The organism is Bacteroidales bacterium, assembly GCA_031276035.1.
In the GTDB taxonomy this organism is placed as follows: Bacteria; Bacteroidota; Bacteroidia; order Bacteroidales; family BM520; genus RGIG7150.
The window spans coordinates 173,015-288,357 of record JAISNV010000001.1 but is presented as its reverse complement, the minus strand read 5'-3'; the positions used below and the strand labels follow the sequence as shown (position 1 = coordinate 288,357).

Annotated in this window: 81 protein-coding genes, 3 tRNA genes and 1 pseudogene (2 of these 85 running past the window's edge); 47 read left to right on the top strand and 38 right to left on the bottom strand. The window is 33.2% G+C overall.

What is annotated here, in order from left to right; all coding sequences use genetic code 11:
- Positions 1-153, top strand: the final stretch of a protein-coding gene (locus LBP67_01165) for a DJ-1/PfpI family protein (protein MDR2083589.1). 375 nt of this gene lie to the left of the window's left edge; 153 of the gene's 528 nt are visible here — the last part of the coding sequence; the start codon falls outside the window, past its left edge; it ends in the stop codon at positions 151-153.
- A 434-nt stretch (positions 154-587) separates the two neighbouring features.
- On the opposite strand, the gene LBP67_01160 is transcribed toward LBP67_01165, so the two are convergent.
- Entirely contained in the window at positions 588-1,001 is a 414-nt protein-coding gene (locus LBP67_01160; GenBank protein MDR2083588.1) for an EamA family transporter, read from the bottom strand.
- 420 nt (positions 1,002-1,421) lie between these two features.
- On the opposite strand from LBP67_01160, the gene LBP67_01155 reads away from it, so the two are divergent.
- Complete coding sequence (locus tag LBP67_01155) at positions 1,422-1,625, top strand: hypothetical protein (protein MDR2083587.1); 204 nt, start codon at positions 1,422-1,424, stop codon at positions 1,623-1,625.
- Between the two features lie 248 nt (positions 1,626-1,873).
- Here the strand turns inward: LBP67_01155 and LBP67_01150 are convergent.
- The 8 genes from LBP67_01150 to LBP67_01115 all read right to left on the bottom strand — a co-directional run bounded on the left by LBP67_01150 (position 1,874) and on the right by LBP67_01115 (position 7,084).
- Positions 1,874-1,976, bottom strand: a tRNA-Phe gene (locus LBP67_01150).
- 453 nt (positions 1,977-2,429) lie between these two features.
- A complete protein-coding gene (locus LBP67_01145) occupies positions 2,430-3,146 on the bottom strand; it encodes a hypothetical protein (protein ID MDR2083586.1) in 717 nt (238 codons plus the stop codon).
- 4 nt (positions 3,147-3,150) lie between these two features.
- Positions 3,151-4,188 carry a hypothetical protein gene (locus LBP67_01140; GenBank protein ID MDR2083585.1) on the bottom strand — a complete coding sequence of 346 codons (1,038 nt, stop codon included), beginning with the start codon at positions 4,186-4,188 and terminating at the stop codon, positions 3,151-3,153.
- 447 nt (positions 4,189-4,635) lie between these two features.
- A complete protein-coding gene (locus tag LBP67_01135) occupies positions 4,636-5,904 on the bottom strand; it encodes an ImmA/IrrE family metallo-endopeptidase (protein ID MDR2083584.1) in 1,269 nt (422 codons plus the stop codon).
- 275 nt (positions 5,905-6,179) lie between these two features.
- Positions 6,180-6,386: a hypothetical protein gene (locus tag LBP67_01130; protein MDR2083583.1), complete on the bottom strand. Its 207-nt coding sequence runs from the start codon at positions 6,384-6,386 to the stop codon at positions 6,180-6,182.
- 38 nt (positions 6,387-6,424) lie between these two features.
- Positions 6,425-6,781 carry a phage integrase SAM-like domain-containing protein gene (locus LBP67_01125; protein MDR2083582.1) on the bottom strand — a complete coding sequence of 119 codons (357 nt, stop codon included), beginning with the start codon at positions 6,779-6,781 and terminating at the stop codon, positions 6,425-6,427.
- Positions 6,667-6,909, bottom strand: a complete 243-nt coding sequence (locus tag LBP67_01120) for a hypothetical protein (GenBank protein ID MDR2083581.1) — start codon at positions 6,907-6,909, stop codon at positions 6,667-6,669. The genes LBP67_01125 and LBP67_01120 overlap by 115 nt, the downstream gene beginning before the upstream one ends.
- Positions 6,910-7,011: 102 nt before the next feature.
- Positions 7,012-7,084 (bottom strand) — tRNA-Phe (locus tag LBP67_01115).
- A gap of 194 nt (positions 7,085-7,278) precedes the next feature.
- Here LBP67_01115 and LBP67_01110 point away from each other — a divergent pair.
- On the top strand, positions 7,279-8,421 hold the full coding sequence (locus LBP67_01110; protein ID MDR2083580.1) for an acyloxyacyl hydrolase: 1,143 nt from the start codon (positions 7,279-7,281) through the stop codon (positions 8,419-8,421).
- 31 nt (positions 8,422-8,452) lie between these two features.
- On the opposite strand, the gene LBP67_01105 is transcribed toward LBP67_01110, so the two are convergent.
- Positions 8,453-9,355 (bottom strand): YitT family protein, encoded by a 903-nt coding sequence (locus LBP67_01105; protein ID MDR2083579.1) that lies wholly within the window; start codon positions 9,353-9,355, stop codon positions 8,453-8,455.
- A gap of 209 nt (positions 9,356-9,564) precedes the next feature.
- Here LBP67_01105 and LBP67_01100 point away from each other — a divergent pair, with 209 nt between their 5' ends.
- From LBP67_01100 to pnuC, 7 genes are all read left to right on the top strand, one after another.
- On the top strand, positions 9,565-10,452 hold the full coding sequence (locus LBP67_01100) for a radical SAM protein (protein ID MDR2083578.1): 888 nt from the start codon (positions 9,565-9,567) through the stop codon (positions 10,450-10,452).
- A 53-nt stretch (positions 10,453-10,505) separates the two neighbouring features.
- A complete protein-coding gene (locus LBP67_01095) occupies positions 10,506-10,922 on the top strand; it encodes a secondary thiamine-phosphate synthase enzyme YjbQ (GenBank protein ID MDR2083577.1) in 417 nt (138 codons plus the stop codon).
- A gap of 182 nt (positions 10,923-11,104) precedes the next feature.
- Entirely contained in the window at positions 11,105-11,422 is a 318-nt protein-coding gene (locus tag LBP67_01090) for an RNA-binding protein (GenBank protein MDR2083576.1), read from the top strand.
- A gap of 347 nt (positions 11,423-11,769) precedes the next feature.
- The gene (locus LBP67_01085) at positions 11,770-12,894 is read left to right on the top strand and encodes a DEAD/DEAH box helicase (protein MDR2083575.1); all 1,125 of its coding nucleotides are present in this window, start codon (positions 11,770-11,772) and stop codon (positions 12,892-12,894) included.
- 34 nt (positions 12,895-12,928) lie between these two features.
- Positions 12,929-13,360, top strand: a complete 432-nt coding sequence (locus LBP67_01080) for a cold shock domain-containing protein (protein MDR2083574.1) — start codon at positions 12,929-12,931, stop codon at positions 13,358-13,360.
- A gap of 279 nt (positions 13,361-13,639) precedes the next feature.
- Positions 13,640-13,984, top strand: a complete 345-nt coding sequence (locus LBP67_01075; protein ID MDR2083573.1) for an MmcQ/YjbR family DNA-binding protein — start codon at positions 13,640-13,642, stop codon at positions 13,982-13,984.
- Positions 13,985-14,024: 40 nt separating this feature from the next.
- Entirely contained in the window at positions 14,025-14,708 is a 684-nt protein-coding gene (gene pnuC / locus LBP67_01070; protein ID MDR2083572.1) for a nicotinamide riboside transporter PnuC, read from the top strand.
- A 55-nt stretch (positions 14,709-14,763) separates the two neighbouring features.
- Here pnuC and LBP67_01065 read toward each other — a convergent pair whose 3' ends face one another.
- Positions 14,764-15,153 carry a thioesterase family protein gene (locus LBP67_01065; GenBank protein MDR2083571.1) on the bottom strand — a complete coding sequence of 130 codons (390 nt, stop codon included), beginning with the start codon at positions 15,151-15,153 and terminating at the stop codon, positions 14,764-14,766.
- A gap of 85 nt (positions 15,154-15,238) precedes the next feature.
- A complete protein-coding gene (locus tag LBP67_01060; GenBank protein MDR2083570.1) occupies positions 15,239-16,897 on the bottom strand; it encodes an alpha-amylase family protein in 1,659 nt (552 codons plus the stop codon).
- A 278-nt stretch (positions 16,898-17,175) separates the two neighbouring features.
- Here LBP67_01060 and LBP67_01055 point away from each other — a divergent pair, with 278 nt between their 5' ends.
- From LBP67_01055 to LBP67_01040, 4 genes are all read left to right on the top strand, one after another.
- Positions 17,176-17,820: a DUF1963 domain-containing protein gene (locus tag LBP67_01055; GenBank protein MDR2083569.1), complete on the top strand. Its 645-nt coding sequence runs from the start codon at positions 17,176-17,178 to the stop codon at positions 17,818-17,820.
- A 6-nt stretch (positions 17,821-17,826) separates the two neighbouring features.
- Complete coding sequence (locus LBP67_01050) at positions 17,827-18,315, top strand: GNAT family N-acetyltransferase (GenBank protein MDR2083568.1); 489 nt, start codon at positions 17,827-17,829, stop codon at positions 18,313-18,315.
- A gap of 46 nt (positions 18,316-18,361) precedes the next feature.
- The gene (locus LBP67_01045) at positions 18,362-19,030 is read left to right on the top strand and encodes a YdcF family protein (protein ID MDR2083567.1); all 669 of its coding nucleotides are present in this window, start codon (positions 18,362-18,364) and stop codon (positions 19,028-19,030) included.
- Between the two features lie 117 nt (positions 19,031-19,147).
- Positions 19,148-19,831, top strand: coding sequence for an energy transducer TonB (locus LBP67_01040; GenBank protein ID MDR2083566.1), 684 nt, complete (start codon positions 19,148-19,150; stop codon positions 19,829-19,831).
- A gap of 141 nt (positions 19,832-19,972) precedes the next feature.
- Here the strand turns inward: LBP67_01040 and LBP67_01035 are convergent, their stop codons facing one another.
- The 4 genes from LBP67_01035 to LBP67_01020 all read right to left on the bottom strand — a co-directional run bounded on the left by LBP67_01035 (position 19,973) and on the right by LBP67_01020 (position 24,903).
- A complete protein-coding gene (locus tag LBP67_01035) occupies positions 19,973-20,392 on the bottom strand; it encodes a hypothetical protein (protein MDR2083565.1) in 420 nt (139 codons plus the stop codon).
- Between the two features lie 47 nt (positions 20,393-20,439).
- Positions 20,440-22,107 (bottom strand): nucleoside kinase, encoded by a 1,668-nt coding sequence (locus tag LBP67_01030; GenBank protein ID MDR2083564.1) that lies wholly within the window; start codon positions 22,105-22,107, stop codon positions 20,440-20,442.
- A 170-nt stretch (positions 22,108-22,277) separates the two neighbouring features.
- Positions 22,278-24,380, bottom strand: coding sequence for a M3 family metallopeptidase (locus tag LBP67_01025; GenBank protein MDR2083563.1), 2,103 nt, complete (start codon positions 24,378-24,380; stop codon positions 22,278-22,280).
- Between the two features lie 61 nt (positions 24,381-24,441).
- Positions 24,442-24,903 (bottom strand): DUF4268 domain-containing protein, encoded by a 462-nt coding sequence (locus LBP67_01020; GenBank protein ID MDR2083562.1) that lies wholly within the window; start codon positions 24,901-24,903, stop codon positions 24,442-24,444.
- Positions 24,904-25,220: 317 nt separating this feature from the next.
- On the opposite strand from LBP67_01020, the gene LBP67_01015 reads away from it, so the two are divergent.
- The 12 genes and pseudogenes from LBP67_01015 to trkA all read left to right on the top strand — a co-directional run bounded on the left by LBP67_01015 (position 25,221) and on the right by trkA (position 43,985).
- A complete protein-coding gene (locus tag LBP67_01015) occupies positions 25,221-27,398 on the top strand; it encodes a patatin-like phospholipase family protein (GenBank protein MDR2083561.1) in 2,178 nt (725 codons plus the stop codon).
- A gap of 23 nt (positions 27,399-27,421) precedes the next feature.
- Positions 27,422-28,600 (top strand): aminotransferase class I/II-fold pyridoxal phosphate-dependent enzyme, encoded by a 1,179-nt coding sequence (locus LBP67_01010; GenBank protein ID MDR2083560.1) that lies wholly within the window; start codon positions 27,422-27,424, stop codon positions 28,598-28,600.
- A gap of 8 nt (positions 28,601-28,608) precedes the next feature.
- Entirely contained in the window at positions 28,609-30,888 is a 2,280-nt protein-coding gene (locus LBP67_01005; GenBank protein MDR2083559.1) for a patatin-like phospholipase family protein, read from the top strand.
- A gap of 210 nt (positions 30,889-31,098) precedes the next feature.
- Positions 31,099-31,971 (top strand): YicC family protein, encoded by an 873-nt coding sequence (locus LBP67_01000; GenBank protein MDR2083558.1) that lies wholly within the window; start codon positions 31,099-31,101, stop codon positions 31,969-31,971.
- A gap of 100 nt (positions 31,972-32,071) precedes the next feature.
- Positions 32,072-32,635: a guanylate kinase gene (gmk, locus tag LBP67_00995; protein MDR2083557.1), complete on the top strand. Its 564-nt coding sequence runs from the start codon at positions 32,072-32,074 to the stop codon at positions 32,633-32,635.
- 2 nt (positions 32,636-32,637) lie between these two features.
- Entirely contained in the window at positions 32,638-33,234 is a 597-nt protein-coding gene (gene nadD / locus LBP67_00990) for a nicotinate (nicotinamide) nucleotide adenylyltransferase (GenBank protein ID MDR2083556.1), read from the top strand.
- A 131-nt stretch (positions 33,235-33,365) separates the two neighbouring features.
- Positions 33,366-35,621: an ABC transporter permease subunit gene (locus tag LBP67_00985; protein ID MDR2083555.1), complete on the top strand. Its 2,256-nt coding sequence runs from the start codon at positions 33,366-33,368 to the stop codon at positions 35,619-35,621.
- Between the two features lie 193 nt (positions 35,622-35,814).
- Positions 35,815-36,534, top strand: a pseudogene (locus LBP67_00980) (amino acid ABC transporter ATP-binding protein).
- Between the two features lie 529 nt (positions 36,535-37,063).
- Positions 37,064-39,055, top strand: coding sequence for an agmatine deiminase family protein (locus LBP67_00975; GenBank protein MDR2083554.1), 1,992 nt, complete (start codon positions 37,064-37,066; stop codon positions 39,053-39,055).
- A 3-nt stretch (positions 39,056-39,058) separates the two neighbouring features.
- Entirely contained in the window at positions 39,059-40,144 is a 1,086-nt protein-coding gene (locus LBP67_00970; GenBank protein MDR2083553.1) for an ROK family protein, read from the top strand.
- 179 nt (positions 40,145-40,323) lie between these two features.
- Complete coding sequence (locus LBP67_00965) at positions 40,324-42,618, top strand: C25 family cysteine peptidase (GenBank protein ID MDR2083552.1); 2,295 nt, start codon at positions 40,324-40,326, stop codon at positions 42,616-42,618.
- Between the two features lie 8 nt (positions 42,619-42,626).
- Positions 42,627-43,985 carry a Trk system potassium transporter TrkA gene (trkA, locus tag LBP67_00960; protein ID MDR2083551.1) on the top strand — a complete coding sequence of 453 codons (1,359 nt, stop codon included), beginning with the start codon at positions 42,627-42,629 and terminating at the stop codon, positions 43,983-43,985.
- Between the two features lie 14 nt (positions 43,986-43,999).
- Here the strand turns inward: trkA and uvrC are convergent, their stop codons facing one another.
- Both uvrC and thiL read right to left on the bottom strand, forming a co-directional pair.
- Positions 44,000-45,673 carry an excinuclease ABC subunit UvrC gene (gene uvrC / locus LBP67_00955; GenBank protein MDR2083550.1) on the bottom strand — a complete coding sequence of 558 codons (1,674 nt, stop codon included), beginning with the start codon at positions 45,671-45,673 and terminating at the stop codon, positions 44,000-44,002.
- A gap of 188 nt (positions 45,674-45,861) precedes the next feature.
- Positions 45,862-46,905, bottom strand: coding sequence for a thiamine-phosphate kinase (gene thiL / locus LBP67_00950; protein MDR2083549.1), 1,044 nt, complete (start codon positions 46,903-46,905; stop codon positions 45,862-45,864).
- A gap of 155 nt (positions 46,906-47,060) precedes the next feature.
- Here thiL and LBP67_00945 point away from each other — a divergent pair, with 155 nt between their 5' ends.
- The 4 genes from LBP67_00945 to hydG all read left to right on the top strand — a co-directional run bounded on the left by LBP67_00945 (position 47,061) and on the right by hydG (position 54,662).
- Positions 47,061-48,716 carry an alpha-glucosidase C-terminal domain-containing protein gene (locus tag LBP67_00945; GenBank protein MDR2083548.1) on the top strand — a complete coding sequence of 552 codons (1,656 nt, stop codon included), beginning with the start codon at positions 47,061-47,063 and terminating at the stop codon, positions 48,714-48,716.
- A gap of 299 nt (positions 48,717-49,015) precedes the next feature.
- Positions 49,016-51,151, top strand: coding sequence for a DUF349 domain-containing protein (locus LBP67_00940; GenBank protein ID MDR2083547.1), 2,136 nt, complete (start codon positions 49,016-49,018; stop codon positions 51,149-51,151).
- Positions 51,135-53,168 carry a gliding motility-associated C-terminal domain-containing protein gene (locus LBP67_00935; protein MDR2083546.1) on the top strand — a complete coding sequence of 678 codons (2,034 nt, stop codon included), beginning with the start codon at positions 51,135-51,137 and terminating at the stop codon, positions 53,166-53,168. Before LBP67_00940 ends, LBP67_00935 begins: the two co-directional genes overlap by 17 nt.
- A 39-nt stretch (positions 53,169-53,207) precedes the next feature.
- Positions 53,208-54,662 (top strand): [FeFe] hydrogenase H-cluster radical SAM maturase HydG, encoded by a 1,455-nt coding sequence (gene hydG, locus LBP67_00930; GenBank protein ID MDR2083545.1) that lies wholly within the window; start codon positions 53,208-53,210, stop codon positions 54,660-54,662.
- A gap of 17 nt (positions 54,663-54,679) precedes the next feature.
- Here hydG and LBP67_00925 read toward each other — a convergent pair whose 3' ends face one another.
- From LBP67_00925 to LBP67_00895, 7 genes are all read right to left on the bottom strand, one after another.
- Positions 54,680-55,885, bottom strand: coding sequence for a peptidoglycan DD-metalloendopeptidase family protein (locus LBP67_00925; GenBank protein MDR2083544.1), 1,206 nt, complete (start codon positions 55,883-55,885; stop codon positions 54,680-54,682).
- A gap of 2 nt (positions 55,886-55,887) precedes the next feature.
- Positions 55,888-56,667, bottom strand: coding sequence for a DUF4292 domain-containing protein (locus tag LBP67_00920; GenBank protein ID MDR2083543.1), 780 nt, complete (start codon positions 56,665-56,667; stop codon positions 55,888-55,890).
- Between the two features lie 6 nt (positions 56,668-56,673).
- The gene (locus LBP67_00915; GenBank protein MDR2083542.1) at positions 56,674-58,419 is read right to left on the bottom strand and encodes a tetratricopeptide repeat protein; all 1,746 of its coding nucleotides are present in this window, start codon (positions 58,417-58,419) and stop codon (positions 56,674-56,676) included.
- Between the two features lie 201 nt (positions 58,420-58,620).
- The gene (gene dut, locus LBP67_00910) at positions 58,621-59,052 is read right to left on the bottom strand and encodes a dUTP diphosphatase (GenBank protein ID MDR2083541.1); all 432 of its coding nucleotides are present in this window, start codon (positions 59,050-59,052) and stop codon (positions 58,621-58,623) included.
- 145 nt (positions 59,053-59,197) lie between these two features.
- Positions 59,198-60,658 (bottom strand): oligosaccharide flippase family protein, encoded by a 1,461-nt coding sequence (locus LBP67_00905; GenBank protein MDR2083540.1) that lies wholly within the window; start codon positions 60,656-60,658, stop codon positions 59,198-59,200.
- Positions 60,658-61,032 carry a MerR family transcriptional regulator gene (locus tag LBP67_00900; GenBank protein ID MDR2083539.1) on the bottom strand — a complete coding sequence of 125 codons (375 nt, stop codon included), beginning with the start codon at positions 61,030-61,032 and terminating at the stop codon, positions 60,658-60,660. The genes LBP67_00905 and LBP67_00900 overlap by 1 nt, the downstream gene beginning before the upstream one ends.
- Positions 61,033-61,044: 12 nt before the next feature.
- Complete coding sequence (locus LBP67_00895; GenBank protein ID MDR2083538.1) at positions 61,045-62,019, bottom strand: M23 family metallopeptidase; 975 nt, start codon at positions 62,017-62,019, stop codon at positions 61,045-61,047.
- A 94-nt stretch (positions 62,020-62,113) separates the two neighbouring features.
- Between LBP67_00895 and alaS the strand changes: the two genes are divergently transcribed.
- The 8 genes from alaS (at position 62,114) to LBP67_00855 (ending at position 86,364) form a co-directional block, all read left to right on the top strand.
- Entirely contained in the window at positions 62,114-64,738 is a 2,625-nt protein-coding gene (alaS, locus tag LBP67_00890) for an alanine--tRNA ligase (protein ID MDR2083537.1), read from the top strand.
- 61 nt (positions 64,739-64,799) lie between these two features.
- A complete protein-coding gene (locus LBP67_00885; protein MDR2083536.1) occupies positions 64,800-65,654 on the top strand; it encodes a PASTA domain-containing protein in 855 nt (284 codons plus the stop codon).
- A gap of 16 nt (positions 65,655-65,670) precedes the next feature.
- A complete protein-coding gene (locus LBP67_00880) occupies positions 65,671-67,620 on the top strand; it encodes a T9SS type A sorting domain-containing protein (protein ID MDR2083535.1) in 1,950 nt (649 codons plus the stop codon).
- A 2-nt stretch (positions 67,621-67,622) separates the two neighbouring features.
- Positions 67,623-68,711 (top strand): RluA family pseudouridine synthase, encoded by a 1,089-nt coding sequence (locus LBP67_00875; GenBank protein ID MDR2083534.1) that lies wholly within the window; start codon positions 67,623-67,625, stop codon positions 68,709-68,711.
- A gap of 477 nt (positions 68,712-69,188) precedes the next feature.
- On the top strand, positions 69,189-72,938 hold the full coding sequence (locus LBP67_00870) for a C25 family cysteine peptidase (GenBank protein ID MDR2083533.1): 3,750 nt from the start codon (positions 69,189-69,191) through the stop codon (positions 72,936-72,938).
- Positions 72,939-73,148: 210 nt separating this feature from the next.
- On the top strand, positions 73,149-78,137 hold the full coding sequence (locus LBP67_00865; GenBank protein MDR2083532.1) for a choice-of-anchor J domain-containing protein: 4,989 nt from the start codon (positions 73,149-73,151) through the stop codon (positions 78,135-78,137).
- 333 nt (positions 78,138-78,470) lie between these two features.
- Positions 78,471-81,626 carry a T9SS type A sorting domain-containing protein gene (locus LBP67_00860; GenBank protein ID MDR2083531.1) on the top strand — a complete coding sequence of 1,052 codons (3,156 nt, stop codon included), beginning with the start codon at positions 78,471-78,473 and terminating at the stop codon, positions 81,624-81,626.
- Between the two features lie 298 nt (positions 81,627-81,924).
- Positions 81,925-86,364, top strand: coding sequence for a T9SS type A sorting domain-containing protein (locus LBP67_00855; protein MDR2083530.1), 4,440 nt, complete (start codon positions 81,925-81,927; stop codon positions 86,362-86,364).
- Positions 86,365-86,464: 100 nt separating this feature from the next.
- Here LBP67_00855 and LBP67_00850 read toward each other — a convergent pair whose 3' ends face one another.
- Complete coding sequence (locus tag LBP67_00850) at positions 86,465-87,352, bottom strand: M23 family metallopeptidase (protein MDR2083529.1); 888 nt, start codon at positions 87,350-87,352, stop codon at positions 86,465-86,467.
- A 135-nt stretch (positions 87,353-87,487) separates the two neighbouring features.
- Between LBP67_00850 and LBP67_00845 the strand changes: the two genes are divergently transcribed.
- Genes LBP67_00845 through fabD form a run of 4 tightly spaced genes read left to right on the top strand, consistent with a single transcriptional unit; the run spans position 87,488 to position 92,086 of the window.
- Positions 87,488-90,145, top strand: coding sequence for a tetratricopeptide repeat protein (locus tag LBP67_00845; protein MDR2083528.1), 2,658 nt, complete (start codon positions 87,488-87,490; stop codon positions 90,143-90,145).
- Positions 90,146-90,154: 9 nt separating this feature from the next.
- Positions 90,155-90,520: a polymer-forming cytoskeletal protein gene (locus LBP67_00840; protein MDR2083527.1), complete on the top strand. Its 366-nt coding sequence runs from the start codon at positions 90,155-90,157 to the stop codon at positions 90,518-90,520.
- 53 nt (positions 90,521-90,573) lie between these two features.
- The gene (gene folE / locus LBP67_00835; protein MDR2083526.1) at positions 90,574-91,191 is read left to right on the top strand and encodes a GTP cyclohydrolase I FolE; all 618 of its coding nucleotides are present in this window, start codon (positions 90,574-90,576) and stop codon (positions 91,189-91,191) included.
- Positions 91,192-91,210: 19 nt separating this feature from the next.
- Positions 91,211-92,086, top strand: coding sequence for an ACP S-malonyltransferase (gene fabD, locus LBP67_00830; protein MDR2083525.1), 876 nt, complete (start codon positions 91,211-91,213; stop codon positions 92,084-92,086).
- 112 nt (positions 92,087-92,198) lie between these two features.
- On the opposite strand, the gene LBP67_00825 is transcribed toward fabD, so the two are convergent.
- The 12 genes from LBP67_00825 to LBP67_00770 all read right to left on the bottom strand — a co-directional run bounded on the left by LBP67_00825 (position 92,199) and on the right by LBP67_00770 (position 105,754).
- A complete protein-coding gene (locus LBP67_00825) occupies positions 92,199-93,116 on the bottom strand; it encodes a bifunctional riboflavin kinase/FAD synthetase (GenBank protein MDR2083524.1) in 918 nt (305 codons plus the stop codon).
- 112 nt (positions 93,117-93,228) lie between these two features.
- On the bottom strand, positions 93,229-94,212 hold the full coding sequence (locus LBP67_00820) for an aspartate-semialdehyde dehydrogenase (GenBank protein MDR2083523.1): 984 nt from the start codon (positions 94,210-94,212) through the stop codon (positions 93,229-93,231).
- A gap of 15 nt (positions 94,213-94,227) precedes the next feature.
- A tRNA-Arg gene (locus LBP67_00815) sits at positions 94,228-94,300 on the bottom strand.
- Between the two features lie 64 nt (positions 94,301-94,364).
- Complete coding sequence (gene rnc / locus LBP67_00810; protein ID MDR2083522.1) at positions 94,365-95,015, bottom strand: ribonuclease III; 651 nt, start codon at positions 95,013-95,015, stop codon at positions 94,365-94,367.
- 89 nt (positions 95,016-95,104) lie between these two features.
- The gene (gene fabF, locus LBP67_00805; protein ID MDR2083521.1) at positions 95,105-96,352 is read right to left on the bottom strand and encodes a beta-ketoacyl-ACP synthase II; all 1,248 of its coding nucleotides are present in this window, start codon (positions 96,350-96,352) and stop codon (positions 95,105-95,107) included.
- Positions 96,353-96,362: 10 nt separating this feature from the next.
- Positions 96,363-96,596 (bottom strand): acyl carrier protein, encoded by a 234-nt coding sequence (locus LBP67_00800; protein ID MDR2083520.1) that lies wholly within the window; start codon positions 96,594-96,596, stop codon positions 96,363-96,365.
- Between the two features lie 215 nt (positions 96,597-96,811).
- Positions 96,812-97,618, bottom strand: coding sequence for an SDR family NAD(P)-dependent oxidoreductase (locus LBP67_00795; GenBank protein ID MDR2083519.1), 807 nt, complete (start codon positions 97,616-97,618; stop codon positions 96,812-96,814).
- Positions 97,579-98,808: an NADH:flavin oxidoreductase gene (locus tag LBP67_00790; protein MDR2083518.1), complete on the bottom strand. Its 1,230-nt coding sequence runs from the start codon at positions 98,806-98,808 to the stop codon at positions 97,579-97,581. The genes LBP67_00795 and LBP67_00790 overlap by 40 nt, the downstream gene beginning before the upstream one ends.
- Positions 98,809-99,068: 260 nt before the next feature.
- Positions 99,069-99,821 carry a 3-oxo-5-alpha-steroid 4-dehydrogenase gene (locus LBP67_00785; protein MDR2083517.1) on the bottom strand — a complete coding sequence of 251 codons (753 nt, stop codon included), beginning with the start codon at positions 99,819-99,821 and terminating at the stop codon, positions 99,069-99,071.
- A 178-nt stretch (positions 99,822-99,999) separates the two neighbouring features.
- On the bottom strand, positions 100,000-102,963 hold the full coding sequence (locus LBP67_00780; GenBank protein MDR2083516.1) for a PEP/pyruvate-binding domain-containing protein: 2,964 nt from the start codon (positions 102,961-102,963) through the stop codon (positions 100,000-100,002).
- 1 nt (position 102,964) lies between these two features.
- A complete protein-coding gene (locus LBP67_00775; protein MDR2083515.1) occupies positions 102,965-104,272 on the bottom strand; it encodes a GHKL domain-containing protein in 1,308 nt (435 codons plus the stop codon).
- 117 nt (positions 104,273-104,389) lie between these two features.
- Positions 104,390-105,754 (bottom strand): sigma-54 dependent transcriptional regulator, encoded by a 1,365-nt coding sequence (locus LBP67_00770; protein MDR2083514.1) that lies wholly within the window; start codon positions 105,752-105,754, stop codon positions 104,390-104,392.
- 91 nt (positions 105,755-105,845) lie between these two features.
- Here LBP67_00770 and LBP67_00765 point away from each other — a divergent pair, with 91 nt between their 5' ends.
- From LBP67_00765 to LBP67_00745, 5 genes are all read left to right on the top strand, one after another.
- Positions 105,846-107,885 (top strand): hypothetical protein, encoded by a 2,040-nt coding sequence (locus tag LBP67_00765; GenBank protein MDR2083513.1) that lies wholly within the window; start codon positions 105,846-105,848, stop codon positions 107,883-107,885.
- Between the two features lie 158 nt (positions 107,886-108,043).
- The gene (locus LBP67_00760; GenBank protein ID MDR2083512.1) at positions 108,044-109,375 is read left to right on the top strand and encodes a TolC family protein; all 1,332 of its coding nucleotides are present in this window, start codon (positions 108,044-108,046) and stop codon (positions 109,373-109,375) included.
- Between the two features lie 15 nt (positions 109,376-109,390).
- Positions 109,391-110,641: an HlyD family efflux transporter periplasmic adaptor subunit gene (locus tag LBP67_00755; protein MDR2083511.1), complete on the top strand. Its 1,251-nt coding sequence runs from the start codon at positions 109,391-109,393 to the stop codon at positions 110,639-110,641.
- 42 nt (positions 110,642-110,683) lie between these two features.
- On the top strand, positions 110,684-113,053 hold the full coding sequence (locus tag LBP67_00750; GenBank protein ID MDR2083510.1) for an ABC transporter permease: 2,370 nt from the start codon (positions 110,684-110,686) through the stop codon (positions 113,051-113,053).
- 213 nt (positions 113,054-113,266) lie between these two features.
- Positions 113,267-115,343, top strand: partial view of an LTA synthase family protein gene (locus tag LBP67_00745; protein MDR2083509.1) — the 5' portion only. 377 nt of this gene lie beyond the right edge of the window; the window shows 2,077 of its 2,454 coding nt (coding positions 1-2,077); the start codon lies at positions 113,267-113,269; its stop codon lies off the right edge, out of view.

Genomic DNA, 115,343 nt, shown 5'->3' with positions numbered 1-115,343 from the left:
AGAAAAGTTACGCTTCATCCGTTCGTAAAATCAATGGTTAAAAATGTAATCGGAAGCGATGAAAAAATCGTTATTGACGGTAATTTTTACACGGCTCAAACCGAAAATACAGTTGTTTCATTATTGCCAAAACTTATTGAAGTGTTGAAATAGTTTTCGTATTATTCTATCGAATTTAATAATTATCAATTAGATAGAAATTATTTAAAAATCTGTGAATGGCTGCCCTAGTAAAAAACTTCAAAAAACTATTGATTTAGTTTTGCAACTTTTGTTTCCGCTGAAGAGGGTAGTCGTTCAAAGATTTTTTTATGAAGTCATGTTGAGATGTACTCATATTCGGCCTAAAAATAATACACAAAGCTTGGTGAAATGCGGGTTACGTGAACTTTTATAAAGGAGAGAAACTTTCACAATCTAGCGCGCTTTCCGCGAAACCGCATCTGCATTGTGCCGAGTTGCTTGTTAACCGGCTGCTGTTTTATTTCTCTTTTCTTTATTTGTAAATCTAAGTGTTACCAAAAGTGCTGAAAAGCAAATTAATAATTTTACTATCATTTTTTTGATTTACAATTAGATAACATATTTCATATTACAATAACAATAGTTCCTATAATTATCAATCCTCCCCCGACAATTGTTTTCCAATCCATAGGTTCATTTAAGAATAGAAATGAGAGTAGGATTACAAAAACAACACTTAGTTTGTCTATGGAAGCCACTTTCGACACATCACCAGTTTCTAAAGCTTTAAAATAGAATATCCATGATAAGCCTGTGGCGATTCCCGAAAAAATTAAAAATAGAATGTTATTTTTTGTCAACTCTTTAATATCTTTGAGTTGCCCGCTCAAAAATACAATTCCCCACGCCATAAACAAAACAATGCTTGTACGAATAGCAGTTGCAATATTTCCATTAATTCCTTTTACGCCAACCTTTGACAAAATGGCCGTTAGCGCCGCAAAAAAAGCCGACAGTAGTGCATACCATTTCCACATGATTATCTATTTTAATGATTTTCTGATTTTTATTTTTCTTGTTTATATTTTTTGTCAATTTTTCGTCATCTTCTATGCTTTACGCCACAATAGCTGCTGATACAAGGCGGCTTGGTGAAGTGCAGGTTACATGAACTTGACTACGGGAAACGAACTTCCAAGTTTCCACACACTTTACACGAATTGTGTCAAACAGTTTGTTGTCAGTTGCTTTTATATTACAGTTTCAACACTCATTTTATCAGATCTGAAAATTGAAAGACCAGTTTGTAAAAGTACAATTTTTGTCTTAATAATTATAAAACAAAATTCGAAAATATCGATTTCTATTGCAAGATATGATGCCGGACATGAGAATATCAAACTCTAAAGTAAGAATTACTTTGTCATTTATCCCTTTTTAGATATGTTGCAGATAATATGAATAGCTGTTTGGCAATCCGATATACCGTAAGTGGAATGTTTAGAGAGCGGAATAGCAGGCAAATAGAACAAATAAATCGTTATATTTATCATTTGAAACAGGAATGTAATTTTTGTGTTTCCTGTTCCGATTACCGCATTACAATAAGTGTAAGCAGGTACGGAAAAATAAACGTAGAGAGTATTACACAGAACGGATAAACGAAGTTTGAATAACCACCGTAACATTTGTAAACAGTCCGAAAAGGCTATCCGAAAAGATGAAAGCCAATAATATAAGCCTGAAACCAATTGCTTAATCCAGATTAATGACACGGCGACAGATCGGCATAACTTATTCGGGTTGCTCCGATAAGATTACTTACTAATGAAATAGCTGTAGTTGCAAAAGAATTAACTAACAACCACAAAAAAGAGAGCTACATTTTTGTAACTCTCTTTTAATTATGTGGCATCGGTTGGAATTGAACCAACGACACAAGGATTTTCAGTCCTCTGCTCTCTTCGGGTGTAAAAGCTAACGCTTTCACACCTTACCAACTGAGCTACAATATTTTATTTTTGTAGAATTTCGAGTTACGAACTCGTTATTTTGTTGCGGTTTACAATGTGGTTTACACAAGTTGTAAGGTTAATAATTTATTTAATTTACTGATTTAAAATGTCTTAGGTTAATTTTTTTCACTAAATTTAGAATGACATATTTTTAGAAATATTCATTTTTAATACCCTTGTAAAATTTGTGTCATTCTGAGAATGTAAAACCCCACTCCGAAAAATGGGGTCTGAAAAGTTATTAACTTACGAATTAATAATAAGTATATCTATCTGTACTGCTAGATGCTCCTGAACCTTTATATTCTAGAACATATCCATCTTCATCATAAACATAAGAACAATAAATTTTACAGGGGTATTAAAAAAGATTTTTTTGTAAATTATATCATCAGTAAAAATATAGTAATGAATATTTAGAATAAAACGTGCTCACTGAGCCTAGAATAATTAAAAATCATTAATTGCATCAAATTTTAAAGTAATGCCCCCTCTTACATTGAAAAGTTTATTGAAAAATTCAGGATAGTGAGAATACTGTCCTATTGATACTTCGCAATATATACCAATAATTTGCCAAAAGTAAACCGCGCCACCTATACCAATACCATATTCATGTCTATAACGGTTCAGTTTACCTATAATAATATTGTCTGGATCTATTATATAACAGGGTACACCATAATTATCTCCCCATTTTGTAAAAAAAACTCCTCCGTATTTTGCCGTTAAATACAAATCATATCTTGATTTATTATTTTTCACAAATAATTTTAGGGGATGGAAATAACAATTTATACCAAATACTGGGGCATAAAGATTTTTCCATTCATAGCCTTCGGAGTCAGTATTAATTGTATCTATTTGAGATATATCAAAAAACTGCACATTATAATATCTTTGTACGCCACCATATATCCCAAACTCAAGGCAATTAAGTACACTATAATTAATCTCTGCTCGCAAATTAATTTCTTTACCGATAAACAATTTATAAAATGGCACCCAGGATGCTATATTTGGAATGTTATTGTGGTATGTCTCATAGTAGGAAATACTAACTCTGGCACTTAAATGATCTTTAAATGCATAATTTTGTGACATCAACGGTATAGAAAATATTGAAATAATTATTAAAAGAAAAGTTTTCTTAATTATTTGAGTCATACTGTTAATTATTGAAATTGACTGTAACCGTAGAAATTTTTACTGTGCCACTTGTGGAGGTAAAATAAGCAATAGAACTATTATAATATTTGCCAGATTGCTCTAACCCTATTGTTCTTTTCCATACAGGAGATGGTGTAGTGTATTTGTCTTTTTTTGTTAAATACCCCGCATTAGCAATATAATAATTTACTTTTATATCAGTAATTATTGTTCGTTTAGAAATAAAATATATACCTAATGTTTTATGTTTTGGTTTAAATAACACTCCACCTGAAAAAAGATATTTTCCATAATATGGTGAAGTTGTCTGATAACAAAAAACCATTGCCATGTCAGCAGTTACTTCCAACTTATCCTTTCTGTTAGTAGAAAAATTTTCGGCATAAACCGTCCATCCAAGATTACCTGCTTCGATATTGTTATAATTTACATGAAAACATGGATAATATGTAAAAAAAGTTGAAGTTTCAATATTTTCTAAATCTTGTTCTCTCAAGTTAACTAAATTAGTTAAGTTTTCAATAGATGAATATACAATACCTTTATCAAAAATTTTGTAAAGTACACTATCGCCAATTTGACAAATTTGATTTACTCCAACAACATAACGCCATGGGTTATTACCTAATTTTGGATTAAAATGATATTCCCCATCTTTTTGAATTAACTCTAAATAATTAGTATATTGATTTACATACCCATATATAATATTAAACATCGTCACAGAGTCTGGAATTCTAGATGTACTTTCTAGATTATTAATAATTGAATAGTATAATTCTTCAGATGCACGTCCAAAAGATATAACTCCGATTGAATCTTCATAAGCAATTAAGTCTTCAATATCAAGAGATATAATTTTTTCAAGTTCTTGAGCAATTTGATCGTAATCTGTAAAATACCTTGTTGAACTATTAGCCTCAATTTCATTTGTTTTTAAAAACATAAAAGAGTCATTTGTATACTCTTCATTTATAGTATTGTTATCTTCACATGCTGAGAATGCAAATAGAGTACTAAGACAAACTGATATTGTCATTGTCTTTATGAAATTTTTCATCTTATATGTGCAATTACCTATATACATTGCGAGGTTTTTAATTAATGTTTGTTCTTGACTGCCTCGTCTGTTAAAAAATAACCTTGCAAAGTTAAATAAATTTAAATATTATACAAGAAGTCTTCTTGGTATTTTAAATTAGTTGTATTACTTTGCATTAGATATCAATAAATAATTATTGTAATAAAAAACCCCAATTTCGGGGGTTAATTTTAAAAGATTCTACAATAAAATCCAATCTATCCAAATAAATATTGATTTTGTAGTGACAAGAATTTCGAGGTATATTAAAAAGGAAGTTCTTGTAAAATTACGTCATTGTAAGAATATTACTAAAAATATGTAGTATATAGCGTTTCTTCAATAAAAAAGCTAATTGTTAGTTTAACTATGATTTTTACTCATCAAATAGTATTTGTATATAAATTATTTCCCAAAATATTTTTTTAGTAGCGTTTTAAGCGAATAATCTGTTTCATCTTCTAATAAGTTTAATTTTATTAGTCTAATTTTTATTGCTTCAATTGAGACTTGAAACGAATTACTTAAAATACCTAATATTTCATATACTTCTTTTTGATTTACAGGTTGATTATCCAGGTAAAGACATCTTCTATGTATTCTATACTCATCAAACAAGGTATTTATTGCAACCTTTAATAGTTTTTCTGGAAGCAAAAGATAGCTCGCAAACAAATTTGCTTGTATTTCTAATTTTTCAAAATTTCTTTTTGCATCACTATATCTTAATGCTAAAGATAAATCATCATCTTCTTTTTCATTTAGCCAATCTTTCAATAAATTATAATGTAAGATTAAATGTCCTATTTCGTGAGCTAAAGTGAAACGCCATCTATTATTATCAATTCTAGCATTTTTAGATATCTTTATACATAATGGATTGAATTCTATTTTACCAAGATAATTTTCTTCTTCCAAAGTATCATACTTAAATGTTACATTATAAAGTGGTTCCAGAAAGGACGTTAATTTATCAAAATTTAATGCATAATCATTATATAAATTATAATTATATAACTTATTTACGATACTGTTTAATTTATCATGGGATATATATGGAATTTTTATTAAATCTTTGCCGTTTATAAACCTGTCAATGACAGAAAGTTCTATTAATAAATCAGCAATACTCATAAGTTTATTAAAATTTAAAGTTGCAACAAAAGAATTTTGATTACAGAACTCATCTGTAAATTCCTTTTCCTCTTCATTTAAAATATCATTTATATTTTGTGAATTATCCTTTCTATAGTTTATCCACTGAATTTCATCAGAAGAATTAATTCTTGCAAGTCCAATGTTTTCCGATTTTGCAAAATCATATGCAGATTTCTGAAAAGTATTTGTTGATATTACGATTCCTTTTGTATTATGTTCTCCGATTTGGCTTAACTTTTTACTAAATTCTTCAATATCGCTCACTTCTACCTTTCGTCCCAAGTTTTTACATTCAATTACAATTAGGATAGAGTATTTATCTGCATTGGGAAGAGTTGTTTCTATTGTAACATCAAAAATAATGTCACCTTTTCTTTTCGAACTATAATATCCTTTTTTCTTAAAAACTTTACTTTGCTTTTTTGGTGCAATGAAATTATCTTCATCCAATAACTTTAAAATTAAATCATAAACTTGATTTTCTAATCTATCCCCTTTTTTATTTGAAGATTCCATCTTTTTTCAATTTTATTTTTTATGTTTCTCCTGTTAATAATTATAGTTTAAATAATATGTGCAAAAATACCAATTAATCTAAAAAAGAATACAATTAGTAATAAATTGTCAATAACTTTTTAATTGTATTTATCTTACAAACAAAAAGCCCCAAAACGGGGCTAATTTCAAAAATAATAAAACATTTTCAATTTACTAAAAATAACATCAATTTTTGGCTGACGCATTTTTTACAAGGGTATTAAAAACAATAATTTTATAAATTACGTCAGGAGTTAATTAATCTTCTTATTCAACATCCAACCTTTTTTATTCTCTTTATTGTCAACTTTAGCATCAAAATAAAGAGTAATCTTTGAAGCGATGCCTCTACCGTCTATTGATAATCCAAAATCTGTATAAATTTTCTTCAAACCATTATTTATATCTAATGCGCTGTACCATGTATTTTCGGAAAATGCATTGTTAACGGCTGTAACCACTCCTTTACTTCTGTTTTTTGTGTCAGGTTTTTTAATTGCTATTGCTCTTCATAAGATTTAAGCCAAGTAATATCAATATTAGAAAAGTATATATCCAAATGCCCATTAAATTTCATTAGTGAGTTATATACTTCTAAATGAGATAAAGAATAACCTGTTCTTTTTTGCATTTTAAGTAATTTGATTTGTGAAAGAAATAAGTCTCCAACTGTTTTTGATTGTATTGGACTATTAATTTTATCAATAAGAGATTTCGCCGTAAATTCTTTATTTTCGGCTTTTAAATCAAGAACCTGTTCCCGACAATCTGCAATTTTTGCGGAAATAATACGCTCAATCTGATTCTTGTTAGGACAATTCCGCTTAGGTTTGTTTTTCTGAAAATCCCAATAAATGGGATTAGTAGAGATTCCGATGCTAGAATATTTGCGTTTACCGTCTTTTGTAATTTAAGCATCAAGGGTGATTCGCTGTTTGCCAGCACTTTAGATTTGTAGCAAATAACATCAATTGTTACATTCATGGTTTACATCCTGGTTTACACAACCTGTCTAAAACCGTGTAAAATCAACAATAAACTAAACAAAAAAGAGAGCTACATTTTTGTAACTCTCTTTTAATTATGTGGCATCGGTTGGAATTGAACCAACGACACAAGGATTTTCAGTCCTCTGCTCTACCAACTGAGCTACGACGCCATCCTTTTCTTTTTTAAGACTGCAAAGATAATACTTTTTTTTATTTGCAAAAGATTTTGAGAAAAATATTTTCTTTTATCCTAATAGATATATAATTAGCAATTGAGAATTATATTAACTATCCAAAAAATACTAATTATTGATTATTAATTGTTATTTCTTGACTATTTTTGCGTCTTAAAATTTTATTGATATTGAATAGATTTAAATTATTATGCGCTATATTTCTTTTTGTCTTTTGTATTCTAAACAATAATCTGGATGCTCAGGACAAATGGAAATCCAAAGATTTTTATATTGAACCGGCGATAAGCTACGGAAGATTGATAGGCACGGAAGAAGATGCATCAAATCTGATTCATTACTCGGGTTATAATGTTGCGATAAGTTTCGGAAAACAAACAACCGGAGAAAAAGATTGGGAAAAGTATTTCAATTGTCCGGATTACGGAGTAACTCTTAAATTCGGAACTTCGGATTTTGAACTTTATCAGCATCGATTCGCTTTATTCGGATATATTAACGGAAGATTTTTACAGCAAGAGAAATTCGGACTTATTTACAAAATGGGATTCGGATTATCATATTGGACAAATGTTTTCGATGAAATAACAAATCCGGGTAATATTTACATAGGTACGGCGCTAAATTGTCATATTCACATTGAACTCGGGTCGTATTTTAAAGTGTCACCCAATTCGGATATAACATGTGCGATTGTTTTATCGCATTCGTCAAACGGTGCGGTTAAATTACCGAATAGAGGTGCTAACGGCGCTTCCTTACAAGTAGGATATAGATATCATTTAAACGGAAGAAAGGAGATTAATAGAGAATTTGATATTAAGCAGATATTCTATCCGAAAAATTCTTTTTACGTAAATATTGGGCCCGGATTTTTAGAATCAAGAAAAGGCGGTGTTGTGGATACATATTTCGCAAGTACGTTACAAATAGGTTATGCCAGAATGTTTCACCCGAAATGCCGTTATGGAGCGGGAATAGATCTTATGTATAGTTTCGAAATCCCAATGATGCTCCCGGAAGAAGAGCGTGAAGCCTGGAAAGGTTTTAATACGGCTGCATTTGTTTCATTTGATATTTTATATAACAGGTTTGTCGTTCATTTTGCATTTGCTTTATATACTTACAAAAATTTCGACTATTTTCTTCCGTATTACGAAAGAATAGGAGTAAAATATCAATTCGGCAAAGAAAGAAACCACTCTGCCGGTGTATGTATGAAAGTACACTTCGGCTCTATTGATTATATTGAATGGACTTACGGATTTCAATTTCTGAATTGGAATGATAAGAAAGGTAAAAGATTGAGATGATAATTCTCAATCTTAAACTTTTAAGCCGTTCTCAATTATTATTGTCAATTGATTTAAAGCCGTTTCCGATTATTTCGTGGGCATCCAGGATTGTTACAAAAGCCTGAGGATCTACTTTGAAAACACTTTCTTGTAAGTAGGGGAGGAAACGACGGTTTACCACGGTAAAAATAATCTTTTTCTCTTGCTCCGTATAAAGTCCTTTTGCATAAATTGCTGTTCCGCCCTTGCTCAAATCATTTATGATGAGATTTCTTATTTCATCGTATTTATCCGAAATAATATATACAGTTTTATCGTCGCTGAAACCCTTCATTACCATATCAATAACTCTTCCCATAATAAAAATGGTAGTCCAGGAATATAAGGGTATTTTCCAATCATTAAAAGCGAGAAAACCGAGTATTACAATACAAGAATCTATAATCATGAGTTGTTGTCCTAAAGGAATTTTTGTGTATTTTGATAATATGGAAGCAATTACGTCGGTACCTCCGCTCGAAGCTTTGGCTTTGAAGATTAATCCGATGCCTATTCCCAAAACAACTCCGCCGAATGCGCTGGCAAGAATGACATCATTACCCAATTGCAGCGGATCGTCGCCGAAAAGCCATGTTACTCCATCGGTAAAAAATGCCGTTAAACAAAATCCGACAATTGTCTTTACTCCGAAACGGGAACCTAATAATTTCATTCCCAGTAAGGTTAGCGGTAAGTTAAAACACAAAGCCGCCATACCTACGGGAAATCCGAATTTATAATGTAAAACAATTGAAATACCGTAAATTCCTCCTGGAGTTATTTTATACGGTGTCATAAAACATGCATATCCTATTGCTAAAATAAGAGTTCCGGCAACAAGAAGAGCGTATGATTTCAACCAATTTTTAGAAAAAGGTTTATCCGACTGAAAAACAGATACTTGTTTTTTCATTATATTTGAATTTTAAAATCTGCAAAGATAGATTATTAATTGATAATTAAGAGTTGAAAATCGTTTATTTTGAAAGCATATAATTTAGATACCGAAAACAATTTTACTCTATTGAAACTTGTGTATAAGCGAGATTGCGGAATATTCATAATTGATATTTCAAATCTTCAAATTATTAGCAATTGTCAATTTAATCTTATCTTTGCAACATGCAAACGGTACCTGCAAAAAAGATTGTTTCGTCATACACCGAGAAAGGTTGGTTCGGGGCTAATTTCAATATGAATATTTATAGAGGATGTTGCCATGGTTGCATATATTGTGACAGCAGAAGCGAGTGTTATAATATTCCCGATTTCGATACTGTGAAAGCTAAAGAAAACGCACTTGTAATTATTGAAAATGAATTAAAGTCGAAAAGAAGAAAAGGAATTATTATGACGGGCGCCATGAGTGATCCGTACAATCCTTTCGAAAAGAAAGAAGAACTTACCCGCAGTGCATTGCATCTTATCAATAAATATAATTTCGGAATAAATATACTTACTAAATCCGATCTTGTTACCCGTGATGCCGATATTCTAAATGCAATTCAAGAACATAATCCGGCCGTTGTTAATTTTACTGTTACAACCGCCGATGATGAAATATGTAAAAAGGTAGAACCAAATGTTTGTTCAACATCGGAAAGATTAAAAGCTTTGGAGTATTTATCGAAAGAAAATATTTCTTGCGGAATCGGGCTAATGCCTGTTCTTCCTTTTATTAATGATAACATAAAAAATATCTCGCAAATAGTTGAGTTGGCAGCCGGTGCCGGAGCAAAATGGATATTCTCTTATCCTACTCTTGCGGTTTCACTAAGGCAAAATCAAAGGAAATATTTTTATGATAGATTAGATGAAAAGTTTCCGGGCATCAAGGAGAAATACATAAAAACTTACGGTTCGAGTTACTGGTGCGCATCTCCTGATAGTGATTATCTTTGGAATGAACTTAAATCTTTATGTAAAAAATATAATTTGCTTTATAGGCATAATGAAATTGAGGATGCAATTCGGAATGATAATAAAATGCGGCAGATAAAGCTGTTTTGAGATCTGAAAATTGAAGAAAAAAATCAAAATAATTAAACTTTAATTAATATATTATGAAATCGTATCGCAAAGAACTTTATTTTAATATTCCTGCTCGAAGAGGATTGGTTAACATTACGGCCGAAGTGCAGAAAACAATTGATGAGTCGGGTATTAATGAAGGATTGGTATTAATTAATGCGATGCATATTACTGCCAGTGTTTTTATTAATGATGATGAAAGCGGTTTGCATCATGATTATGAAGTTTGGTTGGAAAAGCTTGCTCCTGAAAAGCCTTACAATCAATATCGTCATAACGGTTTTGAAGATAATGCCGATGCTCATCTTAAACGAACGGTAATGGGAAGAGAAACAGTTGTTGCAATTACCGGCGGCAGACTGGATTTCGGTCCTTGGGAGCAAATCTTCTATTTCGAGTTCGACGGAAAAAGAAGAAAACGGGCATTGATTAAGATTATCGGAGAATGATATTTCTCTATATTTGAATAAACCGAAAATAAAAATTATCCGTTATCAATTATTTATATTATCTTTGCAGCTGAAATTGAGTTCGAATTTTTATAGTATAGCTCTTCATTTTTTAATATGGTAGTCTCTCCTTTTAATTTTTCCACCTCAATCAAACTTAGTATTTATTTTAAAAAAAATTAATGAACATTTACATTTCAGGTTTAAGTTATGCTATTAATGATAACGACTTAAACGAACTATTTTCAGAGTATGGAGAAATTTCTTCAGCAAAAGTAATAACAGACAGAGAAACAGGCAGATCAAGAGGATTTGGTTTTGTTGAAATGCCGAATGAGGCTGAAGGAAAAAAGGCTATTGATGAACTCAATGGAGCTACATATGACAATAAAGTCATTTCGGTTAATGTTGCTCGTCCGAGAGAAGAACAATCATCTTTCAGAGGAAGACGCGACAATAATAGAGATAACAGAGGAAATAACAATCCTAGACGTTATTAATACTTTGAATATTTAATAAAAAAGGCGTTCTAAATGCTGAATGGTTTTTAGAACACCTCTTTTTTATAAAAAATAGTGTCGGAACAGCTTTATCAGTACATTCAATCATAAATTTAATTTCCATTAATAGTCTTTTTCAAAAAAATATTACAAACGAATTCCTTCCTTTAGTATTTATTCTCTTAATATTATTTAAAAGTTTAAACTTTTTGTTGTTTCATATTGAAACAATAAAAAGTAGGTTTTTATATTCGAATTATCTTATATTGTAATTATTAATATAAAGAGAACTGTTTTTGAAATGGATTTTACAGAATTGTAACCGAATAAGCAATTAATAAAGAATTATGACATTTAAAGAGTTAAATATAATTCCGCAAATATTAAAAGCGGTTGAAGATCAGGGTTATGAAAAACCTACTGAAATACAAGAGAAAGCGATACCAGTAGTGCTTTCAGGAAGAGATATCATTGGATGTGCGCAAACAGGAACAGGAAAAACCGCATCGTTTGCAATACCGATTATCCAATTATTGCAACTGGAAAAGATTCAGAAAGAGTCTCGTAAAATTAAAGCCTTAATACTAACCCCAACCAGAGAACTTGCCTTGCAGATAAGCGACTGTATTAATGATTATGCAAAATACACCGGAGTCAGACACGGAGTGATATTCGGCGGAGTACGGCAGGAACCTCAGAATAAAATGTTGAAAAAAGGTATTGATATACTTATAGCAACTCCGGGGCGCTTACTTGACTTAATGAATCAGGGTTATGTAAAATTAAATAATATACGTTATTTGGTATTGGATGAAGCGGATCGAATGCTTGATATGGGTTTCATTAATGATATTAAACGCATTATATTAAAAGTTCCTGAAAACAGACAAACTTTATTGTTCTCAGCTACGATGCCTTCATCAATTATTTCATTAACAGGTAAGATATTAAAAAATCCTGTGAGAGTTAATATTTCAACACAAGAAACTACCACGGAGAAAATCAAACAATTAATATATTATGTAGAGAAAAAAGACAAAAATAATCTATTGATTTCTATTCTCAAAGAAGAAAAGAATCAATCAGTATTAGTTTTTTCACGCACAAAGCATAATGCCAACAATATTGTACGAAAACTTATAAAAGCAGGCATAGAGAGCGAGGCTCTACATGGAAACAAAAGTCAAACTTCCCGTCAAACAGCATTATCCAATTTCAAGTCGGGAAAAACACGAGTAATTGTGGCAACAGACATAGCGTCACGCGGGATTGACATCAATGAATTACCTTTAGTAATTAATTTCGACTTGCCGGAAGTGCCCGAAACATACGTGCATCGAATAGGACGTACCGGAAGAGCAGGGCATTCGGGCCGAGCATTATCTTTTTGCTCACAAGAGGAAAGAAAATTGGTTAACGGCATACAAAAACTTATTGGAATAGAAATAAATTCCGCAATGACAATAGCGTAAGAATAATATTCATAATTAACTTAAAATCATATATATGGCAATATCATTTAATAAAAGAGAAAACGAAAAGAAAAAACAGCAGAAGAAATTAGATAAACAGAAAAGGAAAGAAGAAAGAAAATCAACGGGAAAGTCGGGTTTTGATGATATGATTGCTTATGTTGATGAACACGGAAATATTACATCAGTTCCACCCGATATGCAAAACAAGGAAGTTATTGAACAGGAAGATATTATTATTTCTGTTCCGAAAAAAGAAAAAGAAGAAACACTTGTTTTAAAAGGCCGTGTAGAACACTTCAATGAATCGAAAGGATATGGATTTATCAAAGACTTAGCAAGCACGGAAAAATATTTCTTTCATGTTAGTAATGCACCGGAAAATATTCTTGAAGGAAATGTTGTTACTTTCACGTTAGAAAAAGGCACTAAGGGTATGAATGCCGTAAATATTGTTTTGATCTAAAACTGAAAAATAACTTGGGCTTGAATCTTAAATTCCGATAGATAATTATATAGTTTCAGAAACTTGTTTTTACAAGGCGGATTGAACGGATGAATTTAGATTCTGCGGATTTATTTAAGTTTTTAAAAACTTTGGATGAGGTACTGTTTATTAAAATACGGAAAACCCGAAAATATTTCGTTATTTTTATACTTTTAAAATAATAACAGGCTGTAAATATACCGGTTATCAAGTTGCCATATTATTAAATTATCACATCAAAAAGATTATCTTTGCATCATGAATATCGAAGAAATTAGAGAGTATTGTCTTTCGAAACCATTAACAGACGAAGCAATGCCTTTTGATGATGATACTCTTGTTTTTAGAGTAGGAAATAAAATATTTGCAATGCTTGCATTGGAGAAACCTTTATTTAATTTAAAGTGTGATCCTGATTGGGCAATGGAGTTGCGCGAGCGTTATCATGAAATAACTCCCGGATACCATATGAATAAAAAACATTGGAATTCGGTTTCCTTGTCGGGAAGTCTTTCCAATGATCTGATAAAAGAACTAATAGATCATTCTTATGATTTGGTTTACAAGTCATTACCGAAAAGCATAAAAGATAATAAACTTTAGAATTAGACAAAATAGTATGACTAAAGAAAAAAATATTTTTATGAAAGCAATCAAATTCTTCACTCCTTACGAATGGTTTTTGCTTATAAGTATTATCACATTAAATGTCATTGTTGCAATTATCACCGGTGAAGTTAAGTTATTATCTATTATTGCTGCAGTATCCGGAGTCTTATGCGTAGTTTTAGTTGCTAAAAAACATATTTCCAATTATGTTTTCGGATTAATACAGGTAAGTTTGTATGCATACCTTTCTTGGGGCGTAGGTTATTGGGGCGAAGTTGCCTTGAATGCTTTGTATTATGTTCCCATGCAATTTATCGGTTTTGCTTTGTGGAGAAAAAGATTGAAGGAAGGAAGTAAAACCGAAGTAAAATCGCGGCGACTTAGCGACGAGCATAGAGTTATAATGTTTATAGCATCATTAGTACTGGTGCTTATCGGAGCGCAAATATTGGCATATTTTAATGACCCCGCACCATACCTTGACTCGTTAACTACAGTTCTTTCCGTAATAGCAATGTTATTGATGGTAAATACATATTCTGAACAGTGGTATTTGTGGATTGTTGTAAATGTTGCAACAATAACAATGTGGCTTATGGCATATTTCAGAGGTGAACCTAATGCTCTTGTGATAAGTACAATGTGGATTGTTTATTTGTTGAATTCTATAAACGGACTTGTTCAATGGAGCAAAGGAGTTAGAAAATCTAATCCGTAAAATTATGGATAATTTCTGGCTATTGCCATTTTGAATAACATCAAGACAGTAATTACTAAACCGTCAGTTTTGCAATAAATTTTTTCTTGTCGATTATAAATCTTTGATGCGAACCTTCTCCTATTTTTCCGTTGCTGTCGAATGCGATAATTTTGAAAGATATTTTTCTGCCGTTAATTTCCGTAAGTATTGCTGTTGCTGTTACAATATTGCCGATAGGAGTGGCTTTTTCGTGAGTAGTATTGATATTAATTCCGACAGTTGAGTAACCGTCGGGTAAATCATCCGCAACACATAACATTGCGGCATTCTCCATAAGGGCAACCATTGCAGGAGTGGCAAACACATCAATATCTCCCGAACCCATATAAGGCGATGATGCGACATTATCTTTATTTACAATTACTTTTGATGAAAATTCTTTCCCTATTTTAAAATTTTCCATAGAAATTAATTTTGATTATGCAAAGATAGGAAAAAGTATGAAAGAGTTTAAAACTCAGAATTCTAAATCAGAATCTCAAAACACCTTATTTAATTTCTGATTTCTGGTACCAATATCCGGGAATTTTGATATTAAGAATCTTTTCTTCAATTTGTAAGCCGAGAAAATCAAACACATGTGAATTTAATATAAGTTCAATTTCTATAGAACTTTCGTTAAAATTAACCACATAAATTACATGCCGGTTTTCATAAGTTTTAATAAATGCGTAACAGTTTAAATCGATAAGATGTTGATTGACCCACATAAGGTCATATAATTTTCCTTGCGAAATAACAATTTCCGAAACCGCTTCATTAAGAATCATCGAATATTTATTCCGAAGAGATATTTCCTTTTCTGTAAGCTTTTCTTCATCAAACCTGCCTTCATTATTCCATCTTCGCTGACAATCCATCGACCAATAATCGAAAATTGTTGTTCTGCCGTCATCACCGCTGAATCCGGAAATATCTTTGGCTTTTTCTCCCAGCTCTTGACAATTGTAAATCATGAAAGGTCCGTTATGTAAAAATGCCGAAACAATGCAAGCAGGCAAAGCTTTAAAAGGATCGCCGGAAAAGAAATTTGAAGCAATGCGTTGCTCATCATGATTTTCCATGAAACGAAGCATTTTATTATTAAAATCATTTGTTCTTTGCCAACTTTCGGTAATTTTATTGACTTTACTTTTTCCTGTAATTATATCCTTCAAACCATCATACATATCCACCTTATCATAAAGGAAATCGAACTTTGCTTCATTCAAGAATAAATCATATAAATTCCGTTTATAAATTTCCGCAATAAAAATCATTTCAGGATATTTCGATTTGATTTGATGTATCTGCCATTTCCAATACTGATACGGAACCATTTCGGCCATATCACATCTAAATCCGTCAACACCTTTCTCTGCCCAGAAATTTAAAATATCATTCATACACAGCCAAGTATTAGGAATCGGATCAAAAAATTCACTATTATACCTATAATCTATTCCGTAATTAAGTTTAACGGTTTCATACCAATCGTTAATTGAAGGTTTTGCCGAGAAACAATCGTTTCCCGTAGCTTTAGCCGGAAATTCGGAATATTCAGAAATTTCGTCGCGAGACATAAAATTTGTGAGTTTATCATAAGCTTCCTGTGGAACTTCAAAAACTTCGCCCGGTAAATAATAAAAATTATTATTTATTTCAAATATTTTTGAATTATCTTCATTGGCACCGAGAAGATGTCTTGTTTTGGAGATATAATTCTTGCCGTAATTTGGGGAAGTATTATAATTGCGTGCAACATGATTAGGTACAAAATCAATTATAACTTTAATATCATGCTTATGGATTCTTTCAACGAGTTCAACAAATTCATTCATCCTGTTATCAACATTAATTGCCAAGTCGGGATCAATATCAAAATAATCCGTGATTGCATACGGTGAGCCGGCTCTGCCTTTTACAATTAACGGATTGTCTTTCGTAATTTTATATTGCGAATAATCAGTTGTAGTTGCATGTCTTATAATACCTGTTAACCAAATACAATTAATTCCTAGTTTTTTCAATGACTCAATTGCAGTATCTTTAAATTCATTAAGTTTTCCGCAGCCGTTTTCTTCAATACCACCCCAAGGTTTATTGGTGTCGTTAATGTTGCTGAATAACCGTGGCAACAACTGATAGACGATGATTTTATTCTTCATTTTTTTTTGTAACAAATATTATTGAAGATATTCAAATAAATTAATAAAAAGTTTATATATTTGCAATGGAAATATATGGCAAATTTAACTATTAATATCTGAATATTTAAAGTTTATTTTAAGATGTAAAATTATTTATATGATCTTTATAAATAAAAGTATAATTATTTTCACTACATTTGCCACAAATTTGAGAAACATTTTTGTGGTGCGATGTATTTATATAACGATTATTTATTATTAAATCACATGTACTAAACCAAAACAAATGTTTAATTATGAATGAGATACTCATTACTTCAAACAAACCTGAAAATCCTATTGCAATAGGAAGAAGTAAAATGTGGGGACCTCCGGATTTACCAGAACACATTGATCATCCGATTGGAAATGACAGCGGAAATGTATTCCCGTTAAATTTTATTTGCCAAATTAATTGTAGGGATGTTGCTCCTTATGATACCGACAACAGGCTGCCGAAAACCGGATTCTTGTATTTCTTTGCGGATATTGATTATTATTTGGGCTATTATGATTGTCAGCCCGGCGGCGGAACAGGATTATGGCCGGAAAAATCTGCTAAAGTCTTTTATTTCGATGGGTCAGAAAAGGATTTAATTCCTCTAATGATTAATAAAGAGGATGTTGATTTCTTTATTGATGAGAGAGAATTGTCTTTTAGTTCATTCGACCAACCCGGAGAAGAAGGTCATAAATTGCTCGGAAAACCTTATCATATGCTTTACGAGAATTTTGAAAAACCTGTAAAAGGTTGGGAATTGCTTTTTCAGCTTGATTCGGATGAAGGTAATGATTTCGCCCTTAATTTTATGGACGTTGGTATTCTTTATTTTCTTATTGATGAAAAAGATTTGAAAAATAAGAATTTTGCCAATGCACGCGCATATATGGTCAGCAGTTAGGTTTTTATGATAGAACAAGATTTAAAGATAAGATTTGCAACTATTAATGATACTGCATTAATTCTAAAGTTTATAAAAGGCATTGCCGAATATGAAAAGTTGCTTAATGAAGTTGTTGCAACAGAAGAAATATTAAAAGAATCTCTATTTCAAAAGAAACAAGCAGAAGTTATAATTGCCGAATGGAACAATATTCCTGTCGGGTTTGCTCTGTTTTTTCATAATTTCTCTACTTTTACAGGTAAAGCAGGATTGTATTTAGAAGATCTTTTTGTATGGCCGGAATACCGCGGAAAAGGTTTTGGAAAAGCTTTACTTGTGGAACTTGCAAAAATAGCAAAGGAAAGAAATTGCCCTCGTTACGAATGGATTTGTCTGGATTGGAATAAACCAAGCATTGATTTTTATTTATCTATGGGCGCGAAGCCGATGAATGAATGGACAGTCTATCGCTTGGAAGGCGATAATCTTAGTAAGGTTGCGGAACAGAAATAAAATTTTCATGATGAGGAAGTTCGGAAGAAAGATTTTAAAAACGTGCATGATAATAAGTTCTGTTTTTGGAGTTTTATTTCTTATTTTTTTAATACTCGGATTAACTCCGGCACCGTTCTACATGCATTACGCCCTCGGTACGGACCCGAATAAATCTGAAGAAATTTTTGTTCCGGAATATATTGTAATGCTTGGCGGTGGTAGTATGCCTTCGGAAGATAATTTGATGCGATTGTATTATACCGCGGAATATGCGAATTATTATAGGGTTCCTGTTATTATTCTCCATCCGGAAGATTCGATAAGCCAAACGAGAATGGCGGAGGAATTAATTATGAAAGGAATAAATGCAGACAGTATTTTATTTTTTACCGAAGGAACAAATACACGTGCTCAAATATTAAGTCTAAAAAATGAATATTCGCAACTTACAAGTGATAATTTGCTGATAATTACATCTCCCGAACATCTTACCCGAACTGTAAAATGTTTCAACAAATTGGATTTTACAAACGTTAGGGGAGAAGCCGCTTTTGCTGCCGTAATAAATTTCAATCTCTCTTTGGAAGATCAGGATTTGCTTGGAAGCAGATATATTCCTAAAGTTAATAATACAAATATTAGATATACTTTTTGGAACTATCTGAAACTTGAAATTACTTGTTATAGAGAATATTTCGCATTGATATACTATAAATTGAAAGGATGGATTTAGAGAATTAAAAATTAGATGTCATTTTAATTTTCTTTTCAATTATATCATAATTATTATACTATTTTCACATATTTTGTCGTTTTAAAATAAATTAATCATTTAAAACAGGAGGTTGTCATGAATAAGAGAAAAAACAAAAAATCTGATATTGACAGTAAAAAAGTCTATTTCCTTGAAATAGGATTAATTGTTGCTTTGGTAACCTGTTTGTTTGCGTTTGAATGGAAAAAATATGACATTAATAAAGTTGAAAAAACAATCAGAGATTATACTGAGGACTTTATTGAAGTTGCTATTCAAAGCAAACATGAAGTTAAACCGCCGCCTCCGAAACTGGCTCCTATTTCCGGCACTTTGTTAAATATTGTAAAAAACAATGATTATGTTGATGAAGATGTAATTATCATTGCTGAACATTTTGATCTTGAACCTGACTTTGATTTTTTTATACCGGATATTGGTGGTGAAACTATTGATGATGATATTGAATATACTGTTGTAGAATCCGACCCTGAATTTCCTGGTGGCGATGTCGGTAGATTAACGTATTTACGAGATAATGTCAAATATCCGAAGATGGCTAAGGAGTCCGGAATACAAGGGATTGTTTATGTAACTTTTGTTGTAATGCCTGACGGATCAATTAGTAATGTTGAGGTTTTACGCGGAATAGGCGGCGGTTGTGACGAAGAAGCGGTGAGAGTCGTTGAAAATATGCCTAAATGGAAACCCGGCGAACAAAGAGGCCAAAAAGTAAAAGTTAGATTCGGAATGCAAATAAAATTCACCTTACAAAAGTAAATATAGTTTATAGCATAAAGATTATAAACATCATACAGAATGAAATTAGAAATCTAAACAATACCCGTTGTTATTTGAGAATTTCTAATTTCATTCGAAATAACGGTCAATATTTTCTTAATCCTTAATTTCTTATCCGTATTACTCTTCGTATGGTAGTGAATTTTCATTGATCGGTACAGGTTCTTTTATGCTGATAATGCTGTCAACAACATATTTGCTGTACCCCCGCCACGGTAAGGCTCCAAGGTATTCTTTATAATGAAGGTCAACTTCATGACCGCCCGAAAGCATTAGCTTTTGAGCTACTTCATTATTGGTTATTGAAAATTCAAATTCATTGGAACTTAATGCTCCTGGTGTTTTAGACCGAAATCCTGATTGTATCAATTTACCTTCATAGGTCTTAAAGATATAACCTTTCTGTGTAACATAATTTAGTTGTCCCGATTTTACTCCCACGGCAAATACAAAATAGAATTTAACATAAATGAAAATTCCTAATCCCAGTACCACAACGGCAATGAAAATCCATAAAATCTTTTTAGTTCTGCTAGTCATATTTTATAAATAATTAAAAGTGAAAAATTAATATTCTGTCTTTTACATTAATATTTAAAACTACTTCCGCCAAGAAATTCCTTCATCAAAGATGTAGGTGGAATTTCCTTGGAATCTATACTTTCGAAATAACTGATAAATTTTATTAATCTCTGGGCTTCTGAATATTCGGGTGTATTTTCATAAACCTTGGCCAGAACCGGCATGATGTAAGGTTTGAAAACTCCCAATTCATAAATCAAAGCCGAATTAAACATATAATCTGCATTTTCCTGATAAGGGAAAATATATTTATCCTCTCCATCTCTAACCTTTTCCCAACGTCTGATAGTATCGGTTGCGGAGTATCCGCGGAAAAGATTATCGCGAACAATCCTTCTAATCAAACGATTATCCGTTGTCGGGATAATATTATGCCCATCAATGGAAATAGTTGTCAATGCCGAAACATACATTTTAAAAATATACTTGTTATCTATGTAAGGAGTTAACATCGGGTTTAATCCGTGAATACCTTCGATAATAATCATATCGCGTTTGCCTATTTTCAGTTTGGTACCATCGAAAACACGTTTTCCGGTAATGAAATCGAATTTGGGAATTTCAATCTCTTTTCCTGCAAGCAAATCAAGCAATTGTTCATTAAAAAACTTGATGTCAAGAGCTTCAAGAGCCTCAAAATCATAATCTCCATGCTTATCGCGAGGAGTTAATTCTCTGTCAACGAAATAATCGTCGAGAGAGATTTTTACACTTTTAATACCGAACAAATTAAGATGTATTCCAAGTCTTTGTGCCGAAGTTGTTTTTCCGGAAGAAGAAGGTCCTGCAATCAAAATGATTCTCAACCTTTTATTCTGTTTTTTTATTTTTTGTGCAGCTTCGTGAATTTTTACTTCTTGCCCTGCTTCGGCAATTTTAATAAGATCGCTGATTTCTCCTGCATTAACTTTTTCATTAAGATCTCCGATATTTTCAATCTTAAGCATTTCTTGCCAGCGATTGCAGGCTGCAAAATTACTTAACATTTTATCTTGGTTAACGAACTGTTTGACGGTCGTAAAATTAGTTGCCGGATCCGGAATAGATAAAATTACGCCTCTTTTGTATGGCGTCAAATCAAATAAATTTAAATAACCGGTTGATGGAGCAAGATATCCGAAATAATAATCTACAACATTATCAAGATAATACACAGACGTATAAAGATGTCCGCGCGTTTTTAGAAGTTTTGTTTTAGGATGCAATCCTTGTCGTTCAAATAATTTTATTGCTTGTTGAGTAGGTAATTCTTTTCTGATAATCGGATGATTTTTAAGAATTATTTCTTTCATTCGATTTTTTATAGCTTTAATATCGTCGGGCATTAAAGGATTGCGTCCATTTTTTATTGTATAATAATAACCCGAATAAACAGAATTTTCTAAAGTAACTTTATATTTTCCATAAAGATCGTAAACGGCTTTGTATAGAACGAAAAAAAGTGTTCGAGAGTAAGTTCGTTGCCCGTCAATAGTTTCCATTCCGAAAAACCTGATATTCGCCGGTTTAATAATTGAATAATTCATTTCGCGTTGCTTATTATTTACGTAAGCACCAAAAATTCCGCCTTTAATATGAATACCCAAATCTTCGGCAATATATTGTAATTCAGCACCTACAATATAATCCTTCGTCACATTATTATTCTCGCATTTAATTGTTATATGTTTCATATTTTTTATTCAGGTTTAAAGTTTTGATTTTTGAATTTTGTGTCGTTATATAGATTTAGAGAAAAAGGTCAATGATTGTGATATACTTAGTTTTCCTCTGTTTTCTCTAAATTGAGACGCATTTCACAAATTCAGATTTTCATTAATTTTTTGATTATATTATTTTTATATCAATTAAAATATCCTTTCGATTTCATAAACGGTTCGTTTGATGGAGGAGCTCCTCTGAAACGTATATACTGAGTTAACGGTTCGTCTTCACCTATTTCGGTAAGAATATATTTTCTGAATTTACTTGCTAAATCCTGATTGTAAAGATCCCCGGACTCAACATAAGCATTATACGCATCCTTGTCAAGAATTTCGGCCCAAGTGTAAACATAATAACCGGCAGAGTATCCGTCGCTTGCAAAAATATGCCTGAAATATGTCGAACGGTAACGAGGTAATATTTCATGTAAAAGACCGATTCTTGTCATTGATTCTCTTTCGAATTTTAAAATATCAATAGCTTGTTCTTTTCTTATACTTTGATAATCAAGATCAAGAATTGTTGCGGCAAGACGTTCGGTAATTGCAAAACCGGCATTAAAATTACCGCTATTATTGAGTTTTGCGATAAGTTCATCCGGAATTATTTCATTAGTTTGATAGTGACGAGCGTAAACTTTCAGCATTTCCGGTTCGCTGCACCAATTTTCCATAATTTGTGATGGTAATTCAACCATATCTCTAGGCATACTACCTGTAGTGCGTGAGTATTTTCCGAATTGAAACAAACGATGTAAAGCGTGACCGAATTCATGGAATAAAGTTTCTGTTTCATCGAAGGTTAAAAGAGCCGGAGTATCTTCTCCCGGAGGAGTAAAATTACAAGAGATAGTAACTAAAGGATAAGTTCTGTTACCCTTTGAATCGAAGCCGCCGCTTCTCATAATTGAACACCAAGCACCCTGTCTTTTTCCGGTTCTCGGAAAATAATCAAGGTATAAAATCCCGATATGATTGCCATTAGCTTCAAGAGCCTCGAAAACTTCAACATCAGGAAGATATGTTTGTACATTATCAAGTTTACGGAAAGTAATGCCGTAAAGTTTATTGCTGAGGTAAAACATTCCGTCACGAACATTTTTAACACTGAAATATGGTTTAATCTCATTTTGATCAAGATCATATTTTGCCTTACGAACCTTTTCAGCATAATACCACCAATCCCAAGCCTCAATCTTAACATTGTCATTATTTGCAAGTAATTGCATTTCAGTTAATTCTTCCTTTGCTTTTCCGAGACAATGGCTCCAAATATCCATTATGAATTCATAAACCGTTTCCGGGTTTTCAGCCATATTTACGGCAATTTGATAGTGTGCAAAAGTTTCGTAACCTAACAAATTAGCTTTTCGTAAACGTAAATTTGTAATTTTATCTATAATTTCCTTGTTATCGTTTTCATCATTATTATTGCAACGCATATAATAAGCCTTATATATTTTCTTTCTCAAATCTCTATTTTCCGCATATTGCAAAACGGGTAACATAGACGGATTTTTAGTTGTAAACATAAATTCGCCTTCATGCCCGTCGTTTTTGGCAGCTATTGCCGCCGCTTCAACTGCGTAATCAGGAAGTCCGACAAGTATTCTTTCATTCGGTACAAAAATCTTTGTTTTATTGTTTTCAGTCAATAAATTTTTATTGAATTGAAGATATAAACTTGATAATTGAGAGTTAATCTCTTTCAGTTGCTGTTTTTCTTCTGTATTGAGATTAGCGCCTCTTCTTTCAAAATCTTGATAATATTTTTCCGTGACGCGAATTTGACTTTTATCTAAGTTTTGTTCGAAACGATTATCATAAACATGTTTAATTCTTTTGAACAAGACATCATTCAGAGCAATTTCATCGCTGTGCTTTGAACGAATCGGAGTCATATATTCATCAATTTTTTGCAATTCATCATTAGTATTATTTCCGTTTATATGAGAAAAGGTCGACATAACTCTCGAGAGGAATTCACCCGATTTATCATAAGCCAAAATGGTATTTTCAAAATTGGGAGTTTCCTTACTATTGACAATTTTCTCAATTTCCATATTATGCGCTTCAATTGCAGCTTCAAAAGCCGGAATAAAATATTCGGCTTTAATTAAATCGTAAGGTGGAGTTTGAAACGGCGTATCAAAAGGTTTCATTAATGGATTCTCATCCTGTGTTTTAGTTTTACAAGATGTAATAATTAAGATTGTCATTGTTAATAAAAATAATTTCTTCATATAACTAAATTTAAAGATTCAATAATTCAAAGATAAAGATATATTTATCGGGATAATAATATCAATTAGTCCCGTAATCAGGATCATATTTAATAAAATCGTAATACTCATTAAACAAACGCTCTAATATTTTCATATTTTTGAAAAAGAATTCGAAGATATCATTCCATGTTTCTTTTTTATAGATACTTACATTTTTCTTTTCGATATAAATTTTTGCCATTTGTTTCTTATCGGTAACAGGATATTCTAGCTCCCAAATCATTTCGGAACCGAGAGACGTTTCCAGAATAGACTTCATACTTTCAAATTTCTCGTAATAATAAATTCTCTTCTCAAGATCGTTGGCATGAATATCAAATCCTACGCGTGCTTTTTCATTATCAATATCAAACTTCAGAGCAACTTTATTAATTCCCGTATCTTGCATTATCCATTTGTTTTTCTTCCGCTTTTTAGAATATTTTTTAAATTCATCCCAAAACTCACGACTAAACTCTTTGACTTGCTCTTTGGAGTACATTGTTGATTTTTTTGCAAAAATAAACTTTTTACGGTTAAGAACTGATAATTAACAATTATTAATTTGGTTTCTGTTTTGAGTTTCGGATATAAAATGTCTCATTTTGTTCGAAATAACGGCAGTTCTCGTATCTTTCAAAATTTTAAAATTGCCATTAACATTTTATACTTTTATGTAATCATCTTAATTAACTATTTTTTTTAAATTTTTTCTTTTATTTCCGAATGAATTAAATAAATTTGTACTTTGTTATTTTTATGTACAAAAGAATTGTAATAACACTGATAATCATAGTATGTATATTTTGTTTTTCTATAATGAATTTACATGCGCAAAAAAAAGAACGCCCGACCGTTGGTGTTGTTCTTTCCGGCGGAGGTGCTAAAGGTTTCGCACATGTTGGTGTATTACAGGTTTTAGTAGAAAAAGGAATTCCGATAGATTACATTTGCGGTACTTCTATGGGTAGTTTGGTCGGTGGGTTATATGCCGCGGGTTATTCTCCGGATAGTATCAAACATATTTTGGAACATGCCGATTGGAAAATTTTGATGAACGACAAGGCTCCCCGCGATTATATTACTTACGATAGCAGGGAAGATAATGATAAATATTTGCTGGGACTTTCTTTTGCCCGTCGAATGAAACCGGACTTACCGGGCGGATTGATTAAGGGACAAAATTTAATGATGTTACTTAATGAATATTTGGCTCCGGTGCTGAATATGAGTGATTTTAATGATTTGAAAATTCCTTATTTCTGTGTTGCTTCGGATATTATTGCCGGTAAGGATGTAATTCTTGATAGCGGTTATCTCCCTGAAGCTATCAGAGCTTCAATAGCTGTTCCTACTGTTTTTGCTCCCGTTAGAATTGATGAAATGCTATTGATCGACGGAGGGTTCTATAATAATTTCCCAACCAAAGAATTGAAGGATAAAGGCGTTGATATCATTATAGGTGTTAATGTAGGTTTTGAAGCATTTAGTACGGATAAATTACAATCTGTAGTTCATGTTGCTTCTCAATTACTATGGATTAATAACGTCAAAAGAAATATTGAATCGAAGAAGTATTGTAATGTGCTGATAGAGCCTGATTTGGAAGGATTTTCCTCAACATCTTTTACTAATGTGGAAACCATTATTCAAATTGGAAAAAATGCGGCGCTTGCCTCTTCACAACAAATAGATTCATTAGCGGCATATCTGGCAACTTATAATCAGCCGGAAAGAATTAATCCCGATTTTGCCGCTTCATTAGCAAACCCGCAAAAGAAAATTTCTTCCATTAATGTTAGCGGCATAGAAAATACCAGCATGAGTTATTTTAAACAAAACTTGATGTTACCTGCAGACCGGCCGGTTTCAATGGAAACAATTAATGATGGAATAAAAAGAACGATTGGAACTTTAAACTATGAGTATGTTTATTATAAACTATTGCCGGAAGACACAACATTTTTATTGGATATAAAAGTAAAAGAAAAGAAACCTATATTTTTACAGATCGGCGCGGGTTATGATTCCGACTTTAAAGCAAGTCTCAGATTAAAAATGTCTGTACGTAACTTGCTTCTTAAATCAACAAAGTTTGTTGTAAAAACACAAATAAGCAGATATCCATCACTTGTTCTGGAGTATGTTTACATTCCGAACAAAAGTCTTTTCAGTAAAGATTATGAAGCATATTCCGCATTAGGTGCAAATATTAATCTTTCTACATTCCAAATATTCGGTTATAATAATGACAGATCGCGTATTTCGGAAAGCCAACTTACGGTAAATAACTATTATTTATTCTATCAACATTACTTTAAGGAACATTACTTGGTTAAGATTGGATTACATAATAGATTTGCTTGGAATAATGAAATAGTTATAGGAGAGTTGCCGCGTGCAAATGAAATGATTGCCGGTGCTTACCTTGAAATTACAAAAGACAGGGTTAATAATGTGAGCTATCCTACAAATGGAGATTATTTTAATGTTCAATTATTTTTTGATTATCCTTATAGTACGACTTTAATTCCTTGGAATATAGGGATTTTCGGGAGTTACTCAATAACTGTTCCTCTTGGCGAAAAAGTTTTTCTTTATCCTGAAGTAGCTCTCGGACTGAATTATGCGGATACTTTGTCGAAATCTCGACAGATTTTTATCGGAGGAATGAATTCTTATGCTTTTTTAAATAATATAAGATTTGCAGGCTACGGCAGTAGTGAAATTAGAGAAAATCAAGCCATAGTTTTTAACGCCAATCTCAGATGGCATATTTTTAAAAATCATCATTTGCTTTTTAAATCAAGTTTTGGGGTTTTTTCGAAAAGCATTATTGATCCGACTTTATATAAATATAAGGCAGGAGTGGGCATAGGATATAGTTTCGATAGTTATATCGGACCTTTGGAAGTAGTGATTTCACATTCAATTTATGATAAATACTCCAACAAATTCACACCTAAGCTTTGGGTATGTCTGGGGTATCAATTTTAAAATTAATTTATAAAATAATAGTAATGAAAGAAAAAAAAGGTTTTAATACTGAATTGGTTCATGGCGGATTACATGACGAATGTATGGGCAGTGCAACAATGCCTATTTATCAAACATCGACTTTTAAATTTAAAGATGCCGATCATGGTGCGGCACTTTTTGCCGGAGAAGAGAAAGGGTACGTATATACTCGTTTAGGAAATCCAACAATTGAAGATTTGGAAAGAACTTTAGCAACACTTGAAAACGGTTACGGCGGAATTGCAACATCTTCCGGAATGGGAGCCGTTAATGTGGTTTATTTGGCTTTACTTGAAAAAGGAGCGCATATATTGAGCCATAATGCTATTTACGGAGCAGCGCGCAGCGTAATAGAAAATTTCTATAGTAAATTCGGAGTAGAGTTTACTTATATCGATATGTCGGATATCAATAATGTTATTAAAAATATTCGTCCGAATACAAAACTTATTTATACTGAAACACCGGCAAATCCTACAATGGATATTACCGATTTGGAAGCATTGTGTAAGATAGCAAAAGAAAAAGGTATTACTGTTTGTGTGGATAATACTTTTTGTAGTCCGTACTTGCAAACACCAATAGATTTTGGTGCGGATATAGTTTTACATTCGATGACAAAATCTATCAACGGTCATGCCGATATTGTTGCGGGAATGCTTATAGCTAAAGATAAAGAAATGTTTGATCGTTTGAAAGCAGCTATGAACAATATGGGTTGTAATATGGATCCTACTCAGGCTTTTATGGTTAGAAGAGGACTGAAAACTTTGGCTTTGAGAATTGATAAATCACAGGAAAATGCTCAGAAAGTTGCTGAATTCCTTGAAAAACATCCGAAAGTAAAATGGGTAAAATATCCCGGACTAAAATCATTTCCGCAATATGAACTTGCAAAAAAACAAATGCGCGGCAGCGGTTCAATGATGGCTTTCGAATTAAAAGGCGGAGCGGTTGCAGGAAAAATCTTGATGAATAATGTTAAACTTTGCTTATTGGCCGTATCTCTCGGAGGCATTGAAACCTTGATTCAGCATCCTGCTTCTATGACTCATTCCAAAGTTAGTAAAGAAAAACAACTTGAAGCTGGCATTACCGAAGGTCTCGTACGTTTATCGGTTGGTATTGAAGAAGCCGATGACATCATTAACGATTTAGATAATGCTTTAAGTAAAATATAAATATTACAATGCTTAAACGTGTCGGAATATTATTTCTTTTTTTCAGTACGATATATTGTCAAGCACAATCTGTCGGATTAGTTTTGAGCGGCGGCGGCGCTAGGGGCACAGCCCATATAGGCGTAATTAAAGCTCTGGAAGATAATAATATTCCGATTGATTATATAGTAGGAACTTCTGCTGGCGCTATAGTTGGTGCTTTATATGCTTCCGGTTATACGGTAGATGAAATTGCGGATATCTTTTCCAGCGGAATTTTAGAATCTTATTTTATGCCCACAAAAGAAGGCCAAAGAGGATATTTTGTTAAAGAATTACCTTCGTCGCCTCGATGGCTGAATATGAAATTCAAAATAGATTCCATCGTAACTTCAAAATTTATTCCGACAAGTATTATTCCGCCGCACGCTATGGACTTCGGTTTTATGGAGTTCTTCGCCGAAGCATCAACGGCAAGTCAAAATAACTTTGATAATTTGATGATACCTTTTCGTGCCGTTGCATCCTCCGTCAATGAAAATAAAGAATATACAATTTCGAAAGGAGACCTCGGTTTGGCAGTAAGAGCTTCAATGTCGTTTCCATTCTTCTTTAGTCCTGTAGAAATAGACGGAAAAGTTTTAATGGACGGCGGAATGTATAATAACTTTCCTATAAGTGTAATGAAGGAACAATTTAATCCTGATGTACTAATAGGAAGTTCGGTTTCTTCTAATTATAAAGATGCAAATAAACATGATGCTGTTGCTATTGTACAGAATATCTTTATGATTGATATGGATTTTGATATGCCTGAAAACGGAATTTTGTTAACACCGCAACTTGAAAATGTTTCTTTATTGAATTTCGATTATACTTTGCAATTTATTGATAGCGGTTACAATGAAGCTATACGAAACATGGAATTGATAAAATCCCGGGTATCCGAAACCTTAACCAAGGAAGAATTGATAACCAAAAGAAATGTTTTCGAACAAAAGAAAAAGCCGCTGTTCTTTAAAGATGTTTATGCTAAAAATGTGAATAAAAGGCAAGCCGAATATATTGACCATCTTATCATTGGTGATCACAACTTTCTTTCTGTTAATGAAGTGAGAGATAAATATAACATCCTCGTTGCCGATGAAAATATTTTCCAAGCAAGTCCGTCGGCTAAATTTAATGATTCCACCGGTTTTTACGATTTAATACTTGATGTTGAAACCGAGATGAATTTTGAAGCCGAATTAGGCGGGCATATTTCCTGGGGCGGCGTGAATCAGGCTTATTTAGGGCTAATTCATAGATATTTAGATAGATTTTCCATAAACTCCAGAATTAACGGCTATTTCGGCACTTTTTACAAATCTGTAGGATTATATTCGAAGATAGATTATCCTAATAATATTTTGGTTTACGGTATTTTGGACGCATCTATAAATCAGAAAAATTATTTCACTACATCAGCGAGTCTTTATAGCGATGCTTCTCCGTCTTATCTGAGGCAAACCGAACAACATATTTTACTGCAAACAGGCATTCCGTTCGGCAAGCGCTCCACAATCGGAATAAAAGGAGCTTTCCTTTACACTACAGATAAATTCTATAATACAAATTATTTTACAAGAAACGATACATCGGATATAACTCATTTTACAGGTGTAACCGCCGGAGTAATTTTTGAAAGAAATACTTTGAATAATTATTTCTACCCTGACTTCGGAATGAGTTTGAGAATTACTGCAAATTTTAATTACGGAAAGGAAACTTATATTCCCGGCACAACATCTTTTGAAACCGAAAGAAATGTACAATATCATAATTGGTTTAACTTCAGTGTGGTATATGAACAGTTTATATTAAGTAAGAAATGGATTTCGCTCGGAATATATTTGCAAGCCGAATTATCCAACGACAAACTTTGGTCTAATTATACTTCGAGTTTATTACGTACGAAAGGCTTCGAGCCGTTTCAAGACAGTAAGTTACGCTTTTTGCCGGAATACCGGAGTAATAATTTCGGCGTGGCTGGATTAAAATGTTTGATAAAATTACCGTATCAATTTATTATTTCTTTAGAAGCATATTCTTTTACACCTATTTTTCCTATCATTCAAGGCGAGAATCAACAAGCGGCAGTCGGTAAGTTTTACGAAAGAACTAATTATATGGCTTCCGCAGGTATCATCTTTAGAAATAATATTGTACCTATCGGCATTAATTTCAACGTTTACGATAACAAAGAAACCCCTTTTACAATTTCATTCAGTATCGGACATCTGTTGTTTAACAGATATGCAACCGATTAGTTTAATGGAATATATAAAGTCGATAAAAACTAAAGCACTAAAATGTTTAGGTTGAAAAGACAAGAATATTAAGGAAACAAATGTTATTACTTGATAAAATTTTACGTTAAAAAATACATAAATCCTGAAAAGATTTCGTATCCCTGTATGTAAAATCCGAAACAAAAATTATCACATTAAAAACATTATCTTTGCTGAAAAAAAATTACCATGATATACTCTATGACGGGTTTTGGCAAGTGTCATTTCTTTTTTGGAGAAAAGAAAGTGAATGTCGAAATAAAATCACTGAACAGCAAGCAATTAGATCTTAACATTAAAATTCCCGCAGTTTATAGGGAAAAAGAGTTTGAATTGCGGAATTTGATTGCACATGAATTGCTTCGCGGTAAGATTGAATTGTTGATATTTTGTGAACAGGAAGAAGGTGAAAAAAGATACAGCATCAATAAAGAAGTGGCTAAGAAGTATTTCGAAGAAATAAAAGAGTTGGAAAAAGCTCTGAAAATGAAGCCTATGGATGAGTATGTTCCGGTTCTCGTAAAACTTCCTGAAGTTGTAGAATCTCCCAATACCGAAATATCCAATGAAGAATGGAATTCTTTATTCGAATGTGTAAAAAAATGTATAGAAGAAGTTAATATTTTTCGTCTGCAAGAAGGAAAATCACTTGAGTCGGACTTTAAATTAAGAATTAAAAATATTTTAGATAATTTGAATGAGATTTCTCACTTCGAAGATAAAAGAATCGAAAGCATTAGAGAACGTATTATTAATCAACTAAATAATTTACAGCAGGTGAATTACGATAAAAATCGTTTCGAACAAGAAATGATTTATTATCTTGAAAAATTAGATATTACTGAAGAAAAAGTGCGTTTGAAAAATCATTGTGTATATTTTTTAGAAACACTTAATGATGACGAGTCTAAAGGCAAGCAGCTATCATTTATTTCCCAAGAATTGGGCAGGGAAATAAACACGATCGGTTCTAAAGCCAATGATGTAAATATCCAGCAATTGGTAGTTAAAATGAAAGATGAACTTGAGAAAATCAGAGAACAGCTTTCAAATATACTCTGATAAGAGAAAATTGAAAATGTATATTGATAAAATAATAAGAGTGCCGTTGCTAAATTTATAACTGTGAAGTAATGTAACTCAGAATCTTAAGCAGAACTTTATGTCGAAGATGCTAATATTTTCAGCGCCATCGGGTGCGGGTAAGACAACAATAGTTAAACATTTACTTGAGGTAATGCCGGAAATTGTTTTCTCTATTTCGGCAACAAACAGAGCGCCAAGGGCAAATGAATTCCATGCCCGGGATTACTATTTTTTGAGTACCGAAGAGTTCAGGAATAAAATTGAAACCGAAGATTTTGTTGAGTGGGAGGAAGTTTATGAAGGTACGTACTATGGAACTTTATCTTCCGAAGTGGAAAGAATCTGGGGCATAGGTAAAAATATTATTTTTGATGTGGATGTAAAAGGCGGCCTGAATATTAAGAAGAAATATAAAGAAAATGCTTTGGCAATTTTTATAATGCCGCCGTCCATTGAAGAGTTGGAAAAAAGATTGAGGAAAAGAGGCGCCAACGATGAAGAAGATTTACAGGAAAGAATAGCAAAAGCAAAATACGAAATGAGTTTTGCCAAGGATTTTGATAAGATTATAATAAATGATAATCTCGAACAAGCTAAAAAAGAAGCAGTTGATGCGGTTGTTAATTTTCTTGCAAAATAAAAATGTACAAAGAAAAAGAAGCTATAGGATTGCTTTTCGGATCATTTAATCCGCTCCACAATGCACATATTGCAATTGCAGATTATTTCATAAAGAATAATTATGTTGATGAGGTTTGGTTTGTGATATCGCCGCAAAGTCCGTTTAAACAACATTTTACAACCAATGATTCTTCAAATCGCAATCAAGAATATTTTATTTCTGAAGATAAGAGATTGGAGCTTTTAAATAAATCTTTGGAAAAACATTCGGAATTTAAAGTTTGTGATATTGAATTTTCAATGCCCAGACCGTCATACACAATAGATACTCTCAAAAGATTATCTGAGGAATATCCTGATAAAGAATTTATTCTGATAATCGGTAGCGACTTGCTGAAAGACTTCAAACTCTGGAAAGACTGGCAGGAGATTTTAAATAATTACCAAGTTTATGTTTATCCTCGCGATTATAATGATTCGAAATATATTCTTTCGGAAATGAAATTTTTCGGAAGCGCTCCCTTAATAGATATTTCATCTTCGCAGATTAGAGAAAAAATTGATGAAGGGGAAAATGTTGATAAAATGATTCCCGATGAGATTAGAAAGATGATTTGATTAATCCTGAATAGACGGATTTAAGAACATAAAGTTTTCATCCTTAATTTTTAAATTCTTCGTACCTTTGTGCTTTATTTCGATTGAATTAAAAAAATTAATACTTTTAACAACGTAATATAAAGTTTATTATGATAAAATCATACTCTAAGTATTTCCTATTATTTGGAATGCTGATTTTACTATTCTCTTTTAATTTAACAAGTAATCCTCCGGCAAAAAAAGAACAAGAAACAAAAAGCGGTGAAAAGATTTATACAAGCATGCAAGATGTTGCTGATAAACGTATCGGCGCTTTGTTAGGATCTACTCACGATCAATTTATTAGCGAAAATTATCCGAATGCCTATATTTTACGTGTTGATAATGGCCCTGATTTGGCATTAGCTCTCAGAACCGGACAGTGTGATGCGATAATTATGGACGAAAATACGGCTAAATTATATTTGGCAGAAGATCCGCAACTTGGTGTGCTTGAAAGAAATATTTTCAGAGAAGATTACGGCTTCGGCTTTAATAATGTGAAACTTAGAAATGAGTTTAATATCTATCTGAATGAATTAATAACTTCCGGAGAACTTCAAAGTATTATTAATAAATGGACTGATGACGACGGCTCCATAACTATTCCCGATTATAATAATACCGGTGAAAGCGGTATATTTAAGATAGGCGTAACAGGAACGGATGTCCCTTTCGCTTACATGAACGGTACTAAATATGCCGGAATTGACGTGGAAATTCTTTTAGGTTTTGCGGCTTCCAAGAATTTAAAACCGGAAATATCAATTATGCCTTTTGGTTCGCTGCTTGCGGCGGCCACATCAAAAAAAGTTGATGTCATCGGTTCTGCGATTACCATCACGGAGGAAAGAAAAAAACAACTGGCTTTTTCCGACAGCTATTATGGTTCCGACGCTATTGCCCTGGCCCTTAAGAAGAATTTACCCAAACAATCATCCGGACTTAATTTACAAAATATTGACGATTTAAAGGATAAAAGAATAGGTGTGTTGCTCGGATCTTCTCAAGATATGTTTGCCACTGAAAGTTTTAAAGATGCAAAATTATACCGAATGGATCATTCCGTCGAATTGGTTGCCTTGCTCCAACAAGGTCAATGCGATGCAATTCTGCTGGATAATATAGAAGCGAATTATCTGATGGCGGAACATCCCGATTTTGCTTATCTTAATTCGGACGTGAAAAAAGATTATTATGTGATTGGTTTCCGGAAAGCTAACACTAATGAAAGGGATGAATTTAATGTTTTTTTGAAAGAATTGAAAGATTCGGGTGTTTATGATGAAATGTATAATCGTTGGATTTACAACGGAGATACGGCAGAAATGCCTGTGATTGAAAATTCCGGTACAAACGGTTTATTAAGAATAGGTACAACTTTCGAATCAGTTCCGTTTTCATTTATAAAAAACGGAGAATATGCCGGATTTGATATCGAATTAATGTTGAGATATGCTGCTTACATCAACAAAAAAGCAGAGTTTATTCATTACAATTTCAGCGGAATGCTCTCGGCTATTATCACAGGCAAGGTAGATGTTATCGCCAATGCAATAATGGAAACCGAAGAAAGAGCAGAAAATATATCTTTCTCAAATAGTTACATCGATATTACTTCAGGAATTATTGTTTTGAAAAAGAATCTGGCTTCTTTTCAAAACGATGAAAAAGAATCAAAAAATTGGTTTGCCAAAGTTAAGGATAGCTTTTACAACAATATAATTAAAGAAAAAAGATATTTGTTACTTTGGGAAGGATTAAAAGTAACATTTATTATATCAATTCTTTCGGCAATTCTCGGCACTTTACTTGGTGCTCTAATTTGTTGGATGAGAATGAGTAAGAACAAAATTATTAAAACTATTGCATTGGTTTATATTGATATTCTTCGGGGAATTCCTCAGGTTGTATTGCTGATGTTGATGTTTTACGTTGTTTTCGCTTCTTGGAATATCGGCGGAGTTGCAGTTGCGGTAATTACCTTTGCAATGAATTTCGCTGCTTACGTTTCGGAAATGTTCAGAACTTCAATTCAAAGCATTAAAAAAGGACAAACCGAAGCCGGAATAGCAATGGGTTTCAGTAGGGTAAAAACTTTCTTTAATATTATTATGCCGCAGGCAATTCAGAGAGTAATTCCGGTTTATAAAGGAGAATTTATCGGGCTTGTGAAAATGACGTCAATTGTTGGTTATATTGCAGTTCAGGATTTAACTAAGGCCAGTGACATTATACGTAGCCGCACTTTTGATGCATTCTTCCCTTTAATTGTAATTTCAATTATTTATTTTCTTCTGGCTTGGTTATTAACATTATTAATTGATATGATTCAAATAAAAGTAGCGCCTAAGCGCAATAAATAAAAAAGTTACGTCATTCAGGAATATAAAGATTATTTATCCGAAGAGTTCTTAATTGACGTAGAGATAATTAAAAATGAAATTGATGAAGCTGATAAAAATAATTATTGAATTTGAAATACATTAATTCTTGCTTTTTTCAAATTTACATTAAAAACTTTAAAAATAAAAAAAATAAATCTTAAATCATCAGATAATGATACGAGTAGAGCATTTATCAAAAACATTCGGCGGCGAACTTACTGTTCTTAAAGATGTAAATACCGAAATTAATCGCGGGGAGGTAATTTCGATAATAGGTCCTTCGGGAACGGGTAAGAGTACTTTTCTCAGATGTTTAAACCTTTTGGAAAAACCTACGGGCGGAAAAATCTGGATTGATGAACAAGATATTCTTGATCCGAAAAGCGATGTCAACGCTTTGAGACGCAAAATGGGAATGGTATTTCAAAGCTTCAATTTGTTTGAACACCTGACGGTTCTGGGAAATTTAACCATAGGTCCGATAAAACTTTTGAAAATGAGTAAAGAGAAGGCGGAAGAACGTGCTCGAGAATTGTTAAAAATGGTTGGGTTAGCTGCTAAGGAGAATGCATTTCCCGATGAACTTTCAGGCGGTCAGCAACAACGTGTTGCAATTGCAAGATGCCTTTCTATGAATCCGGAAATTATTTTGTTTGACGAACCGACTTCCGCACTTGATCCTACAATGGTAAGCGAAGTTCTCAGCGTTATCCGCACTCTCGCGCAAGAAGGAATGACAATGGCAATTGTAACTCACGAAATGAAATTTGCCAGAGATGTTTCTACACGGATATTTTATATGGACGAAGGAATCATTTATGAAGAAGGAACTCCGCAGGAGATATTCGAAAATCCGAAACGCGAAAAAACCAGAACATTTATCCACAGAATCAGAAGTTTGGTTTATCACATAGAAAATAATGATTATGATTTTTACGATTTAAAATCTAAAATAGACGGTTTCTGTGCAAAACATTTTTTCCAAGCGCAAGAAATCAATAATTTACAATTGATTGTAGAGGAAATAATGCTCTTGTGTCTTAAGGAAGGTGATATTGAAAAACGTAATAAAATATTTAACAATACCGGCGGATTAGAACTCATTATAGAATATTCCGAAGCAAGCTCGGATGTAACTATTACATTTTCTTCTGATAAATCTCTCAAAACAATCTTGAATCAAACCGAGAACTCCGACGGGCTGAGTTTGGCAATTATTTCAGGAATGACAAACGATTTGAAAGAATCTGTTGTGGATAATAAGATAAAGTTAAGTATGATATTGAATAAATAAACAGGTAGAATGTGTAATGAAATATATCATCAGGTGATGAATCTATAGTTTAAAAAACTCTCAAATTACAACTCATAACTTTCAATTAATTATTATCTTTGCTTTTGTTATTTTTTATATTAAAATTATGAATAAAAATATATTATTTCTTATTTTGCTTTTAGCAAATACAATTAATTTGTTTTCCCAGCCAATTTATAATAAAGATGGAATAAGGCTTTACCATCACCTATCCGCGGAAGAGGCAAAGTTGTACGAAACAGTTGACATGACTCTTATTCCTACAGATGCTCCGGTAGGTCAATTGCGTCCGGTTGCCGAATATGAACCGGCAGAAGCGGTTCTGGTTCGTTATCCTTTCGGTATTCCGATAACATTAATTAAGGAAATGGCAAAAGACTGTAAAGTTATTACTTTAGTAGCAAGTGAGAGCCAGAAAACAACCGTTTTAAATCAGTATAACTCAAACGGAGTTAATACTGATAATTGTGAGTTTTTGATCGCAAATACTGACAGTTATTGGACCCGCGATTATGGCCCTTGGTTTATGGCAATAGATAATCAGGAAGTTGCAATGTATGATTTTACATATAATAGACCAAGACCAAATGATAACAATATTAATACCCTGATGGCAAATTATTTGTCTATGGATAGATACGCTTCTACTGTCCAACATTGCGGCGGTAATTTTATGAACGACGGAACGAGTCAGGCCGCATCTACTAAATTAACATTAACGGAAAACCCCGGATATACTGAAGCTCAACTGCAACAACATTATTTGGAATATATGGGTATTGAGCAATATCATTTTGTTGACGATCCTTTGCTGGATTATATTCAACATGTTGATTGTTGGGGAAAATATCTTGCTCCTAATAAAGTTTTGGTCGGGCAGGTTCCTGAAACCGACAGCAGATATAGTTTGTTTGAAGCTACTGCCGATTATTTTGCAACTCAAACATCTCCATGGGGAATGCCTATGGAAGTTTACAGAGTTTATACTCCCGGAGCCCAAGGATATTACGGTACGGCAACTCCTTATACTAATTCACTTATTCTAAATAAAAAAGTTTTTGTAGCCTTAACAGGAAATGAAAATGATAATGCTGCAATTCAAACATATCAGCAAGCAATGCCGGGATATGAAATTGTCGGTATTAATTATAATGACTGGATAGACACGGATGCCCTACATTGTCGCACACACGAAATTGCCGATAGATGCATGCTTTATATTAAACATATGCCTTATTTCGGCGAAATTGAAAATACGGAAAGTTTAACTTTTAGTACCGAACTATATTCTTATTGCGATTATACTATTTATTCTGATTCTGTAATTATATATCTAAGAATCAACGGTGGAAATTATGAAAAATATAATATGAGTTACACCGGCGATAATATTTGGGAAGTTACTATTAATGACCTTCCGAACGGATTAATAGAGTATTATGTTTTTGCCGCTGATGAATCAGGAAGAAAAGAATGTCATCCCTATATAGGTGCTCCCGACCCACACGATTTTACTTTGGTTAACGGCTCAATTAATCCTTTACCGGCTTTGAGTTTGAATAAAGTAAGCTCGTCGGTTTATTCGGAGAATCCGGAAATAGTAGAAGATCACATTATCATTACTAATACCGGCAATGCCGAACTTAGTTTTGAAGTTACGGATATTACCTTTGATGAAATGTTGACGGTATATCCTTTAAACGGTACTGTTCAACCTGATGATTCTCAGACAATAATACTGAAGTATGATTTCAATAACGTTGGAAACGGAACATATGAAGGTAATTTTATACTGATAAGCAATGATCCTGATAATTTAGAAACAGAGATTTCTTTGGAAGCTACTCTCAATTATCTGGGAATAGATGATTTGGTTACTTCGGAAATAAAAATTTATCCCAATCCTGTTTCTGATAAACTATATATTTCATACGAAGGAAATAATTCTGTAAAGGCTTATATCTATAATATTTTAGGAAAGCAACTTAAAGAAGTTGATCTTACTAATGGAATAAATATTATTGATGTTCAGGATCTTTCAAGCAGTATTTATTTCTTGAGAATAGATACTGATACTTTCAAATTTATAAAAAAATAAATTATGAGTAAAACTGTAATGACCCTTGATGCGGGTGGTACTAACTTCGTTTTTTCAGCAATTAATGATGGTATTGAAATAGTGAAACCGATAAAATTATCGGCTAAAGGAATTTTTTTGGAAGATATACTTAAAACTATTATCAATGGTTTTAAACAGGTTTATGATCAATTGAAAGATAAACCTGCGGCCATAAGTTTTGCCTTTCCCGGTCCTGCCGAATATGAATTGGGAATCATTGGCGACTTACAGAATCTTCCTTTATTTAGAGGAGGTGTTGCATTAGGTCCGATGTTGGAAAATATTTTCCAAATACCTGTATTTATTAATAATGACGGTGATTTATTCGCTTATGGTGAGGCAATTGCAGGATTGTTACCTGAGGTTAACTCAATGCTCGAAAAAGCAGGAAGCCCGAAAAGATACAAAAATCTGCTTGGAATTACACTTGGTACCGGTTTCGGTAGCGGAATAATTTCAAATTGTGAAATATATCCCGGTGATAATTCCGCTCAGGGAGAAATAAACAGATTCAGTGATAAACTCAATCCGAATTATAGTGTAGAAGAGAGTACCACAATTCGTGCCGTAAGAAATTTCTACGCAGATTCTGTAAATATTCCGAGATATGAAAATACCTTGGAACCTAAAGATATTTACGAAATTGCAATTGGTGAGAAACCCGGAAATATGGAAGCCGCTCGAATTGCATTCAAGAAAATGGCTGAAGGTGCCGGAAATGCTATCGCAAATGCAGCTTCATTAACAGACGGACTTGTTGTTATCGGAGGCGGACTTTCTAATGCGTATCCTATATTTCTGGATGATCTTGTTGCTGAAATGAACAAACCGTTCTCAACTCCGGAAGGAAATGAAATAACAAGAATGGAAGTCGATGTTTATAATCTGGAGAATCCGATCCAACTCCAAAAATTTCTCAAAGGAGATGCACGAACTATTATGGTTCCTTTCTCAGGCAAAGAAATTACTTATGATCCGAGTAAACGCATCGGTGTAGGAATAAGTAGGTTAGGCACGGAAAAAGCAACATCATTAGGTGCGTATTATTATGCTGTAAATCATATATAATTTAATTATATAATTTCCTAAACCATAAACCATTATGGCAAATCTGTTGCCTATACGAAAGAATATAATTCTTACGTTTTTATAACATCTTGTTTATTTTCATAGATGTTATTATATTTGCCTCGCATGGTTCTTATATGATGATTAAATTAACAGTAAACGAATAAAATTATATTCATATGAAAAAGTTATTATTACCAATCCTTTGTTTATTCACATTAAATATGTTTGCACAAGAAATCAGCAAAACATATAACTTTTCTAATCCTAAAATTATTTATAAAAACAATTATTGTACGGTAGAATTTGAAAATACCTTACAAAGTGCTACTTTAGGCGATCCTCTCTTGCCGTATTTTGCCGCTGATATTCTCTTGCTTCCCGGTTGTGAAGCTTCAAATATTGTGCTCGAATTCGGAGAATTAATCGAACTTGATATTGATACTCAATTATATCCTAAACAAGCGGTACAACCATATTCGTCGAATCTTCCTCCGGCGTTTAATAAAAACGAAGAAGTTTATAAAAGCAATAAATATCCCGATAATGCACATGGTGTTTTATCAACTAATTACTATCGCGGGCATTCTATCGCAAATGTTTGCTTTACCCCTGTAGTTTATAATCCTTCGGAAAATAAATTATCATATTATTCTTACATCACCGTAAAAATTTCAGCTAATCCGACTGAAAAAGCCGGGGAAGCATTAAGATTATTAAAGAAAACTGTAGATATTGATAAGAAAGTGCAGAATGTTGAAATGATTGGTAAATATATTCCACTGATAGCTGATAGTAAATCAGATGACTATGATGTATTGATATTATCAACTTCTACTTATCAATCTGCTTTTAATGAGCTGAATTTGCTTCATACAAAATACGGATTACTTTCTAAATTTAAAGATTTGGAAGAGATATATTCGGAAATGGATGGTGTTGATAATGCCGAAAAAGTAAGAAATTACATAATACAAGAGTATACTAATCATTCAATAGAATATGTGTTACTTGGCGGTGATATTGAAATTTGTCCTTACAGAGGTTTCTTCTGTCAAGTAGAATCCAGTTATCTTTATGAAGATAATAATATTCCTTCAGACCTTTATTTTTCTGCTTTAGACGGGAGTTGGAATGATAATAATAATTCGCGTTGGGGCGAAATTGGTGAGGATGACTTACTTCCCGAAATTTCTGTCGCAAGGATGCCGTTTTCAAATATGAATGAGCTTAATGCCATGATACATAAAATCGTTTCTTATCAATTGAATCCTGTATTGGGAGAATTAAATTCGCCTTTACTTGTTGGGGAACATTTATATGATAATCCTCTATCTTGGGGTGCCGATTATGTGGAATTGCTTGTCGGCGCTCGTAATGATAACGGTTATTACACAAATGGTATTCCCGAAACCGATCCCTATGATTCTTTGTACGACAGAAATTCATTATGGTATAAGCAACATTTGATGGCGAGAATGAATGAAGGAGCTCCATTTATATATCATAACGGTCATTCCGATTGGAATTATGCAATGCGCTTTTATAATAGCGATATTACAGCAAACAATTTCTCGGGACTCGACGGTGAAACTCATAATTATACTTTAATCTATACTCATGGTTGTATTTGCGGTGCTTTTGATGAAAACGACTGTATAGCAGAGAAAATGTTAACAAACGAAAATATTGCTGTCGGTGGATTTTTTAATTCACGTTACGGATGGTTTAATGAAGGGCAAACAGAAGGACCGTCTTTGCATATTAATAGAGAGTTTGTCGATGCTTTATATACCGACAAATACAATCGTTTGGGAAGAGCACATAAAGAATCTAAAACAGCTACTGCGCCCTGGGTTAATGCTCCCGGACAATGGGAAGAAGGCGCTCTTAGATGGTGTTTCTATTGTTGTAATGCTTTCGGAGATCCTACATTGGCAATCTGGAGAGATGAGCCTTATAATGTTGAGGCTTTAGGGGTAATGGAAATAGAGTTAAATGCAACTTTATATAATGTTGGAGTCACTGTCAATGGAGACGCTAAAGCAAACATTTCGTGCGTTGTAATGTATGAAAATGAATTTCTTGGAAGAGCTGTTACTGATGAAGAAGGGTTTTGTGTTATAGATTTTATAAGAGAATTGTCTGATGATATGGAATCTATAGAGTTATATGTTAGCGATTATAATACTTTGTTAACTTCAATGACAATAACTATAAATAATGGAGTAGGCATAACTGATAACTCCGATAGTGCAATATTCAGTATTTATCCTAATCCTGCAAACGATTATATCAATGTTGTTATCTCTGAAAATGACGGATGCAAACAGTTAATTGAAATATTAAACATCTCCGGTCAAATAATTAAATCACAAAAAGCAAACATTCAAAATACTATTGATATATCAAACCTTTCATCCGGGACTTATTTTGTCAGATATGGAAATGATATATCGAAGTTTATAAAATAATTATTACTATGAACATCATTATTGCAGGTGACGGTGAAGTAGGCGATTTTTTGGCTAAAATGCTTACAGGTAAAGATCATAATATTACTATAATTGATTCTAATCAAAAGAATTTGGAATATGTTGAAACTCATTCCGATCTGAAAGCCATTAGCGGAGACTCAACTTCTATTGACGTACTCAACAATGCGGATGTGAAAAATGCCAATCTGCTGATTTCTGTTCTGCACGACGAAAAGGCTAATATTGTGACTTGCTTAATTGGGAAAAAACTGGGCGCAGAAAAAACTATTGCCCGCGTTCATAATCTCGAATATTTTTTGGATAACAGTATTGAAATATTTAACAGTACCGGTATTGACGAACTGGTGTTTCCCGAACTTATTGCCGCTGATGAATGTATCGACCTGATTTCTCATGTAACTGCCACGGAAGTTGTTGATTTTACAGATAAAAAACTTTCTTTGCAGTTGTTTCACCTCGATGAAGATTCGAAAATCATAAATAAATCTATCAAAGCAATTAAGGACGAATTTAAATCCGGTGATTTTACCTTTCTTATAATAATGAGAGAGAATAAACCTATAATGCCCCTTGATACCGATATACTTCAACCGGGAGATTTTGTTCTCGCACTATCTAAGCCTAAAGGAAAAGAACTGCTGCTCAATGCTACCGGAAAAGATAATGTTAATATTAAGAATATCATGATAGTAGGTGGCGGAAGAATCTGCCGAATGATGATTCATAAACTCAATAATACCCTTAATATAAAAGTTATAGAAAGAAATGTTGAAAGATGTAATAAACTGGCGGCAATTATCGGTAGCAACGGACTCGTAATTAACGGCGATGCACGGGATATCGAACTCCTTGAAGATGAAGACATCAGTGAAATGGATGCTTTTATTGCCGTTACGGATAACTCCGAAACAAATATTTTAACTTGCATGCTCGCAAAACAATTCGGAGTTAAAAAGGTTATTGCATTAATGGATAGTATAGATTATATTGAACTTGCACAGAGAATAGGTATCGACGGTATTATCAATAAAAAATTGATTACGGCAGGATATATTACTCGTTTTACCTTAAATGCCGATGTTTCTATTTTAAAATTTCTAAGCGGAATTGATGCAGAAGTTCTTGAAATTACCGCTAAAAAAGGCTCTTACGTAACCAAACGCCCCGTCGGAAGTTTAAAACTTCCCGATGGCGCAATAATAGGTGGTGTAATTAGAGGTTATGAAAGTCATATTGTTAATAGTGAATTTCAAATCTCTGCTGACGACAGAGTTGTTGTGTTATGCTTCCCGCATTCAGTACAGGAAACAATAAAGTTATTTAATAAATTAAAATTGTTCTAGTAAAATCGTAAGATTCACTTTTTCTTTTTTTTCCCTTTTTTCGTATCTCCGAGCATACGTTTACTCCTCTTATTCCTATGATGTGTAATTCCGAACCGGTGCGCCTCATCTCGTAATTGCTGAATGATTTTTAATGTTTCAGAATTTTTGTTTAGGTATAATGGAATATCATCACCAGGAAAATAAATTTCTTCCAGGCGCTTTGCTATTCCGATTATGGTAACTTTATTACGCAATTCCAATTTATCAAGACTTTTTAATGCGGAGCTCAACTGCCCTTTTCCGCCGTCAATCACGATTAATTGCGGCATATCAAGATTTTCATCCAGAACACGTTTATATCTACGGTAAATAACTTCTTCCATAGAAGCAAAATCATTTGGTCCTTCAACAGTTTTAATGTTAAAATGCCGGTATTCTTTTTTCGCAGGTTTTCCGTCGATAAAACAAACCATAGCAGCAACCGCATCAGTTCCTTGAATATTAGAATTATCAAAACACTCAATTCTGCGTGGCTCAACATTCATGTGCAAATCCGTCATCATAGTTTGCATAATACGTTTTGTATGCCGCTCCGGATCAACCAAACTTTTTCTCTTTTCTTGTTCGAGCTGATAATATTTCAAATTTCGTCGCGATAAATCCAATAAATTCCTTTTGTCGCCTACTTTTGGGACAGTATATTTGATGTTTTCTAATTCAATTTGCAAATGAAAAGGTAAAATTATCTCTTTAGCATTACTGTTAAACTGCTCTCTGATTTGCGGAATCATCAAAGTCAAAACTTCCTCCTCACTTTCATCCAGAACTTTCTTAATTTCAGAGGTGTGGGCATGAATTAATGCTCCTTCAACAACTCGCATATAATTGATATAAATCGTACTTTTATCCGATGCAACAGAAAAAACATCAGCATTCAAATTTTTATTGGCTGCAACCATCGATTTACTTTGATAATTTCGTAGAATATCAATCTTTTCTTTAAAAATTTGCGCCTGCTCAAACTCCAATTTGTCGGCATGTTCATACATATTATGCTCAAGTTCCTTCATAATCGAAGAAATATCCCCGTTTATAATTTTACGAACGTCCTTAATAGATTTAATATAATCTTCTTCGGATTGTAACCCGATACAAGGTGCGGCGCATTTACCGATATGATATTTCAAACAAACATTATACTTACATTTTTTAATATTTTCTTTAGTAAGTCTCAGGTTGCACGAACGTAATTTATATAGTTGCTCAATTGTTTCCATAAGCGTTTTAAGCATTCTTACGGAAGCATAAGGTCCGAAATATTCTGAACCGTCGTTAACCTTGGTTCTTGTTTTTATAACCCTCGGAAACAATTCGTTCTTAATACAAAGCCAAGGATAAGTTTTGTCGTCCTTCAACATTACATTATATCTCGGTCTGTATTGCTTAATCAGATTATTCTCCAGAAGCAGTGCATCAACCTCATTATTTACAACTATTGTTCTTACAGAAGCAATTCTACTTACTAAAACTTTGGTTTTACCCTCAATATCTTTGTTGAAATATTGTGCAACGCGTTTCTTCAAGGATTTTGCTTTACCGACGTAAATGACATTATTGTCCTCATCCGAATACAGATAAACGCCCGGACTATCGGGCAGTGATTTTAAAACGGTTTTCAAATATTTCTCGTCGTCTTTCAGCAACATAAATATAAGTTTTCGGGTCGAGGTGTCAGTAACAAGATAATTTATAATTAGCTCGGAATACTAATTTAGACAAAATTACAAAGTTTTCAGAATTTACAGATTATTTCATCATGTATAAATCTTTTTTGTCTATAAATTTTTATCTAAAAACATTTTGTCATTCTATTTCGTAAATTTTATCGGTTTTATTAATCCTTAAAAGAATCCCATCCCTGAGCTTTTAGTTCCACAACAGTATTGTCGTTAGTGATTAAAGACATTTCTTTTTCATTATCCGTAATGTGGCCTATGATTGAAATTTGTGGAATGTCTTTAACTGCTTCGTAATCTTTTTGATTTATAGTGAAAAGTAATTCGTAATCTTCACCGCCATTGAAGGCAGCGGTAATCGGATTAATATTGAATTCTTCCGCAACTAAAATTGTTGCCGGATCTATCGGAATTTTATCTTCGTAGATATTGCAACCTTTTTTGGATTGAGTACAAATATGATTAAGTTCCGAAGCAAGCCCGTCGGAAATATCAATCATTGCAGTAGGAAGAATGTTTTTTGATTTCAAAATTTCGGGAATATCGAAGCGCGCTTCGGGACGAAGGAAACGTTGTAGAATGTATTCGTTTCCGGCAAGGTCGGGTTGCATATTCGGATCGGCTTGCCAAGTTGCTTTTTCCCTTTCGAGGATCATCAATCCCATATAAGAAGCGCCGAGATTTCCGGAAACACAAATAAGATCGTTGGTTTGGGCGCCGTTACGGTAAACTATCTTGTCGTCGTCAGCTTCACCGATAACAGTAACCGAAATAAACAATCCGTTCAAACTTGAAGTTGTATCGCCTCCGATTAAATCTACATGATAATTTTTACACGCCTGCTCAATACCGGAATAAATTTCCTTTATAGCTTCAACACTAAATCTGTTGGAAATCGCAATTCCTACGGTAATTTGTTTCGGCTTGCCGTTCATAGCAAAAATATCCGAAAAATTTACAGTTGCAGCCTTATAACCCAAATGCATCAACGGAGTGTAAACCAAATCGAAATGAATACCTTCAACAAGTAAATCGGTCGAAACCAATATCTTTTTATCAGGATAAGAAATCACCGCACAATCGTCGCCGATGCCATATAAAGATGATTTATTTTCCAACTTAAAAGAAGCTGTAATCTCGTCAATCAATTTAAACTCGCCGATAGATTTTAGCTCCGTCCTTGAAACTTTATCTTCAAACATAAAATGAAATTTTAAAGCACAAAGATAATAAATAATTAACAGTTTACGGTTGACTGTTTCCGGTTGATATAAATTTTAATTATCAAATTAATAAAATCATTGTCAATTATTGATTATCGCTTTTCATTTTTCGATTATAATATTACTTTTGTAGAATGAATAATAAACTTCAAGAATTATATTCTGTTTGGGAAAAACTTTATTCGAATTCCGAAATAAACTTGTTGGACGAATTTATTTCGGAGTTTGAAAACTATAAGTCAAACTTAAACTTGCCTGATTTGGAGCATTTATGGTATAAAAATACTGTTGTGTATTCTTTGTATGTTGATTTATTTAATGTTGATTTTAAAGGATTAATTGAAAAGTTTGATTATCTTGAAGAGCTGGGAGTTAACTGTTTATGGTTATTGCCTGTTCTTGATTCTCCGATGAAAGACGGTGGTTTTGATGTTAGAAATTTCCGTCTTGTTAGAAAATCTTTGTTAGGATTGGATTATGAAATTTCAGATAGTGAATCTGAAAAATTGTTTGAAGATTTCCTTCAAAAGGCTCATCAGAAAAATTTTAAAATTATCTTCGATCTGCCTTTAAATCATTGTTCGGATGAAAATAAATATTTTGAAAATTCTAAGAATGACAAAGGGAATGAATATAGAGATTATTTTATTTGGAGCGAAAGCGATAAAAAATATTCTGAAGCCAGAGTTATTTTTAAAGGCATTGAGGAAAGTAATTGGAAGAAATATGACGATGAATATTATTTTCACCGGTTTTTCGAGTTTCAGCCGGATTTGAATTACCGCAATCCCGAAGTGCTTTTGGAAATGACTCGTGTTCTTTTGTATTGGTTGAAATCGGGAGTTGATGGTTTTAGAGCCGATGCGATTCCGTATCTTTGGAAAGAAGACGGTACAGATTGCGAAAATCTTGAAGGAACACACCTCATTCTTAAGTTTATGAAAGCCGTGCTTGATTATGTTCGTCCGAATGTTCTTTTTCTTGCAGAAGCTTGCCAGAAGCCGAAGGAAGTCGTAAAATATTTTGCTGATGCGGATGAATGCAACGCAGCATATCATTTTCCTCTAATGCCTATGATTTACAAGGCTATTGCATCGCAAGATAAAAATCCTATTATCAGTATTCTTGATAAAAAAAATACGCCGGAAATTTCGGAAAAAAGTCAATGGTTTCTTTTCCTTCGTTGTCATGATGAATTAAGTTTGGAACATGTTTACGTTTCCGAATATGATAGAAAATATATTTATAATCATTATTGTCGTGATCCGAAATGGGATTTTCGTGAAGGCGAAGGAATTTCCGCTCGTTTAGGCGAATTAATGGAATTTAATCCTAATAAAATTTTACTGGCATATTCAATTATATTAACCTTACCGGGAACGCCGATAATTTATTATGGTGATGAATTTGCAAAGGCAAATGATGAAAAATATTATGATGAGCAGATTAAAATTACAGGAAAAAATGACACAAGATTTTTAGCACGCGGAAGAATTGATTGGACTAATGTTGAAAAGAAGCTTTCGGATGAGAATTATATCAGCAACAAAGTTTTCTCAGAATTGAAGAAAATGATTAAAGAACGAAATTCGACTCATGTTTTTGGTTGCGGAACAATTGATTGGATTGATGTTAAAAATGATTCTATTTTAGCTTATTATCGAATTTATAAAGATGAAAAATTTCTCATTTTAAATAATTTATCTGATAAGGAGCAATCCTTTTCCATAGATTCGAAAGGTAGTTTCATGTTGAACGGATATGGGTTTTACTGGAAAAGAATGAAATGAAAAATTTAAAAATCATTTCGAAATTTCAAATTTATCACTTCAAAATGATGTTTAGGAATCTTCAAATTCTCAGATCATCAGGCTTTCAAACATAATATTTCCACACAAATATCAGTTATATTTTAGGTTTGAAATGATTTTTTACATAAAATAATGCGAATAAACAATAAAATAATCATTCTGTTTTATTTTTTCTAAAAAAATCGTAACTTTGCCGCCTAATAAATTAATGTAATTACTGACAGTTTCGTTTTAATTAACGAAACGTATTCTAATCTGTAATTTAAAACAGAAATGCTATGAGTGAGAATGATCTATTACCTGTAAACAATCAGGAAGAAGTTGCCAGTGAGGTAAATGAAAATGTTACCGAGAGCATAAACAATGTTATTGAAACCGATGAGGTCAATAAAACCGATGAGAATGTTTTGGGAAATGAAACGGCTATGAAAGTTGAAGCTGTTGAAGAAGATGAAACAGATAAATCCGTTAAAACGACTGATGTTGATAAGACTGAAGAACCTATTGAAATTGAAAAACAAGTTGAACCAGAAGCTGTTATTGAATCTGAAAATGAGAATGTTGAGGAATTGACAGTTTTGGCAGAAGATGAAAATCGTCAGCTTGACGAATCAATGGAAGTTATTGATGAGGATATAATGGAAATGGAAAATGATGATGAGCAAGACGATGAGTTGGCGGAGGATATAGATTATTCCGCTTTTACCCGTGATGAGCTCATTCATAAATTAAGTGATTTACTTCAGGAAGAAAACATTGAAAAAATAAAACCTGCAGTTTCTGCTATTAAAGTTGCTTTCATTGAAAAAACAAAGTTGGAGTATAAAAATATTCCTGTGGTTGAAGGTGAAAATAATGTTGATGATATTACGTCTCCGGACCGTGAGCCTGTTGATGCTTTGGAACAGAGATTCAACGAAGTTTTCAATGTTTATAGAGAAAAGAAAGCGAAATATTTAGAGCAGCTTGAAGAGCAAAAGAAGATCAATCTTGAACAAAAACAACAAATATTAGAAAAATTAAAAGAGCTTATTAATTCCGATGAACCTCTGAAAGCTACTTATGATAAGTTTAAAGAGCTGCAGGACCAATGGAAAGAAATTGGTGCGGTTCCAAAATCGGAAGTAAATAATCTTTGGCAGAATTATCATTTCCTTGTTGAGAAATTTTTCGATAAAGTTAAAATTAATCGTGAACTTAGAGATTTAGACACAAAGAAAAACCTCGAAGCTAAGATTAGTCTATGCGAAAAAGCGGAAGAATTGATTTTGGAAAAATCAATAATGAAATCTTTCAAAAAACTACAAAGTTATCATCAGGAATGGAAAGAAATAGGTCCGGTTCCCGCCGATAAACGCGAAGAACTTTGGGAGAGATTTAAAACCGCAACAGATAAGATTAATGCTCGTAGAAAAGAGTATTATTTTCAGCTTAAAGATCAGCAAGACGGTAATTATGCCGCGAAACTTGCACTTATTGAAGAAGCTAAAAAATTAGTTGAAGAACTTCCGAGTACTTTGAAAGAATGGCAAAGTAGGGGAGACCAGTTGAATGAATTGTTTAAAGCCTGGAAAAGTGTCGGCTCTGCTTCTAAGTCTCAGAACGATAAGATTTGGGAAGAATTTAAAGGCATAATGGACGGATTTTTTGTGGCTAAAAAAGAATTTTTTGCCAAAATGAAAGACGAACAATTTGATAATTATAATCTCAAATTAGACCTTTGCACTCAAGCCGAAGCCGTAAAGGATAGTACCAATTGGGGAGAAACTACCCAGATACTTATTAACCTTCAAAAAGAATGGAAGAAAATCGGTCCGACACCAAAACGTATGTCAGATAAAATCTGGAAACGTTTCAGAGGTGCCTGCGACGAATTTTTCAAAAGAAAAGAAGAGCATTTCGCAAATATTAATGAACACGGAGAAGAAAATCTTAATAAAAAGAAAGCTCTTGTTGAAGAAATTAATAATCTTGTAATTCCTGCCGATAATCCTCATGATGGTTTCGAACATTTGAAAAAATTGCAAAGAGATTGGATGGAGATAGGCCACGTTCCAAGAAAAGATAAAGATACAATTCAAAATGCTTATCGTAAAGCTGTTAATGAAAAACTCGATGAGTTAAAAACTTTAGGCGTTGAGGTGGCAAATCTTAATTTTAAAAATAAAATAGAAAATATCAAATCTAATCCTAATGCTAATCATTTCATCAATAAAGAGAGAGGCCAAATCTTCAATAAGATACAAGGCATGAAAGAAGATGTTAGTCTTTGGGAAAATAATATAGGTTTCTTATCGCGTTCCGCCAATGCAGAATTACTGAAAGCCGAATTTGAAAAGAAAATTGAGAAAGCTAAAAAAGAAATAGTGCAACTTGAAGAAAAACTTAGAATTCTTGATGAACAAGAAGCTTAAAAATATTATTTGTTTGTCGGCAACGATTTTTATGTGTTTGAATTTGCAAGCACAGATTTTTGATGCCGATACTTTGCATTTCTGCAGACAGGATAGTGTAATGCTTGATGCGGGTGCAGGTTACGATTCTTATTATTGGAATACGGGCGAAACAACACAATCTATCTGGGCAAGACGTACCGCATGGTATTTTGTAGAGGCTACATCTTCTTCAACTTCCGTCTTGGATTCTATTCTGATTGATCTTAATAGAAGCAGAATAGAACAGGGCGATACTATTGCTTGTTATGCTGCCGATTTGGTGTTAAGTGTTTCGAATACAGAACCAAATAGCCTTATCGGTGATTATCGTTTTGATGTTGGAGATTATAAAGTAAGTAATAATTCCTATATAGATTATAGTGATTATGGAAATAATCTTTTGTGCTTTGCTTCAAGAATGAAATCAACCGAGGACAGATTCGGTGTTGAAGATATGGCAGTATATTTTTCGCCTACAACTACCGACCCGGCTTCATTGAGCTGTATGTATATCCAATATAATGACACATTTAATATTTCAAATTCTTTTACACTTCATTGTTGGGTTAAACCAGATACGATTTTCGGAATAAGAGCTACGGATGATATTTTTTATCTTATTAATAGATGGAATCCTAATAATTTATCCGAATCGAGTTATTCTTTGGGGCTTAGTGTTGACGGACATGTACATTTTCAAAGTTCGAATGGAAGCACGTCGCAAAAATTTTCTACTTCCGGCGATACTTTAGTTTACCCCGGAAGATGGACTATGGTTGATATTGTTTGTTCTATGCGGAAATTGAAGATTTATGTCAATGCCGAACTAAAAGTAAATGAAGATATCACCGCATTGCCGCAATCATTGGTTAATGTACCTACTTATTTAGGCGCAAGTTCCGGTTTGCAAAACGGAAATTATCAGGGCGGTATGGACGATGTAAAAATTTATTCTTCGGATTTATCGATACAGGAAATCAAAAATCTTTATAATGTAAATACTACATATGCTTATAATTACCTTTGGAACACAGGTGAAACTACAAGAGAGATAACTGTCAATCCGACAGAAGAATCCGATTATCACGTAACTGTTTCCAATAATCTCGGTTACTGTTCAGATACCGTTCATGTAGAGGTTTATCCTGAATTTACCGTAACTATAACTCAGATGAGAAAAGGTTGCCCCGATACTTCTGAAGGAATTTTGCTTGTCAATGCTTCCGGAGGTATTCAGTTTGGATATGAATCTCTATTGCCTTATACATATATCTGGCCGGATGGCTATCTCTCAAATGATAGTATTTTGTATCGATTACCGGCTGATGATTATGAAATAAGTGTTGTAGACTCCGTTGGTTGTAAATTGACAAATATTGCCAAAGTAGAAACTTATCCGCGTTTGAATATTGAAATAGTAGCTAACCCGGAACAGATATATCCGCAAAATCCTGTTGTACACTTCTCAACCGAAACTTCCTGCGATACTTGTTATGTTTTTGATTATCTTTGGAAAATTTATGACGAGAAAGCTGAAAATTTTACCGAATTAAAAGATATTGAGGTGGATTATAATTTCGGACCTATCGGCGATTCTACTACACAGTTTATCGTTCAGCATTATCAGACTTATGAAGCAAATTGTGTTGACTCGGCTACTTTGATTATTCCGGTTGCAAGACCGAAACTGAAAATCCCGAATGTTTTCTCTCCGAATTCGGATGGTATTAATGACACCTTTGACATCACTATTGAAGGAGACGAAGAAAGATCTATCTTAGATATATTCTTAGGAAACACGCTTGTAATTTATAACAGACAAGGTAAATTGGTTTATTCCAAAAACGATTATCCCGGTTCTCCCGGTGAATTCGACGGAAGAAATCTTTCCGACGGTGTTTATTTCTATGTGTTAAAGTGCAAAGGACTTAAAAAAGATGAGGTTTATGAGGGCTATGTTCATATTTTCAGAAATGCCCGAAAAGAAAAAGATTAATATTCTTTTCTTTCTTCTTAATGTTTAAAACCATTTGATATGCAATTCTATCCGGAAAAATGCAGAATTCCTGATGAAAGGATGAAGCCGTTTATAGACCCTGACGAAATATGGGACATAATTAATTCTATTGAAAGTACCCCGGAAAGAGTACGTGAAGTTATTAAAAGATCACTTGATAAGAATAGATTGACCTTAGAAGAAACGGCAGTACTTATTAATACTACCGACCCTTCTTTAATTGAAGAGATTAAAGAAGGAGCACGTGAACTTAAAAAACGAATTTACGGAAATAGAATAGTACTTTTTGCCCCGCTCTATGTTGGAAATAGATGTACGAACAATTGTCAGTACTGCGGATTCCGTGTGTCTAACAAAGAACAGGTTAGAACAACTCTCGATGATAAGGCATTGAAAGATTCTATTTTAGCTCTTGAAGAAAGCGGACAAAAAAGATTGATTCTGGTTTATGGCGAACATCCTGATTATTCTCCGGAAAGAATCGCACATGATGTTAAGGTTACTTATTCGGTTAAGAAAGGTAATGGAGAAATTCGCCGGGTTAATATTAATGCCGCACCATTAGATATCGAAGGTTTTAGAACAGTAAAAGAAGCCGGAATCGGTACTTATCAAATCTTTCAGGAAACATATCATCCCGAAGCGTATGCAAAATATCATCCCAGCGGAAAGAAAAAAGATTACGACTGGCGTCTGACGGCAATGGATCGTGCGCAGGAAGCAGGATTAGATGATAACGGGCTCGGTGTTTTGTTCGGGCTTTACGACTGGCGCTTTGAAGTTATGGCAGTTATTCGTCATACAAATCATTTGGAAGCATGCTATAATGTTGGTCCGCATACAATTTCATTCCCGCGTATCAAAGATGCTTCATCAATAAATATTGATAATAAATATGAGGTTGATGATGAAACTTTTGCTAAGATAATTGCAATTTTCAGACTGGCTGTTCCCTATACAGGATTAATTCTTACCGCAAGGGAGAATCCGAAATTCAGAAGGGAAGCCATACAATTCGGCGTTTCACAAATCGACGGCGGAACAAATCTTCAAATCGGCGACTATAGATATCATCATAGCAAACAAAAAAATACTACCGACGATCAGGATTTGAATAGGGAGCAATTTAAGATTAATGATGATAGAAGCTTAGCCGAAATTATTGAAGAATTATTGGATTTAGGATATATTCCGTCTTTCTGTACTGCTTGTTACAGGTTAAAACGTACCGGCGAACATTTTATGGAATTTTCCGTACCGGGATTTATCAAAAGATATTGTACAACCAATGCTATTCTGACTTTAGCTGAATATTTGGAGGATTATGCTTCACCCGAAGTGCAGGATAAAGGTTGGAAAGTGATTGATGATGAACTTCGGAAACTTGAAATCGATGAAACAAAGGTTAATGTTGATGAAGTAAAGCGCCGGTTGGAAAGAGTAAAAGCAGGGGAGAGGGATTTATATTTTTAAGTTAGGAGCTGTCAAACTCATCTCTTAATAATCCAACCTTCCGGATCAAGTAAAGTAGAACTTTTCCAGACTTCAAAATGTAGCTTTGTAGTTCCTTCCGAGTTGTTGCTGTAAATTGTGCCGATGTTTTGCTTGGTCGTTATCTCTTGTCCTACATTAACAAACACTTCATCAAGGTTTCCGTAAACCGTGAGATAATCCCCATGACGAATAATAACAACATTATTATATTGTGGTATTTGAATAATCTTTGTTACCTTGCCGTCGAAAATAGACCGCGCCATACTTTTTGCTTCAGTCAGAATATCAATTCCCGTAGAATTAATTTTGATGTCTCTTAGTTCGGGATGAGGACGTTCGCCGAAAGATTCTACAATAATTCCTCTTTCACAGGGCCAAGGCAATTTTCCTTTGTTGCCTTCAAACTTTCCTGAAATGATTTTTTCTTCCGGAGTAAGCTCAAGCCTGCCGCTTTTACTGTTACGCGACTTGATTTCTTCGGCAATAATTTTTTCAATTTCTTTATTTAGTTTTGATAAAGCATCTTGTTGCGCTTTTATCTTTTTGCGCAATTCTTTTTCTTGTTTGGTAAGATCCTGAATTGTATTGTTTTTCTGAACTTTTTCAGTCTGAAGTTTTGTAGTTTCCTGCTCTTTTGAAACCCTTAAAGTTTCCTTCTCACTTTTCTGTTTCTCAAGAGTGAATTTCTTGTTTTGCATTTCGTCGGTTTTTGAAATTATTTCCCTGCTGTATTCCTTTCTTCTATCCGAATAATATTTGAAGTAAGAAATTCTTCTGAAAGCCTGATTCAAATCTTCCGAAGCAAAAATATATGACAAACGTTTATATGTGTTTTTGGTTGACCAGGTATGTAAAATCATATCGGCATATTCCTTCTTCAGGATTTCCAATTCGTCATTTAATTCTTTAATATTTTTTGAAGTTGACGAAATATCGCTGTCGAGATATTTAACCTGATTATTTATTGTTGAAATTAACTTTGTTCTATCGTTTATTTGTTTGTTTATTAAAGCCACTTGTTCCGTTGAGGCTTTTTTTCCAGATAAAGTTTGATTTAATAATTTGTTAGTCAGTTGAATTTCGTCTTCAATCTTAGCTTTTTCCTTTTGCAAATCTTCCTTCGATTGAGCAAATAGAATACTGCTGCAAGAAATCATTCCGACAATTATAAATGATAATATTTTTTTTATTTCGAACGGCATTATTAAAACATTTCAACTTTTTGATAATTATCCGGTATTTTTATTTCGAGATTATTTTTTTTCTCGAAATTCATTCGTGATAATTTTATTTTGCAATTTGCATTTTCAAGATCTATATCAATGTTTGTCGGAAAAACAAAATTTTCGACAGAAAAAAAATCAAAGTACGAAATTACATAAAACAAACCAATATCGCTGAAAAATTTCATCTTTTCTGCTTTAAATTGATTATTATAATCGATGTTATAAAAAAGATTATTTGGGTTTCTGTAATTTAAAGAATAATATTCATTAATAGTATAAGAAAATAATTCATTGTCACGGAAATCAATTCTTCTTCCTAACAAAATGTTTTTAATATCATCCAAAGTAATTGTTCTTTCAATAAAATCATAATTTGAAAGAGCATCTGCGATATAAGATTTCCCCAATTTGTTAAGAATCAAAATACTGTCTGTTGTTATTAAAACCGAAGCAATATTAATTCCTTTGGATGTAAGTTGCATCGTCAAACTATCCGCATTATAAGATAAAATACCTTTAATTTTTTCCGACTGATTTTTAGATTTATTCGTAAAATCCGCATCAAAGCGACAATTGAATATTTCCGGCAATATATTGCATTTTGCGATACTATCGTACAAATTATCAATAGGCAATCTTAGTAATTCCGTTGTGTTGGAAGCGTTAATTTCACTTGAAGAAATCTTACGCGTATTCGAACACGAAAATGATATAAAACTTATTGCTATGAATATTACTATAAGAAATCTTCCGGGCATGATTTTCTATTCTGAATAATAAGTTTTGTTTTGGATTTTCTTTTTCAGAATTTCCGAAGCTTCATCGGGAGCTGTTTGAAGGGATTTATTCCAATATTCAAGTGCTTTTGAAGTATCGTTAAGTTTCCATTTTACATCGCCGAGATGTTCAAGAATAACAGCTCTATCGTCACCTTCAAATTTCAATGCTTCTTCCAGATACTTTTCGGCCTCTTTATAATTTCCTTTCATAAACAAAGCCCAAGCATAAGTGTCTAAATAATAAGAACTTTCCGGGTTGAGTTCAACAGCTCTTTTACCCATTTCCACGGATTTATCCAGATTCATATTTGAAGTACTTAAATAATAGCTGTAATTATTAAGCAGATATGCATTGTCGCGATGTAACTCAAGAGACTTGTCATAATTCTCAAAAGCTTCGGTTTTTTTATCAAGATTATAATAACAATCGCCGATAACCATATACATGTCGGCTTTAAGAGCATCATTGTCAACAATCATCATTAATCCTGTTTTAAGTGATGATATTGCGCTTTCAAAATGTTGATTTATATATTCTGCCAATCCGTAATAATAATAAAATTCCGGGAAAAGAGGATAAAGTTCGATTGCTTTTTCAGACAAACTTACAATAGAATCAAAATTATTAATAGTAGATTCTATATAAATAAGGTTTAAATAGATAGAAGGAGTATTGAGTCCTAATCCTTTTGCTTTATATAAACCCTGTTTTGCCATTCCGAGCTGATTATTTTGCAGATAAAAATCGCTTAACATTGCAAGGGAAACGGGATCATCAGGATGGGTATCGCTTATAGTGAGCAGAAGTTCAAATGCTTCACGATTATTTGTGGTGTAAATTTCCTCGTAAGAATAAAGTTTTAAAAAGACATTAAGCTTTGTTTTAGCATCTAATTCGGGTGTTGCGAAGCCGAGTAAAAGCTCTTCAAAAGCTTTTTTGTTATTTCCCGATTCTCTGTAATACTCCGAAAGTGTTATATGAACATAAGGATCTTCGGGATTTATTTCGGCAATTTTTCTATAACAATCCAAAGCTTCTTTCTCTTTTCCGTATTTTAAATAAAGATCCGCAAGCATGGAAATATATTGTGTATTATTAGGATAAGTGTCAACAAGACGTTTCATTTCGGCAATAGCTTTGGTCTTCTTGTTTTGAGCATCATAAATCCGAACGACTTTTACAGTAATTTCTTCGTTAATTCCCATTATTTCTTCCAACTTTGCAAGTTGTTTTAAAGTTTCGTCATAATTAGTCGAAAGAAGAAGAGCATTAGTGTAATTAAACTGCGCTTCAATATTATTTGGGTCCAAAGAAATAATTTTTCTGTGAAGCTCAAGTTCTTCCTTATTCGATGGAGTTGTGCTTATTAAGCTCACTAAATTCATTAAATAGTAAACATTCTTATCGTCGAGTTCAACGGATTTACGCGCCGCATCAATGGCTTCTTCAGCTTTATATTTATCCAGATATAATTTTGATAATTCAAAATAAGCCGCATCATTTTTCGGGTCTAAAACCAGAGTTTTTTCAAAAAGTTTGATTGCTTCATCCGTATCCCCGATTAATTTTGCGGATATAGCGCTGATGAAAGTTGAAGTTTTATTAATTTCCGTCGCAGTCATAGGTTCGGAATTCAAATCAACCGGATTTTTTACCTGAGAAAATAAAGTATTACATCCGCAGAGTACTCCGAATATAAAAAGTATTATTGTTTTCGATATTATTTTCATGTTTACTGATTTGGGTTTGGGATTTTTTGTTTCTCCAAAATATAAAGTTACAGAATTTACAGATATAAGAATTTGAGAATTTACTGGTTCGGAAAATCTTTTTTTGAGTCAAAAAATTCTAACTGTCAATTTATTACATCCCTTCATTTTTAAATTTTTCAATTAATAATTATCGCATTTGCGTGTAAGTTAATCATCAAATCAGACTCCCGTTGAGCCGAAGCCGCCTTTCCCTCTTAATGTTTCATCTAAATCATCAACAACATTCCATTCTGCTCTTTCATGCTGACTAATTATCATTTGGGCAATTCTGTCGCCGTCATTTATTACAAACGTTTCCTCGGATAAGTTTATTATTATTACACAAATTTCCCCGCGGTAGTCGGCATCAATAGTTCCGGGCGAATTCAATACAGTAATACCTTTCTTAATTGCCAATCCGCTTCTCGGACGTACCTGTGCCTCATAACCTTTCGGCAATGAAATAAATAATCCTGTCGGAACCAAAGCTCTTCCCATCGGTTTCAAAATAATCGGATTTTCTAAATTAGCACGTAAATCCATTCCTGCCGATAATTCTGTTTCGTATTCAGGAAGAATATGTTTAGACTTGTTAATGATATTTATCTTCATATAAAAATGGTTTAATAATTTAACGATTTGAAAATAATATTATAATCTTAATTTCTCATTACCTGACCTTTCAATTGAAAAATTCGACGATGTTTTTATTCCTTCACTTCTAAATTTTCAACTTCCAATTTAAAATTTTAATGTTTCACTTTAATAAAGGTTTTATCTCCTTAACATACACAACAATAATAAACGACGCAAAGAAAATCGTATTACAAATTATTTTTATTAAAGTTGACGGATAAGGTATATATAAAGTAATAAAGTAAATTGCCAATGCGAAAAAAGTATAAATAGAAATTGTTTTAAGGTCATAATTAATCGGATAGTATTTTCTGCCCCAGATATATGACAGAATAACCATTACCAGATAGCATGCTAAACTTGCTATTGCCGATGCCATATATCCTATTACTGGGATAAAAGCAAAATTAATTACCAATGTAACTATTGCGCCGATAATAGACTGATAAGCACCGTATTTTGTTTTGTCGGTAACTTTATACCAAATGGATTGATTGTAGTAAATTCCGAGAAGTAAATTTGCTATTAATATAATAGGTACGATTTTTAATCCTTCAAAGTAAGCCGGACTTTCCAGAAATTTGAATAAATCTATGTATAATGTAACGCCGAGAAAAATTACCCAACCGAGAATAACAAAATATTTCATGATATCGGCATAAGTCTTTCTGGTATCTTTGCTATCGTCTTGCGAAAAGAAGAAAGGTTCGAAGGAGTAGTTAAAAGCTTGAATAAACAAACTCATAAAAATAGCAATCTTGTAATTTGCACCGTAAACTCCGATTTGATGCATAGCATTTTCTCCTTCAGGCACCAGGAATTTTAGTAAAATTTTGTCGATGTTCTGATTGATTTGTCCCGCGAAACCCACTATCAATATTGGAATTGCATATTTCAACATTTGTTTTAACAGCGTAAAATTGATTTTGAATTTAATCTTTTTAATTTCAGGATATAACAGACATAAAGTTATTATGTTTGCTATCAGATTAGATGTAAAAACATAACAAATCCCTATAGAAGGATTGTATAAAAATCTGAAAAACGAATCGGGATTATTTAAACTCAGCGGTCTGAAGACAAGAAAAAACAAAAGATTTAGTCCGATATTTATTCCGATATTAATGAGTTTTAAAGTTGCAAATCGGAATGCTTTGTTTTCTCTTCTTAAATATGCGAAAGGAATTGCGGTAAATGCATCTATTGCGACAATAATTGCCAGATAAAGAATATATTTTTCTTTTCCCGGATAACCTAAAGCATTTGTAATTGGATTAAGAAATAGAGTAACAACAAGAAGAAAAATTAATGAAGTTGAGAATATTGAAGATGCGCTTGTACTATAAACTTCATTACTGTTTAAATGTTTTTTTGAATATCTGAAAAAAGCCGTTTCCATCCCGTAAGTGAGAAGTATCAATAAAAATGCTACATAAGCGTATAAATTATTGATAATTCCGTATTCTTCGGGCGGAAAAATATAGACATACATCGGAAATAAAAGAAAATTCAAAGTTCTTCCGATAATGCTGCTTAATCCGTAAATAGCTGTTTCGCTTGCGAGTTTCTTAAATGGATTCATTATTCAGAAAGTAATTTTTCGGCAAGTTCTTTAATTTTGCTTAATTTTTCTCGCATAAGAATGTCCTTATCGGTATTTATTCCAATATTAATTTCAGGGTTTTCATTAATGTTTTGCGGTACCTCAGTTTCAACAGGAGTTTTTGTTTTCAAAGCTTTTCTCGCGCCTTCGAGAGTGAATTTTTGCTTCTTAACGAGAATGTAAATTCTCTCAATATTTTCTATATCTTTTGAAGTATAAAACCTTACACCCCTTTTATTTCTTTTCGGCTGGATATATTTTGGAAACTCCGTTTCCCAGAAGCGGATTAAAGATTGTGAAAGTTTGAATTTTTCGGCAACTTCACTTATTGTATAATATAGCTTTTCTTCCATGCCATGAATTTATTAATCCATTGATTGAGATGGTATTTCCGAAAGTTGAAGCATAGTTTCATATTCTTCGGGATTAATATCATTGAAGAAATAATTTATCGGGTTAACAGATTTGTCGTTTTTTCGGATTTCATAGTGCAAATGCGGACTGGTTGATTTTCCTGTATTTCCTACATAACCTATTACCTGGCCTCTTTTTACATTGTCGCCTTTTTTTACATTGAAAGCGCTAAGATGTGCGTAAATAGTTTTATAGCCGAATCCGTGGTCTATTTCAACATAATATCCGTAACCGTTCTGCTTGTTTTTTTGCAGTTCCGAAACTACACCGTCGCCTGTAACAATTACATCTTCCCCCACGGCCATTGAAAAATCGATTCCGTGATGCATCTTTCTTACTTTGTAAAAAGGATCGGTTCTGTAACCGTAATGAGAAGCGATACGCCTAACATCGGTTTCGCGGACAGGACGAATAGCCGGAATACTGTTTAACATCTGCTCCTTGTTTATAGCGAGCCCGTAAATTTCATCCAATGACGTTGTTTGAGTATATAATCTTCCGGAAAGTATATCAATCTTCTTAGAAATATCTTTTAATAGTTCCCCATTTTCGTAATTATCATACTTGAAATATCTGTCTGTACCGCCGTAACCTGCTTTTCTAATATCCGAAGAAATAGGTTCGGCTTCAAAAATAATACGGTAAATATTGTCGTCACGATATTCAATATCAGCCAGAACATTTTCAATTTCAGCTAATTTGTCATTGAAAATCTTTAATTCCAGTTCGTACTGTGCAATTTCCTTTTTTAAAATTCTTTCAGTAGGAGAATCAACGAGATACAAAGCTAACAGAGCTCCGATACCGCCAAATGCAAGAGCAATAGATACATATATTAAAATATTATTAATGGTTTGGCGAATCCCCGTTTCAATTTTTTCGTATGTTAAATTATGGTGATTAAATCTGAATTTATGCTTTGCCATTTGTTTGCTTTTATGCTGTTTAACTTGCAAAAATAGATAATTTATTTTAATTTTGCACAATTTTTTTATTGTAAAATGTTAAATCATAATATAAATGACTTCATCAGAAATTAGAAATACATTTTTGTCATTTTTTAAATCTAAAGGACATGTTATTGTTCCTTCGGCTCCAATGGTAAATAAAACCGATCCTAATTTGATGTTTACCAATGCAGGTATGAATCAATTTAAAGATATTTTTCTGGGAAACAAACCGATAGTAAATCCGCGAGTTGCGGATTCGCAAAAATGTCTTAGAGTGTCGGGTAAACATAATGATTTGGAACAAGTGGGAATTGATACTTACCATCATACGATGTTCGAAATGCTTGGTAACTGGTCGTTTGGCGACTATTTTAAAGAAGATGCGATTACTTATGCCTGGGAATTACTTACGGAAGTTTTTAATATTGATAAAGACCGATTGTATGTTACTGTCTTTGAAGGCGATGAAAAAGACGGATTGAGTGCGGATTATGAAGCTAAAGATAGCTGGTTAAGATATGTTGCTCCCGAAAGAATTATTTTCGGAAATAAGAAAGATAATTTTTGGGAAATGGGTGATCAGGGCCCGTGCGGTCCGTGTTCGGAAATCCATGTTGATATCAGAGATGAGGAAGATAGAAGAAAAATTCCCGGAGAAAGTTTGATAAATAAGGATAATCCGCTTGTAATTGAAATTTGGAATCTCGTTTTTATTCAATTCAACCGTAAAGCCGACGGCAGATTAGAAACTTTATCTCATAAACACATTGATACCGGAATGGGATTTGAACGACTTTGCATGATATTGCAAGGTGTGAAATCTAATTATGATACCGATGTTTTTCAGCCGCTGATAAAATTTATTGCTGAAAGTTCCGGCATAAAGTATGGAAGCGGTGAGAAAACTGATATAGCTATGCGCGTTGTTGCCGATCATATCAGAGCTGTAGCTTTTGCAATTACAGACGGACAACTTCCTTCGAATACCGGCGCAGGTTATGTTATCAGAAGAATTCTAAGGAGAGCTGTGCGTTATGCATATTCTTTCCTAAATCTCAAAGAACCTTTTCTTTTCGAATTACTTGATATTCTATGCGATCAAATGGGAGAAGCTTACCCAGAATTACTTCAACAAAAATCTTTCTGTAAAAAAGTTATCTTCGAAGAAGAAATAGCCTTTCTTAGAACTCTCGAAACCGGAATTCAAAAATTCCAATCATATATTAATGCTAATCCTAATAGCAATATAATAGACGGTAATTTTGCCTTCGAACTTTTCGATACCTTCGGATTTCCTATTGACCTTACTGCCCTAATAGCTGCCGAAACAAACCGTACCGTTGATATGAACGGCTTCAATAAAAAACTCGAAGAGCAAAAGGAGCGCTCGAGAAAAGCCGCATCACAAACTTTATCCGATTGGGTTTATGTAGATGAAAATGCCGGGATGGATAATGATAGAACTCTTACTTTCTGTGGTTATGATGAATTGGATATAGATATTGATATTCTGAAACACAGAACAGTAACTACAAAAGATGGTACTTTCTATCATTTAGTATTTCCGATGACTCCGTTTTACGCGGAAAGCGGCGGTCAGGTCGGAGATCGCGGAATTATTGTCAATGAAAAAGAAAGTATCAAAATTATTAATACTATAAAAGAAAACGATTTAAGTATTCACATTGCGGAAACAATGCCTCAATATTTACATATACCTTATAGAGCAATAGTTGATATTGAACATAGAAAAGCTGTCATGGCTAATCATTCTGCAACTCATCTTTTACATAAAGCCCTGCGGACAATTTTCGGAGAGCATGTAGAACAAAAAGGTTCTTATGTCGGCGCCGATTATTTACGTTTCGATTTTTCTCATTTTCAGAAATTAACTGATGATGAAATAGTTGCTGTTGAAGAATATGTAAATGCTTATATAAGAGATAATATAAGAAGAGATGAATTGAGGGAAATTCCGATAAACGAAGCAAAGAAAAAAGGAGCAATGGCTCTTTTCGGTGAAAAATACGGTGATAAAGTAAGAGTTATTACTTTCGGAGATTCGGTCGAACTTTGCGGCGGTACACACGTTGAGGCAACAGGAAGCATCGGCGTTTTCAAAATAATTGCCGAAAGTGCCATCGCTGCGGGAATAAGAAGAATCGAGGCAATAACCGCTAAAGCCGCTTTCGAATATCTTAATCAACAAACTCATACGGTTCAGAATATTAAAAATCTTTTGAAATCCAAAGAAGCTTATAAAGGAGTTGAAAATCTTTTAGAGCAAAACAGTAATTTGAGAAAGGAGATTGAAACCCTCAAACAGGAAAAATTATCAGTAATAAAACAAAACCTTCAATCGAAAATAAAAAATATAAAAGGTATAAATGTTATTGCGGAGAAAGTTGAAATAGATTCTACAGCAATAAAGGATCTTGCTTTTGAGCTAAAACAAAATAAAGAAAATTTTGCTGTTATCTTAGGTAGTAATTTAAACGGTAAGGCGGCAATATGCATTGTCTTTACTGATGATTTGGTTAAGAAAGGATTTCATGCCGGTAATATTATCCGTGAAGCTGTGAAGGAAATTGACGGCGGCGGCGGCGGACAAGCGCATTTTGCAACTGCCGGCGGAAAATCTCCCGAAAAAATTGATAAAGCAATTGCAAAAGCAATGGAGTTAGTAGAAAAATAAGCTATCTTTGCAACAATAAAAAAACTGTTTGAATGGTTATTATTAATAAAAAGTTTTTATAATGCAGCGCTTTTTAAAGCTAATATCTAATGTATATTTCTGGTTGCAATTTGTTATTGCATTTGCATTAATATTTATAGCGTTGCTTATTATAAAAGGCTCATTAAAGAAATATACACGCCATGACCAGGAACTTGTAGTGCCCTTAATAGAAAATGTGTATTATGATGATTTAGTAAAAGGAGATTATTCAAATGTTTTTAATTTTGTTATTTCCGATTCTACATATAATGCATTGTATGAACCGGGAATAGTTATAAGTCAGAATCCTGTCTCTGGTTCGAAAGTGAAACCCGGCAGAAAAATTTATCTTACGGTATCTGCTGCATCTCCCGGTGATGTACCGATGCCCGATTTAATAAATTTATCCGTACGTCAGGCAATAAGTATCATCGAATCATCGGGATTAAAATTAGGCACAATGGAATTTGTCCCGTCTTTTGATAAAAATGCGGTTTTGGAACAACGTTACCTTGGAGTTAGAATTGAAAAAGGTGCTCCCGTAACAAAAGGTTCGACAATTGATATTATTGTTGGCGGTGGTTTTGATAAACATGAAATGCAAATGCCTTATATTATCGGTAAGCTTGCTCTTGAGGCTAAATATATTCTTAAAAACATGTCGTTGAATATAGGGGAAGAATATTTTCATGATTCTTACGATGTTGATGAGGTTTACGTTTACAAAACCGAACCCGCATGGTCGGATACTTGTATTGTAAGATATGGCGAATTTATAAATTTATTTTATACTGCCGATACTGCTTTCTTAAGAATTTCAATCGAAGAGGCTCTGGCGGGAGAAAAGAATATTCCCGATAATTATTTTGACGAAACAAATTTTGACGATCTATAAAAATACAGAACTGTTTATGAATACAATTAATAAAATAATTCTTTTTGTAATAATATTTTTGCTTTCTAATCTTTTAGCAGGACAAGAAGTTATTATGAATATGAGTTCAAACCCGGTATTGGAAAAAATGTCGGAAAACGTTCGATCAAAATCCGTATCTAACGATACCTTGCTTCTGCCCTTTTTTGATGATTTTGCATATAAAGACAGTTATCCTTCTCAATTATATTGGCAAGATAATTATGCATATATTAATAATGATTATGCTTATTATCCTGTTAGCTATGGCGTTGCAACCTTGGATGCAATTGATGAAAACGGAAGGATACATTCGAATCTGCATTCGGGGATCAAGGGAGTTGCCGATTATTTAACTTCTCGACCTATTCGTCTGGATTCTATTTTCGGTAATGAAAACAGACCGTTACATGATTATGACTCGGTTTATCTGAGTTTCTTTTTTCAACCTAATTATTGGGATAATGTTTATGCATCAAGCGATGGGTTAACAGGAGATTCATTGGTTGTTGAATTTTATTCCCCTGTTTATGAGGAATGGTTTCATGTATGGAGTACGATTAGATTCCCTTTTGATAGCATTAAACCTGAAGAAAATAACGGAAGACAATTTATTGAAGTAATTATTCCTATTACCGATGAAGAAAGGTATTTTCATAAGGGTTTTCAATTCAGATTTAAAAATTATGTAACATTAACAGAAAATAATTATTACCCAAATTGGCAAGTTAACGGTAGTCAGTGGAATATTGATTATGTTTATCTGGACAGAGATAGAAGGTTTAATTCCTTTTATAAAGATATCTGTTTTGTTAGCGATGCACATTCTTTTCTGAGTAGTTATTATTCAATGCCTTATAATCAGTATTCCGCAAATTCTTTTGATGAAATAATTGATTTTGACAATGTCCTTATATCTAATTTAGATCAAACTGCAAATAATGTAGGATATGATTATGAAGTTATTAATAGTAAAGGTACGGTGTTGAAACATTATCTGGGCGGTAGCGGAGTTATTAATCCGTTTCATATCTCCGGATATTATGATAACCCAAGTCTTCCGCCTCCGGTGTTTCCATTCTCATTTCCGGTTGGTGTTACCGATTCTGCCGAATTCCTGATAAAACACTATATTACCTCCGATTTGGATTTCAAACAAAATGATACTATTACCTTTGAACAAAAATTTCATAATTATTATGCATATGATAATGGTTCACCGGAATACAGCTATACTTTGAGATCACCGGGAAATGTTCAGGTGGCTGTACGGTTTAAATTGAATACCGCAGATACTTTAAGAGCTGTAAAAATATTTTTTAATGATATTGCCGGCACCGCTTCGGAATTATATTATAATTTGCGTGTATGGAATGAATCCGATAGAAAACCGTATTCTTTAGTTTATGAACAAGGAATAGTTGTAAAAAATGATAATTCCTCTACAAATAATTTTATTACGATAATGCTTGATGAACCGGTAATTATTCGTCAGAATGACTTTCCGTTCCTGGTATTCTATGTCGGAATAGAAAAAACAGCTTCCGAAGCTATGGCATTAGGTTTCGATATATCCAGAGATAATTCTTTTAATACATATCAAAACACTACAGGACAGTGGATCGAAAGTATATTCGCCGGTTCTATAATGATACGTCCCGTACTCGGTAAGAAATTCAAGGTGTCTTCAATTGATGATTATTCGAAAAATGAATTATGTGTTTATCCTAATCCGGTTATAAACGGTACGGTAAACATAAAGAGTGAAACGGAGTTTAATAAGATATATATATATAATAATTTTGGGACTAAAGTTTTTGAAAGTGGTAATTTAAAGGCTAATGATATTTCTATTCCGCTTATTAATCTTCGTAATGGATTGTATTTAGTAGTTATTATTGATAAAACCGGAAAGAAGCATACTGAAAAAATTATTTTTATGCAATAATTATGACTAAGAAAGCAAATGTTAGCAATGATGAACTGCCTGAGAATCAAAATATAAAAATCAAAACTGATGATAATGATGAATTGGAGCAGGAAGGTGGATTTTATGAGCATTACAATGTTACTGTTGACAAGGGGCAATCGCCGTTAAGAGTTGATAAGTTTTTATTTTCAAAAATAGAAAATGCCTCACGAAACAAGATACAAGCTGCGGCAAAGGCAAGTTGTATTTTAGTTAACGGTAATCCGGTCAAATCAAATTACAAAGTAAAACCGCAAGATGAACTTTCGGTACTTATGCCGGATCCTCCCAGAGATACTGAAGTTATTCCTCAAGATATACCTTTAAATATAGTTTATGAAGATGACGATATATTGGTTGTAAATAAACAGACCAATCTTGTTGTACACCCTTCTTATGCAAATTATAACGGCACATTGCTCAACGGATTAGTATATCATCTTAATAAAGAAGGAAAAGGAAGAGAACCGGAATTAGTACATCGTATAGATAAAAATACTACTGGTTTATTACTCGTTGCCAAAAATCTCGAAGCTCAAAGTTTTTTAGCACAGCAATTTTATGTACATTCTATAGATAGACGATATCAGGCACTTGTTTGGGGGGATCTGGAAAATAATAGCGGAACTATCGTAGGTAATTTGTCGCGAGATCCTAAAGATAGAAGAATAGTTATCGTTTGCCCTGATGATCAAGGTCAGTATGCAGTAACACATTATAGAGTTTTAGAACGTTTAGGTTATGTAACATTGATAGAATGCAAACTTGAAACGGGAAGAACCCATCAAATACGTGCACATATGCAACATATCGGACACCCATTGTTCGGAGACCCTACCTATGGCGGAAACGAAATAGTTAAAGGTACAACTTTCAGCAAATACAAACAATTTGTTTACAATTGCTTTAAGATATTGCCGAGGCAAGCTTTACATGCAAAAACTCTTGGCTTTATACATCCTGCTACCAACCAATTTATTCAATTTGATTCCGAGCTCCCTCAGGATATGTCGGAAGTTATTGAAAAGTGGAGGAAATATGTTGGAAGTGGCTGGAGAACGGGAGATTAGATGAAAATTTTAAAATTTTTGTTGTATTTTGCTTTATTAATATTAAAGCTTATAATAATTTTATTAGTTGACTGAAAAAAAGAAACTTAATTGTATAATTTTTATTGATACATTCTTCAATTAATTATATAAACTTACCGAAATCATTAAAAGACTGTAAAGAATTCTGATCTTATATCCTAATATAACTTTGTATTATTGATAGATCATTCATAGAACAAAAGATTGATTGTCAAATCCTTTATTCTATTACTATATATAATACCACTAATTATTATATTTATTGATTTAATATGACAGTCGCACTGATTTCTTAATTGAAAACAATATTGAAATTGGTTTTTAATTCTGAGATAAATTAATTTGGTTTTTAACAAAAAACTTTTCCCTTTATTTTGATTTTTTTATGAAAGTTTTTATATTTGCAGTCTTGAATAATTAATATTTATATTATTAACCTAAAAATATTTACTAAAAATGAAGAAATTTTTATTATCAGTTACATTTGCGCTAATGTGTATATATTCATTTGCACAAAGTAATGTAATTGTATTACAATCGTCTAAAAACGGTGCAAAGCAAGAGTGTACTAAGGATAGTTTTGAAAGTTTTCAAGCTGTTTTTTCTTTCGAAAAAATCGAATCAATTGATGTTAGTACAGAAAAAGGTGCATTTACCGCAATTAATATCGAAGGTACTTACCCCACAGGACATGAGGGAACCCCGCAATTGCCTTCTTTCCGTCAACTTATTGCTATTCCTCAAGGTGCAACTCCTAAAGTAGTTGTTAAAAGCTATACAGAGGAAGAATATAATCTTACGGATTACAGTTGGAATAAAATATATCCATATCAACCGTCTGTTAGAAAAGATATGGAGTCGGAAGATATTAAATTCGTTTATAAAGAAGCGGCATATTCCGTAAAAGGTTATGAAGAAAGAGAAGTAGCTTCAGTAAATGAAATCGGAACAATGCGTAACATCAGAATAGGATCATTAACTGTTAATCCAGTTATTTACGATGCTGGCTCAAACACTATTAAAGTTAGAAATAATATAGAGGTTGAAGTAATATTCGAAGGTGCCGATAAAACAGCTACACAAAGTTTGTTCGAATCAACTTATAGTATTTATTTTGAAACTATATATAAACAATTTTTCAATAAAAGTGTATATGATGATTATTCCGATCTCTATAAAACACCTGTATATATGTTAGTTATTGCTAACAGAATGTTCGAAGAAACATTGGAACCTTGGATATCTTGGAAAACTAAAAAAGGTTTCTATATGGATGTTAATTATACTGATGAAATCGGAACAACGAATACTGCCATTAAAGCACTTTGTGAAGAAAAATATAACGAAGGAGTTGCAAATGGAAAAACTCCATCATTTGTTGTTTTAGTTGGTGACGTAGCACAAGTTCCCGCCAGTGCTGTAGGTAGTAAAACAAATAGACAAACAGATTTATATTATTCTACTTTTGATGGCGATTATTTCCCTGATATGTACTATAGCCGTATGTCGGCACAAACCACACAACAATTAGAGAATATAATTGAAAAGATATTATATTATGAACAATATCAATTCGAAGACCCTACTTATTTGGATAATGTATTATTAATAGCCGGTGCAGATAGTTATTGGAATCCTCGTTTGGCTCAACCTCAAATGAACTATGCTAATGAATATTATTATAATGAAGAACACGGCTTTGCAGAAATACATAAATATTTGAGCTCTTATACAGGATGTTATGATAATCTTGCAAATGTAGGTTTTGCAAACTATACAGCACATTGTAGTGAAACATCATGGGGAACACCTTCGTTTACAGTAAGTAATGTTGGAAGTTTAACTAATGAAAATAAATATTTTGTTGCAATGGGTAACTGTTGTCTTGCAGCCGATTTTGGTTATAATGAATGTGTAGGAGAGGCTTTTATTAGAGGACAGAAAAAAGGTGCTGTAGGTTATATAGGCTCTTCTCCAAATAGTTACTGGGGAGAAGATTTCCATTTTACTGTCGGTGCATATGCAGGTTCTTTGGAAGTAATAACTACTCCTACTTTGGAAAATACTTCCGATGGTTGTTATGATTTTGCTTTCAGAGATGCTGACTTTAACTGTTTGAGTGCCATGGTTTTCGGTGGAAATCTATCCGTTACCCATGCAACCAATATGAATTATACTACGCATATAGGTGTTGAATATTATTGGCAAGCTTATAATGTATTAGGTGACGGCTCGTTGATGCCATATTGGACACAAGGAGATGAAAATGTAGTTTCCCACATGGAAATAGTTCCGATAGGAGTGGACTACTATGAAATTTCAGCTGTTCCGGGATCTTATGCAGCGGTTTCTAAAGATGGCGTTTTATATGGCGCTGCCTTGGTTGGAGAAAGCGGAACGGTACAAGTGCCCTTAAATCCTCCTATAACCTCAGGCGGGGATGTAGATATTGTAGTTACTCGTCAGCAATATATTCCTTATATCACTACACTTACCGCAGCTGCTTTAGAGGGCCCATACATAGTTACAGATTCTTATAAACTCGATGGTGATGGTGTCTTGAGTTATGGAGAAACCGCTGAGATGGAATTGACTATAAAGAATGTAGGTGGTGATCCTACTTCTTCGGTAATTAATGTAGTTCTTACCAACACTGACGGATTAGCTAATGTTATTAATGGTGAGGTTGAATATCCTTCTTTAGCTGTCGGCGCTACCGCAACAAAATCAGGATTTAGTTTTGAAGCTTCAAAAGATGTTGATAACGGTCAAAATATATATTTTACGGCAGAAATGACTTCCGGAAGTCATTCATGGACAAGTAATGTTGTTGTAAAAGCTCATAAACCCGTATTAAATTACAAAGCATTCTCTTGGCAAGGCGGATTCTCTGCTGGCGAAACATTTGATGTTGCAGTACAATTTATAAATAAAGGTGGTTATCCCGTATATAATGTTGAAGTTGATTTAATTACCAATAATCCGGATGTTACAATCAATACGGAAAATGTAACAATAGCAAATGTTGCAGTTGACGGAATAGGTTATGCTATCTTCAATATTACATTATCGGATAATATATCTGAAACAGAAGGAATTAATTTTACAACCCAAGCATCCGGAGATAAAGGAATAATTAATGCCGAAGGTGAATTTACCCTGGAAAATAAATGTACACTTTATTTCGAAATGTGGGATTCTGCCGGTGACGGTTGGGATGGTAACGGTCGTATCAGCATAAGACAAAATAGCGTTGAAGTAGGTTCTGTAAAACTTGCTTCGGGAGGTTCTGGAGAGGCAGAATTATCTCTTCCTGCAGGTGAATTGGATTTTGTTTGGATATATGGAAACAGTTATGATTATGAAAATTCATTTAAAATTTATGATTATAGCAATACATTAATTTACCAATCTTCCGGTACTCCAACAGCCGGCTCATTCTTATTATATGAAAATACCTGTAGTTCAGCAGGTCAAGGTTGTGAATCTCCGACAAATTTGTCTGCTTATGTTGATGAAACAACAGTTGAGTTGACATGGGAAGGAGAAGCACAAAGTTATTCTATCTTAAGGGATGGTATTATTATAGATGAAGTTAACTCAACTTCTTATACCGATACTAATGTTGAAGATGGAGCTCATACTTATTATGTTATTGCTGTGTATACTAATATTTGTTCTTCAATGCCGGCTTACTGTAATGTAATAATAGGAGATGCTTGTGCAAGTCCGAATAACTTATCATATGTACTGGATAATGGCGTGAAATTGCTGTGGAATGCTCCTACTGGCCTTGATGTAAATGGTTATAATGTTTATAAAGATGGTGTGTTAATTGCCGAAGAAATTGTAGAATTATATTATATAGACGAAGATGTTTTTATAGGAGATACCTATTTATATAAGGTAACTGCCGTATTTGATAATTGCGAGTCAATTCCTGTTGAGATAGCGGTTAATTACTTAAGTGTATCAAACCACGATAATAATATCTATGTATATCCTAATCCGGCATCTGATAAAGTAATTGTTGAAGGTGAAAATATATCTGTTATTAAAATTTACAATAGTATAGGACAGTTGATTACAGTTGAGAGAAATGCCGGTTTAATAGATGTATCCAGATTTAAAAATGGTATTTATATATTTAATATAGAGACTAATAGTGCTAAACAGGTTTTAAGAAAGGTCATCATAAACCGTTAAAAAAGGTTAGAAAATGAAATAAGTGAGGATATAAATACAAATTCCTCACTTATTTATATAAAAAGAAAAAAGATATTTCAGGAAAAACTAACAAAAAAATAAAAAGAGATAATTTGTTTTTTTATTAAAATATTGTTATGTTTGCAGTTTAAAAATTATTAAATCTAAATTTTGAATAAACTATTAACGTTAAATTAAAATCTTTAAATTATGAAAAAATTGTTTACTGTTTTTATCAGTTTTATGCTGATATTAAATCTTGGCAATCTTTCTGCGCAAACGGGAAAGAATATGCCGCAGTCTCAGACGAAGAGAGCTGTTGTCTCAGATATTTCAAATGGATTGAGACCAATGGCAAATGCTGAGGACCTTGTTAAAGGTCCAACTAGTGATGTTTACTTAACACAAGAAAGTAATGGTAACGTTTACAAATCTACTGTGAGCAATCCGTTCCCAGGAACACAAATCGGTTCAGCCGGTAGATCAATCCAATGTACTGAATACGTAAACGGAACGATTTATGCAATTGATTATTCTAGTGGTAATAGGTTAGGTACAATCAATATGAGTACCGGTGCTTGGACTTCAATTTCAAGTACAAGTATTGATGGCGTTAGTTTATGTTTTAACCCAAATGACGGGCTAACTTATGCTACCGGATGGGATGATAACCATACAAGTGCACCATTTGGTACTGTTAATCTTTCTACAGGTGCATTTACTCAAATTGGCACTCTTGCAGGTACTGTTTATATGGCAATAGATAACGATGGTGTTGCTTATGGCGTATATAATACGCAAAATGTATTTGGAACATTTAACTTGTCTACAGGTGCATTTACTCAAATTGGAACACTTCCGTTTACTGTTGCCTATATTAGTAATCTAAGTGTAGATCGTGAAACTAACGAAATTTACTGGGCGGCTAAATCATCGTCAGCTGATCCTACTTTTTATAAAATAGATAAAGCTACCGGAGCTCTTACACAAGTTGCTACTGCACCGGGATATAATCCTGAATCAATGTGTATTATTACTGAAGTTGGTGAAATGTGTGATCCTATAACAAATCTTAACGTTAATGTTTCCGGTAGTAATGTTGCATTGACATGGACAGCAGCTCCAGGTTCTCCTACAGGTTATGAAATACTTTTTAACGGAACAACATTAACTACTGTTACAGCTACATCTTATACACATACTAACGTACCGGATGGATCACATTCATATTGTGTTAAAGCATTATTCAGTGGTAGTTGCATCCCCTCAAGTGTTTGTACCGACAATGTAATGGTTGGTGATATGTGTTATATTAATTTTGAAATGTTTGATGATTACGGAGATGGTTGGAACGGATCTACCATTACTGTTAGTGTTGACGGTACTTCTTATGGTACGGTTACACTTGGAAGTGGAACCTATGGAACACAATCAGTGTTGATTCCTGCTGGAGACGTATCATTTACATGGTATTCTGGAAGTTCATGGGATTATGAAATTTGGTTTACAGTTACCGATGCTTGGGATATTGAAATTTATAGTTGTGGGTTGGGTGATGCACCTGCTAATGGAGTTTTCCATACCTATACTAATACTTGTACTGCTCCGGAAACTGCTACAATTACTGGTACAATCACAAAGAATACCGGCGGTGCTGCTATTGAAAGTGCATCGGTTGCATATACAGGCGGTCCGGTTCCTTCAACAGAATACACAGATGCATCAGGAAATTATTCTATTGATGCTATAGTAGGATATAGTTATAATGTTACAATTTCTGCTAACGGTTATAATACAATAACAGAAACTTATACTCCTGTTTCCGGTGGAGCAACTAAAAACTATCAAATGACAGCTCCTTCTATTTCCGTTGCACCAACTGAAGTAGATGAAACTACATCTTATATGGTTGATGCTCACGCAACTGTAACTATTACTAATGGTGGTGATGGTCCGTTAACATGGTCTTTTGTCCCTGAATATCAAGACAAAGCCGAAGAAACTGTTTCTTATTTGCTTATGGACCAAGATATATATTCTGCTCCATTAAATGATATAAATAGTGCTACTTATATTGCCTCAGGCTCATCATTCCCTGGCTTTATGGGTGTTGGCGACTATTTTGAAGGTGTATGGTATCTGTCTAATGTTGAGGCCGCTGGTATCTATAAAGTTGACCCTACAAACGGTGCAGTTTCACAAGTATGTACTCCATCTGTTCTTGTTAATGGTATGTGTGCTTATGCAGGCGAAATGTATGTTATTAATTCTGCTTCACAAACAATTTATACACTTAACCTTACAACGGGTGCTACGACACAAGTTTGTGCTGTAACAGGTATGTATGCAGGCGGTTTGGTTAGCGGTATGGCTATTGATAATAGTGGACGTTGCTTTGTACTTGTATTAAACGACGAAACTATTTACGAAGTTAACCTTTCAACAGGTGTAGCTACCCCTGCAGTTGTTGCTACGTTTAATGCTAATTACGGACAAGATATCGCTATTGATCGTGAAGACAACCAAGTTTATTGGGCTGCATTTAATGCTACTTCAGGTCAAGGTGAATTGTATAAAGTAAATGTTGATGAAGGTACTTTAACATTATTAGGTTCTTCAAGTGCTCAACTTAATGCTCTTGCAATTCCTACAACTTCTGGTTGGTTAAGTGCGGAACCTGCAAGTGGTGAAATAGCTGCCGGCGGTACGCAAACCGTTGAATTTACAATGGACGGCTGGTGGGCAGAAGAAGGCACTTTCTATGCTGATGCTATCTTTAAGTCAAGTAATCCTAATGTTGGGGAAGCTATTGTAGATGTTACTTTCACAATTGCTGCTCCTGATTGCGATGCTCCAACTAACTTAGTTGCTACTGTAGAAGATTATAATAATGTACGTTTATCATGGACAGCCCCTGACGGTGGTAAAGGCGGTTCTAAAGAAGTTATCCTTTCTGAAGATTTTGAAGGATTCCCAACAGGAACGAGCGGACTTCCAAGTGGTTGGTTAAACATTGATGCAGATGGAGATGGTAACGCATGGCTTGGATTTAAAAATTCAGGAAGTCCTAGTGTTATTCCTGGACATTCAGGAACCGGATTTATGTCTTCTGCGTCCTATTTATCAGCGGCTTTACATCCTGATAATTGGCTTATCACACATCAAATTACAATCGGTGATAATAGTGAAGTTAAATATTGGGTAAATGCTCAAGATGCTGCTTATCCAGCTGAACACTATGCTATTTATATCTCTACCACAGGAACAAATATTAGTAATTTTACTTTGTTGTTTGAAGAAACTCTAACGGCTAAATCTTCTTCGGGTTATGCAGAAGATATATATACTAAAGACATAATAGCAAATAAAGGTATTAGAGGAACTAACGACCAAGGTACATGGTACGAACGTACTATAGATTTGTCTGCTTATTCAGGAGCTGTTTATTTGGCATGGCGTCACTTTGATTGCTCTGATGAGTTTAGAATAAATCTCGATGATATTACAGTTACTAGCGAAGAAGTAGTTCCCCCTCCAGAAGGTTTAACTGGCTATAATATCTACTACGGTAATGATATGACCCCATTTGCTACAGTTGGTCCTACAGTTACAAATTATACTGATGAAAATGTAGCTCCTGCCGGAAATTATTGCTACAAAGTAAGAGCAGTTTATGAAGATGATTGTATTTCTTTACCGACTAATGAAGCATGTGCTGATGTTACTGTTAAGAAAAGAACCGTAACAGGAACTGTGAAGAATTCTTTAAATAATGCCAATATAGCTGGTGCTAACGTACGTTTTGATGCAACTAATACAACAAATACATTAGCCAACGGTTCTTATACAATAGATGTTCCGTTAGGTACTTATAGTGTTGTATTCTCTGCTGAAGGATATACTTCTTATACGGAAACAGGTTTTGTTGTAGATGATAATGAAGTTTTAAATGTAACTTTAGACCCTGCTGATTGTAATCCGGTAACAGATGTTGCAGGGATACATAATAATGTTACAGATAGAGTTACTTTAAGTTGGACTCCATCAGGAAAAGGTTCAAAAGCCGCATGGGACAGAGTTGATTACTTTACTACAAACGCTAGTGGTGAACAAGGTGTTGCTACTGACGGAAATTATATCTACACTGCATTCTGGAATACTGCTGGTCAGTTTGGAAAATATCAAATGGATGGAACTTTCATTGAAACATTTACAATATCTGGAGCTTCCGGTATTCGTGACTTAACTTACGATGGTACATATTTTTATGGTGGTGGTGGTAGCACAACCATGAATGTTCTTGATTTTGAGAATAAAGTGTTAGTTTCTAATATAACAACTCCACTTAATGTTCGTCATTGTACTTATGATCCTAATTATGATGAATTTTGGGTAGGAGACTGGGCAACCTTAGCACGTGTTAGTAAACAAGGTTCTATACAAGCTAATGGTCCTACAGTTTCTTCGGTTTATGGTAGTGGTTATGACAATGTTACCGATGGAGGACCATATTTATTATTATTCTCTCAAGATGTGGACCCAGGTAATACATGTCAGATAGTTGTTTATCAATATAAAATAGGTAACAATTCATATAACACAACCCCGATTGCTGTTCTTAATGACTTACCTGGTTTAACTTATGTGCCGGGAGCACAAGGTAACAGTATTGCTGGTGGTGCTTACGTTGCGGAATATAATGGTAAAGTATGTTTCTTCGGTAATGTACAACAATCACCAAATGTTATAGGTATATATGAATTAGGAGAAGTACCTGCGGTAATAAGATACGATATCTATCGCGAAGGTAGTTTAATAGGAACTGCTGAGCCTACTGAGTCTGAATATATTGACAATGTTGCTTCATTGGCAAGTGGAACATACGAATATTGTGTTGTTGCTGTTTGTGAAGAAGGATTTGAGTCTGATGAAGCGTGTGCTGATGTTATTATCAATAAATCGGGTATAGATTCTTATTCAAATATTAAACTTTATCCGAATCCGGCAAATACCGTTGTTAATATAGAAGGCGAAAGTATTGCTAACATTACTGTTTATAACAGCATCGGACAACTTGTTGCTAAATATGAAAATACAAATGTTATTAATGTTTCTTCATATAGCAATGGTGTTTATTTCATAAATATAACAACATTTAATGGTACTGTTGAAAAACATAAAGTTGTTGTAGCTCACTAATCTTAAATTAGATTATATTTTAGTAAAAAGGCTATCCTTAGGATAGCCTTTTTTGTTATCTGGAGATAAGAAAAACACACGCTTAGGAACTATTTTGAATATTTCAAATATATTTGATTATTTTGTTTAAAAGAATAAATAATGTAAACGCATTGATTTTCATAAGTATTTAGAAAGTTTTAAGGGCCGTTAAATTTTGTGATAAATAAAATAAACAAAAATCTATTCCATTTGTTTGAAATTTATTACATTTGTCGGTCAAAATTTTTATACATTGTAAATACTAAAGCTTATATATAACCTTTTCTATTATTATTAACTAAAAAAAAGCTTATGAAAAAAGAATTTACTTTATTAATGGCGTTCTTTCTCCTAATTGGAGTTAATGTTAACGCCCAAGAACTCACAAAAAAAGATGCGCGAAATTCTGAAGTGAGTGCTACTCGTATTACTGCTGTAAGTGATGTTAGACACAAAAATGCAGTATTTACTTCCACCGATTGTTCTAAATCTGGGAATGCAAACAAAGCTACAATTGCTTATTATGATTTTAATGATGGTATACCACCCGATATTATTACTACAAGTTCTCATCCTGTTTATGGCTGGACTGTTGGTGAAAACGGAAGTAGTGCCTATTTTACTATCCCCCCATCTCCCGATGGAAGCGCTTATGCCTATGTTAATGATGATGCGGCAGGTAACGGAGCGGATTTAAGTGATGTCTGGATGAAATTACCAGCATTAGATTTTTCCAATCTTACGGCGCCGAAATTAGAGTATGAATTCTTTATTTATTTTTATCAAGGTATATCCGCTGTGAAAATTTCTACAGATGGTAACACTTGGACAAATCTTGTTTCATATACTTCTATTAACAATACTAATTACTGGGTTCCGGCTTCAATTGATTTGTCGAGTTATATAGGCGAACCTACTGTGTATATTGCTTTCTATTATAGTGATAATGGAATTTGGGATTATGGTTGGGCTGTTGATAATATTTCCGTTATCGAACAGGAAGAGCATGATCTCGCCGTAATAGGTATTGCTCCTGCTTCCTTCGTTATGATAGGTTCGACAGTAACCCCGTCGGTTACAATTAAAAATGTGGGATTAAATACTGAAACTACTTGGTCCGTTTCTTTATCAAGCGGAAGTTATAGCAGTACTAAAAACGGCTCTTCCCTGACATCAAATTCATCAACTGTTATTGTAATGGATAGCTGGACACCTGCAGAAGGAAATCATACTTTAACAGCGACTGTTAATTTAATGGGTGATGGCAATTCTTCAAATGATACTAAAACAATTGACATTGTTGTCGGGTCATACTTAAATGATGCTTATACAACTAACATTTTTGACGAATATTTCGGCTCAATCGATTTGACGACAGGTGATGTTTCAAATATATCTTGGTTCGGTTCAGTCTTTCCAACAGGTGAAGATTATAACGGACAATCGATTTATAGATTGTCCGAGGATAAAACTATTCATACTGTTGCTCCTGATGGCTCAATTAGTATCGTAGGAACTCTTAGCAGTTTTCCTAGGCCTATCGGATTAGCTTATGACTGGCATCAAGATAACGGTACGTGGTATTTCTTTGATATAGCCGAGGTAGTTGATCCATTTTATGCTAAGCTATATTCTCTTGATATGAATACATTTACTCCTACTTTTATAGGTACTTCTACCACCGGATCCTTCTATAGAGGCTTAACAATGGCTGATGACGGATATTTATATGCCGTTTCTACATCTAATTCGGCCTTAACCAGAATTGATCCGGCTACAGGTGTGTTTACTGAAATAGGTCCGATGGGAATAAAAACTGCTTTTGGTCAGGATATTTGCTTTGACAGAGAGGCGGGTATTTTATATGCACAAACTTTTGATACGGATACTTATACAGCTAAATTCGGTACGTTTAATACTCAAACAGGTGCGTTTACATTGATAAAAGACTATGGAGTAACGCAATATGGGACTTTAGTTATTTTAAAAAACAGTAATATTACTACATATCCTGTTAACTTTACTGTTACGGACGGTTCTAATCCGATTCAAGGAGCAGTTGTTACAGTAGGAAACTATACGCTGACTACTAATGCACAAGGTATTGCGACCCGTAGATTTGTCGACGGATCTTATAACTATACAATAACTAAATTTGGTTATGATGACTATAGCGGTAGCTTTACAGTTGCTGGAGATGTTGTGAATATTAATGTAACAATGAGTTCAAATGCTACTAATTGTACATTTAATATTAGTAATACATTGTCTAATCCTTTAAATGCTACCGTTGTTATTAATCTTAACGGCTCTCAATATACATCCGGTACGGCTTCAAACGGTACAATTGTATTTTCATTACCTCCGGCAAGTTACACATACAATGTTGTTTGCGACGGTTATAATAATATTACCGGTCAGGATCTGAATATAACATCGGCACAAACAGTAAATGTTGAAATGACTGAAACAATGATTGAGGTTTCCGGTTTGGAAGTAATTGTAGAAGGTGCTGATGTAAACTTCTCTTGGAAGCATGGCGAATCCCATGTAATTTCATATTATATCGACAATGGTAATTATAATTCATATTACCAAGGCTTGAATGTAGGTTATGGAACTATATACGATTTGTCGGATTATCCGGATGCAAGCCTTCTGCTTACAGATTTCCATCATAGCTCTTGGGGATCTTATGGTATCTGGGATTATAAAATATATGTTATTGATATGACTGCATATGAGATTATATATGTATCTGATATCATGCAAACAACCGGTGATGATAAATGGGAAAATGACATTGATCTAAATGGAATTACAGGATTAGGCGGAAAACAAGTCGGGATATTTATGGAACCATTAAGCGGTACAGATGGTTATAGTTATCCTAATATTAGTGGTGATATGAATGGCGGTTATACCGTATATTCTTACAGCAATTTTAATTTTACAACTTTTTCCGGAAATCTTAGTCACGAAGTGGGGGAATGGTTAATGAATTTATGGATTTTCACAATATATGGCGGGAAAAAATTAGCTCCTAAAGCAACTAGAGCTCTTCAAAGCTATGAAATATTCCTAAATGGTGAATCTCAAGGAACAACAACTGATGATTATTGGGATTTTATTGGTCTTGCAAAAGGCGAATATATTGCTGGTGTCAGAGGTGTTTATGAAACGGGTACAACAGTAACTGCAAACATTGATTTCGAAATAATTGTTGATGGTATTACCAATAATACTAATAATTCAATAATACTTTACCCCAATCCGACTAACAATTATATTAAGGTTATAGGTGAAAATATCAAAAGTGTAACAGTATTTAATAATATCGGCAAATGTGTTGCAAAATATGAAGGTACAAATATTATTGATGTTGCTTCTTATACTTCAGGTATCTATATGTTTAATGTAAAAACTACAGATGGTAATGTTGAAATATTTAAAGTTGTTATTCAATAATTGTAGTAATTAATTACTTACTCTATTAATGAAAAGGCTATCCTATGGATAGCCTTTTTTGCTATCGGTAGAAGTAAGATATTTTATTATCAAACATAATTTTAGGTATTTCAAATAAATTTGATTGTTGTATTTGTTAAATATATGATTTAAAAATATTGATATTCAAATATTTAAAATATTTTAATCGGTCCTATATTTATTTTATTTAAAATAAATAATTAGAAGTTTGTTTTTTTGTCAAAAAAAATTGTTATGTTTGCAGCCTAAAAATTATTAACCTTTAATATTAATGTTTATGAGAAAAATTTTATTGTTATTAACTCTTGCTTGCACAATTCCGCTTTTTGTTCAAGCACAATTTCTTGGATCAGCGGAAACAGCTGCTAAAGAAATTAAGCCTACAAAACATACTGTTGCAATTGAAACGCAAAAAAGAATACCTACGGAATTGCTTCAGCAAATGCCAGAGCAGACAAATGAACCAACTTTTGATAGTTTTATAGGCCCCAAGGGTGCGAGCTCTCAATTGTTTTATTTCACATATTCGGGAAGTAATGTTCCTACATTGTATGAAACAACTCTTGGAAATGTTGCCACTGCTACCGCAATAACAACTTATTCGTCAGTTGAGATCCAAGCAATGGAATTTGTAGATGATGTAATTTATGCCGTAGATTATAATACTTTATCTGAGGTTAGAAGATATGGTACTATTGATCCTTCAACAGGAGAGTTTACTGTTATCAAAACAGGAGTACAGGATATAATATCTATGGCTTATAATCCAGCAGATGAATTAATGTATGTTACAACTTGGGGAAATACTACCAGTAGTCCTTACGGTAAGATTGACCTTATAACTGGAAATTTTACTAGTTTAGGTAATGTTCCCGGTATATGCTACTTAACAATTGATAATTCAGGTGATGGCTATCTTGTAAAAGTGGTTGCAAGCGGCACCTCTGAGTTTGGTTCATTTGATGTTGTAGTAGGCACTTATAGTTTGATTGGAACTTTAGGTGCAAGTGTTAACTATATACAGGATATTTCAATTGACCGTGAAACAGATGAGATTTATTGGGGAAAACGTCAAACCAATAATCCGGTGAATGTTCCATTAATACATTTAGACAAATCAACCGGTGCTCAAACAACTTATGGTATTTTTAATTCTCGTTTTGTAGAATCATTCACTATAGTTGGTGAAGCTGGTGGTGATGATGAGCCTTGTGAAAAGATTACCAACCTAAATGCAAATGTTACCGGAAGCTCAGTTGCTCTTACTTGGACAGCTCCTGCAGGTAGTCCGACAGGTTATGAAATTCTGTTTGACGGTATAAGTTTAACAACAGTTACATCAACTTCATATAATCATACTAATGTTCCATCCGGGACACATTCATATTGCGTTAAAGCTTTATTTGCTGGTGGTTGTATTCCTATCAGTGAATGTATTGGCAATATTACAGTAGGTGATATGTGTAATATTAATTTTGAAATGCATGACGGTTACGGTGACGGTTGGAATAATTCTACTATTACTGTTGGCGTTGACGGTAATTCGACTTATGCATCGATTACATTAGCGTATGGAGTTTCTGGAACACAATCATTAATGATTCCTGAAGGAAACGTATCATTTTCATGGTATTCAGGAAGTCCATGGGATTATGAAATCTCTTTTATAATTACTGATGCCTGGGGTATGGAAATTTATAATTGCGGATTAGGTGAAGCTCCATCATCTGGAGTTTTTCATACCTATACTAATACTTGTACTGCTCCAGAGACAGCTACAATTATTGGCACAATCACAAAGAATACAGGCGGTGCTGCTATTGAAGGCGCATTAGTTGCATATACAGGCGGCCCGGCTCCTTCAACAGTTTATACAACCGGAACAGGAAACTATTCTATTGAAGCTATAGTAGGATATAGTTATAATGTTACAGTTTCTGCTGCCGGTTATAATACAATAACAGAAACTTATACTGCAGTTTCTGGTGGTGCTACAAAGAATTATCAAATGACAGTTCCTGTTATTTCTGTAAACCCAACTGATGTTGATGTAACAACCAGTTACGGAGTTAATGGTCAAGCAACAGTTACATTATCTAATACCGGTGATGGCCCGCTTAACTTTGGTTTTAATGTAGATTATCTTGATAAAGGTGGCTCAAAAGCCGCTTGGGATATAGTAGGTGAAATAACTGCTCCAGGTAATGGATATACAGGTGTAGCAACAGATGGCAATTATATTTACTTATCACGATGGAATGCCAGCGGATCATTTGCACAATATGATATGGAAGGCAATTTTATAGAAACCTTTACAATTTCCGGTGTCGGTGAAGTTCGTGATATAACATATGATGGCACTTATTTTTATGCTGGTAATACGACTGCAATAATTTATATTATGGATTTGGCAAATAGAGCATTTATTGGTGCAATAACTTCTGCTTCTAATGGTGGTGTTAGACATTGTACTTATGATCCTTCAGATGATACTTTCTGGGTTGGTCCTTGGGAAGGATTATATAAAATAAGCCGATCGGGTGCAGTATTATTTACGGCTCTGGCCCCGGTAGATGTATATGGCTCAGCATATGACAATACTACAGCAGGCGGACCGTATTTGTTATTAAATACACAAAACCCTGATGGAGCGAGTGCATTAGTGCAACAATATGATATTGCGGCAAATTCGTATACAAGTTTCGGATTTGATCCGAGAACGCTTATGAGCCCGGGTGCAGCATATGGAAGTTCAGGCGGTGCATTTACCGGTGAATTCGGTGGTAAAGTGTGCTATTTCGCATCAATCCAATCTGAGCCTAATTTAGTAGGTATATTCGAATTAGGATTAGCAGGTTGGTTGATTGGTATTGAACCGAGCTCAGGAACTATAGCTGCTGGTGGTACTCAAACTATTAATTTAACTATGGACGGCTTGTATGCTGAAGAAGGTGAATGGCATGCTAATCTTGAATTTACTAGTGCTAATCCTAATGTTGGGGAAGCTGTTGTAGATGTTACTTTCACAATTGCTCCTCCGGATTGTAATTCCCCAACTAACTTAGTTGCAACAGTTCAGAATTTTAATAATATACATTTAACATGGACGGCACCGAACCCATCTACGGGTTTATTAAGGTATAACATTTATTATGGTGATAATACGACTCCATTTGCTACAGTTGGCCCTACTGTAACAAATTATACTGACACAAATATAGCTACTGCTGGAACATATTGCTATAAAGTAAGAGCAGAGTATGAAAATGGTTGTATTTCATTAGCTACTAATGAAGGATGTGCTGAAATCTTGCCCTGCAATCCTCCAACAAATTTAGCAGTTGAGTATAATACAGATTGTAATGAAGCGGTAATTTCATGGACAGGTCTCGGAAGCGGATATACTTATAATGTTTATAGAGGTACAACTAAGATTGCAGAAAATATCACAACAACCTCATATACTGATACAGGTTTTGATTCTACGATAGGTCATACTTGGAGTGTTACAGTAAATTGCGGTAGTAATGAATCTAACCCTATATCAATAAATAAACCTGCTTGTCAAAATGACTGCGAGCCAGTTACAGACCTTACAGGTTCATTTAATTCAAGTGCAAATAAGGTAACACTTGATTGGACAGCACCATCGAAAGGTAAAAAATTATCTCATAACATTATAGAAACATCGTCTATCAACGAAGAAGCAGTTACTGTTTATGATAAAGGTAATGCTCCATTCTCATCTTTATATTCTAATATTGAGAGACCGGAAAATACGTCAAAAGGCGATAACGGTTCTAAAGACGGATGGATTACTTATGCCGGCGCAAACTATGATGCTATAGGTACGGGAGGCGCAGCAGAGTTTATTGTTGCAGCAAGATGGACAGTTGCAGATTTAGCAGCACTTAATATATCAGGTGGCGACTGGATTACAAAAATAAATTTTGTACCATATTATCCATCAGTAGCTAATTTTACACTTCATATTTATCAGGGAGCAACATCAGTAACCAATCCTGGTACATTAGTATACGAACAGGCAGTGACCCAATCATTAGTTGAAGAGGCTTATAATGAAGTTATTTTAACTGAACCTTATGAAATTGACGTAACTAAAGAATTATGGGTAGGATATCGTGTAGTTACAACAAGTAATCACCCCGCAGGTTGTGATGCAGGTCCAAGAGTAGCAGATAAAGGAGATTTAATGTACTATAATGGTTTATGGTCAAATTTATATGCATTAACAGGTAGCGTTAGCGCAAACTGGAATGTAGAAGCTTTTGTAGAAACACCGGTATATGAGATATTCTATGATATTTATAGAGAAGGTACCCTTATTGCAAATAACGTTAGTGGCGAACAATATATTGATGATGTTGTAACCCTTCCAAATGGAATTTATGAATATTGTGTTGTAGCGGTTCATCCTAATTGCGAATCGGAAGAAGTTTGTGTTGATGTGACTATAGACCTTGGTATTGAAACCCATTCAACATTTAAACTTTATCCTAACCCGGCAGATGATGTTATTAACATAGAAGGTATAAATATTGCAAATGTAACAGTTTACAATAGTGTTGGTCAACTAGTAGCAAAATACGGAGCTGTAAATGCTATTAATGTTGCATCATACAAAACAGGTATCTATTTTTTCAATATAACCACAGTTGATGGTAATATAGAAAGAGTTAGAGTTGTTGTTCAATAAAGATTTTTTAATTTAATGTAAAAAGGCTTTATCCAATTTGGATAGAGCCTTTTTATTTGATAAATTGAATATTTAGAAACTAATCAGATAATGGCAAACTTTAATTTCCTTCTCCTCCGAAATTAATAAATTCTTCGGCATCTACAGGTCTGTTTTCAAACCATAGTTCAAAATGCAAATGCGGACCGGTTGTTAACTCGCCAGAATTACCGCAAATGGCAATTGCTTCTCCCGCCCGGACATAATCGCCGGATTTATTTAATAATACGGAATTATGTTTATAAACACTTATTACATTATATTGGTGACTGATAATAATTACATTACCGGTTTCAACTGTCCAACCCGAAAATATTACAACTCCATTCATAATTGATTTTACAAGCTCACTGCCTACAGGAATAATATCAGTACCTATATGGCCAAGCGATTCATTAAATTGAGATGTAATCATACCTTTAATGGGAGGATAAAACGAGAAACTTTTTAAACTCTTCTCTTTATCAACATATCTGTCATGTAAATTATACATAGACTCATGTTCGAAATTACTTCTAAAAACAGAATCAACAGAGGAAATCCTATATTCAAAATTGGTGTTGTTAATTGAAATATTATCTTCCGTACGTTCAATCAATGCACTATCTTCCCCTAATAAAATTCTTCGGATATTATTATCATAAAGTAATATCTGATTAAGTATTAAGTCTAAACTATCCGTTTTCTGCTCCAGATTATATAAATCTTCACGTAGTCTGGGATCGGCATATCCGGGAATCAAAACTCTTAATCTTGTAAATGAAATTACTGCAGCCGTAATAATTACGAAAAATAACACAATGGCAAAGGATAAAGAAATTAGTTTTATGGGAGTAATATTAAATTGCCTCTTTTCTTGAAAGTCATGTTCCGATTGGACAACAATTCTTAAACGTTGCCTTAATTTATTCGTCCAATTATTTTTATATTCAGGAAACTTCTTGCTCATTATTATTTTTGATAAAATAGAATGCAAATATCTAAATTTTTTTTTTAATTAATTAAAAACTTGCTGTTAATTAAAAAAAATAAAATAAATTTGCCGTTTATTAGTTAATATAATAAACTAATTAGAATTTTTATAGTGAAATCGAAAAATATTATAATAACACTGCTGGTTATCATGCTTGTGGTTGTGTTTTCCTCATGTTCTACGAAGAAAAATACTTTTACACGCCGCTCTTATCATAATCTTACCACACATTATAACGGTTATTGGAATGCTAATGATAATCTAAAAACTACTGTTAAGCAAATGCGGGATAACGGAGTTGATAACTTTATGTCTGTAATTCCTGTAGTCTATTATGGGAATAAACAGGAAGCCCAGTCTATGAAACCGAATCTGGATAATTCTATTGAGAAAAGTTTTCTTATGATTAGACGCCATTCTATGGTGTTTAATAGTGAGGAAAAAATAAAGTGGATTGATGATTGTTACATGGTAATAGGAAAAAGTTATTTCTTTCAAAAAGACTTCAGTAATGCCAGACGTACATTCCAGTATATTATCAAAACTTATCCTAATAAAACAACACAGCATGAGGCACAGTTATGGCTTGCCAAAACTTATATACAAAATAGGGAATTTGAGAAAGCACAAGTAATCCTCGAAGATATGCAACCTTTGATTAATAATTTTGAGGTTGTAAGAAGTATTCAGAAAGAATTTCCTATTGTTTATGCGGATTACTATTTAAGTCAGAAAAAATATGATGATGCAGTGAAGTATCTGGAAAAATCTCTTGAGCAAAATAAAGGAAATAAAAAATTAAAACAACGTGTTAACTTTATTCTGGGACAAATTAATCAACAGCAAGAGAGTTATTCTGATGCTTCAAAGTATTTTAAAAAATCGACTAAGGGTAATGATTTTATGATTACTTTCAACTCTAAGATACGTATGGCTCAATGTGCTGATCCTAAAGAAGGTGCTTACGTTGTGAAAATATTAAACAAAATGCTTAAAGAGGATAAAAACAAGGATTTTCGTGATCAGATATATTACGCTCTCGCCGAAGTTGCAAGACGTAACGGTGATCAACAATCTGAAATGAAATATCTTGCACTCTCCGTTGCTACGAGTGTTAATAATAATTACCAGAAAGCTTTAGGAGCTTACAAATTAGCTGACATTTATTTTGAACAAAAAAAATATATAGAATCTCAACCTTACTATGATACAACTGTACAGTTTTTACCTACGGATTATGTTGATTATGTTCAGATAAAAGAAAAAACAAATATTCTTACGGATTTGGTTTCTAATTTAATGATAGTTCAAACGGAAGACAGCCTTCAAAATCTTGCAACTATGGATGAGTCTAAACGAATGGCTATTATTGGAGGAATTATTGCCGACTTAAAAGAACAGGAGAGAATTCAGAGAGAGATAGAGATGCAGCAACAGAGAGATTTTAGTGCATCTACAGTTAGCCAATATGAAGATCAACGTCTTACCGGTCGGCTCGGTAGTACTAATAACTGGTATTTTTATAATAACCAAATGGTTAGTAGCGGGATTAGCGAGTTTAAACGTCGTTGGGGAAATAGAAAACAAGAAGACCTTTGGTTCTTGAAAAATAAACAATCATTTTCATGGGATGAATTGGATGATATTGTTATAGATGATTCAGTTACAGATACAACAGAGTATATTACCGATGTTATGGATGAAAGATACTATTTGCAATATCTTCCATTAACAGAAGAGAAAATGGCATTATCGAATGAAAAGATTGAAAAGGCACTATATGATGCGGGCTTTATTTCTTCGGAACGGCTCGGTGACTTAGAACTTTCAAATGAATGCTTTAATAATCTTATCAGAAGATTTCCCGAGTCAAAATATTTATTGCTTTCATATTATATGAAATATATGAATTGCCAGGAGATGACAGATATTGCCTGTGTTAATGAAACTAAGTCTAATATTATTTCCAAATTCCCTGATAGTGATTATGCAAAGTTGCTACAGGATCCTACATACGCAATAACGATGCGTGAAAGACTTGATGCTTCGAGAAACCTTTATACTGACGTATATCTTACTTATGAAGACAAAATGTTTGATGTTGTACAGTTATATGCTCAGGAAGGGATTGAGCTGAATGATTCCGATTTTGTTCCTAAATTCCTCTATATGTCTGCTATGGCGGATCTTGCGAAAAACGAAGATTCCGAATCGGCATTTATTAAGTTTAAGGAAATTACCGAAAAATATTCGAATAGCGAAGTGTCACCTTTAGCTCAGAATATGATAGATTATTTCGGTAAAGGAGAAGAAGTAGTCATGGATTCGGCTACAATGGCTACTATTGAAAAAGAAAAACAGGAACAAGAGAAATTCGAACAAGAAGTATCTCAGTATAAATATAAATGCAATACAACCTATTTTTATGTTTTAGTTCTGGATAATACAAAAAGTAATATCAAAGCCACAACAACAAGAGTTTCAGATTATCTGATGCGTTATCACAAATTAGATAATTTGAAATCCAACTCGGTAATGCTTACCGATAAGTATGAATTGGTTACTGTTGTATCTTTTACTGATTGTAATAAAGCTTTGGACTTCTATGAGAATGCCATTGTAAATCAATATATATATGCGGGATTGCCTTCCGATGCCTATTATCATTTTGTTATATCTCAAGAAAATTATCCGGTATTTTATAGAAGTAAGAATCTGGATGCTTATATTTACTTCTTTAATACTAAGTTATTATCAATGAGAGATTAGAATTAAGCTATGGGAAAAGAAATTGAAATTGAAAAAAATATTAGCGCAAATATTATCCAATGTGGCGCTGTAATTAACGGTAATATTGAAACAAACGGAAATATTCGTATCGACGGGAATGTTAAGGGTACAATAAAAGCTCAAGGTAAAGTAATTATTGGCGAACAAGGAATAATTGAAGGAGAACTTGAATGTGCCAACGCTTCTATTGAAGGAAGATGTAAGGCGAATATTTTTGTTGCCGAATTATTGGAGTTGAAATCTACTGCAATTTTTGAAGGAGAAATAACTACTTCAAAATTATATATAGAATCAGGTGCCGTATTTGTCGGGACTTGTAAAATGAAATTGGAAGAAAATAATAATATAGAATAAATAATTTCTTAATGACGGATATTGACAATATCTCATTGTTTTCGGAGGATGGTATGGATTGTGATGATCTGAAGGGTTATTCAGGTTTGAAAAATCTTTATGATCCCGAGAAAATATCTAAATTGAGTTATCATTATAAAGAAATACTACATTTACTTGGTGAAAATCCGGAAAGAGAAGGATTATTAAAAACACCGGTAAGAATTTCAAAAGCAATGAAGTTTTTTACTCACGGCAATTTGGTTGACCCTAAGGAAATGCTCCGTTCGGCAATGTTTAGGGAAGATTATAAACAGATGGTTGTGGTTAAAGATATTGAAATATATTCTATGTGTGAACATCATTTACTACCTTTTATAGGAAAGGCACATGTAGGATATATCCCCCGAAACCATATAGTGGGCTTAAGCAAAATAGCTCGTGTTGTTGATGCCTTTGCCAGACGTTTACAAGTGCAAGAAAGAATGACAACAGAAATAAAAGAGGCAATATATGACACTTTAAATCCTTTAGGTGTAGGTGTTGTTATTGAAGCTCAACATACTTGTATGTCTATGCGTGGTATTCAAAAACAAAATTCAGTAACTACAACTTCCGATTTTATCGGTGCTTTTCTTAGAAAAGAAACTCGTGAAGAGTTTATGCACTTGATTGGTACAAAATTACATTAATAAATATATTAATATTAACATGAAAGCATTTATTTTCCCCGGACAAGGGGCACAGTTTTCTGGAATGGGAAAAGATCTTTATGATTCTTCATCCCAAGCCCGTGATTTATTTAATAAGGCAAATCATATCCTAGACTTTAAGATTTCGGATATTATGTTTGAAGGTACGGAGGAAGAGTTAAAACAAACCAAAGTAACTCAACCTGCAATTTTTCTTCATTCTGTTATCCTTTCTATTGTAAAGAAAGATATGTTTAAGCCCGATATGGTTGCAGGCCATTCATTAGGTGAGTTTTCAGCTTTAACAGCTATAGGTGCTTTATCTTTTGAAGACGGACTTAAATTAGTAACTCGCAGGGCAATGCTTATGCAAGAGGCTTGTGAAAAACAACCCTCAACAATGGCTGCAGTTATGAAACTTGAAACCGAAAAAATAGAATCATTATTGAAAACTATTGTTGATGATATAGTAGTTCCTGCTAATTATAATTCACCCGCGCAATTAGTGATTTCAGGTACAATTTCCGGTGTTGAGAAAGCTACAGTAATTATTAATGAAGCCGGTGGAAAAGTTATTCCTCTCAAAGTCGGCGGCGCTTTCCACTCTCCTCTAATGGAGCCTGCAAGAGAAGGGTTAGCTGAAGCTATTAATAAGGTTAATATAAAACAACCCGAATGTCCTATCTATCAAAATGTGAATGCATTGCCGGTTAAGAATCCGGATGTCATTAAAACAAACTTGATAAATCAGCTCACTTCTCCTGTCAAATGGATGCAAATAGTTCAGAATATGATTGCTAACGGTGCAACTCAATTCTATGAAGTAGGCCCTGGTACTGTTCTGCAAGGATTGGTTAAGAAGGTTAAAGCGGATGCGGAAACTTACTCGTTATAGTATTGATTGCTTTAATTTTGTATGCCTTGGCGATTAAGAATTGATTTAAGGATTAAAATCCTAATCAAAAGAAATAAACTCTCAGGAATTGTTTAAATTTAAGAGGTTATATTCAAAACATTTTAATAGCAGATAATACATCTTTCTTTAACTGTTCTTTTAAGGCTTCTAAATCTTTGAAGATAATTTCATTTCTTATCCTGTCAACAAAATATACACCGATGTATTCATCGTAAATATCTCTGTCGAAATCAAAAATATTTGCTTCAATAGTTAAATCTTTTCCGTTGACTGTAGGTCTATATCCTATATTGCACATTCCGAAGTAGTTTTCATTATCTATTTTTATCTTACATGCATATACTCCATTTGCTGCAATAAGCTTTAAATCATCATCAATAAGAACATTAGTGGTCGGAAACCCTATTGTTCTGCCAATTTGCTGTCCGTAAACAACTTTTCCGTAAATGGAATATTCATAGCCGAGCATCATATTAGCTTCTTTGATATTTCCATCTTGCAAAGCTTTCCTGATTGCTGTAGAACTAATTATTTTATCATTGTAATACACAGGCGGAATGCTGATAATATCGTAATTATATTTTTTACTTAATTCTTGAAGTGCAGCTATAGTTTTGTTGTGATCGGGACCGAAATGACAGTCGTAACCTACAACAATATGTTTCATGTGAATATATCTTACAAGATAATTATTGATGAATTCCGATGGAGTAAGTTTTGAAAATTCTGAAGTAAATCTGATATCTATAAGATAATCCACACCAAGTTTTGCTAAAAGATTTGCTTTTCTGCCGTTTGAATGGATATATTTTATTCCTTCGTTGGAGAGTACGCTTTTTGGATGAGGAGAGAAAGTAACTATAACTATGCTTCCACCGTTTTTCTCTTTAATTTCCTTCATTTTGTCGATAATAGCTTTATGCCCGAGATGAACGCCATCAAAATTGCCTACGGCAACAATCGCATTATTTATTTCAGGAAGGGTAGTTATATCGGAATAATACTTCATACGAAAATAATTTTACTCGTTTATTGTTGTTTTACTCATTGTCTGTAATTGTATTAATATGATTTTATTTACGTTAACAAAACTTGTTTATATGAATTTAATTCTATTAAAATTACGTTATTTTGATCAGTTCTTTTAAAATTTGAACTGCATTAGTGGCGGCACCTTTTCTTAGATTATCTGCAGTTATCCACATATTCACCGAATTTGGAGCCGAAAAATCTCTTCTGATTCTTCCCACAAAAACATCGTCCTTACCTTCAGCATGTATCGGAGTGGGATAAATGTTCTTTGAAACATCATCCATTACAATTACTCCGTTGGTATTATCAAGAATATGATAGATTTGATCTAAAGTAAATTCTTTTTCAAATTCAGCATTTAAGGAAATGGAATGTCCGCCGGTAACCGGAACTCTAACAACTGTTGCCGTTACTTGAATTGACGGATCATCTAATATTTTGTGTGTTTCATTAACAAGTTTAATTTCTTCTTCAGTGTATCCATTATCAAGAAAAGCTCCGCCATGAGGAATAATATTAAGATCGATTTGGTGCGGGTATGCTGGGCTGGTACATTCATTTCCTGACCTTTCGGAAAAAAGTTGATTTGTGCCTTTAGCTCCCGAACCTGAAACGGATTGATATGTGGATACAATTAATCGTTTTATCTTTAATTCTTTATGTAAATTATGAATAGCCAATACCATTTGTATTGTGGAACAATTAGGATTAGCAATTAATTTTTTGTTGAAAGCCGTATGAATATTTATTTCCGGAACAACCAAAGGGATGTCTTTATTCATTCGCCATGCCGAGGAATTATCAATAACTGTAGCACCTCCGGCTGTAAATATCGGGGCATACTTTAATGATACGTCTTTTCCCGCAGAAAAAATTACAAAATCCGGTTTTCTCTCAATTGCTTCTTCAACAGAAATTATTTTAATTTTCTGTCCGTTGAAAGTGATGGTTTTACCGACAGATTTTGCGGAAGCAACAGGTAAGAGCTCAGCTATTTTTATCTGTTGCTCTTCCAATACTTTGATAATAATACTTCCGACTAAACCGGTACAACCTATTACTGATACTTTCATGCAAAAATATGTTAGTGACCCCGGAGGGACTTGAACCCCCACCACAAGAACCGGAATCTCGCATTCTATCCAATTTAACTACGGGGCCGTAATTAATCTTTAAACCAAAATTATAAATACCCGGTATAAACGAAGTGCAAAGTTATTAAAAATTAACAAGAGGGATGGATAATTTCCAGAGTTTTTTGAGCGGCAACTTGTTCGGCCCCTTTTATATTGAAATCACAACCTGTTTCCATTGGTTTACCATCAATAAATACTCTGACAATGTATTGTTTGGCATGACCATTAGCGGGAATTTCATCTATTACCTTAAACTCGGTATATTGTTTGTTTTTTTGGGCCCACTCTAAAAGTTGACTTTTGAAATTAAAATTTTGTTTCTCCAACTCTTTTAGATCGAATAGTTTTGTAACAATGTTATTTATTATTATTTTCTTTGTAAATTCAAAACCTTTATCAAGAAACATTGCTCCTACAAATGCCTCGAAAACATCACCATAGAGCGATTTAGATTGTGCGTTATTTTTAGTAGAAATCAATTTATCAAGCCCAATCTTTTTAGTAACAAGATTCAATTGTGATCTACTTACAATTTTAGAACGCATCTCGGATAAAAAACCTTCACTTTTGAAAGGATACATTTTGTACAAATATTCGGCAATTATAGCTCCGAGAATGGCATCACCAAGATATTCAAGTCGTTCGTTATTGAGATTTGATTTGTTGTTTTCTTGAGAAACACCACCCTTATATTGAAAAGCTAATTTATACAAATGAATATTATTCGGAAAAAAACCCATAACATTATTGATAATTATGAATAAATTTTTATCCGAAGAAAAAAAAGATTTTATAGGTCTCCGTGTTTTTCTTTTTCCTTGCAAAACAATTATACTTTTTTGAATATAATCGAAGTATTGTGACCGCCAAAACCAAAAGCGTTGCTCATTGCATAATTGGTTTTACGTTTTTTTGTTTTATTATAAATGATATTGAGTTTAAGGTTTTCAATATCCGGATCGTCAGTAAAATGATTAATCGTAGGAGGCATTATTCCGTGTTGAATGCTCATGATGGAAGCAATAGCTTCAACGGCGCCTGCTGCTCCTAATAAATGCCCAGTCATCGATTTAGTAGAACTAATTGCCAATCTTGAGCTATCATTAAAAAGTTTTCTTATAGCATATAATTCGGCAATATCACCAAGTGGGGTAGAAGTGCCGTGAGCATTTATATAATCAATATCTTCAGGTTTAATATTCGCATCATTTATTGCGATTTGCATAGCTTTATAAGCGCCTTTGCCCTCTGGTTGAGGAGCTGTAATATGAGACGCATCGCAGGATATGCCTGTGCCGACTATTTCAGCGTAAATAGTTGCTTTTCTTTTAACAGCATGATCATAGTTCTCAATTATCAAAGCGCCGGCTCCTTCACCTATAACAAATCCGTCTCTATCTTTATCAAAAGGTCGGGATGCTGTTTTATAATCTTCATTTCTTGTTGAAAGAGCAGTTATAGAATTAAACCCGCCAACTCCGACAGGGTTAATTGGAGCTTCTGAACCACCGGCAATAATAACATCTGCTTTCCCTAATTGAATATTGTAATAAGCGTCAATTATTGCTACGGCGCTGCTTGCACAAGCCGCAACAGTTGCGTAATTAACACCTTCAAAACCATATTTGATAGCAATTTGACCTGCAACTATATCAATAATCATCTTGGTTATTAAGTATGGGCTAAATCTCGGCGTTCCGTCTCCAGTAACAAAATCATTTATTTCTGTTGTAAGAGTTTCAAGTCCACCAATTCCCGAGCCCCAAATAACACCGCAACGGTCTTTGCGTAATCTGTCTGTTTGAAATTTCGCATGCTTAAATGCCTCATCACTAGCAATTAAAGCATAAAGTGTAAAAGGATCCAGCTTTCTAAGTTCTTTTTTATCATAATAATCCGAGGGATCAAAATTTTTTAATTCACATGCAAACTGTGTCTTAAACTTTGATGCGTCAAAACGGGTTATTTCATTAGCACCACTTACTCCATTAATTAATCCTTGCCAAAAATCGTTAGCATTATTACCTAATGGAGTAAGTGCCCCATAACCTGTAATTACTACTCGGTTAAGTGCCATAATGGGATTATTAATTTAATGATTCAATGTAAGAGATAGCGTCGCCAACTGTGCTGATTGTACTTGCTGAATCTTCAGGGATAGAAATTTTAAATTCTTTTTCAAATTCCATGATGAGATCCACTGTATCTAATGAATCGGCACCTAAATCACCTGTAAAACTTGCTTCAGGAGTTACTTGATCCGGAGATACTCCTAATTTGTCAACGATAATTTCTTTTACTTTGTTTGCAATTTCTGACATAATATTAATTTTTTAATTAATGATTTTGCAAAAGTCGTAATTTTTTTTCAAATAATACGATTTTTAATCGAAAAAGTTTATTGATTTGAGGAAAAGTATTTTATTCTTAGATGTTTACCTTCGTACATAATTATATATTTTTCAAAACATGCAGGTTTAATAATTAATGTATTCAAAACTTAAGTGCAATTTATTCTTTAAGTTTTACTTATTAGTTAATTAAACTTATCTCCTGCTATTTTTCGTGTAAAGAAAGTAATAATCCTAACAGGAATTATTAATAAAATAGGTATGGCAATTTTGTTTATCAGACCAGGAATATAAGTTACACGTTTTCTTTGCATTTTTTTTAATGATCTTTCTGCTAAAATTTCCGGCTTCATCATTATACCGAGATTTCGTGCGATTTTCCGCAAATGTGGTTTTAAATTGTAAAGGTCCGTATCTATTGCCCCTGGACAAATTGTTGTAACTCCTACATTATAATTTGAGAACTCGAAGTGTATTGACCTTGAGAATGTTCTGAGAAATCTTTTTGTTGAAGAATAAAGTGATAAATATGGATAGGGCATCCATGCGGATAATGAGGATACGGTTAGAATATAACCATTTCTTCTTTTTTTCATGTCTTTGCCGAATAATCTGCATAACTTTGCAGGTGTATTCATGTGTAATTGCAAGATCGAATCATATTTATCTGTTTCGATATCCGTTATCGAATCAAAAGCAAATCTTCCGGCATTACTAATTAAAATATAGATTTCAATGTTCTTATTACAACAAAATTCATATATGATTTCAGCCGCATCAATTCTGGATAAATCTAATATAAGATATTTTACATCAATTGCATAATTATTATGTAGATTATCAGCAACTTCAATTGTTTTTTCTTCTTGAAGATCAGAAATCAGTAAGTCATATCCGTCTTGCGCCAGCTTCTCAGCAAAAGCATAACCGATTCCGGAAGCCGCTCCAGTTACTAATGCCGTTTTGCCTTTTCTATTTCCTTTTTTATACATTTAGGTAATTCTTCTTTAACGTGTTGATGACAAACCATATCTTTAGAATACATTCTTCCGATGCAATAATTTACATGTTCGCAATTACATCTGATATTACCTTCTTCTTTCATCCGGTTAACAAATCCGGGTTCGTTTACAAGGGCTCTTGCCATGGCAATAAATTCAAATCCTGAATTTAAAACCATATCAATCTTATCCCTTGCAACTAATCCTCCTACATAAATTAAAGGCAACTTAACAGCTTCTCTGAATTTTAAAGCGTCTTCATAGAAATAAGCTTCTTTAAAGGGAACAGTAGGAACTAAAATCTTTCCAAAATATTTTGCAAGTGGTTTAATTATTGAAGGACTCATGTAATACGACATTGTCTTTGTAGGCATACTTCCGTACATGACGTGCATAGGCGCATGACTTACGAATCCGCCGCTCAGAACTAATCCGTGAACACCCAAAGACTCAAGCCTCTTGGCAACCAAAATACAATCGTCGGTTTGCATACCGCCAAGAAATTTGAATCCGTCGTTCATATTCATTTTCACAGTAACGGCCATATCATTTTTAGCGGCTTCCATAGCGTAATTTATTGCCATACTCATAAACCGCATTCGATTTTCTAAACTTCCGCCATATTCATCATGACGATGATTTGTATATTTTGATAAAAACTGACTCAGTAAATAACCATGACCGGCATGAACTTCCACGGCGTCAAATCCGGCATCGCGTGCAAAATTTACGGCTGTTCCGAAAGCTTTTGCAACTTCCGTTATTTCATCTTTTCTCATCTTCCTTACAAAGGTTGGAGAATAGACATTAAATCCGTATGAGGCGGATATCGGCAATTGTCCGGCAACACTTCTTTTCGACATATTTCCGCAGTGTCCAATTTGTACCGATGCCGCCGCACCTTCTTTATGAATATCGTCGGTTATTTTCTTAAGATCCGAAATGATTTCTTTTCTTAACCATAATTGATGCGGAAAAGATAATCCGTTTTTTGTTACCGATGAATATGCAAGGTTAGTCATTCCGATACCTCCTGCCGCAACAGAAACATGATAATCGTGTAATTGTTGGCTCGGATTGTTATTAGGGCACATGCCTTCGAAAGCAGCAGCTCTGATAGTACGATTTCTAAGAGTTAAGGGGCCAAGTTTTGCCGGTGTAAATAATAAAGATTCGGACATAATAAAAAATTTATCTGCAAATATACAAAAAGCATTAGAAATGTATAAAATCAATTAGATTGATAGAATTGATTTATAATCATGCAAATAGAAATTGCCCTTTCTCCATGAAATGTAACCGGTAAATCAAATAGATAGAATATAAAAATATCCGAAACGATTTATATTTAATTGTAGTATAATGATGTTTTACAAGAAAATCAATTTAAATTTTAAAGATTAGATAATCTTTATACCTTTATAATTTTCAAACTAATATACTAATATATATAAGGAAATATTCTTTTTAATTTTTTATCTTTGATGGTGTCGTAACCGAACATTTTTTGATAGCTGTGATAAACAGCATTTGCGCGCGGAACAAGATTTGCAAATGTCCATAATGCAAATACAGCGCCTGCAGGCGACCAAGTTAATATTGCGAAACCCACCCATTCAATGACTTCACCGAAATAATGCGCTCCGGTTACATGTTTAAATAAACCTTTTGTGGGTAAGTAATGTTTTGTATCTCCGGGCGTACGTAAATCTTGGATAATTTTATCGGATTGGATGTTAATAATCATTCCTCCGAAATAAATAATAGTTCCGATAATAAATTGTGGAGTAAGCAACCAACTTAGAGTGTACATATCTACCGGCGATTTATAAAAAAACCATCCGCCTTGCATCAAAGCATTGCAAATGTTAAATAAAAATCCCATCAACATTACAGTTACTGGCATTTTACTTTTACCTTTTAACAAAAACGGAAATATTAATGATCTTCTAATGTAATGTATCTGAAAGAATAAGAAAAAAATCAGCGGAACTAATGATGTGGATATTTTAAATGGAATTATTCTAGGTGATAATAAACACAATACTGTCATTAAAACAAAAACCGGAACTTCCATGCACAGCCATCCGATTTTATTATTTATTGCGGCACCCCACTTTTTATTTATAGTAATACCGTAACCAACTTCAATAAAGTTAAGAACAATAAAAACAACAACCGCTAAGGCTGCCATAATAATTAAAAAAAGATTGTAATTGTCAAGAAAATAATTAAGGAGATTCAATGATGTCATTATATGTTAATTTAATAAAAATCGACTGCAAAGATAATATAATAGTTGAGAGTTTAAAGTTTAAAGTTTAGATTTTTTGTCTATTTCAGTATATTTAATCATTCAAAAAGTACGATTATCACATCATCACAATGCCGTATGTTTTTCGACCGTCGATCTTTATTGTTAATTCTTTATCGAATTTTACTATTCTTATGTATTCGTTTTCGAAAATTGCCTGCTGCTTATCTAAAAATTCCAAATTAAAATAACCGTCATTTATATACGGATTAATTGTGAAATATCCGACTCCTAAAGATGTGAGATTCTGGAAGAAATGAGTGCCTTGGCTTGGCTCTATCCTATAATTACTTAAACTTGATTCTACAATCAGTTTCGCATTGGAAATATTTGTCCATTTGGTTGGAATTCCGAGCCATGGGTCGCTTGAGCCCCATCTGCCGGGACCAATTAAAACATAATAAGTATCTTCTTTGATAAATTCGGAGTTAATTTTGTCTATCATTCTTGCAATCTCATGTGATTTTGCCGGATTAAAACTCTGCGGCTTTACATAAACAATATGCTTTATTTTCGGAATTACACCTTGTCCCAAAGCTTGTTTACTTGTAAGAATTGTTTTATTTTCCGGAATTTGCATTATATCTTCATCCAGAAAGGTATTGTTGTCTACAATCGGGCGAATTTGCAGAATATAGAAAGTTGTATTCGTTAATCCGGAAGAAAAATCAACGGCAAATTCGATCTCAACAGGCTTGTTCATTTCTTGTTGTCCGGTAGTCAGAATCAGATCCAAAATCTGTGCCAAAGGAAAAACATCATATTTCAGGACATTAGCGAAAGTTACTACTCTTCTGAAATTATGGCCGTCCGGCATCATGCTGATTATATTCGCATTATCATAATCGTAATAAGAAATTACATTTGTTGTGGCATTAAGTTCGGCAGCGTAGTTAATATTACAATGTTTAATGTTAATTCCTTCGTCGGTTGAGATTTTGAAACTATTAGGATTGGTGTCAAGAGCGAAGAAAGTTTTTTGAGTGTCGCGTAAACTCATTTCATTGGTTGAAAGTTGCAAAATATTATGCGGATGTCTGGGCGAGAATCTTAATGACCTGCTACCTTGTACAATATACGTTCCAAGTCCGAAAGCTATAGAGGCAATTCCGTCTTCAAATTTTTCATTTCCGATAGGATAATAGTTAATTGAGCGTGCAACACCTGAGATTGTCGGGAAATAAATGTCTCCATGTTGCTCGCCGCAGACTTCCTGAAGAACTATAGCCATTTTCTCCTCGTCAATCATATTTGATGTAGCTGTTGTATATGCTTTGGAATCCTTATAAAAAGCCGATGCATAAACGCTTTTGATAGCTATTGATAATATTTTTAACATAAAGTTATGATCGTCCGTATAGGGAATCATGTAAGTAGAGTAAATCCCCGCAAAAGGTTGATAATATGAATCTTCAAGAACTGAAGAAGAACGTATTGCCAAAGGCTTTTTGATGATTTTTAAAAATGCCCTTAGGTCGTCTTTGATTCTGGAAGGTAGTTTGGCATTGACGAAAGCATTTAAAATATCTTCATCTTCTACATTCGACAAAGCAATCGGATATAGAGAATTACTTTCCATAAACTCGTCAAAAATATCTGTACAAATGACTAAAGTTCTGGGAATGGCAATATTGATTTCGCCGAATTCGGAAAATTCTTTATGCCTTTGCAACAGTTGGTCGAGGAAAGCCAAACCTCTTGCTTTTCCGCCGATTGAACCGTGGCCGATTCTTGCAAAGCTGAAATAACCATCAAAGCGTTCGCTTGTAAACTCGGCTATTACTCCGTGAGATTTATTTATCCTGTATTTGGCAAGTACATCAAACATAAAATCTCGAACGTGATCCAAATCTTTGAAATCTTTTTCGGAAAGCTCTTTAAACAGTCGTGCAACCGGAAAACAAGCGCGGGCCATCAACCATTTGGTAAAGTGATTATTGTTGATATGATATCTCAAACTGTCATCGGGAATGGTTTGCATCATTTCCATTAAGGTTTTAATATTCGATGCACTTCCGATTTCCTCACCCGTTTTAGGGTTAACAAAGATAAAATCGCCGAAGGCGAAATACTTTTGCATAAAATTTTTCAGCTCTCTCGAAATTGTTTTAGAGTTTTTGTTGATAAATCCGACATGTAATTCTTTTGCTTTTTCCGCATTTTTTCCTTCGGAAGATTGCATGAGAATAGACATGAATTTATCTTCATTTCTAATTGCTTTTATCAATTTCACTCCGGCCTGATCGTCTTCAACACCATCTTTTTCATATCTAACATCAGTTATTACACCGAGCATGTTATCCTTGTATTTTTCAAAGTACTGTTCAGCTTCTTCATAATTAGTCGCCAAAATAATTTTCGGTCGTCCGCGCATACGAAGCATTTTCTCATGATCATTCAAACCTTCAGCCATAAAATCGGTTGATTGTTTAAAGACGATTTTGTAAATATTCGGCAGATATGAAGAATAAAATCTTATAGAATCTTCTACAAGAAGAATAACTTGTACACCTACTTTCAGCACGTCGTGCTTTAAATTCATTTTATCTTCAATAAGTTTAATTATTGCCAACATTATATCGGCGTTTCCGAGCCAGCTGAAAACATAATCGAAATAAGAAATATCTTTCTTTTTCAGCTTGCTGATAATATCTTGCGGAAATGGAGTTAGAGCAACAACCGGTAAATCGTTATATTTATCTTTGATTTCTTTAGCGAATGCGGCAGGATTACTTTCTCCGGCCGTATATAAAATAATTACCAAGTCGATATTTACTTTTTTCAGAATTTTTCTGGCACTGAGCTCATTGGGTGCATGAATAAAATGTGGCGGATGTCGCAGATTCAACTTAACATATTCATTAAAAATCTGTTCGTCTATTCTCCCGTCATTTTCAAGTACAAAGGCATCGTATTCACTGGCTATAAAAAGCACATTGTAAATTCGATGCAACATCAAGTTATCGAAATCCGAATCGGGAATATCGTAAATTAAGTCGGCTTTTGGTGTTGTAGTATTCATTTTATCTAAAGATTAAAGTAAAAACAGTTTCTTTTTCATTGGAAATTTTGAGTTTAAGAGTACCGTTATGCAACTTCATAATTTGTCGAGAAATACTCAATCCTATTCCGGTACCGGTGTTTTTCGTTGTAAAGAAAGGAATAAAGATTTGCTCCTGTAATTCCTTGCTAATAGACATTCCGTTGTTAATCATATCGATAACAACATCTTCATTATTATCAACAAAAACATTAAAATTGATAAATCTTTCATAACTGATTTCTTTTAAAGCTGAAACAGCATTTTTCATTAGATTGATTAAAACTTGAAGAATCAGATTCTCATCAACATAAATCATAACATCTTCATTATCCATGTTTATCGAAATATTAATGTTGAAATTTTCAATATCATCATGATTTAATGTAATTAATTTATTTAGAAGTGATTTTACAGAAACAACTTTTTTAATCGGTTCCGGAATTCGTGTAAGTTTTCTATACGAATCAACAAAGGAAATAAGTCCTTTACTTGTAGAGCTTATAACATCAAGTCCTTGTTTTATTTCTTCGTTTGTACTTCCGTAATGTTTTGATAGTGTTTCGCTGAGAGAAGAAATCGGAGTAACAGTGTTCATTATTTCATGTGTGAGAACACGGATCAAACGAGTCCAAGATTCCAGTTCTTTTTCTTCCAATTCTTGTCCGATATCATTTATTACAATAATTTTTAGTTTTTTATCTCTGATAGTAACATAATTGCATTTCAAAGAAAGAAAAACTTCACCGCTCTCTGTGTAAAAAGATACTGTGGGATTTTCATCGGGAGTGATTTCCGAAATTTTCTTCGCCAATTCTTCGCTTACGCGATTAAGTTGATCTATATGAGTAAGAACGGAAAGGTTGAACATTTCGTAAATTTTGTTATTACAAAAAACAACATCGCCGCGTTCCGAAACGGTTATAATTCCCGTAATTACATTATCGAGCATCAATTCAAAATATTTTTCCTGCTCTCTTGCCAACTTCTTTTCATTTGCCATTATATCTTTTAGTCTGTTCAAAGTATAGCTGAAATAATATTCTTCCTTAAAACTTCTTTCTATATTGTCGGAAAATCTGAAAGCAAAATCGTCGTTCTCAATAGAACTCAGTAAATAATTAAGTTTTTCGACAGAATTTCTAAATTGTCTGATTGTAGTAAAAAGAAGAATTAAACTTATTATGGTAGAAATAATTGCAAAAGGATATTTTTCATAGACAAAGAGCAACACTGAGCCGATGGTGAAAACCAACAGGAATATTAAGAGTATGACTAATTTATTTCGCATTGGAGGTTATTTAAATATTTACAGATATTTTGAGGATATTTTAATTTCTCAGTAATAATATATTTATCTTGGTAAAATTGATGAATAAAGTAAACAGAATACAAAAACTAAATAACATCATAATTGATACTTTTTTAGTTTGTTATATAATGTTTGTCTGGTAATTCCCAATTGTTGAGCTATCATAGACACATTACCGTTGTAGTCAATTAAAGCTTGTGATATCATTTCCCTTTCCATATCTTCGAGAGTGAGTGTTGAATTTAGTTTGCCGCTGAACGGAATTTCACTTTTTTCGATAAGAAGAAAATCGTTTGAAGTTAATTTTGCCCCGTCTGAAAGGATAACCGCTTTTTCAACAGCATGTTGCAGCTCTCTGATATTTCCATTCCAAGAATAATTTTTTAACTTTTCCTGAGCATCAGCAGTAATTCCGTTGATGTTTTTCCCGTATTTTAAAGCGTATTTTTTCAAGAATAATTCTGCGAGCGGAATAATTTCATCTCTTCGTTGTCTCAAAGGAGGAAGAGCAATATGGATAGTATTGATTCTGTAAAGTAAATCTTCTCGAAATTCGTTATTTCTGACCATTTCGTCGAGATCTTTATTAGTTGCGCTTATCAATCGGATATTGACAGGAATTACTGTGTTGCCGCCGACTCTACTTATTGATTTATTTTGAATTACGGTTAGAAGTTTAGCTTGCAGATGCAATGGAATATTTCCTATTTCATTGAGAAATAAGGTTCCGCCGGAAGCCACTTCGAATTTTCCGGCTCTATCGGTTTTAGCATCAGTAAAGGAACCTTTTACATGACCGAAGAGTTCACTTTCGAAAAGAGAATCTGTCAGCGCTCCTATGTCAACAGTAACCATACTTTCATTATTCCGGAATGATTTTTTATGTATTTCATTTGCCAACACGTCTTTTCCGGTGCCGTTTTCGCCGGTGATAAGAATATTGGCATCAGTTTTTGCGATTCTTTCTACAAGAGAAAGAATTTTTTGCATTTGGGAAGAATTTCCCCAATACATTTCACTATCTGCCCTGAACTCTTTTTTGATTTCCTTGAGTTGTTTAACTTCTTTTTTTGATTTTGAGAGTTCGTAAGCCGCAAATAGGGTAGAAACCAGTTTTGCATTTTCCCAAGGTTTTACAACAAAATCGAAAGCACCTCGTTTGATACCGTTTACCGCGAGGTCAATATCGGCATAAGCAGTAAAAAGAACAACTTCCGAGAGCGGAGAATGTCTCTTTATTTCGGATAGCCAGTACAAACCTTCGTTGCCGCTATTCACCCCTGCTGAGAAATTCATATCGAGAAGTACAACATCAAACAAAGTCGATTTAATTGTAGAGATAATTGTATTGGGATTCGAAAGCATTTTAATCTCTTTAAAATATTCGGGCAAAAGTAAATCGAGCGCCGAAAGAATTGCTTTGTTGTCATCAACAACCAGTATAGAACCTTTTTGCATAATAAAATTGTCTAATAATTTGACAAAGGTAATAAAATTTACTTTACAATCAGCTAACAGAATAATTTTTGTACTTTTGGAAAATTTTTTTTAAATGAAAATAGAAACAGATATTTACAAAAAATCAACAAAAATACTTTTTGATTTTTTGCTGTTAATTGTAGTTGTACTAACTTTCTTACCTTTATTTAAAGTGAGTTTTATTGCTGCTGATGATTTAGAAAATTTTATAAAATCGGACATAAATTTGTGGTTTGCGGATGGTTTAGGATATGCAAAATTTACCGGACGATTTTACTTTTTATTAGTCAGATGGATATATTTTCTTCCATATTTAATTAATGCCCCCTGGTTCTATTATACTATGAAAGTGATTCCCTTAATTGTTGGAATTATTTTACTTTTTTCATTAATAAAAAGGGCCGGATATGATAATTTCTTGGTTATGTTGGGATTATTATTATTTTGTGCATTATTTCAATTTGGAGGAGCTGGATCTTCGGTTACTTGTTATCCGTTTTATTTTTCCGTAGCTATTGTCTTAGTATTAAGTTCAATACATCTTATTTTTAACTATCATAAAACAGGAAAATATTATTATATAATTATTTCTTCGGTTTTAATGGCAATTGCGAGTTTATTTCAAGAAAGTTTATTGATGTATTATGTGCTGGTTTTAATTATTATTCTTTCAAAATATAAGCCGAAAACTTTTTTAAAAAAAGAAAATATATTAAAATTTTTGAAAGAAATAGGACCTTTTGTATTTTTTGGTATTGCCTACATTATAGTGTATTTTTGGTATTTGAATTTATATCCTTCAAAATATGTCGGAAATAGATTCAGCGAGGGTATTTCATTCGTAAAATCATTACAAATGTTAATGAATATTATTGTAAAATCAAGCCCTTTAGCTTCTTTCTTCAATTATAAATTGATTTTTATTCCTTTTTCAGATAGTATTTCTACAGAATATTCGTTAATGTTTTATCTGAAAAATGCAGGTATCTTAGCTTATATAAAAAGTTTTATTATTGTTTTACTTTATTTATTTATTTTAAAATTATTACCTCAAAACACTAATAAAAAGAAAGTGTTGTTTTTATTGCTGATAAGTGCTATTGCAGTTGTACTACCACAGATTCCATTGGTTCTTTCCGAAAAAGTTTATTTGTCACTTCGTATGGATTATGTTACTTTGTATTACTCTTTTCTGGCTATAATAATTGTTATTACATCATTATTTTATCTTATAATTCTGCTGTCACGTAAAAATAAAATTATTTTTGTCGTAATTAATTGCATTATTGCAATATTGTTGTTTATTTCTACTTTGCTGACACAATATACAAATGAAGTAATTGCTAAAGATGTTAGCATTTCACAAGAACGGTTGTTAATTCTTAATGACTTTAAAGAAGCCGCTAATTTGAAAGAGAATGATGTTGTATGTACACAGAATCTATATTTTATTAAGACAATTTTCGGGAAGAGTATAACAGCGCAGAAAAATTCATCTATACGTGCCGTTTTAACAAAGATTTATGGAATTAAAATAAATGAATATAATGACTATAAAAATTTTTATAATAAATTTCACGAAACCGAAGATACAGTAAATATTTTCTATTATTCTCAAGCTTCAAAATCTTATGACTCTTATATTGCCCTCATAAAATGTAAAGGGAATGAACTAACTCCCGATTTTAGGAATATAAAAACAGATAATATGATAATAGGTTACCGTTCTACTTATAAGAAATTTTCGGTATCAATTGCTTCGGAGGATAATAATCTCGTAAAAATTAATAATAAAAATATGCCTGCTTTCGGATCAATGTATATTACAAATATTTATTACTTTTTGCAACAGCCTACGGTTATCTTTTCCATAAACGGCAAGGATTTGTATCCTGCCTCATTAACAATCAGCAATATTGTTCATCCGCATTCGAGTTATATAAAAATCGGTAAATACGATCAAAAGCTACATAATGCATATGCTAAATATAATATGAGAATGATACTTAGAGATAAAAAGTGGACAGAAAATTTAGAAGAAAAAGCAGATAAAGGAAATAAAGCTTTTGAAAAAGTCCTGCAAGGTGATGCCGAATGGCTAATCTATAATTAATCTTTGTAAATTTATTAATCATTTTTGTAAAATTTTTTTACATATTACTTGTAAACAAATAAATTAAACAGTTGGATATTAGTGTTATAAATTTTTGGCATAGTTTTCGAAATTAATATATCGGTTTTTATTAAACTTGATAATCTAATTTTGATATTATGCGAAAAACAATATTGATTTTATCCCTACTGATCGTAACAAATTTTTCTTTTGCACAAAAGATCTACAATTTGAAAGATTGTATGAGATATGCAATAGAAAACTCTCCGAAATATAAAATTCAAGAAGCAAAAAATAAAAATACGGATTTAGATTTCAGGGAATCTTATCTTAATTTTATTCCTTCAATTTCCGCTTCGGCCAGTGCCACCTCAAATTTCGGTCGTTCCATTGACCCTGAAACTAATACTTATACTAATACGACTTCTTTTAATAATTCTTACGGAATTTACGGAACATACACTATTTTTAACGGATTCTCAACCGTTAACAATTATAAAATAGCTAAGATTTCCCGATTGATGGGCACCGAAGATGCAAAGCTTTTGCAAGATGATATATGCTTGCAAACAATGCAAGCTTATTATAATGTTCTCTATTATGCCGGAATGTTGAATCTTGCCAAAGAACAACTTCAGGAGAGCGAAAATAATCTTAAAAGTATTAAACTTCGTGAGGAATTGGGTCTCAGCGGACAGTCCGACGTTTTGCAAGCCGAAGCAATTGTAGCAACCAACGATCTCAATCTTATCCATCAAGAAAATAATCTGGAACAAGCAATTTTAGTTTTAAAAGGTATTATGTTTTTTCCTAAGGATGAAAATTTAATTACAGATACTGTAATATTGAATAATGATGAGGTTTATTTCAGTACATCTTCTCCGGAATCTTTGATTTCGTCGGCAAAAGCTTTTTTGCCGAGTTTAAGAAAAGGTGAACAAAGTGTAAAAATTGCACAATATCAATTGAATACGGCAAAATGGCGACTTCTTCCTCGTATCAGTTTAGAAGGCGGATACAGTACAGGCTACGTTAATTATATTGGTGCCGAGGGAAATACAAAATTCTGGGAACAATTGGTCAATCGTCAAGGTCAATATGTTTACGTTGGAGTTAGTATTCCTATTTTCAGCGCATTGTCTCTACAGGGAGATGTTTCGCGAAATAAGAATCTTGTTGCAATATCGCAATATGAATATATGGATCAAATTAATGAGGTTGAAACTGAAGTATTGAAAGCGATTCAAGATCTCAACGGCGCCGTTAAGGAATTTTATCAATCCAAAAAACAAGTGGAAGCGCAAGACCTCGCACATAAATTAAATACAAGAAAATACGAAGAAGGTTTGTTAAGTATTTTGGAATTGCATAGCAGCTCTAATCAACTACTTGCGGCAAAAGCACAAATGTTGAATTCTCATTTACAGTATATGATAAAAAGTAGAATTGTAAAATATTATAAAGGCGAACATTATATTGATCAAGAATAATTAAAAAATAATACGATGGATAGAGTAATTGAAAAGAAAAAAGGTATTAAGAGAAAACATATTCCCTATATTTTAGGAGGTGTATTTGTTATAGCTTTTGTTTCTTGGCTGATTTTCGGCGATCATCAATCGAAATTGAAAGTTGACGGAAGAATGATTTTAACAGGTACTGTGGAAAAAGGGTTGTTTAATGATTATGTTCGTGTAAATGGGCAGGTTCAACCTATTACAACTTTACAACTTAGTCCGCTCGAAGGCGGAATGGTCGATGAAATTGTTATTGAAGAAGGCGGGATGGTAAAAAAAGGCGATGTTATTCTTCATTTAAGTAATCCGCAACTTGCTCTGTCGATTCTCGAAAGTGAGGCATCTTTGGCTGAGAAAGAAAATTTTCTTCGGAATACAATTGTCGAAATGGAAAAACAGAAATTAGACCTTGAGCAAAATCGTTTACAACTTAATCTTGATGTTGAAAGAAAAGAGAGGAAAAATAAACAGTATGAAAAACTGTATGATGAAAAACTGATTTCTCTGGAAGATTATTTACAGGCTAAGGAAGATTATGAATTTTCTATGAGTAGTCGCGATTTGGTTTTGGCTCGACAAAAACAAGATTCAATTTACAGAACAATCCAGATTGAAAATATGGAAGAGAGCTTGGAAAGCATGCGCCGCAGCATGATTTTAATTCGCCAGAGGGAAGATAATCTCAATGTGAAATCTCCTATCAACGGACAACTTGGAAATCTTGAAGTTGTTCTCGGACAGTCTTTGCATTCCGGCGCAAATATCGGTCAAATTAATGATCTTTCCGATTATAAGATAGAAGCAATGATAGATGAACATTATATTGATAGAGTGCGTTTCGGATTAAACGGAAGCTTTGAAAGACAATCCGTGAAATATCCCGTTGTTGTCAGCAAAGTTTATCCTGATGTTCGCGGCGGACAGTTCAGAACAGATTTTCAATTTACGGGCGAACGTCCTGAAAACATTCGTACGGGACAAACATATTACATAAATCTTGAATTAGGATTGCCTACAGAAGCTTTAATTATACCCCGTGGTAATTTCTATCACAAAACCGGCGGCGCATGGATTTACGTAATCAATTCCGAAGGCACTAAGGCAACAAAACGCAATATCAGAATCGGAAGGCAAAACCCGAATTATTATGAGGTTTTGGAAGGGCTTGAACCCGGTGAAAAGGTAATTATTTCGGGATACGATAATTATGGAGATAATGATGTGCTGATTCTGAATTAATGAATGATTAAATTATAATTTTTATTTTAAATCTTAACTCTTATGACTAACCTGAATATTGCATTACGAAATACATTTCGTAGAAAAGGAAACAACATAACCAAAATTCTATCCTTAGCTATCGGATTAACCGTTGCTCTTGTTCTCATTGCAAAAATTATCTTCGAGTTAAGTTACGATCGTTTTTATCCAGATAGCGACCGCATCTATCGCATTTATTCTAACTATAAATACGATGATTCCGAAATGGATAGTTATAATTCGACCCCGGGTGCAATTGCATGGGGAATGAAAAATGAAATCCCGGAAGTTGAGAGCGCAACCCGCATAACAGTCACAGGATTCGGAATTTATACAGAAAATAAAGATTACATTTCCGCAGAAGTATATCTTGCAGATGAAAATGTATTTGATGTTTTATCGCGACCGATTCTTATCGGTAATCCGAAAGAAATTTTATCTCAACCGATGCAGTGTTTGGTTTCGAGAAGTATTGCGGAGAAAATAGGGATTGATAATGTTATCGGACAAACATTTACCTTTAATATTAATAGCAGCAGACAAATAACAATTGCCGGCGTTTTTGAAGATATTCCGGAAAATGCTAATATAAATTATGATATAGTAGTTTCTTTGAAATCAATTTCTGCTTTGGGCTATTATGACGGTTCTGAAAATTGGATAGGTAATGATAGATATTGCAGCTATGTGAAATTAGCGAAAGGGGTTAAACCGGAATCTATTGCCGGACAGATTTTAGCTATGCAAGAGCGAAATCAAGATATGGAAATGTTAACTAAAGCCGGAATAAAAATCGGATATACACTGATAAATATAAGAGATCTTCATACACAAAATAATAAAGTTGTTAAGTTGCTGATATTAATTTTAGGAGTATTGGCAATCGTACTTTTGGTAACATCAATTTTAAATTATACGCTGATTGTGATTTCTTCCTTGGTCAACAGAACTAAAGAAATTGCCGTACACAAATGTTACGGCGCTTCGGGAGTGAACATATCACGTTTGATGTTTATGGAAACCTTTATACATCTTATTTTGGCATTGATACTTTCATCAACAACTATAATCCTATTAAAAAACACAATAGAAAAATTATTAGATACTTCTATACAGGCTTTATTTGCCCCACAAATAATCTTTATACTTATATTGGTTTGTGCTATTATTTTTATTATTTCGGGCTTTGTCCCATCCTATTTATTTTCAAAAATCCCGGTAGCTGCAGCTTTTCGCAAAGCAAAAGAGTCACATAGAAGATGGAAAGTTGTATTAATATTCATTGAAGTTGCAGCTACTTCTTTTTTAATAACAATATTGATAATAATCGGATTACAATACAATAAACTTATTAGCGACGATCAGGGTTATTCTTTTGAAAATGTATTATTTGTTGAAGAATATATTCAAGGCAAGCAAGTTAGAAATAATATTGCACAGGAATTAAGAAAACTGCCGGATGTAAAAGAGGTTGCTTTTTGTACTATTTTGCCGATGGGTGAAGCTTCTGGAAATAATATTTCTGAAATAAATGATGAAAAAGAATTATTCAATATTGCCGATTTATATTTCATTGATGAAAATTTCTTGTCTGTGTTTGAAATTCCTATTATTGATGGAAAAGGTTTTGTTGAAGGAGAATCCGGCTTAGGTCAGATGATTGTTAGTGAGTCTTTTGTTGAAAAGATGGCTGAAAAAGCGAGCTGGAATGATGGAGTTGTAGGTAAAGATGTTATGGTTTCAGAACATGGGAATCAAACGATCATCGGGGTTTTTGGCGATTTTAATATAGGTTCCGACGGATTCAGTAAAGAGACTCGCCCGTCAGTATTATTTTATGAGCCGGACGAAAATTCCAACTATATTTTTGTAATTAAAATGCACCGTATAACTCCGGGGATTATGGCAAATGTAAGATCGGTGTTTGAAAAATTTATCACCCATGAACATTATATTGTTAAAAACTACGAGGAAGAATTTAAAGCCGGATTTTATGTTATCCGAACTTTTCGCACCAGTGTTCTTATCTGTAGCATAGTAACATTACTTATAGCACTCATAGGATTAATAGGGTATTTAAACGACGAAACCAATCGCCGTCGCTCGGAAATTGCAATTCGTAAAATTAACGGCGCAACTATTATTAATATTCAAGGATTATTTATCAAAAATATTTTGATGACAATAATACCTGCAGTAATCATAGGAATTGCAGCAGCAATAATTGCAGCTCATTTTCTGCAAAAAAGTTTCATAGATAAAGTACACATTTCAATTCTTGTGTACATCTTGTGTGCAGTGTGTATAGTGTCTATTATTCTTGCAGTTGTAAGCTTAAATAGTTACAAAGCATCTATTCGTAATCCTATGGAAAATCTTTCGAAGGATTAGATTGATTTCAAATACCTTTTTCAATACTTCATTTGAATAAATTGAGAAATTTTATTAATAAATCCGTATTTTATATTTTATGGAGTTTCTCAAATTAATTGAAAGGATAATATTTCTTTTTCTTACACTCTTTCTTTACACAAAATAATCCGCATAACTTATTATCAAGACAAAATATTATCTTTGCAATTATTTAAAAAAAATAATTACGAAATGCCTAATATTTGTAGTAATAAATTTTTGTCGCTAATAAAAGAAAGCCTGCTTTCTTATTTAAACATAGCATTTTGGTTCTTACTTATTGCCATTGACATAAGGCTTCTTGAGACTATTCTCCTATCAGTAGCAAAAGGTGAATTTTGCTTAAATTGTTTAAATAATTTTTACGGAATATTTATTGATATTTTGGTTTTTGTACGATATTCGATATTAATCTTTCCTGTTTTCTTACTTATAAATGCTTTCTCAGAAAAAGGTGCCAAATGGTTTCTGCGAATTTTGTTTTCTTTATTCGTATTGATATCAATTGCATTGATTTATTATTACTTAACTGCCGGAATACCTCTTGATAGAGTATTCATTATGTATTCATTAAATGATATTATCAATATAGCAATTTCATCTAAATCAATGGTTTGGTGGGAATATCTTATTCTCATTGGTTTTCCTTTGGCGTTTTTATATATTTCCGGCAAGGAAATAAGAGTGCCTAAAGTATTTATATCTATTTTTCTGCTTATTCTTGTCTTAAGTTTTATTATAAAAGATGTTCCTGCAAAACTTTATAATTCTTATACAAGTTATTATACTATTTCAAATAAGTTCAACTATTTTATAAAAAGTATATTTACAGGAAGTAAAGATAATCAATTTGATATTGACGATATTGATCAAGCAGTGTTAAAATTGCAATCATATTTTCCTGAGGATGATTTTATTGGAACCGAATTTCCTTTTCTACACGTAGATAGATCTCCAGATGTATTATCGGATTATTTTGATTTTACAGAAAAGCCACCAAATTTTGTAGTTATAATTGTTGAAGGTTTGGGTAGAACTATATGCGGAGAAAATAGTCTATATCCGTCAGCTACTCAATTTTTAGATTCTCTTGCTGCCGAAGGTTTGTATTGGGAAAATTGTTTTTCGTCCTCTCACAGGACCTTAAATGTACTTCCGACAGTTTTTGGTGCTTTGCCTTTTGGTGAAAGAGGTTTTATGGATTTGAAAAATAGCGCTCCGGAATTTAACTCTTTCCCGCTGATTTACAAAGATAATGGCTACGAACTATCTTTCTTATACGGTGGCTGGATAGGTTTTGATGATATGAGTTATTTTCTTGAACTAAATGGGTTTGATAATTATATTGATGATGAGATGTATAAAACTCATAATGAAAGAAATTTCTGGGGTTTATATGATCATGCATTGTTTAATGAAGCATTTAAGATTTTAGACTTTTCAGACAATAAACCACGATTAGATGTATATCTTACATTAACAACACATTCACCGTACGAATATCCTAATAGTGATTATTATGCTGAGAAATACCGGAATATTGTTCTTAAACAAAATCAGACAATATCTAAAAATGCTCTCCAGATAAGGGCATCCTTTATGTACTTTGATGATTGTTTACGGCAATTAATAAATTTATATAAAGAAAAACCTGAATATGAGAATACGGTTTTTATAATTACAGGCGACCATAACCACTCTGCTACCAAAGATTATTGGCGTGCCTGCCATGTGCCGCTTATAATTTGGTCGCCAATGATTAAGGAATCAAAAAAAATAAGTGCTTTGGTATCTCATAGAGATATTGCTCCGTCACTAGTATCCTTAATGAAAAATAATTTTAATTTTATTACCCCGGAAAATGTGGCATGGCTAAACACTGGCTTAGATACAGTATCGTATTTCAGAAGCAAAACATTTACACCTCAGTTTAATACAACTCGTATGCTTTCGGATATCATATATCATGATAAATTTATTTATAAAAACCAAATAGGTATATTCGATTATAAAAATAATGTTTTGTCTTTAGATGTGTTTTCTTATGATGATGATTTGTTTAATTTTTGCAATCTTTATAAAAATATTGATAAATATGTTATAGAAAATGATGTATTAATTGAAAATGAATTTACATCTGCAAATTATTATATAATAAATCTTTATGATATTACTGAGACTAAGGATGTTTTAAAATATTATAAATCGAAAACGCAAATAAAAAACTCAACTTATCACGGGAAAGAACATACTTTGTATTTTGGAAATA

What these genes read in the sequence shown, in the direction of transcription:
- LBP67_01160 (MDR2083588.1), bottom strand. Translation starts at nt 1,001, where the DNA reads ATGTGGAAATGGTATGCACTACTGTCGGCTTTTTTTGCGGCGCTAACG.
- LBP67_01155 (MDR2083587.1), top strand. Translation starts at nt 1,422, where the DNA reads ATGAATAGCTGTTTGGCAATCCGATATACCGTAAGTGGAATGTTTAGA.
- LBP67_01145 (MDR2083586.1), bottom strand. Translation starts at nt 3,146, where the DNA reads ATGACTCAAATAATTAAGAAAACTTTTCTTTTAATAATTATTTCAATA.
- LBP67_01140 (MDR2083585.1), bottom strand. Translation starts at nt 4,188, where the DNA reads ATGACAATATCAGTTTGTCTTAGTACTCTATTTGCATTCTCAGCATGT.
- LBP67_01135 (MDR2083584.1), bottom strand. Translation starts at nt 5,904, where the DNA reads ATGGAATCTTCAAATAAAAAAGGGGATAGATTAGAAAATCAAGTTTAT.
- LBP67_01120 (MDR2083581.1), bottom strand. Translation starts at nt 6,909, where the DNA reads ATGAATGTAACAATTGATGTTATTTGCTACAAATCTAAAGTGCTGGCA.
- LBP67_01105 (MDR2083579.1), bottom strand. Translation starts at nt 9,355, where the DNA reads ATGAAAAAACAAGTATCTGTTTTTCAGTCGGATAAACCTTTTTCTAAA.
- LBP67_01100 (MDR2083578.1), top strand. Translation starts at nt 9,565, where the DNA reads ATGCAAACGGTACCTGCAAAAAAGATTGTTTCGTCATACACCGAGAAA.
- LBP67_01095 (MDR2083577.1), top strand. Translation starts at nt 10,506, where the DNA reads ATGAAATCGTATCGCAAAGAACTTTATTTTAATATTCCTGCTCGAAGA.
- LBP67_01090 (MDR2083576.1), top strand. Translation starts at nt 11,105, where the DNA reads ATGAACATTTACATTTCAGGTTTAAGTTATGCTATTAATGATAACGAC.
- LBP67_01085 (MDR2083575.1), top strand. Translation starts at nt 11,770, where the DNA reads ATGACATTTAAAGAGTTAAATATAATTCCGCAAATATTAAAAGCGGTT.
- LBP67_01080 (MDR2083574.1), top strand. Translation starts at nt 12,929, where the DNA reads ATGGCAATATCATTTAATAAAAGAGAAAACGAAAAGAAAAAACAGCAG.
- LBP67_01075 (MDR2083573.1), top strand. Translation starts at nt 13,640, where the DNA reads ATGAATATCGAAGAAATTAGAGAGTATTGTCTTTCGAAACCATTAACA.
- pnuC (MDR2083572.1), top strand. Translation starts at nt 14,025, where the DNA reads ATGAAAGCAATCAAATTCTTCACTCCTTACGAATGGTTTTTGCTTATA.
- LBP67_01065 (MDR2083571.1), bottom strand. Translation starts at nt 15,153, where the DNA reads ATGGAAAATTTTAAAATAGGGAAAGAATTTTCATCAAAAGTAATTGTA.
- LBP67_01060 (MDR2083570.1), bottom strand. Translation starts at nt 16,897, where the DNA reads ATGAAGAATAAAATCATCGTCTATCAGTTGTTGCCACGGTTATTCAGC.
- LBP67_01055 (MDR2083569.1), top strand. Translation starts at nt 17,176, where the DNA reads ATGAATGAGATACTCATTACTTCAAACAAACCTGAAAATCCTATTGCA.
- LBP67_01050 (MDR2083568.1), top strand. Translation starts at nt 17,827, where the DNA reads ATGATAGAACAAGATTTAAAGATAAGATTTGCAACTATTAATGATACT.
- LBP67_01045 (MDR2083567.1), top strand. Translation starts at nt 18,362, where the DNA reads ATGATAATAAGTTCTGTTTTTGGAGTTTTATTTCTTATTTTTTTAATA.
- LBP67_01040 (MDR2083566.1), top strand. Translation starts at nt 19,148, where the DNA reads ATGAATAAGAGAAAAAACAAAAAATCTGATATTGACAGTAAAAAAGTC.
- LBP67_01035 (MDR2083565.1), bottom strand. Translation starts at nt 20,392, where the DNA reads ATGACTAGCAGAACTAAAAAGATTTTATGGATTTTCATTGCCGTTGTG.
- LBP67_01030 (MDR2083564.1), bottom strand. Translation starts at nt 22,107, where the DNA reads ATGAAACATATAACAATTAAATGCGAGAATAATAATGTGACGAAGGAT.
- LBP67_01025 (MDR2083563.1), bottom strand. Translation starts at nt 24,380, where the DNA reads ATGAAGAAATTATTTTTATTAACAATGACAATCTTAATTATTACATCT.
- LBP67_01020 (MDR2083562.1), bottom strand. Translation starts at nt 24,903, where the DNA reads ATGTACTCCAAAGAGCAAGTCAAAGAGTTTAGTCGTGAGTTTTGGGAT.
- LBP67_01015 (MDR2083561.1), top strand. Translation starts at nt 25,221, where the DNA reads ATGAATTTACATGCGCAAAAAAAAGAACGCCCGACCGTTGGTGTTGTT.
- LBP67_01010 (MDR2083560.1), top strand. Translation starts at nt 27,422, where the DNA reads ATGAAAGAAAAAAAAGGTTTTAATACTGAATTGGTTCATGGCGGATTA.
- LBP67_01005 (MDR2083559.1), top strand. Translation starts at nt 28,609, where the DNA reads ATGCTTAAACGTGTCGGAATATTATTTCTTTTTTTCAGTACGATATAT.
- LBP67_01000 (MDR2083558.1), top strand. Translation starts at nt 31,099, where the DNA reads ATGATATACTCTATGACGGGTTTTGGCAAGTGTCATTTCTTTTTTGGA.
- gmk (MDR2083557.1), top strand. Translation starts at nt 32,072, where the DNA reads ATGTCGAAGATGCTAATATTTTCAGCGCCATCGGGTGCGGGTAAGACA.
- nadD (MDR2083556.1), top strand. Translation starts at nt 32,638, where the DNA reads ATGTACAAAGAAAAAGAAGCTATAGGATTGCTTTTCGGATCATTTAAT.
- LBP67_00985 (MDR2083555.1), top strand. Translation starts at nt 33,366, where the DNA reads ATGATAAAATCATACTCTAAGTATTTCCTATTATTTGGAATGCTGATT.
- LBP67_00975 (MDR2083554.1), top strand. Translation starts at nt 37,064, where the DNA reads ATGAATAAAAATATATTATTTCTTATTTTGCTTTTAGCAAATACAATT.
- LBP67_00970 (MDR2083553.1), top strand. Translation starts at nt 39,059, where the DNA reads ATGAGTAAAACTGTAATGACCCTTGATGCGGGTGGTACTAACTTCGTT.
- LBP67_00965 (MDR2083552.1), top strand. Translation starts at nt 40,324, where the DNA reads ATGAAAAAGTTATTATTACCAATCCTTTGTTTATTCACATTAAATATG.
- trkA (MDR2083551.1), top strand. Translation starts at nt 42,627, where the DNA reads ATGAACATCATTATTGCAGGTGACGGTGAAGTAGGCGATTTTTTGGCT.
- uvrC (MDR2083550.1), bottom strand. Translation starts at nt 45,673, where the DNA reads ATGTTGCTGAAAGACGACGAGAAATATTTGAAAACCGTTTTAAAATCA.
- thiL (MDR2083549.1), bottom strand. Translation starts at nt 46,905, where the DNA reads ATGTTTGAAGATAAAGTTTCAAGGACGGAGCTAAAATCTATCGGCGAG.
- LBP67_00945 (MDR2083548.1), top strand. Translation starts at nt 47,061, where the DNA reads ATGAATAATAAACTTCAAGAATTATATTCTGTTTGGGAAAAACTTTAT.
- LBP67_00940 (MDR2083547.1), top strand. Translation starts at nt 49,016, where the DNA reads ATGAGTGAGAATGATCTATTACCTGTAAACAATCAGGAAGAAGTTGCC.
- LBP67_00935 (MDR2083546.1), top strand. Translation starts at nt 51,135, where the DNA reads ATGAACAAGAAGCTTAAAAATATTATTTGTTTGTCGGCAACGATTTTT.
- hydG (MDR2083545.1), top strand. Translation starts at nt 53,208, where the DNA reads ATGCAATTCTATCCGGAAAAATGCAGAATTCCTGATGAAAGGATGAAG.
- LBP67_00925 (MDR2083544.1), bottom strand. Translation starts at nt 55,885, where the DNA reads ATGCCGTTCGAAATAAAAAAAATATTATCATTTATAATTGTCGGAATG.
- LBP67_00920 (MDR2083543.1), bottom strand. Translation starts at nt 56,667, where the DNA reads ATGCCCGGAAGATTTCTTATAGTAATATTCATAGCAATAAGTTTTATA.
- LBP67_00915 (MDR2083542.1), bottom strand. Translation starts at nt 58,419, where the DNA reads ATGAAAATAATATCGAAAACAATAATACTTTTTATATTCGGAGTACTC.
- dut (MDR2083541.1), bottom strand. Translation starts at nt 59,052, where the DNA reads ATGAAGATAAATATCATTAACAAGTCTAAACATATTCTTCCTGAATAC.
- LBP67_00905 (MDR2083540.1), bottom strand. Translation starts at nt 60,658, where the DNA reads ATGAATCCATTTAAGAAACTCGCAAGCGAAACAGCTATTTACGGATTA.
- LBP67_00900 (MDR2083539.1), bottom strand. Translation starts at nt 61,032, where the DNA reads ATGGAAGAAAAGCTATATTATACAATAAGTGAAGTTGCCGAAAAATTC.
- LBP67_00895 (MDR2083538.1), bottom strand. Translation starts at nt 62,019, where the DNA reads ATGGCAAAGCATAAATTCAGATTTAATCACCATAATTTAACATACGAA.
- alaS (MDR2083537.1), top strand. Translation starts at nt 62,114, where the DNA reads ATGACTTCATCAGAAATTAGAAATACATTTTTGTCATTTTTTAAATCT.
- LBP67_00885 (MDR2083536.1), top strand. Translation starts at nt 64,800, where the DNA reads ATGCAGCGCTTTTTAAAGCTAATATCTAATGTATATTTCTGGTTGCAA.
- LBP67_00880 (MDR2083535.1), top strand. Translation starts at nt 65,671, where the DNA reads ATGAATACAATTAATAAAATAATTCTTTTTGTAATAATATTTTTGCTT.
- LBP67_00875 (MDR2083534.1), top strand. Translation starts at nt 67,623, where the DNA reads ATGACTAAGAAAGCAAATGTTAGCAATGATGAACTGCCTGAGAATCAA.
- LBP67_00870 (MDR2083533.1), top strand. Translation starts at nt 69,189, where the DNA reads ATGAAGAAATTTTTATTATCAGTTACATTTGCGCTAATGTGTATATAT.
- LBP67_00865 (MDR2083532.1), top strand. Translation starts at nt 73,149, where the DNA reads ATGAAAAAATTGTTTACTGTTTTTATCAGTTTTATGCTGATATTAAAT.
- LBP67_00860 (MDR2083531.1), top strand. Translation starts at nt 78,471, where the DNA reads ATGAAAAAAGAATTTACTTTATTAATGGCGTTCTTTCTCCTAATTGGA.
- LBP67_00855 (MDR2083530.1), top strand. Translation starts at nt 81,925, where the DNA reads ATGAGAAAAATTTTATTGTTATTAACTCTTGCTTGCACAATTCCGCTT.
- LBP67_00850 (MDR2083529.1), bottom strand. Translation starts at nt 87,352, where the DNA reads ATGAGCAAGAAGTTTCCTGAATATAAAAATAATTGGACGAATAAATTA.
- LBP67_00840 (MDR2083527.1), top strand. Translation starts at nt 90,155, where the DNA reads ATGGGAAAAGAAATTGAAATTGAAAAAAATATTAGCGCAAATATTATC.
- folE (MDR2083526.1), top strand. Translation starts at nt 90,574, where the DNA reads ATGGATTGTGATGATCTGAAGGGTTATTCAGGTTTGAAAAATCTTTAT.
- fabD (MDR2083525.1), top strand. Translation starts at nt 91,211, where the DNA reads ATGAAAGCATTTATTTTCCCCGGACAAGGGGCACAGTTTTCTGGAATG.
- LBP67_00825 (MDR2083524.1), bottom strand. Translation starts at nt 93,116, where the DNA reads ATGAAGTATTATTCCGATATAACTACCCTTCCTGAAATAAATAATGCG.
- LBP67_00820 (MDR2083523.1), bottom strand. Translation starts at nt 94,212, where the DNA reads ATGAAAGTATCAGTAATAGGTTGTACCGGTTTAGTCGGAAGTATTATT.
- rnc (MDR2083522.1), bottom strand. Translation starts at nt 95,015, where the DNA reads ATGGGTTTTTTTCCGAATAATATTCATTTGTATAAATTAGCTTTTCAA.
- fabF (MDR2083521.1), bottom strand. Translation starts at nt 96,352, where the DNA reads ATGGCACTTAACCGAGTAGTAATTACAGGTTATGGGGCACTTACTCCA.
- LBP67_00800 (MDR2083520.1), bottom strand. Translation starts at nt 96,596, where the DNA reads ATGTCAGAAATTGCAAACAAAGTAAAAGAAATTATCGTTGACAAATTA.
- LBP67_00795 (MDR2083519.1), bottom strand. Translation starts at nt 97,618, where the DNA reads ATGTATAAAAAAGGAAATAGAAAAGGCAAAACGGCATTAGTAACTGGA.
- LBP67_00790 (MDR2083518.1), bottom strand. Translation starts at nt 98,808, where the DNA reads ATGTCCGAATCTTTATTATTTACACCGGCAAAACTTGGCCCCTTAACT.
- LBP67_00785 (MDR2083517.1), bottom strand. Translation starts at nt 99,821, where the DNA reads ATGGCAGCCTTAGCGGTTGTTGTTTTTATTGTTCTTAACTTTATTGAA.
- LBP67_00780 (MDR2083516.1), bottom strand. Translation starts at nt 102,963, where the DNA reads ATGAATACTACAACACCAAAAGCCGACTTAATTTACGATATTCCCGAT.
- LBP67_00775 (MDR2083515.1), bottom strand. Translation starts at nt 104,272, where the DNA reads ATGCGAAATAAATTAGTCATACTCTTAATATTCCTGTTGGTTTTCACC.
- LBP67_00765 (MDR2083513.1), top strand. Translation starts at nt 105,846, where the DNA reads ATGAAAATAGAAACAGATATTTACAAAAAATCAACAAAAATACTTTTT.
- LBP67_00760 (MDR2083512.1), top strand. Translation starts at nt 108,044, where the DNA reads ATGCGAAAAACAATATTGATTTTATCCCTACTGATCGTAACAAATTTT.
- LBP67_00755 (MDR2083511.1), top strand. Translation starts at nt 109,391, where the DNA reads ATGGATAGAGTAATTGAAAAGAAAAAAGGTATTAAGAGAAAACATATT.
- LBP67_00750 (MDR2083510.1), top strand. Translation starts at nt 110,684, where the DNA reads ATGACTAACCTGAATATTGCATTACGAAATACATTTCGTAGAAAAGGA.